Origin of the sequence: Aureimonas ureilytica (genome assembly GCF_001475935.1) — a bacterium.
Classification (GTDB): Bacteria; Pseudomonadota; Alphaproteobacteria; order Rhizobiales; family Rhizobiaceae; genus Aureimonas; species Aureimonas ureilytica_A.
The window spans coordinates 57,672-150,903 of sequence record NZ_LDQA01000009.1 but is presented as its reverse complement, the minus strand read 5'-3'; the positions used below and the strand labels follow the sequence as shown (position 1 = coordinate 150,903).

80 protein-coding genes, 1 tRNA gene and 1 pseudogene are annotated in these 93,232 nt (G+C 66.6%); 47 read left to right on the top strand and 35 right to left on the bottom strand.

The annotated features are described in order from the left end of the window. Window positions 1-3: 3 nt before the first annotated feature. Complete coding sequence (gene hisF, locus NS365_RS03670; protein ID WP_058598909.1) at window positions 4-834, bottom strand: imidazole glycerol phosphate synthase subunit HisF; 831 nt, start codon at window positions 832-834, stop codon at window positions 4-6. Between the two features lie 327 nt (window positions 835-1,161). Between hisF and NS365_RS03665 the strand changes: the two genes are divergently transcribed. Further along, window positions 1,162-1,704 carry a DUF4142 domain-containing protein gene (locus NS365_RS03665; protein WP_058598908.1) on the top strand — a complete coding sequence of 181 codons (543 nt, stop codon included), beginning with the start codon at window positions 1,162-1,164 and terminating at the stop codon, window positions 1,702-1,704. Window positions 1,705-1,794: 90 nt separating this feature from the next. Here the strand turns inward: NS365_RS03665 and hisA are convergent, their stop codons facing one another. From hisA to hisB, 4 genes are read right to left on the bottom strand one after another with little or no spacing between them, the layout of a single operon-like run. Next, entirely contained in the window at window positions 1,795-2,529 is a 735-nt protein-coding gene (gene hisA, locus NS365_RS03660) for a 1-(5-phosphoribosyl)-5-[(5-phosphoribosylamino)methylideneamino]imidazole-4-carboxamide isomerase (protein WP_058598907.1), read from the bottom strand. Continuing rightward, a complete protein-coding gene (gene hisH / locus NS365_RS03655) occupies window positions 2,529-3,182 on the bottom strand; it encodes an imidazole glycerol phosphate synthase subunit HisH (protein ID WP_058598906.1) in 654 nt (217 codons plus the stop codon). Before hisH ends, hisA begins: the two co-directional genes overlap by 1 nt. A gap of 5 nt (window positions 3,183-3,187) precedes the next feature. Beyond that, window positions 3,188-3,658: a DUF2628 domain-containing protein gene (locus NS365_RS03650; protein ID WP_058598905.1), complete on the bottom strand. Its 471-nt coding sequence runs from the start codon at window positions 3,656-3,658 to the stop codon at window positions 3,188-3,190. Between the two features lie 13 nt (window positions 3,659-3,671). Continuing rightward, a complete protein-coding gene (gene hisB, locus NS365_RS03645) occupies window positions 3,672-4,280 on the bottom strand; it encodes an imidazoleglycerol-phosphate dehydratase HisB (RefSeq protein ID WP_058598904.1) in 609 nt (202 codons plus the stop codon). A 353-nt stretch (window positions 4,281-4,633) separates the two neighbouring features. Between hisB and hslV the strand changes: the two genes are divergently transcribed. Continuing rightward, entirely contained in the window at window positions 4,634-5,197 is a 564-nt protein-coding gene (gene hslV, locus NS365_RS03640) for an ATP-dependent protease subunit HslV (RefSeq protein ID WP_193753380.1), read from the top strand. Between the two features lie 76 nt (window positions 5,198-5,273). On the opposite strand, the gene NS365_RS03635 is transcribed toward hslV, so the two are convergent. Continuing rightward, complete coding sequence (locus NS365_RS03635; protein ID WP_058598903.1) at window positions 5,274-5,909, bottom strand: LysE family translocator; 636 nt, start codon at window positions 5,907-5,909, stop codon at window positions 5,274-5,276. Window positions 5,910-6,325: 416 nt separating this feature from the next. Here NS365_RS03635 and NS365_RS03630 point away from each other — a divergent pair, with 416 nt between their 5' ends. The 7 genes from NS365_RS03630 (at window position 6,326) to glgB (ending at window position 16,932) form a co-directional block, all read left to right on the top strand. After that, window positions 6,326-7,357: an aldo/keto reductase gene (locus NS365_RS03630; protein WP_058598902.1), complete on the top strand. Its 1,032-nt coding sequence runs from the start codon at window positions 6,326-6,328 to the stop codon at window positions 7,355-7,357. A 4-nt stretch (window positions 7,358-7,361) separates the two neighbouring features. After that, window positions 7,362-8,081, top strand: a complete 720-nt coding sequence (locus NS365_RS03625) for an SDR family NAD(P)-dependent oxidoreductase (RefSeq protein ID WP_058598901.1) — start codon at window positions 7,362-7,364, stop codon at window positions 8,079-8,081. A 420-nt stretch (window positions 8,082-8,501) separates the two neighbouring features. Then, entirely contained in the window at window positions 8,502-9,869 is a 1,368-nt protein-coding gene (gene guaD / locus NS365_RS03620; RefSeq protein WP_082684397.1) for a guanine deaminase, read from the top strand. Window positions 9,870-9,976: 107 nt separating this feature from the next. Continuing rightward, the gene (locus NS365_RS03615) at window positions 9,977-10,825 is read left to right on the top strand and encodes a fumarylacetoacetate hydrolase family protein (RefSeq protein WP_058598900.1); all 849 of its coding nucleotides are present in this window, start codon (window positions 9,977-9,979) and stop codon (window positions 10,823-10,825) included. A gap of 131 nt (window positions 10,826-10,956) precedes the next feature. Beyond that, a complete protein-coding gene (locus NS365_RS03610) occupies window positions 10,957-13,005 on the top strand; it encodes an alpha-1,4-glucan--maltose-1-phosphate maltosyltransferase (RefSeq protein ID WP_082684396.1) in 2,049 nt (682 codons plus the stop codon). Window positions 13,006-13,099: 94 nt separating this feature from the next. Continuing rightward, window positions 13,100-14,653: a maltokinase N-terminal cap-like domain-containing protein gene (locus tag NS365_RS03605; protein WP_058598899.1), complete on the top strand. Its 1,554-nt coding sequence runs from the start codon at window positions 13,100-13,102 to the stop codon at window positions 14,651-14,653. Next, window positions 14,653-16,932 (top strand): 1,4-alpha-glucan branching protein GlgB, encoded by a 2,280-nt coding sequence (glgB, locus tag NS365_RS03600; RefSeq protein WP_058598898.1) that lies wholly within the window; start codon window positions 14,653-14,655, stop codon window positions 16,930-16,932. Before NS365_RS03605 ends, glgB begins: the two co-directional genes overlap by 1 nt. Window positions 16,933-16,982: 50 nt before the next feature. On the opposite strand, the gene NS365_RS03595 is transcribed toward glgB, so the two are convergent. The 4 genes from NS365_RS03595 to NS365_RS03580 form a co-directional block, all read right to left on the bottom strand. After that, window positions 16,983-18,164, bottom strand: coding sequence for a GGDEF domain-containing protein (locus tag NS365_RS03595; RefSeq protein WP_058598897.1), 1,182 nt, complete (start codon window positions 18,162-18,164; stop codon window positions 16,983-16,985). Window positions 18,165-18,283: 119 nt separating this feature from the next. After that, window positions 18,284-19,177 carry a transglutaminase family protein gene (locus NS365_RS03590; protein WP_058598896.1) on the bottom strand — a complete coding sequence of 298 codons (894 nt, stop codon included), beginning with the start codon at window positions 19,175-19,177 and terminating at the stop codon, window positions 18,284-18,286. Between the two features lie 7 nt (window positions 19,178-19,184). After that, on the bottom strand, window positions 19,185-21,557 hold the full coding sequence (locus tag NS365_RS03585) for a circularly permuted type 2 ATP-grasp protein (RefSeq protein WP_244498347.1): 2,373 nt from the start codon (window positions 21,555-21,557) through the stop codon (window positions 19,185-19,187). After that, complete coding sequence (locus NS365_RS03580) at window positions 21,547-24,864, bottom strand: DUF2126 domain-containing protein (protein WP_058598895.1); 3,318 nt, start codon at window positions 24,862-24,864, stop codon at window positions 21,547-21,549. The genes NS365_RS03585 and NS365_RS03580 overlap by 11 nt, the downstream gene beginning before the upstream one ends. Before the next feature lie 194 nt (window positions 24,865-25,058). On the opposite strand from NS365_RS03580, the gene NS365_RS03575 reads away from it, so the two are divergent. The 7 genes from NS365_RS03575 to NS365_RS03545 all read left to right on the top strand — a co-directional run bounded on the left by NS365_RS03575 (window position 25,059) and on the right by NS365_RS03545 (window position 36,181). After that, window positions 25,059-26,246, top strand: a complete 1,188-nt coding sequence (locus NS365_RS03575) for a zinc-binding metallopeptidase family protein (protein WP_058598894.1) — start codon at window positions 25,059-25,061, stop codon at window positions 26,244-26,246. A gap of 161 nt (window positions 26,247-26,407) precedes the next feature. Continuing rightward, window positions 26,408-28,291, top strand: coding sequence for a malto-oligosyltrehalose trehalohydrolase (gene treZ / locus NS365_RS03570; RefSeq protein ID WP_058598893.1), 1,884 nt, complete (start codon window positions 26,408-26,410; stop codon window positions 28,289-28,291). Then, complete coding sequence (gene malQ / locus NS365_RS03565) at window positions 28,284-30,140, top strand: 4-alpha-glucanotransferase (protein WP_058598892.1); 1,857 nt, start codon at window positions 28,284-28,286, stop codon at window positions 30,138-30,140. Before treZ ends, malQ begins: the two co-directional genes overlap by 8 nt. Beyond that, the gene (treY, locus tag NS365_RS03560) at window positions 30,137-32,860 is read left to right on the top strand and encodes a malto-oligosyltrehalose synthase (protein WP_058598891.1); all 2,724 of its coding nucleotides are present in this window, start codon (window positions 30,137-30,139) and stop codon (window positions 32,858-32,860) included. Before malQ ends, treY begins: the two co-directional genes overlap by 4 nt. A 178-nt stretch (window positions 32,861-33,038) precedes the next feature. Next, entirely contained in the window at window positions 33,039-33,824 is a 786-nt protein-coding gene (locus NS365_RS03555) for a ThuA domain-containing protein (protein ID WP_058598890.1), read from the top strand. Next, window positions 33,821-34,879: a Gfo/Idh/MocA family protein gene (locus tag NS365_RS03550; RefSeq protein ID WP_058598889.1), complete on the top strand. Its 1,059-nt coding sequence runs from the start codon at window positions 33,821-33,823 to the stop codon at window positions 34,877-34,879. The genes NS365_RS03555 and NS365_RS03550 overlap by 4 nt, the downstream gene beginning before the upstream one ends. A 411-nt stretch (window positions 34,880-35,290) precedes the next feature. Further along, window positions 35,291-36,181: a DMT family transporter gene (locus NS365_RS03545; protein ID WP_058598929.1), complete on the top strand. Its 891-nt coding sequence runs from the start codon at window positions 35,291-35,293 to the stop codon at window positions 36,179-36,181. Window positions 36,182-36,331: 150 nt separating this feature from the next. Here the strand turns inward: NS365_RS03545 and NS365_RS03540 are convergent, their stop codons facing one another. Beyond that, window positions 36,332-37,243 carry a glycosyltransferase family 2 protein gene (locus NS365_RS03540; protein ID WP_058598888.1) on the bottom strand — a complete coding sequence of 304 codons (912 nt, stop codon included), beginning with the start codon at window positions 37,241-37,243 and terminating at the stop codon, window positions 36,332-36,334. A 310-nt stretch (window positions 37,244-37,553) separates the two neighbouring features. Here NS365_RS03540 and NS365_RS03535 point away from each other — a divergent pair, with 310 nt between their 5' ends. Next, window positions 37,554-38,381, top strand: a complete 828-nt coding sequence (locus NS365_RS03535; RefSeq protein ID WP_058598887.1) for a DeoR/GlpR family DNA-binding transcription regulator — start codon at window positions 37,554-37,556, stop codon at window positions 38,379-38,381. Window positions 38,382-38,549: 168 nt separating this feature from the next. Further along, window positions 38,550-39,731, top strand: coding sequence for an MFS transporter (locus tag NS365_RS03530; RefSeq protein ID WP_244498346.1), 1,182 nt, complete (start codon window positions 38,550-38,552; stop codon window positions 39,729-39,731). A 37-nt stretch (window positions 39,732-39,768) separates the two neighbouring features. Here the strand turns inward: NS365_RS03530 and NS365_RS23445 are convergent, their stop codons facing one another. Continuing rightward, entirely contained in the window at window positions 39,769-39,927 is a 159-nt protein-coding gene (locus NS365_RS23445) for a DUF3309 family protein (protein ID WP_082640506.1), read from the bottom strand. Window positions 39,928-40,025: 98 nt separating this feature from the next. Next, on the bottom strand, window positions 40,026-40,184 hold the full coding sequence (locus NS365_RS23440; RefSeq protein WP_192843472.1) for a DUF3309 family protein: 159 nt from the start codon (window positions 40,182-40,184) through the stop codon (window positions 40,026-40,028). A 250-nt stretch (window positions 40,185-40,434) separates the two neighbouring features. Here NS365_RS23440 and ispG point away from each other — a divergent pair, with 250 nt between their 5' ends. Genes ispG through NS365_RS03515 form a run of 3 tightly spaced genes read left to right on the top strand, consistent with a single transcriptional unit; the run spans window position 40,435 to window position 43,145 of the window. Further along, complete coding sequence (gene ispG / locus NS365_RS03525; protein ID WP_058598886.1) at window positions 40,435-41,703, top strand: flavodoxin-dependent (E)-4-hydroxy-3-methylbut-2-enyl-diphosphate synthase; 1,269 nt, start codon at window positions 40,435-40,437, stop codon at window positions 41,701-41,703. After that, window positions 41,700-42,563, top strand: coding sequence for a lytic transglycosylase domain-containing protein (locus NS365_RS03520; RefSeq protein ID WP_058598885.1), 864 nt, complete (start codon window positions 41,700-41,702; stop codon window positions 42,561-42,563). The genes ispG and NS365_RS03520 overlap by 4 nt, the downstream gene beginning before the upstream one ends. Before the next feature lie 3 nt (window positions 42,564-42,566). After that, window positions 42,567-43,145, top strand: a complete 579-nt coding sequence (locus NS365_RS03515) for a histidine phosphatase family protein (protein WP_058598884.1) — start codon at window positions 42,567-42,569, stop codon at window positions 43,143-43,145. A gap of 5 nt (window positions 43,146-43,150) precedes the next feature. Here the strand turns inward: NS365_RS03515 and NS365_RS03510 are convergent, their stop codons facing one another. Genes NS365_RS03510 through NS365_RS03500 form a run of 3 tightly spaced genes read right to left on the bottom strand, consistent with a single transcriptional unit; the run spans window position 43,151 to window position 45,946 of the window. Beyond that, the gene (locus NS365_RS03510; RefSeq protein ID WP_058598883.1) at window positions 43,151-44,296 is read right to left on the bottom strand and encodes an amidohydrolase; all 1,146 of its coding nucleotides are present in this window, start codon (window positions 44,294-44,296) and stop codon (window positions 43,151-43,153) included. Window positions 44,297-44,307: 11 nt separating this feature from the next. Beyond that, window positions 44,308-45,012, bottom strand: coding sequence for a helix-turn-helix transcriptional regulator (locus NS365_RS03505; protein ID WP_058598882.1), 705 nt, complete (start codon window positions 45,010-45,012; stop codon window positions 44,308-44,310). Between the two features lie 19 nt (window positions 45,013-45,031). Continuing rightward, complete coding sequence (locus NS365_RS03500; protein WP_058598881.1) at window positions 45,032-45,946, bottom strand: polyprenyl synthetase family protein; 915 nt, start codon at window positions 45,944-45,946, stop codon at window positions 45,032-45,034. Window positions 45,947-46,272: 326 nt separating this feature from the next. Here NS365_RS03500 and mtgA point away from each other — a divergent pair, with 326 nt between their 5' ends. Both mtgA and rpmF read left to right on the top strand, forming a co-directional pair. Beyond that, on the top strand, window positions 46,273-46,959 hold the full coding sequence (gene mtgA, locus NS365_RS03495; RefSeq protein ID WP_058598927.1) for a monofunctional biosynthetic peptidoglycan transglycosylase: 687 nt from the start codon (window positions 46,273-46,275) through the stop codon (window positions 46,957-46,959). A 264-nt stretch (window positions 46,960-47,223) separates the two neighbouring features. Next, window positions 47,224-47,409, top strand: coding sequence for a 50S ribosomal protein L32 (gene rpmF / locus NS365_RS03490; RefSeq protein WP_019998007.1), 186 nt, complete (start codon window positions 47,224-47,226; stop codon window positions 47,407-47,409). A gap of 150 nt (window positions 47,410-47,559) precedes the next feature. On the opposite strand, the gene NS365_RS03485 is transcribed toward rpmF, so the two are convergent. Continuing rightward, a complete protein-coding gene (locus NS365_RS03485; protein WP_193753379.1) occupies window positions 47,560-48,069 on the bottom strand; it encodes a transposase in 510 nt (169 codons plus the stop codon). A 199-nt stretch (window positions 48,070-48,268) separates the two neighbouring features. Between NS365_RS03485 and NS365_RS24380 the strand changes: the two genes are divergently transcribed. Then, a complete protein-coding gene (locus NS365_RS24380; RefSeq protein WP_193753378.1) occupies window positions 48,269-48,406 on the top strand; it encodes a hypothetical protein in 138 nt (45 codons plus the stop codon). Between the two features lie 120 nt (window positions 48,407-48,526). On the opposite strand, the pseudogene NS365_RS03480 reads toward NS365_RS24380, so the two are convergent. After that, window positions 48,527-49,515 (bottom strand): annotated as a pseudogene (locus tag NS365_RS03480) (IS481 family transposase). Window positions 49,516-49,704: 189 nt separating this feature from the next. On the opposite strand from NS365_RS03480, the gene NS365_RS03475 reads away from it, so the two are divergent. The 3 genes from NS365_RS03475 (at window position 49,705) to NS365_RS03465 (ending at window position 53,331) form a co-directional block, all read left to right on the top strand. After that, window positions 49,705-50,847 carry an AAA family ATPase gene (locus NS365_RS03475; RefSeq protein ID WP_058598879.1) on the top strand — a complete coding sequence of 381 codons (1,143 nt, stop codon included), beginning with the start codon at window positions 49,705-49,707 and terminating at the stop codon, window positions 50,845-50,847. Between the two features lie 340 nt (window positions 50,848-51,187). Further along, window positions 51,188-52,093 (top strand): GGDEF domain-containing protein, encoded by a 906-nt coding sequence (locus NS365_RS03470; protein WP_244498345.1) that lies wholly within the window; start codon window positions 51,188-51,190, stop codon window positions 52,091-52,093. A 416-nt stretch (window positions 52,094-52,509) separates the two neighbouring features. Next, window positions 52,510-53,331 carry a potassium channel family protein gene (locus NS365_RS03465; protein ID WP_082675646.1) on the top strand — a complete coding sequence of 274 codons (822 nt, stop codon included), beginning with the start codon at window positions 52,510-52,512 and terminating at the stop codon, window positions 53,329-53,331. A gap of 42 nt (window positions 53,332-53,373) precedes the next feature. Here the strand turns inward: NS365_RS03465 and NS365_RS03460 are convergent, their stop codons facing one another. Then, complete coding sequence (locus tag NS365_RS03460) at window positions 53,374-55,851, bottom strand: heavy metal translocating P-type ATPase (RefSeq protein ID WP_058598878.1); 2,478 nt, start codon at window positions 55,849-55,851, stop codon at window positions 53,374-53,376. A 190-nt stretch (window positions 55,852-56,041) separates the two neighbouring features. Between NS365_RS03460 and NS365_RS03455 the strand changes: the two genes are divergently transcribed. Beyond that, the gene (locus NS365_RS03455; protein ID WP_244498344.1) at window positions 56,042-56,242 is read left to right on the top strand and encodes a heavy-metal-associated domain-containing protein; all 201 of its coding nucleotides are present in this window, start codon (window positions 56,042-56,044) and stop codon (window positions 56,240-56,242) included. Between the two features lie 438 nt (window positions 56,243-56,680). Here NS365_RS03455 and NS365_RS03450 read toward each other — a convergent pair whose 3' ends face one another. Together NS365_RS03450 and NS365_RS03445 are read right to left on the bottom strand one after the other, a co-directional pair. After that, on the bottom strand, window positions 56,681-57,217 hold the full coding sequence (locus NS365_RS03450; protein ID WP_058598877.1) for a gamma carbonic anhydrase family protein: 537 nt from the start codon (window positions 57,215-57,217) through the stop codon (window positions 56,681-56,683). A gap of 181 nt (window positions 57,218-57,398) precedes the next feature. Beyond that, window positions 57,399-58,589, bottom strand: coding sequence for a M20 metallopeptidase family protein (locus NS365_RS03445; protein ID WP_058598876.1), 1,191 nt, complete (start codon window positions 58,587-58,589; stop codon window positions 57,399-57,401). Between the two features lie 261 nt (window positions 58,590-58,850). Here NS365_RS03445 and NS365_RS03440 point away from each other — a divergent pair, with 261 nt between their 5' ends. The 4 genes from NS365_RS03440 to NS365_RS03425 all read left to right on the top strand — a co-directional run bounded on the left by NS365_RS03440 (window position 58,851) and on the right by NS365_RS03425 (window position 63,582). Continuing rightward, on the top strand, window positions 58,851-60,521 hold the full coding sequence (locus NS365_RS03440) for an AMP-binding protein (protein ID WP_058598875.1): 1,671 nt from the start codon (window positions 58,851-58,853) through the stop codon (window positions 60,519-60,521). 169 nt (window positions 60,522-60,690) lie between these two features. Further along, window positions 60,691-61,395 (top strand): GntR family transcriptional regulator, encoded by a 705-nt coding sequence (locus NS365_RS03435; RefSeq protein ID WP_058598874.1) that lies wholly within the window; start codon window positions 60,691-60,693, stop codon window positions 61,393-61,395. 218 nt (window positions 61,396-61,613) lie between these two features. Beyond that, complete coding sequence (locus tag NS365_RS03430) at window positions 61,614-62,378, top strand: GNAT family N-acetyltransferase (protein ID WP_058598873.1); 765 nt, start codon at window positions 61,614-61,616, stop codon at window positions 62,376-62,378. A gap of 253 nt (window positions 62,379-62,631) precedes the next feature. Next, a complete protein-coding gene (locus tag NS365_RS03425) occupies window positions 62,632-63,582 on the top strand; it encodes a dihydrodipicolinate synthase family protein (protein WP_058598872.1) in 951 nt (316 codons plus the stop codon). A 75-nt stretch (window positions 63,583-63,657) separates the two neighbouring features. Here the strand turns inward: NS365_RS03425 and NS365_RS03420 are convergent, their stop codons facing one another. Continuing rightward, a complete protein-coding gene (locus NS365_RS03420) occupies window positions 63,658-64,701 on the bottom strand; it encodes an Ldh family oxidoreductase (protein ID WP_058598871.1) in 1,044 nt (347 codons plus the stop codon). Between the two features lie 251 nt (window positions 64,702-64,952). Here NS365_RS03420 and NS365_RS03415 point away from each other — a divergent pair, with 251 nt between their 5' ends. From NS365_RS03415 to NS365_RS03380, 8 genes are all read left to right on the top strand, one after another. After that, window positions 64,953-65,759, top strand: coding sequence for a transporter substrate-binding domain-containing protein (locus tag NS365_RS03415; RefSeq protein WP_058598870.1), 807 nt, complete (start codon window positions 64,953-64,955; stop codon window positions 65,757-65,759). A 75-nt stretch (window positions 65,760-65,834) separates the two neighbouring features. After that, window positions 65,835-66,500 (top strand): amino acid ABC transporter permease, encoded by a 666-nt coding sequence (locus NS365_RS03410; protein ID WP_058598869.1) that lies wholly within the window; start codon window positions 65,835-65,837, stop codon window positions 66,498-66,500. Window positions 66,501-66,510: 10 nt separating this feature from the next. Next, complete coding sequence (locus NS365_RS03405; RefSeq protein ID WP_058598868.1) at window positions 66,511-67,164, top strand: amino acid ABC transporter permease; 654 nt, start codon at window positions 66,511-66,513, stop codon at window positions 67,162-67,164. Then, a complete protein-coding gene (locus tag NS365_RS03400) occupies window positions 67,157-67,879 on the top strand; it encodes an amino acid ABC transporter ATP-binding protein (protein WP_019994681.1) in 723 nt (240 codons plus the stop codon). Before NS365_RS03405 ends, NS365_RS03400 begins: the two co-directional genes overlap by 8 nt. A gap of 1 nt (window position 67,880) precedes the next feature. Next, window positions 67,881-69,134 carry an NAD(P)/FAD-dependent oxidoreductase gene (locus tag NS365_RS03395; protein WP_058598867.1) on the top strand — a complete coding sequence of 418 codons (1,254 nt, stop codon included), beginning with the start codon at window positions 67,881-67,883 and terminating at the stop codon, window positions 69,132-69,134. Window positions 69,135-69,179: 45 nt separating this feature from the next. After that, window positions 69,180-70,181 (top strand): 4-hydroxyproline epimerase, encoded by a 1,002-nt coding sequence (locus tag NS365_RS03390; protein ID WP_058598866.1) that lies wholly within the window; start codon window positions 69,180-69,182, stop codon window positions 70,179-70,181. Next, complete coding sequence (locus NS365_RS03385; RefSeq protein WP_058598865.1) at window positions 70,178-71,863, top strand: aconitase X; 1,686 nt, start codon at window positions 70,178-70,180, stop codon at window positions 71,861-71,863. The genes NS365_RS03390 and NS365_RS03385 overlap by 4 nt, the downstream gene beginning before the upstream one ends. Window positions 71,864-71,876: 13 nt before the next feature. Next, window positions 71,877-72,905, top strand: a complete 1,029-nt coding sequence (locus tag NS365_RS03380) for a trans-3-hydroxy-L-proline dehydratase (RefSeq protein WP_058598864.1) — start codon at window positions 71,877-71,879, stop codon at window positions 72,903-72,905. Here the strand turns inward: NS365_RS03380 and NS365_RS03375 are convergent. Further along, window positions 72,902-73,306 carry a winged helix-turn-helix transcriptional regulator gene (locus tag NS365_RS03375; protein ID WP_058598863.1) on the bottom strand — a complete coding sequence of 135 codons (405 nt, stop codon included), beginning with the start codon at window positions 73,304-73,306 and terminating at the stop codon, window positions 72,902-72,904. The genes NS365_RS03380 and NS365_RS03375 overlap by 4 nt on opposite strands. 73 nt (window positions 73,307-73,379) lie before the next feature. Between NS365_RS03375 and NS365_RS03370 the strand changes: the two genes are divergently transcribed. From NS365_RS03370 to NS365_RS03360, 3 genes are all read left to right on the top strand, one after another. After that, complete coding sequence (locus tag NS365_RS03370; RefSeq protein WP_082684390.1) at window positions 73,380-74,240, top strand: SDR family oxidoreductase; 861 nt, start codon at window positions 73,380-73,382, stop codon at window positions 74,238-74,240. A 268-nt stretch (window positions 74,241-74,508) separates the two neighbouring features. Next, window positions 74,509-75,729 carry an MFS transporter gene (locus NS365_RS03365; RefSeq protein ID WP_082684389.1) on the top strand — a complete coding sequence of 407 codons (1,221 nt, stop codon included), beginning with the start codon at window positions 74,509-74,511 and terminating at the stop codon, window positions 75,727-75,729. 105 nt (window positions 75,730-75,834) lie between these two features. Further along, window positions 75,835-76,680: an MBL fold metallo-hydrolase gene (locus NS365_RS03360; RefSeq protein WP_058598862.1), complete on the top strand. Its 846-nt coding sequence runs from the start codon at window positions 75,835-75,837 to the stop codon at window positions 76,678-76,680. A 96-nt stretch (window positions 76,681-76,776) separates the two neighbouring features. Here NS365_RS03360 and NS365_RS03355 read toward each other — a convergent pair whose 3' ends face one another. Together NS365_RS03355 and NS365_RS03350 are read right to left on the bottom strand one after the other, a co-directional pair. Beyond that, entirely contained in the window at window positions 76,777-77,439 is a 663-nt protein-coding gene (locus NS365_RS03355; protein ID WP_058598861.1) for an OmpA family protein, read from the bottom strand. Between the two features lie 143 nt (window positions 77,440-77,582). Next, window positions 77,583-78,494: a DMT family transporter gene (locus tag NS365_RS03350; RefSeq protein ID WP_058598860.1), complete on the bottom strand. Its 912-nt coding sequence runs from the start codon at window positions 78,492-78,494 to the stop codon at window positions 77,583-77,585. Between the two features lie 516 nt (window positions 78,495-79,010). Between NS365_RS03350 and NS365_RS03345 the strand changes: the two genes are divergently transcribed. Then, on the top strand, window positions 79,011-79,748 hold the full coding sequence (locus tag NS365_RS03345) for a helix-turn-helix transcriptional regulator (protein ID WP_058598921.1): 738 nt from the start codon (window positions 79,011-79,013) through the stop codon (window positions 79,746-79,748). 9 nt (window positions 79,749-79,757) lie between these two features. Here the strand turns inward: NS365_RS03345 and NS365_RS03340 are convergent, their stop codons facing one another. The 9 genes from NS365_RS03340 to aroA all read right to left on the bottom strand — a co-directional run bounded on the left by NS365_RS03340 (window position 79,758) and on the right by aroA (window position 88,566). Then, window positions 79,758-80,345 (bottom strand): GNAT family N-acetyltransferase, encoded by a 588-nt coding sequence (locus tag NS365_RS03340; protein WP_058598859.1) that lies wholly within the window; start codon window positions 80,343-80,345, stop codon window positions 79,758-79,760. A 78-nt stretch (window positions 80,346-80,423) separates the two neighbouring features. Next, window positions 80,424-80,726: a hypothetical protein gene (locus NS365_RS03335; RefSeq protein WP_058598858.1), complete on the bottom strand. Its 303-nt coding sequence runs from the start codon at window positions 80,724-80,726 to the stop codon at window positions 80,424-80,426. A 207-nt stretch (window positions 80,727-80,933) separates the two neighbouring features. Then, a complete protein-coding gene (locus NS365_RS03330; RefSeq protein WP_058598857.1) occupies window positions 80,934-81,254 on the bottom strand; it encodes a helix-turn-helix transcriptional regulator in 321 nt (106 codons plus the stop codon). A 121-nt stretch (window positions 81,255-81,375) separates the two neighbouring features. Beyond that, window positions 81,376-82,323, bottom strand: coding sequence for a helix-turn-helix transcriptional regulator (locus NS365_RS03325; protein WP_153003635.1), 948 nt, complete (start codon window positions 82,321-82,323; stop codon window positions 81,376-81,378). Between the two features lie 551 nt (window positions 82,324-82,874). Next, window positions 82,875-84,572, bottom strand: coding sequence for a 30S ribosomal protein S1 (gene rpsA / locus NS365_RS03320; RefSeq protein ID WP_058598855.1), 1,698 nt, complete (start codon window positions 84,570-84,572; stop codon window positions 82,875-82,877). A gap of 245 nt (window positions 84,573-84,817) precedes the next feature. Beyond that, entirely contained in the window at window positions 84,818-85,447 is a 630-nt protein-coding gene (cmk, locus tag NS365_RS03315; RefSeq protein ID WP_058598854.1) for a (d)CMP kinase, read from the bottom strand. Window positions 85,448-85,591: 144 nt separating this feature from the next. Further along, window positions 85,592-86,695 (bottom strand): serine hydrolase domain-containing protein, encoded by a 1,104-nt coding sequence (locus NS365_RS03310; protein WP_058598853.1) that lies wholly within the window; start codon window positions 86,693-86,695, stop codon window positions 85,592-85,594. A 69-nt stretch (window positions 86,696-86,764) separates the two neighbouring features. Continuing rightward, window positions 86,765-87,217: a hypothetical protein gene (locus NS365_RS03305; protein ID WP_058598852.1), complete on the bottom strand. Its 453-nt coding sequence runs from the start codon at window positions 87,215-87,217 to the stop codon at window positions 86,765-86,767. After that, window positions 87,214-88,566: a 3-phosphoshikimate 1-carboxyvinyltransferase gene (gene aroA / locus NS365_RS03300; protein WP_058598851.1), complete on the bottom strand. Its 1,353-nt coding sequence runs from the start codon at window positions 88,564-88,566 to the stop codon at window positions 87,214-87,216. The genes NS365_RS03305 and aroA overlap by 4 nt, the downstream gene beginning before the upstream one ends. A gap of 372 nt (window positions 88,567-88,938) precedes the next feature. Here aroA and NS365_RS03295 point away from each other — a divergent pair, with 372 nt between their 5' ends. The 3 genes from NS365_RS03295 (at window position 88,939) to NS365_RS03285 (ending at window position 92,478) form a co-directional block, all read left to right on the top strand. Further along, complete coding sequence (locus NS365_RS03295; protein WP_058598850.1) at window positions 88,939-89,361, top strand: TIGR02300 family protein; 423 nt, start codon at window positions 88,939-88,941, stop codon at window positions 89,359-89,361. Window positions 89,362-89,714: 353 nt separating this feature from the next. After that, window positions 89,715-89,790 (top strand) — tRNA-Ala (locus NS365_RS03290). A gap of 681 nt (window positions 89,791-90,471) precedes the next feature. Further along, complete coding sequence (locus NS365_RS03285) at window positions 90,472-92,478, top strand: HAMP domain-containing methyl-accepting chemotaxis protein (protein WP_193753376.1); 2,007 nt, start codon at window positions 90,472-90,474, stop codon at window positions 92,476-92,478. A gap of 259 nt (window positions 92,479-92,737) precedes the next feature. Here the strand turns inward: NS365_RS03285 and NS365_RS03280 are convergent, their stop codons facing one another. Then, a complete protein-coding gene (locus NS365_RS03280; protein ID WP_058598848.1) occupies window positions 92,738-93,133 on the bottom strand; it encodes a hypothetical protein in 396 nt (131 codons plus the stop codon). Between the last annotated feature and the right edge of the window lie 99 nt (window positions 93,134-93,232).

Genomic DNA, 93,232 nt, shown 5'->3' with positions numbered 1-93,232 from the left:
GGGTCAGTGAGTGCGGGGCGCGGCGGGGGCCGCGTCGAGGCGCATGGGAATGCCGGCTTTGGCCATATGCTGCTTGGCTTCAGCGATCGTATAGGTGCCGAAGTGGAAAATCGAGGCCGCTAGAACCGCCGCCGCGCCGCCCTGCAGCACACCGGCGGAGAGATGGTCGAGCGAGCCGACGCCGCCAGAGGCGATCACCGGCACGGACACGGCGTCCGACACGGCGCGGGTCAAGCCGATGTCGAAGCCGGCCTTGGTGCCATCGCGGTCCATGGAGGTGAGGAGGATTTCGCCGGCGCCAAGCGCCACGACGCGGCGCGCGAACTCCACGGCGTCGATGCCGGTCGGCGTGCGGCCGCCATGGGTGAAGATCTCCCAGCGCGGCGCGCCCTCGGGGCTCGCCACGCGCTTGGCGGAGCTATCCCCCACGACGCGCTTGGCGTCGATCGCCACCACGATGCACTGGTTGCCGAACTTGTCGGCGGCCTCCGCCACGAATTCCGGCCGCTTCACCGCCGCCGTGTTGATCGACACCTTGTCCGCGCCCGCCAGAAGCAGCTTGCGGATATCGGCGACCTCGCGCACACCACCTCCCACCGTCACCGGCATGAAACAGGCTTCGGCCGTGCGCGCCACGACGTCGAAGATCGTCTCGCGATTGTCGGAGGAGGCGGTGATGTCGAGAAAGCAGAGTTCGTCCGCTCCGGCCGCATCATAGCGGCGCGCGGCTTCCACCGGATCGCCGGCATCCACCAGCCCCTCGAAATTGACGCCCTTGACCACGCGGCCGTCCTTGACGTCGAGACAGGGGATGATGCGGGCCTTGAGCGTCATCGGACGAACCTTATCCAGTCCGGCGAGCCGGCGGGGAGAATGGGCGCGTCCATGCCACGCCGTCGCTGTGCTTATCGCCGCAGGCGCGCTGCTTCGCAAGTCGGTGAAAGTATGAGCCCCGACCTGTCTCACGTGAAACAAAGTGACGCCGCAACGGCATTCGGTTCCATCACGGAAGCAGGAGCGGGGCCATGAGCCACAATAACATTCGCGTTATTCTTTGGCATACTGAAGATTAAAGCGCCTGACGACCGGAACAGGGCCTTGGAAGGATCGTTGCCTCCCCGACAGCCGACCAGCCCGTCGGCTCTTTCCATCGAGGACATCATGAAAAAGACCATCGCCGTCATGGCGCTTTCCGCCCTGTTCGCCATGCCGATCGCCGCGCAGGCCCAGCAGGCCGCGACGCCCGCCACGGGCACGCCGACCAAGATGAAGGCGGCGACCACCCAGGGCGATTTCGTCGCTATGGCCGCCTCGTCCAACATGTTCGAAATCGAGTCGAGCCGCTTGGCACTCGAAAAATCCGAGAATGCCGAGGTGAAGCGCTTCGCGCAGCATATGATCGACGACCACACCAAGGCGGGGGCTGATCTCCAGGCGGCGCTGGCCGCTGGCCCGAAGAGCGACGTGCCCAATCGCCTCGACCCCAAGCATGAGCGGATGTTGGAAGAGCTTCGTGCCGCCTCCGGCACGCAGTTCAACGCGCTCTACATGCAACAGCAGCAGGCCGCGCATGAGGAGGCGATCGGCCTGTTCCAGGGCTATTCGATGAATGGCGAAGCCGGCCCGGTGAAGGAGTTCGCCGCCAAGACGCTGCCGACGCTGGAAATGCACCAGCAGATGCTCGGCAAGGTCAAAGCCTCGTAATCAAAGCGAGGGTTCGGGCGAGGGCAGGGGCCTTGGTGGCACCTGCCCTTTCCTATGCCGGCGAGCCTCGTGTTCGCCAGTCTTGGCCGGTCAGCGCGCGAGCCGCGCTAAGGCCGTCACCGGGTCGATCCGTCCATCATAAAGCGCGCGACCGCTGATCGCGCCTTCCAGGGCGGCCGCCTCCGGGCTCGCCAGCCGCTCGATATCGTCCATCGAGGCCAAGCCGCCCGATGCGATCACGGGAATGCGGACGGCGCTCGCCAGTTCGACCGTCGAGTCCCAGTTGATCCCCGCCAGAATGCCGTCGCGGTCGATGTCGGTGTAGATGATGGCGGAGACGCCCGCATCCTCGAAGCGGCGCGCCAGATCGATGGCGGTGAGGGTCGAGGATTCCGCCCAGCCCTCCACCGCGACATAGCCGCCCTTCGCGTCGATGCCGACCGCGACGCGCCCGGGAAAACGTTTGGCGGCTTCGCGCACCAGCTGGGGATCGCGCACCGCGACCGTGCCGAGGATGACGCGCGACAGACCCTTGTCCAGCCAGCGCTCGATATCCTCCATGCGCCGGATGCCGCCGCCGAGCTGCACCTTCATGTCGGTCCCGACCGCACTCAGAATTGCGTCCACCGCGCCGGCATTCACCGCGCGCCCTTCGAAGGCGCCGTTGAGATCGACGACGTGAAGATGCGTGAAACCCTGCGCGCGGAAGGCCTTGGCCTGATCCGCCGGGTCGGCGTTATAGACCGTCGCCTCTTCCATCAGCCCGAGCTTCAGGCGCACGCATTCGCCATCCTTCAGGTCGATGGCGGGAAAGAGAATGGGCATCAGGGCTTCCACTTCAGGAAGTTGGCGATGAGGGCCAGACCCAGCGTCTGGCTCTTTTCGGGGTGGAACTGCGCGCCGACCTTGTTGCCATTGGCAACGAGCGCCGTGACCGACCCGCCATAATCGACAGTCGCGATCACCTGGGTCTCGTCGCGCGGCACGAGATGGTAGGAATGGACGAAATAGGCGTGGAGCCCCGTCTCGCCGGTGGGAATGCCCTCCAAGATCGGATGGGGGTGGCGCAGCTCGATCGTGTTCCAGCCGATCTGCGGCACCTTCAGCTTGGGATCGCTCGGCACGATCGGCTCGACATCCCCGGAAATCCAGCCGAAGCCCGGCGTGATCGTCTTTTCCAGCCCGCGCTCGGCCATGAGCTGCATCCCGACGCAGATGCCGAGGAACGGCCGGCCTTCGGTCTCCACGGCATGACGCAGCGCCTCTTCCATGCCGGGCACCGCGCGAAGCCCCGCGCGGCAATCGGCATAGGCGCCCACGCCCGGCAGCACCACGCGGTCGGCCCCGCGCACGATCTCAGGGTCGTCCGTCAGGCGAATGTCCATGTCGAGCCCGGCCTCGCGCGCGGCGCGCTCGAAAGCCTTGGTGGCCGAGCGCAGATTGCCCGAGCCATAGTCGATGATCGCAAGTGTCGGCATCAGCTTCAGTCCGAAAGGGGAGAGGGCGCTGGCCCGAAGGGGCGGCTTTCGTCAGAATTCTGAGGCGCGGCGGATGCGGCATCGAAGGTTCGAATCCCATCCTCTCCGCCAGCGGCCATGCCCGCATAATAGCGGATTTCGGCCTCGGCCCGGTCGCTCGCCATCAGGGCCGCCGTCTCGCGCCAGCCCTTTCGCCGGAGCTTCCAGGCCTTGAGGCTCGGGCCTTCCAGCGCGACCAGAAGTCCGATCAGGAGCGGCAGCGCGGCGGCAGCGATGCCGAAGCCCTTCGTGCCCGCCTGCCAGGCGATCAGGACATCCAGCGCGAAGACCGCGATGGCGGCCAGAAACAGGCGGTGCCAAAGCAGCCAGAGCGCGGGCACGAGCAGCGCGACCAGCGAAAACCCGTCGCGCACGAACAACGCTTTCTCGCTGGCCCCCACAATATCTGGGGGCTCGAAGACGCGGAAGCGCTTCATGACCGCTCGTCCGTCACGCCAGAATGCCCTTGGTGGAGGGCACGAGATCGGCCTGCCTCGGGTCGATCTGCAAGGCATCGCCCAAGACCCGCGCCACCGCCTTGAAGCAGGTTTCGGCAATATGGTGCGAGTTCTCGCCGTAGAGCGTCTCGATATGCAGGGTCAGCCCGGCATTCATCGCGAAGGCCTGAAAGAACTCGCGCACCAGCTGCGTGTCGAACGTGCCGATCTTCTCGGTTGGGAAGCGCGTGCGGAACACGAGGAACGGACGGCCCGACACGTCCACCGCCGCGCGCGTCAAGGTCTCGTCCATCGCCAGATCCAGCGAGGCATAGCGCCGGATGCCGCGCCGCTCGCCCATCGCCTGCCGGATCGCCTGACCCAGCGCAATGCCGACATCCTCCACCGTGTGATGGTCGTCCACATGCAGGTCGCCCTTGGCCTCGACCCGGATGTCCATCAAGGAATGGCGCGCCAGATGGTCCAGCATATGGTCGAAGAAGCCGACGCCCGTCTGCGCCGTCGCGCGGCCCTGGCCGTCGAGATCCACATGAACGCGGATCTGCGTCTCCTTCGTCGCCCGATCCACCGCCCCGTCGCGCCGACCCGCCGTCACGCCCATGTTCCTGACCCTTCGTCTTCCACTCACGGGCTTCATACAGGCGCAAGGTCCTGTGCGCCAAGGGGCGTGATGGTGGATGTGAAAGGCGGGGCTGCCGCCCCGAGCCCCGCTCGGGAAGTACTTCCCGAACCCTTCCTGTCTTTTGGGACCTTTTCCGAGATCGGGGAGGGCCAGCGGCCCTCCCCGATCTCGGACACGATCCAAACGAACGAGGGGTGCAGGGGAAATCATTTCCCCTGCCGGGGTACAGGGGCAGCGCCCCTGCTCTTCGCCATCCGCCATCGCGCCCCCTTGGCGCACCGGCCTTGCGCATCCCATATGGGGCCGGAGTTCGAGACAAAGGGCATGAGACCATGATGGAGCGGCACGATCCCGCGCAGATGTATTCCACGACGATCGTGACCGTTCGCAAGAACGGCAAGGTCGTGGTGGCGGGCGACGGGCAGGTTTCGCTGGGCAACACGGTGATGAAGGGCAACGCGAAGAAGGTGCGCCGGCTCGGCAAGAACGGGCAGGTGATCGCGGGCTTCGCGGGCGCGACGGCCGATGCGTTCACGCTTCTGGAGCGGCTGGAGGCCAAGCTGGAGCAGTATCCGGACCAGCTGACGCGCGCCTGCGTGGAACTGGCCAAGGACTGGCGCACGGACCGCTATCTGCGCCGGCTGGAGGCGATGATGATCGTCGCCGACAAGAACGTCACGCTGACGCTGACGGGCAATGGCGATGTGCTGGAGCCGGAAAACGGCGTGATGGCGATCGGCTCGGGCGGCAATTATGCGCTCGCGGCGGCGCGGGCGCTGGCCGACACGGATTTCGGCGCGGAGGAGATCGCGCGGCGCGCGATGAAGATCGCGGGCGAAATCTGCATCTACACCAATGGCAACGTGGTGCTGGAAAGCCTCGACGCGGACGCGTGAGGCGTAAAGCGCAAGTTCGAAACGCTACCTCATGGATCAGGCCGGTTGGAACGTCGGTTCCAGCCGGCCTTGTCGATCAGGCGGCCGACCGGCGCCACCCGGCGGCGAGCATGCCGGCACCGATCATGAGCGATCCGCCGACGCGATTGACCGTCCGCTGGACGCTCGGCCTGCGGATCGTCTGGCGCGCCATGGAAGCGAGGATGCCGTAGAGCGCGGCGTTGATCGTGGCGAGAACCAGAAAAGTCACCTCGAAGATGATCATCTGCTGGAGCACCGGCCGCGTCGTGTCGAGAAACTGCGGCAGGAAGGCGACAAAGAAGATGATGCTCCTGGGGTTCAGCGCCGTGACGACATAGGTGTGCAGAAAGATGCGCAGGGGCTTCTCGTTCGGCACTTCGGCGGCGTCGTTCACGACTCCGGTCGAGACTGGCGCGCGCCAGAGCTTGATGCCCAGATAGATCAGATAGGCCGCGCCGATCCATTTGAGCGCGGTGAAGACAGTGGCCGAAGCGGCCAGAAGCGCGCCGAGCCCCAGCATGGACGCGGTCATGGCGGTGAAGTCGCCGAGCGCCACGCCGGCGACCGTCGAGGTCGCGGCCTTGCGGCCATGGCCGAGGGCATAGGAGATGACCAGAAGGATGGTCGGTCCGGGAATGGCGAGAAGAACCGCCGACGCGGCGATGAAGGCCAGCCAATGCTCGAGGGACATGCGATTTCTCCGGTTGGACGCCGAAGCAATCCATCGATTCGAAGATTTGGCAAGAGTGTTGCCGGCTACGATTCGGCCGACGAGATGGAGCCCGGTGAGGCCGGTCTACAAGGGGAAGGGACCGGCGAACCTCACGGGTACGACCGAGGGGGTCCGCGTAAGACCTGAGACGAGCCGAGGCTGGCTCGATCGCACGAACCGACCGCGTTTCTCGCCCCAGCGTGGCCCAGTCCACGGGCTGCCTCGCGTCGACCGGATGGGCCTCGACGGTGCTCGGGAGTCTATGAGCCAGCTTCAGGTTCCAGCTTGCCATAACCCAACCCTCGCCCTTTCCCGCCGCGCCCCCGACGCTAAGTCGGCCTTGCCAGCGCCGGGCGGATGAATTCGCAGGCCGGCCCGGAACAAGGAGTTTCCCCATGGAGTATCGGCGGTTCGGACAATCGGGTCTCAAAGTGCCCGTTCTCAGCCTGGGAACGGCGACCTTCGGCGGGTCGAACGAGTTCTTCCAGCGCTGGGGCGCGACCGATGTGGCCGATGCCTCGCGCATGGTCGATCTCTGCCTCGATCATGGCGTCAACTTCTTCGACACGGCCGACATCTATTCGGGCGGCGTGTCGGAGGAGGTGCTGGGCCAGGCGCTGAAGGGCAAGCGCGAGCGCGTTCTGATCTCCACCAAGGCGACATTCCGCAACGGGGAGGGCCCGAACGAGGTCGGCTCCTCGCGCCACCATCTGGTGCGCGCCTGCGAGGCCAGCCTGAAGCGGCTGGAGACCGACCATATCGACGTTTACTTCATGCACGGGTTCGACGCCTCGACCCCGGTGGACGAGACCTTGCGTGCGCTGGACGATCTGATCACGGCCGGCAAGATTTCCTATATCGGCGCGTCCAACTTCTCCGGCTGGCATCTGATGAAGTCGCTGGCGACCTCCGAGAAATACGGGCTCGCGCGCTATGTCGCCTATCAAGGCTATTACTCGCTGATCGGGCGCGACTATGAATGGGAGCTGATGCCGCTGGGGCTCGACCAGGGCGTCGGCCTCATGGTCTGGAGTCCGCTCGGCTGGGGCCGCCTCACCGGCAAGATCCGGCGCGGGCAGGAGAACAAGGGCGGGCGCATCGCCTCGGGCGGCGCGGTCGGCGGGCCGCCGGTCTCGGACGACTACGTCTATGATGTCGTGGACGCGCTGGACGCGGTGGCCGCCGAGACGGGCAAAAGCGTGTCGCAGGTCGCGCTGAACTGGCTGCTGCAACGGCCGGGCGTGTGCAACATCGTGGTCGGCGCGCGCAACGAGGAGCAACTTCGCCAGAATCTCGGCGCGGTCGGCTGGAGCCTGACCCCAGGCCAGATCGAGCGACTGGACAAGGCCTCGCATCGCGAGCCCGTCTATCCCTATTGGCACCAGAAGGATTTCGACGAGCGCAACCCCAAGCCGACGCGCTGGTAAGCCCTTGCGCGCCGCCCCGCCTTTCGCCCGCGCCGTCGTCATCGGGGCCTCCGGCGGCGTCGGCGGCGCTCTGGCCTTGGCGCTCGCCGAAAGCGGGGCCGAGGTCGAGGCCTTCTCGCGCTCCGGCCGCGCGCCGGGTCACCCGAGGCTTCAGGCCGGGACGCTCGACCTTCTGGACGAAGCCTCGATCGCGGCGGCGGCCGCACGCGTCAAGGCGGGCGGCGCGCCCGATCTCGTGATCGTGGCGACCGGGCTTCTGCATGGCGAGGGCGTGCAGCCGGAAAAGACCTGGCGGCAGATCGAGCCGGACGCCTTCGCGCGCCTCTTCGCGGTGAACGCGACCGGGCCGGCGCTGGTAGCCAAGCACATGCTGCCGCTTCTGCCGCGCGAGGGGCGGGCGGTCTTCGCCGCGCTCTCGGCCCGCGTCGGCTCGATCTCCGACAACAGGCTCGGCGGCTGGGTCGGCTACCGCGCCTCCAAGGCCGCGCTGAACATGATCGTGCAGACGCTGAGCCTGGAGTTGAGGCGCACCCATCCCGCCGCCCTCTGCGTCGCGCTGCATCCCGGCACGGTGGAAACCGCGCTGAGCGATCCGTTCTCGCGCAACGCCGTTCGCGTGACGCCCGAGGCGGCGGCCGGCAACCTGCTGCGGGTCCTCTCCACTCTTGCGCCGGAGGACAGCGGCGGCTGCTTTGCCTGGGACGGGCAGCGCATTCCCGCGTGAATGGTTTCATCAGGTGGTGTTCGAGCCGTCTGAAAAGACGCGGCCCCGATCCCACCGCAAGGGAGTGGGGCTCCTCTACAACGGGCTGAACAAGGGGGGTGGAGCCCCTCGCGCCAGCGGCCCACGTATCGGCCGGCATCGGGAAAACCGAACGCTCTTCGGCCCATCCGGCGAACCGCGTGGGGCGGACTCCCTTCCCCACTATCCCCTTCTCACATTTTCAACAGACAAGGGGGGCAATCCGCCGATTCCTCTCCGCCTCCGCCTCCGCCTCCGCCCCGTCACCGGTGCTCGCCCATGCGCTGCATGGACTGCGCCCGGTTCCTTGCAAAAACGAAAAGGCTTTTGCCGGCTCTCCCCGGAGGTTTCTCTTCAGCTCAGGCCTATCTCCACGCACTCACAGAGTTTAGTCTCCCAGATATGACCGACATCATGATTCCAGCGGGCGGTACGCTCGCCCTTCGCGCGCGCGTTCTGTCCTATGACGTGCAGCATCTTCAGCCGGGCGAGACGCCGGTGGCGCGCTTCATCGAAGACGGGCTCGTCGTCATTCGCGACGGCATCATCCAGGCCGTGGGCGAGGCGAGCGAGCTTCTCGAAGGGCTCGGCCCCGACCAGCCCGTGACGGACTATCGCCCGTTTCTGCTGACCGCCGGCTTCATCGACCCGCATCTCCACATGCCGCAGACGCAGGTCATCGCCTCCTACGGCACGGAGCTGATGGAATGGCTCGCCAAGTACACGTTCCCCGAGGAGTCGCGCTATGGCGACCCAGCGGTGGCGGACGCGGCGGCGCAGTTCCTGCTGCGCGAACTCCTGCGCAACGGGACGACCACGGCGGTCGCGTTCTGCACCTCGCATCCGCAATCGGCGGAGAGCTTCTTTTCCGAGAGCGCGCGGCTGGGCCTGCGCATGATCGGCGGCAAGGTCATGATGGACCGCAACGCGCCGCCCGAACTCACCGACACGCCCGAGCGCGCCCATGACGAGACGCTGGCGCTCGTCCAGCGCTGGCACGGCGCGGGGCGGCTGGAAGTCGCCATCACGCCGCGCTTCGCGCCGACCTCCACCGAAGCCCAGCTGGAGGTCGCCGGCGCGCTGGCCAAAGCCCATCCCGATCTCGCGATCCAGACGCATCTCTCCGAAAATCTCGGCGAAATCGACTTCGTGCGCGAGCTTTTCCCTTGGGCCGAGGACTATACGGCGGTCTACGAGCGCTACGGCCTCGTGCGCCGCCGCGCGCTGTTCGGCCATTGCATCCACCTGTCGGAGCGCGAGCGCAGGGCGCTGGCCGAGCATCAGGCGACGGCCGTGTTCTGCCCGACCTCGAACCTGTTTCTGGGCTCCGGCCTCTTCGATCGGGACGGCGCTTTGGCTGCAAACCTGCGCATGGGTCTCGCCACCGATATCGGCGGCGGCACGTCCTATTCCATGCTGCAGACGGCGGGCGAGGGCTACAAGGTGCTGGCCCTGCGCGGCCAGCGTCTGCCCGGCCATGCCGCCTTCTACATGATGACATCAGGCAATGCCGATGCGATCGGCTTCGGCGACCGCATCGGGCAGGTCGCGCCGGGCTTCGAGGCGGATCTGACGATCCTCGACGCGCGCGCCACGGCCGCGTTGCGCCAGCGCATGGAGCGGGTGGAGACGCTGGAAGAAGAACTCTTCGCTCTGACGGTGCTCGGAGACGAGCGTGCTGTGGTCGCAACCTATGCGGCCGGCCGCCGGCTTCATGCGCGCGGCCTAGCCGAGCCGCCGCCGCTGGCCCATGGCGGGTTGGCTGCTTAAACCCTGGCGCGGCTGCGCTAGATAGCGCCTGCGGCGCTTTGCCTTGAGCGGGCGCCGCTATCAGAACGAGCCGGCCGGAGAAACCGGCGCGGGGCAGGAGGACGGGCATGAGACTGGTGCGTTTCGGAGAGCCGGGGGCCGAGAAGCCGGGGCTGATCGACGAGGAAAATCGCATTCGCGACCTGTCGGGCGAGATCGACGATATCGGCGGCGCGGTTCTCTCCCGGCACGGGCTGGAGAAGCTGCGCGCGCTGGACCCCAAAAGCTTGCCCAAGGCCGATCCGAGCCATCGTCTCGGCCCGCCCGTCGCCGGCATCCGAAACTTCATCGCCGTCGGCCGCAACTATGCCGAACACGCCGCCGAGACCGGCTCGGAGACACCGAGCGAGCCGCTCCTGTTCAACAAGGCGGTCTCCTGCATTGCCGGACCGCGCGACGGCTTCGCCATCCCGAACGGCGCCACCAAGGTGGATTGGGAGGTCGAGGTCGCCATCGTCATCGGCGAGCGCTGCTATCAGGTCTCGAAGGACGAGGCGATGAATTACGTCGCCGGCTTCTGCCTGTGCAACGACGTGTCCGAGCGCACCTGGCAGAAGGAGCGCGGCGGCCAATGGCTAAAGGGCAAGAGCGCGCCCGGCTTCGGCCCGCTCGGCCCTTGGCTGGTGACGCGGGACGAGATCGAGAACCCGGCCGCGCTGGAACTCTGGCTCGACGTGAACGGCCAGCGAATGCAGACCGGCACCACGGCGGACATGATCTTCGACTTCGCCACCATCGTCTCCTACACGTCGGAGTTCCTGGCGCTGGAGCCGGGCGACGTCATCACCACGGGCACGCCGGCGGGCGTCGGCGCTGGCATGAAGCCGCCCGTCTTCCTCAAGGCCGGCGATATCGTCACGCTCGGCAACGCGCATCTGGGCGAACAGCGTCAGGTCGTTTCCAGCCCAGCGGAATAAGTCCGGCAGCGGGAGAGAAACCCCGCCGCCTCTCTGGATGAATCGGGTTTGGCCCCTATTCCTTTGGCAGGAAGCGGGGCCATCCTCCCGCACTGGCTTCCCCGCCCTGCAACGGCAAAGAAGGTTCGTCCATGGCTCTCCCGGAACCCGTCGCGGCCAAGCCCAAGAAGCGCTCCGCATCCTCCGTCGCCAGCCGCGAGGCTTCGATCGCGCTTCTGAAGGATCTGGCCGCCAGCCGCGTCGTGATCGAGGGTGTCGAGCCCCTGATCGATGGCGGTCGCTTCGCCGTGAAGCGGATGGAAAACGAGCCGCTGACCGTGACGGCCGACATCTTCTCCGACGGGCACGAGATCATCGCCGCCGCGCTGGTGACGCATGGCGGCGAGGTGGAGGGGCTGGAAACGCCCTTCGTCTTCATCGGCAACGACCGCTGGGGCGCGACGGTGCGCTTTGCGACCCCCGGCCCCTATCGCTATTCGATCATCGCTTGGCGCGACGTGTTCGGCACCTGGGCGAGCGACACCAAGAAGAAGCGGGACGCGGGGGTCGATATCGCGCTGGAACTGCGCGAGGGCGAGGCGATCTTGGAGCAGGCCGCCGAATCCGGCCGTGGCTCGCGTGAGGATGCCAAGGCGCTGAAGGCCCTGCGCGCGCGCGTCGAGAAGTTCCGCAAGCTGAAGGACGAGGCGGCGCTCTACGCCGTCTTCACGGAAGCCGAGACGATCGAGCTTCTGCGCCGCTGCGGCGTGCGCGCCAATCTCTCGCGCTATCCCGTCCAAGTGCCCGTCTGGGTGGACCGCGAAGCCGCCGGCTTCTCGGCTTGGTACGAGCTGATGCCGCGCTCGCAGTCGGGCGACCCGAAGCGCCACGGCACGTTCGACGATGTGATCGCGCGCCTCCCCGATATCCGGGAGATGGGCTTCGACGTCCTTTACTTCCCGCCGATCCATCCGATCGGCAAGTCGAACCGCAAGGGCAAGAACAACAGCGTCACGGCCAAAGAAGGCGAGCCGGGCAGCCCCTATGCGATCGGTTCGCATGAGGGTGGCCACAAGGACATCCATCCGGAGCTCGGCTCCTTCGCCGATTTCCAGCGCCTCGTGACGCGCGCGGCCGATCATGGGCTGGAGCTCGCGCTCGACTTCGCCATCCAATGCTCGCCCGACCATCCCTGGATCAAGCAGCACAAGGGCTGGTTCGACTGGCGGCCCGATGGCTCGATCAAATATGCGGAGAATCCGCCCAAGAAATATCAGGACATCGTCAATGTCGACTTCTACGGGCCGGACGCGATCCCTTCGCTCTGGGTCGAACTGCGCGACATCGTCCTGTTCTGGCTGGACAAGGGCGTTCGTATCTTCCGCGTCGACAATCCGCACACCAAGCCCTTCCCCTTCTGGGAATGGATGATCGCGGAGGTGCGCGCGGTGGACCCCGGCGTGATCTTCCTGGCGGAGGCCTTCACCCGGCCCAAACTCATGAAGCGCCTCGCCAAGGTCGGCTATAACCAGAGCTATTCCTATTTCACCTGGCGCAACCTGAAATGGGAGCTGCGCGAGTATCTGACCGAGCTGACGAAGGAAGAATGCGCCGAATACATGCGGCCGAACTTCTTCGTGAACACGCCCGATATCAACCCGCTCTTCCTCCATACGAGCGGGCGGCCGGGCTTTCGCATCCGCGCCGCGCTGGCCGCGACGCTGGCGGGCAATTACGGCGTCTATTCCGGCTTCGAGCTGTGCGAATACGAGCCTCTCGTGACCGGCAAGGAAGAATATAAGGACTCGGAGAAATACGAGATCCGCGCCTTCGACTGGAAGCGTGAGGGCCATATCCGGGACGATCTCGCGCTTCTCAACCGGCTGCGCCAGTCCGAGCCGGCGCTGCGGGATTTCCGCAATCTGGAATTCTACCAGTTCTGGAACGACAACGTTCTTTACTACGGCAAGCGGACGGCCGATCTCTCCTCTTTCATCCTCGTCATGGTGACGCTCGACCCGCATCAGCCGCAGGGCGGCCATTTCGAAGTGCCGCTCTGGGAATTCGGCCTGCCCGACAATGGCACGGTCAAGGTCGAGGACCTCGTGAACGACCGCCAGTTCGTCTGGTCCGGCAAGGTTCAGCATTGGTGGTTCGAGCCGGCGGAACTTCCCTACGCCATTTTCCGTCTATCCGTCTGACGGGAGAGAGGGCGGGCTTCGAGCCCGCTTCGCTTCTCCTGTCTTGTTTCTTCCACGGTCCGGCCCGGCCGACCGCAGACGACGATGGATGCGCATGACCGACACCGCCTCTCCCAAGGCCGGGGACATTTCGCCCGACGCTCTTCCGGCCTTCGCCGATGCCTCGCTGCCCGATCTCGCGTCCGGCTCGGAACTCAGCTCGGCGCTCGCGCGCTTTCTGGGCCATCAGCGCTGGTTCGCCGCCAAGTCCGAACGATTGAGCGGCACTCGCTTCGTCCCGGCCGGCGCGGTCGAGGGCGCGGACGGAGCCTTGGCCGGCGAGGCCGTGATCCAGACCGGCGAAGGCGAGCAGCATTACTTCCTGCCGCTGGCGCTGCGCCCGCGCGGCGAGGGCATAGAGCCCAAGCTGATCGGCACACTCGCGGGCGACCGGCAGTTGATCGACGCGACGCGCGACCCCGCCTTCTGCCGCGCCATCGTCAGTCTGATCGCGCAGGGCGGGCGGATCGAGGCAGGCGGCACGGCGCTTCTCGCCAAGGCATCCAGCGCCAAGGCCGACCGTCTGGAAGCGGCCGCGGCCGTGGAGGCCGCCGAGATCAAGCCTCTGTCGGGCGAGCAGTCCAACACGTCGATCGGCATCGGCCGCGTCGCGATCCTGAAATTCTACCGTCTCCTGCGCGATGGCGAACAGCCTGAACTGGAGGTGACGGAGTTCCTGACCGAGAACACCGGCTTTCCCGCCGCGCCCGCGTTGCTCGGCTCGCTGGAACTGGCGCGGCCCGATGGCAGCCACGCCGCCGTCGCGGCCCTGTTCGAGCGTATCACCGAGGCCGAAGACGCCTGGGCCAGCGTCACCGGCGCCCTGGCCGAGCGCTTGCGGGCCGGGGAGGGGACGAAGGCCGGCGCTCAAACGTTCGACCCCGGCCACACGATCGGCCGGCGTACGGGCGAGATGCACGCGGCACTCGGGACGGAAACCGGCCAATCCGCCTTCGACCCCGAGCCGCTCGACCGCGTCTCGCTGGCGCGCATCGTGGACGAGGCCAAACACGAGGCGTCGGGCGCGATCGCCGTTCTGCGCAGCGTTCAAGGGGGCGCGGATGTCAGCGCCGACATCGCGGCGCTGAGCGCCCGCGAAGCCGAGATTGCCGCTTGGTTCGAGAGCTTCAAGCAGCTGGAGCCTGCCGGGCGACGCACGCGCATCCATGGCGACTATCATCTCGGCCAGCTGCTGGTGCGGGGCGAGGATATCGTGATCCTCGATTTCGAGGGCGAGCCGGGCCGCACCTTGCCCGAGCGCCGCGCCAAGACCTCGCCCTTGCGCGATGTCGCGGGGATGCTGCGCTCCTACGATTATGCCGCCTTCGCCGCGCTGGACGCGATCCGCAGCGACGATCCGGCGCTGGCCGAGCGCGCCAAGGCGGAGGCCGAGCGCTGGCGCGACGAAACCTCGGCGGCGTTTCTGAGCGCTTGGGAAGAGGCGAGCGGCGTCGATCTCTCCGACGAGGGGAACGCCAGGCTTCTCGATCTCTTCCTTCTGCAGAAAGCCTTCTACGAACTGCGCTATGAGGCGGCGATGCGCCCCGCCTGGCTTTCGATTCCGCTGCGCGGGATCGTCTCCCTTCTCCAGAAACGACAGGTCCTTTGATGAGCGAGTCTCTTTCCGCCGGTTCCGGCATCGATCACGGCCTGCATGGGGACGAGGCGCGCGCGCTGGCGCAGGGCCGTCACGAAAACCCCTTCGCCGTTCTCGGCCCCCATCGCACGGGCGATGGCAGCGCCGTGGTGCGGGTCTTCCGCCCCGGGGCCGAGCGCGCCGCGGTCATCGACCGCCAGGGCCAGGTTCTGGCCGAGCTGGAGCACGGCGAGGTGGACGGCCTGTTCTCCGGCCTCGTGTCGCAGGCGTTCGACGACCATCTCTTCCGCTTCTGGCATGGCGACAGCTCGTGGGAGGAAGAGGACACCTATCGCTTCGGCCCGATCCTCGGTGATCTCGATACCTATCTGATGCGCGAGGGGCGGCATTATCGCCTTTATGAAAAGCTCGGCGCGCACCCGACCGAGATGGACGGGGTGAAGGGCGTTGCCTTCGCGGTCTGGGCGCCCGATGCGCGCCGCGTGTCGGTGGTCGGCAATTTCAACGCCTGGGACGGGCGGCGCCATGTCATGCGCAAGCGCGTCGATGCGGGCGTGTTCGAAATCTTCGTTCCCGGCCTCGGGCGGGGCGAGGTTTACAAATACGAGCTGATCGGCGGGCATGGCGAGGTTCTGCCGCTGAAGGCCGATCCGGTCGGCTTCCGCCAGGAACTCGCGCCCTCCACCGCCTCCGTCGTGGATGGGCTGGTGGAGCACGAATGGAAGGACGACGCCTTCCGCTCCAAATGGAGCGACTGGCAGTCCGCCGATAAGCCCGTCTCGATCTACGAGGTGCATCTGGGCTCGTGGAAGCGCGGCGATCACAATTCCTTTCTCGACTACGACGCGCTGGCGCGCGAGCTGGTCGCCTATGTCAAGGATATGGGCTTCACCCATGTCGAGTTCCTGCCCGTGTCCGAGCATCCGTTCTACGGTTCCTGGGGCTATCAGCCGATCGGCCTCTATGCGCCGACCGCCCGATATGGCGACCCGGCCGGCTTCGCGCGGCTGGTGGACGCCTTCCATCAGGCCGATATCGGCGTTCTGCTGGACTGGGTGCCCGGCCATTTCCCGACCGACATTCACGGGCTCGGCCGCTTCGACGGCACGGCGCTTTATGAACACGCCGATCCGCGCCGGGGCTTCCACAAGGACTGGAACACGCTGATCTACGACTACGGCCGGACGGAGGTGAAGAACTATCTCGTCTCCAACGGGCTCTACTGGCTCGACCGCTTTCATATCGACGGGCTACGAGTCGATGCCGTCGCCTCCATGCTCTATCTCGACTATTCGCGCAGCCATGGCGAATGGGAGCCCAATATCTATGGCGGGCGCGAGAACCTGGAGGCCATGGCCTTCCTGAAGGAGACGAACGAGCAGGTCGGCGGGCAATTCCCGAACGCCACGACCCATGCGGAGGAATCCACCTCCTTCCCCAATGTGTCACGCCCGACCTATGCCGGCGGCCTCGGCTTCCACTTCAAGTGGAACATGGGCTGGATGCACGACACGCTGCATTTCATGCAGGAAGACCCGATCAACCGCAAATACCACATGCACCATATGACCTTCGGAATGGTCTATGCCTATTCCGAGAACTTCGTGCTGCCGCTCAGCCATGACGAAGTGGTCTATGGAAAAGGCTCCATCCTGGGCAAAATGCCGGGCGACTGGTGGCAGAAATTCGCCAATCTGCGCGCCTATTACGGGTTCATGTGGACCCATCCGGGCAAGAAGCTGCTCTTCATGGGCGGCGAGTTCGGGCAGTCGGCGGAGTGGAACCACGACCAGTCGCTAGACTGGCATCTTCTGGACCATGCCGAGCATCGGGGCGTCCTGCGCCTCGTGCGCGACCTCAACACGCTTTATCGCGGCTTGCCGGCGCTGCATGAGAACGACTGCGACCCGCACGGTTTCGAGTGGGTGGACACGTCCAATGTCGAGCAGTCGGTTCTGGCTTATCTGCGCAAGGACCGCGAAGGCCGTCCGGCGCTGGTGGTCTGCAACTTCACGCCCAATGTCCACCATGGCTACCGCGTCGGCGTACCCCATGGCGGCTTCTGGGAAGAGGTGATGAACACCGACGCCGAGATCTATGGCGGCTCGAATGTCGGCAATATGGGCGGGCGCGAGGCCGAGGAGGTGCATTGCAACGGCCGGCCCTTCTCGCTGTCGCTCAGCTTGCCGCCGCTCTCCACCATCGTGCTCGCGCCCCCGCGTGCCCGTCAGGAGGCGGACGCTCGGGTGGAAAGCGAAGGCCTGGCGAGCAGCGATCTCGCCAAGGCCTGAACCTGATGCACCGGATCGCTCTCCACGGGCGGTCCGGTCTCCCTTCAAGATCAGGCGACGGCGGCCAGCCCCGGCGCCTGTTCGACGCGGTTTCGGCCGAGCGCCTTGGCGCGGTAGAGCGCCGCGTCCGCTTCGGCCAGAAGCGTCTCGAAGCCACGATCGGCATCGACGCAATGCACCAGCCCCACGCTGACCGTCGCGTTGATGGCCAACCCATCGAAACGCGCGGCTTCGACGGCGAAGGCACGCGCGATGCGCTGGGCGAGTTCGCGCGTTTCCTCGCGCGTCTGTCCGGTCAGAAGAACCACGAATTCCTCGCCGCCGAACCGGGCCGCCAGATCGCTGGAGCGCAGCTCGCGGTCCAGAATGCCGGCAAAAAGCTTCAGCACGTCGTCCCCGGTCTGATGGCCATGCGTGTCGTTGATCAGTTTGAAATGGTCGAGATCGAACACCATGACGGAGACGCTAGCTCCATCCGAGCGCGCTTCCTGAATGCGGCGCACGGAGCGATCGAACAGCGCGCGTCGGTTGGGCAGGCCGGTGAGATAGTCGGTGTTCGATGCTTCGAGAATGCGTGCCTCGCCCTCCTCGCGCACCAGCGACAAAAGCAGCATGGGAGCGGCGATGGCAAAAAGCACGCCCTCGAACATGGTGATCTTGGCGAGCGCGGTGAAGAATTCGGGAAAGGATGCCAGGCTTTCGCCCATCAGCCCGCTGGCGAGGAAGAGCGTGACCCGCGCGGCGTAGAAGATGGCATGGAAGCCGAACACCAGAACGGCGGGCTTGCGCGAGCGAAGCGCTGAGAACGAGCAACCGCGCAGCAGCGTGACGGTCGCTGCCCCGCAGATGGGGGCGATCGCGGCCGAGCAGAACAGGCTCCAGGTCTCGTAGCTCAAATGGGGGAACAGCGCGAAGCAGAGGCCGGCGAAGGGCAGGCTGGCCCAGCGCAGGCGGAGCGGCAAAGCCCGCCCGTTCAAACGCAGAACGCCATCGAGCAGCGCCACATAACCGAACAGATTGAGCAGGAAAGCCGGAGCCCGTTGATAGGGGGTCGGGATGATCGCGAAGATCAGAAGGGCGCAACCGAGGGTGAAGGCGGCATAGGCCAGTGCCCATTCCGCCAGAACGTCCTTGCGCAGCGGATGAAACCGACGCTCCCAGAAGGTCAGAGCGCCCGACACGGCGAGCGAGGCGAACATGAACGCGTAGATGGTGGACAGGTCGATATACATGTGTCCCACATCTCTCCTTCGGTGCCTGAGATTAGGCGTCTGCCTGGAAAGGATACCTTACAAGAATCAGAAGATTTAAACGAGATGTGTGGCTGGGTCTGGAAAATTCGGCGAATGGCCTAGTTTCGTACCGCTTCACCGATCGGGATCATGTCCACCGCATGATGGTGGCGCTGCGGCCCGGACGTGATCAACACGCCGTCGATCGGCGCGACATCGGAATAGTCGCGCCCGCGCGCCACGAGCACGTGATCCTCGCCCGCAAAACACCCATTGGTCGGATCGAAGCCGATCCAGCCCATTTGCGGCCCGGCCCAGACCTCTACCCAGGCGTGCATGGCGTCCGCCCCTTCGAGGCGCGGCTGGCCTGGCGGCGGCTCGGTGCGCAGGAAGCCGCTGGCATAGGCCGCCGGAAGGCCGAGCCCACGCAGGCCCGCGATCATCAGATGCGAGAAATCCTGGCAGACGCCGCGCCGGGCGGTGAGGGTTTCCTCGACGCCCGTGGAAATCGTGGTGACACCCGCCTCGAAGCGAAACTCGCTCCGAATGCGCCGCGCCAGCGCCAGCATGGCCTCGCCGATCGGCTGATCGGGCTCCAGCCCTTCGGCGCAGTAGGCGGCGACCGCCGGCGAGGGAGCGACGAGCCGGCCCGCGCCCAGAAAGTGCAGCGGGCTTTCACCCTCGCTGTCGCGCGAGGCCCGGGCCAGGGCGCGGATCGTCTCGACATGCAGGGTTTGGCCCAGCGCCGGAAGCGGGCGATCGACACGAACCCGCGCGCGCATTTCGACCGAGAGTGTCTCGTGCGGTTCGTCGATCAGGACATGATCGGTCCGATTGCCGAAAAAATCGCGCTCGGATGCCGTTTCGCGCGGGGTCGGCTTGATGTCGAGCGTGAAGCGCTCGACACGCTGCCCGCTCGCTTTCAGCGGCGCGATGCGCAGGATATGCCGGGCGTCGCGGACGAAGCCGGGATAGGTGTAGCCGATCGAAAGGCGGATGTCGTAGCGGCTCATGCCCGGTCTATTCCGTGTCCTGACGCTCGACCGCGCCGCGCGGCGCCAAGGCGAAGTAGCGCTGCGAGAGAAGGTCGGAAATCTCGAAACCGTCCCGCGCGACGCGGCTCAGAAAGGCGGGCGTGACCTCGCGCGGCTCGGCGGTGCGCAGGCGCACGAGCAGTCGCGCCAGCCGGCGCGAGGCGGGGTCGAGGCTTTCGCCTGCGTGATTGCCCGGCAGGTCGGCCATCACGGTTTCGAGCGTGCGCGCCTGAAAGGTCAGCGAGCGCGGGTTGAGCGGGTCGAGCAGGGCGAGGTCCAGCACCGTGTCCGGCCCGAGCTCCACCGAGAAGCGCCGGCGATAGGTCATGCGGCTATCGGTGAATTCCAGAAGCGCCTCGAACACGCCGTCGCCACCCGCCGCCAGAAAGGCGCTCGCCGCCCCCGCCGTCTGCGACAGGCGCTCCAGCCGCCGACCGCATTCGAGGAAGCGCCAGCCGATGAACTGGTACATGTTTTCGTGAACGAGGCCGGCAAAGCCGGCGAGCCGCGTCAGCACCCGCCCGGCCAGGAGCGTGTCGTCGCGCTCGTCCGAGGGCTGGCGCAGCGCCTCGCCCGTCAGATCGGCGATCTCGGCCAAAGCGCGCCAGGCGTCGGGCGAGAAGCGGTCGCGAATGCGCGAGGCCAGTTGGAAGGCGCTGTCGGCATGGTCTCTCAAGCCATGGATCGGATCGGCGCCGCCGAAGCCGACGCCCGAAATCCGCAGGAGCGAGATGCGCGCCTCATCCACGGGCGCCGGGTCTTCGCCGGCCTCCGCACGCGCGATCGCCGCGCGCCAATGGCGAAACGCGACCTCCAGACGTTCGACATAGCGGCCGAGCCAGAAGAGATTGTCGGCCGCGCGGGCGGGAAGCGAGCCCGGCAGGCGGCGCTGATAGCTCTCGCCCCGCGCGCCGAGCAGCGTCACGGGCCGCTCGTCCGGGTCGCCCGCCACCCAGACATCGAGCGAGCGACCGCCCGACGCGATCGCCAGCGCGCTGCCGTCTTCCTCGTGCGCGGCGCGTGCGAAGCCACCGGGCATGACGTCCCACCCGTCCTCGCCGCGCGCCAGAAAGACACGCAGGGTGATCGGCCGGCTTTCCAGCCCCGCGTCGCCGAACACGGGCGCGGTGGACAGCGGCAGTGAGCGCGTCGCCACGATATCGGCATCGCCGCCGCGAGCGCGCTCAACTAGCGTAGACTCATCAAGCGACTTGTGCGGGCCGGAAGGCGCGGGCAGGGCTTCGGCCAGCCGCCAGCCGGAGGGCAGGTCCTGAGCGAAATCCTTCCACAGGGGATCGCCCAGCCAGCGCGTTTCGACGGAGGGAAGCTGCAGCCGCTCGCCGATCAGCGCCTCGGCCATGGCGTTTTCGAAGGGCGCGAAGGCCGGCGTTTCCAGAAGGCCGGAGCCGAGCGCGTTGACTAGGTCCAGCTTGCCCGCGCGGATGGCGCGGACCAGGCCGGGCGTGCCGATGCGCGACTGGGCGTGAAGCTCCAGGGGATCGGCATAGTCTGCGTCGAGGCGGCGCCAGAGAACGCGCACGGAGCGAAGCCCATCGACGGTGCGGATCTTGGCCTCGTCGCCGCGCACCACGAGATCGCCGCCTTCCAGAAGGTGAAAGCCGAGATAGCGGGCGAGGTAGGAATGCTCGAAATAGGTCTCGTTGAGGGGACCGGGCGTCAGGAGGCCGACCCGCGCGCCTTCCGTGCCGTTGAGATCGTTCAACGTTTCGCGAAAGCGCCCGAAGAAGCCGGCGAGGCGGCGCACATGCAGCGCGCGCGCCAGATCGGGAAAGGCGCGGGAGGTGGCGACGCGGTTTTCCAGCGCGAAGCCCGAGCCCGAAGGAGCCTGCGTGCGATCCTTGATCACATGCCATCGCCCGTTGGGCGCGCGGCCGAGATCGATGGCGATGAAGCGGATCAGCGGCCGACCGGCGCGGCCCTGATCGGCCAGCGGACGGAGAAACTCGGGATTGCTGGCCAGCAAAACGCCCGGCAGATGGCCCTCGCGCACCATGCGCCGCTCGCCGTAGAGATCGGCTAGGAGCGTTTCGAGATAGAGCGCGCGCTGGCGCAGGCCCGCTTCCAGACGCCGCCATTCCTCCGCCTCGATCACGACGGGCGGAAAGGCGATCGGCCACAAGCGCTCGCGGCTTTCCGCGCCGACGCGATAGAAGACGCCGGCCTCGCTCAGATATTGGCGCGCGGTGCGAAAGCGCCCCTCGCGCTCGGCCTCGCTCAGACCGTCGAGCGCGTTCAGGAGGGCGCGGTAATGCGGGCGCACCGAGCCGTCCTCCGCGCGCATTTCGTCGTAGCGGCGCAGAACGCTGGCCGGCTTGGGCTTGGCAAGGTCAGACAGCAAGGAAGGCCGGTCGTCTGAGATCGAGCGTGTGGGGGAAGCTCGGATCGGGGATTTCCTGAGGCGGCTGGAAGGCCCCCGGCGTGTGGCCAATGGCTTCGAACCGCGCGAGGCGGCGCGACTCCGCCTCGTTGGCGTTGATGGGGAACGTGTCGTAGGAGCGCCCGCCGGGATGGGCGACATGATAGACGCAGCCGCCGAGCGAGCGGCCCGACCAGCGATCGTAGATATCGAAGGTCAGAGGCGCATGGACGGGGATGGTCGGGTGCAGGCCGGACGCCGGCTGCCACGCCTTGAAGCGCACGCCGCCGACGAACTGGCCGACCGTCTGCGTCGGCCCGAGCGGCACCGGCCGCCCGTTGCAGGTGACGATATGGCGCGCGGGGTCGTAGCCCTCGACCTGGACCTGAAGCCGCTCCACCGAGGAATCCACGAAGCGCACCGTGCCGCCGATGGCGCCCGTTTCGCCCATGACATGCCAAGGCTCCAGCGCCTGACGCAGTTCCAGCCGCACGCCCTCGTGGCGGACCTCGCCGCAGAAGGGGAAGCGGAACTCCCACTGCGCCTCGAACCATTCCGGCCGGACCGGATAGCCCGAGCGGTCGAGATCGGCGAGAACCGCGAGGAAATCCTCCCAGATCAGGGCCGGCAGCATGAAGCGGTCGTGAAGCTGCGTGCCCCAGCGGGCAAAGCGCCCCGACTGCGGCTCGCGCCAGAACTTGGCGATCAGCGCGCGGATCAGAAGCTGCTGGGCCAAGCTCATGCGCGCGTCTGGCGGCATCTCGAAGCCGCGGAACTCCACGAGGCCGAGGCGGCCCGTCGGCCCATCGGGCGAATACAGCTTGTCGATGCAGATTTCCGAGCGATGCGTGTTGCCCGTCACGTCCACGAGGAGGTTGCGGAACAGGCGATCCACCAGCCAGGGCGGCGGGGCCAGACCTTCGCCGGGCGAGGGCACCTGCGCCATCGCGATTTCCAGCTCGTAGAGCCCGTCATGGCGCGCCTCGTCGATGCGCGGGGCCTGGCTGGTCGGTCCGACGAAGAGGCCTGAGAAGAGGTAGGACAGCGAGGGATGGCGCTGCCAGTAGAGAACCAGCGATTTCAGAAGATCGGGCCGGCGCAGGAAGGGACTGTCGAGCGGCGTCGCCCCGCCGATCACCACATGGTTGCCACCGCCCGTGCCGGCATGGCGCCCGTCCACCATGAACTTGTCGGTGCCGAGCCGAGACTGGCGCGCGTCCTCGTAGACGCCTTGCGTGATCGCGACGGCCTCGCCCCAGGAGGCGGCGGGATGCACGTTCACTTCGATCACGCCGGGGTCCGGCGCGACGCGCATGACGTTCAAGCGCGGGTCGAAGGGCGGGGCGTAGCCCTCGATGCGCACGAAAAGGCCGAGCGCCTCCGCCTCGTCTTCCACGGCGGCGAGAAGATCGAGATAGGCCTCGGCCGATTCCAGCGGTGGCATGAACACATGCAGAATGCCGTCGCGCGGCTCGATGGCGAGCGCGGTGCGCACATAGCCCCCGATCTCGGCCTCCGGGCCGGGCTCGGGGGGCGTCCAGGCGGGGGCGGGGTCGGCCTGCGAAATGCGCTTCTGCACCTGCCCCAGGATTTCGCGCTCGGGCAGTTCGGGCAGGGGCTGCATCGGGTCGGCCGGATGCGTGTAGGGATAGCGCGCGGGCGAGAGATAGGGGAGGGAGGCCAGCGGCAGGCGATAGCCGAGCGCGGAATCGCCCGGCACGAGGAAGAGCTTGCCGCGCCGGGTCGACCAGCGCTCCGACATCCAGCGCGCGGGCAGCGCCTGCCATGCCTGAACCGGCATGACATAGCCGACCGGATTGTTCAGCCCCCGGTCGAAAACGCGGGCAAGGCGCGCGCGCTCTTCCGGGTTTTCGAGCTTGGAATTGTCCGGCGAGACGTTCTCGGGCAGCTGCGCCTCGCGCACCAGCCAGTAGGACGGGTCTTCATAAGCGGGCAAAGCGTTGCCGGGCTCGACACCCAGCCGCGCGGCGACGCCCTCCAGCAGCGCGCGGGCATCGTCGGCCACGGCCGGCGGCGCCCCCTCTTCCGGCGCGAAAAGGGCGGGGTTGCGCCAGATCGGCTGCCCGTCCTTGCGCCAATACAGAGAGTAGGTCCAGCGCGGCAGGGATTCGCCGGGATACCACTTACCCTGGCCGTGATGCAGAAATCCGCCTTGCGCAAAGCGCGTCTGGAGCCGGCGCAGGAGCCCGTCGGCCAGACCCCGCTTACGGGGGCCGGTCGCGTCGGCGTTCCACTCCGCGCCTTCGAAATCGTCGATCGAGACGAAGGTCGGCTCGCCGCCCATAGTGAGGCGTACGTCCATCGCCTGAAGGTCGGCATCGACTTTCAGGCCCAAAGCGTCCAGCGCCTCCCAGCTTTCGTCCGAGAAGGGCTTGGACACGCGCGGCGCTTCGGAAACGCGCGTCACCTCCATGGCGAAGTCGAACTCGGTTTCTGCGAAATCCACCCCGCCGGCGATCGGCGCGGCGGAACGATAATGGGGCGTTGCCGCGAGCGGCACGTGGCTTTCGCCGGTCATCAGGCCCGAGGTCGGGTCGAAGCCGATCCAGCCCGCGCCCGGCACATAGACCTCGACCCAGGCATGAAGATCGCAGAAGTCGACCGCCGTGCCGGCCGGCCCGTCGATGGCCACGCGATCGGGTTTCAACTGGATCAGGTAGCCTGACACGAAGCGCGCGGCGAGGCCGAGATGGCGCAGCGTGTTGACGAGCAGCCAGGAGGAATCGCGGCAGGAGCCCGACGCCTTTTCCAGCGTTTCCTCGGGCGTCTGCACGCCCGGCTCCATGCGGATGAGATAATCGACGCGCTGCTCGACCAAGCGGTTCAGATCGACCAGGAAATCCACCGTGCGGCGCGGCGTGCGATCCACCGTTTCGAGGAAGCTCTGGAGCTTCGGTCCGGCCGGTTCGAGCGCCAGATAGGGCTTCAGATCGACGGCAAGATCGTCGCCATAGGCAAAGGGGAATTCCTCCGCCCAGGGCTCGATGAAGAAGTCGAACGGATTGTAGACCGTCATGTCGGCGAGGAGATCGACCTCGATGCGGAACTCGCGCACCTTTTCGGGGAAGACGACGCGCGCCAGCCAGTTGCCGAACGGGTCCTGCTGCCAGTTGACGAAATGGTTCGCGGGTTCGATGCGCAGCGCATAGGCCGGGGTGCGCGTGCGTGAATGGGGTGCGGGGCGCAGCCGGATACTCTGAGGACCCAGAGTGACCGGGCGATCATAGCGGTAATGCGTCAGATGGCGGAGGGCGGCGAGGATTGGCATCTGATCCCTTACGCATGAACGGTCGACGCGCCAGCATAGGCATTCCCGGGGCCTGCTGGAAACCTTCGCGGCGCACAAAGCGCGGCGTTTGATGGAAATTGTGTTCGAAATCGGGTGCGCTGCGGAACCGGAGTCACACACTGGAGTTGAGCCGGCGAATCCGCGCCCCTCCCGGCCGCCCAGGAACGCTCCTCATGAAGCTCTTTTCTTGCCCGTCCTGCGATCAGGTCGTCTTCTTCAACAATGTGGTTTGCGAGCGCTGCGGTCATGCGCTCGGCTACGAGCCACGCTCCAACCGCGTCCTGGCGCTGGAAGCGGCCGATGACGGCTGGCTTTCGGTCGGTCGCGGCAGCGACGGCTCGCACTGGCGCTACTGCGACAATTACCAATACGGCGTCTGCAACTGGCTCGTGCCGGCCGACTCCGGCGAGCGGATGTGCGTGGCCGACCGGCACAATCTCATGGTCCCCGATCTCTCGAACCCCGACAATCAGGCGCTCTGGGCCAAGATGGAAGCGGCCAAGCACCGCCTCTTCTATACCCTACTGCGCCTGAACCTGCCGCTCTATACCCGCGACGAGCATCCCGAGGGTCTCGGCTTCAAGTTCCTGGCCGACGATCCGGCGACGGGACAGAAGGTGATGACCGGGCATGACGAGGGCATCATCACGGTGGCGCTGGCCGAGGCCGACGATGCCGAGCGCGAGCAGCGCCGCACCGCCATGGGCGAGCCCTACCGTACCCTGCTCGGCCATTTCCGCCACGAAGTTGGCCATTGGTACTGGGACATTCTCGTGCGCGACGGGAATCTTCTGGACGCGTGCCGCGCCGTGTTCGGCGACGACCGCGAGGATTACGGGCAGGCGCTCCAGAACCACTACAACAACGGGCCGAAGCTCAACTGGCAGGACGAGTACGTCTCGGCCTATGCCGGCTCCCACGCCTGGGAGGACTTCGCGGAAACCTGGGCGCACTATCTCCACATCATCGACACGCTGGAGGTCGGCGGCTCCTACGGCATCGCCATCCAGCCACGGCTCGACCGCGACGGCATTCTGACGACGGACCTCAACGTGAAGGTCTACGATCCGAGCACGACCATGGAGGAGATCGCCGACGCCTGGCTGGCGCTCAGCCAGGCGCTGAACTCCATGAACCGCGCCATGGGCTTGCCGGACCTCTACCCCTTCGTCCTGTCGCCGACCGTCGTCGGCAAGCTCGGCTTCATCCATGATCTCGTGCATGGGCGCGTCGGACAAAACAGCTCGGCGGGGGAGACGAAGGGTCTGTCGGAGGCGGCCGAGGCCATGGGTCGCCAGTCCAACGCCGCCAACGAGCCGCAGGCCGCGCCCGAGCCGCAGGCCCTCGCTGCGGCCGGCTGATCCGGTCCCGACGGGAAAGGGCTGGGGCGACCGGAAAAATTCCTCGCCTCGGTCCTGCCCTTGTCCCCGTGCGCCCCAGTTAGGTCAGGCGCGATCCGCGGCCCCTCGCATCTGCGAGACGGGCCGCATCTCATGACATGTTGCGAAATGGCGGAGCCCTCATGGACGCTGGCACGACTTTTTCTTTCGACCTGAGTTGGGGCGCACATTACGAGGACGGCAAGGCGCGCTTCCGCATCTGGGCGCCCAGCGCGAAAAGCGTCGAGGTCGCCAGCGCCGAGTCCGACGACTTCCAGTGCGAAAGCTTCGAGCCCATGGCGCGCGGCGAGGGCGGCTGGTGGGAACTCGTGACCGACACGGTGCAGCCGGGGGATGGCTACGGCTTCCGATTCGACGGCGGCAAGGTGCGGCCCGACCCGGCAGCCCGCGCCCAGGGGGGCGACGTCCATTGGCTTTCGCGCCTCGTCGATCCCAAGGCGCATGAATGGCGCACCGGCGACTGGAAGGGCCGCCCCTGGCAGGAATGCGTCTTCTACGAGCTGCATGTCGGCACATTCACGCCCGAAGGCACGTTCGAGGCCATCATTCCCAAGCTGGAGCACCTGCGCGAGACCGGCATCACCGCGATCGAGCTTTTGCCCGTCGCCCAGTTCGGCGGCCAGCGCGGCTGGGGCTATGACGGCGTTCTTCTGTATGCGCCGCATCAGGCCTATGGCGGCCCGGAAGGGCTCAAGAAGCTCGTGGACGCCGCGCATGAGCGCGGGATCATGGTCTTCCTCGACGTCGTCTACAATCACTTCGGCCCGGACGGGAACTATCTCCCGGAATACCTGCCGGAGTTCTTCCATCAGGAAATCTCGACGCCTTGGGGCGCGGCCATCGCCTATGACGAAGCGCCGGTGCGCGACTTCATGATCGAGAACGCGCTCTATTGGCTGAGGGAGTTCCAGATCGACGGGCTGCGGCTCGACGCGATCGATTCTATCAAGGACACGACCGACACGCCCTTCGTCAAGGAACTGGCGATGCGCGTGCGCGAGACGGTCACGGATCGCCACGTCCACATCACCACCGAGGACGATCGCAACATCAAATGGCATATCGAGCGCGGCGAGGACGGCTCGGTGCCGCTCGTCTCGGGTGAGTGGAACGACGATTTCCATCACACGGCCCACGTGATCGCGACCAACGATCAGGAGGGCTATTATCGGGACTACGACCCGAACTCGGCCGAGCAGATGGCGACCGCGCTCGCCACCGGCTTCGTGTTCCAGGGGCAGGAGTCCGAGCATCGCGAGCGGCGCGTGGGCACCGACTCTTCCGAACTGCCGCCCACCGCCTTCGTCAACTTCCTCCAGAACCACGACCAGATCGGCAACCGCGCCTTCGGCGACCGGATGCGCTCGCTGACCTCGGGCCGTGTCTATGACTGCCTTCAGGCCATTCTTCTGCTCTCGCCGCAGATCCCGCTGATGTTCCAGGGCGACGAGTTCGGCGACACCAACTCCTTCTGCTTCTTCACCGATTTCGACGGCGAACTCGCCAATGCCGTGTCCAAGGGGCGCAAGAAGGAGTTCAAGAGCTTCGCCGCTTTCGAAGACCCGGAAGCGGCCGACATCTTCCCCGACCCCAATGACGAGCGCACCTTCGAGGTCTCGCGCCTCGACTGGACGCGCCTTGCCCAGCCCATCCACAAGCGCCGCCTTCAGGTGACGCGCAAGCTGCTCGGCATCCGCGCCAAGACGCTGGTTCCGCTCCTGGACAAGGTGCAGGGCGGCACGGGCATGGCGATGGTGGAAGGGCTAGGCTTCGTGGTCGCCTGGGAGCTGCAACCCGGCCGCTTCTGGCATCTCGTGGTCAATCTGGCCGACGAAGCCTGGGATGTGGAAGGTGCGTTCCACCAAGGCGCGCTGGAAGGCGCGGAATGCGTCTACACCAACCACAAGAACGCCTTCGAGTCACTCTCGCAAGGTACGATGTGCGCGACCTGCGTGATCGCCATCCTGGCCGACACACTCCTGATCGCGGAGCCTGACGATGAATGAGCGCCTCGAAACCCTGGCCGAAAGCCACGGCATTCAAATCCGATATGTTTCGGAAATGGGCGAGCCCAAGGCGATCGACGCGGCCGCGCAGTCCGGCCTCCTGAGCGCGCTTCAGGTCGATCCCGAAGGAGGCGAGGAAGGGGGCTTTGCCCGCGAGGAGCAGAAGCCCAGTCTTGCCTGCGCCCTGCCGGAGGGGCTGGCGTCGAGCCGTTCCTGGGGTGTGACCTGCCAGCTCTACAGCCTGCGCTCGGAGCGCAATCTCGGCATCGGCGATTTCGAGGATCTGGCACGGTTGGCCGAGGTCGCGGCCGAGACCGGCGCGTCCTTCGTGGGCGTCAATCCGCTTCATGCGCTCTTTCTGGCCGATGCCGGGCGCTACAGCCCCTATTCGCCCTCGACGCGCCGCTTCATCAATCCGTTCTATCTCGCGATCGACACGATCGAAGGCGGGGAGGCGGCCATCGCGGCCCTGCGCACGGAGAAGCCCGACCTCTTCGAAGGGCTGGACGGCGAGCTGGTGGACTATCCCGCTGTCGCGGCCGCGAAGGTGCCGCTGCTGCGCGAGGTCTATGCGAGCGCCAAGGATGGGCTCACATCCGACGAAAGCTTCCGCGCCTTTACCGAGAAGGGCGGCGACGCGCTGCGCGGCTTCGCGTTGTTCGAGGCGATCTCGGAGGCGATGCGCGCGGAGGGCGGCAGCGCCGGTTGGCACAATTGGCCGGAGGAGCTGCGCGACCGCACGGGCGAAGCGGTGACCTCCTTCGAGGCGGGCCACGAAGACGCGATCCGCTTCCACATCTGGCTGCAATATTTGTGCGACCGGCAGTTGGGCGAGGCGCAGCGCCGCGCCAAGGCGGCCGGAATGCGCATCGGCCTGTATCTCGACTTCGCCGTCGGCGTCTCGCCCGATGGGGCGGAGACCTGGGCCGACCCGGCGCTGACGGTGCGCGCGGCGCGCGTCGGCTCGCCCCCCGACATGTTCAATTCGGACGGGCAGGACTGGGGTCTGGCACCGCTTTCGCCCAAGGCTCTCGCCGAGCGCCATTATGCCCCGCTCGCCGCCGCCTATGCCGGTCTCATGGAACATGCGGGCGCGATCCGTATCGACCATGCGATGGGGCTCGCGCGGCTCTGGTGGATTCCCGAAGGCACGAATTCCGGAGGCGGCGGCTATGTCCGCTATCCTCTCGGCGCCATGGTGGACGCCTTGGCCCGCGTCTCGCAGGACACGAACTGCCTCGTGATCGGCGAGGATCTGGGCACCGTGCCGGAAGGCTTCCGCGAGGCCATGGCCGACAGCCATATCCTCTCCTACAAGGTTCTCTATTTCGAGCGTTGGAAGGACGGGCTGTTCAAGGCGACGGGGGAATATCCGCAGGCCTCGCTCGCCTGTATCTCGACCCACGACCTCGCCACGCTGTCGGGCTGGTGGCATGGCTCCGATGTCCGGCTGCGCTCCGAAACCGGCCGGCAGAACGCCGCCGCCACCGAGCGCGATCTGGCCGAGCGCGACCGCGACCGGCGCACGCTTCTGGCCGCGCTGCAATACGAGCGGCTCCTGCCGCCCGACTATCACGCGGCGAACGAAGGCGCGGACCTGCCGGAGCGCCTGCCTTTTGAGCTGGCGATCGCGATCCATCGCTTCGGCGCGCGCACGCGCTCCATGCTTTTCGCGGTGCAGATGGAGGACATGATCGCCTCCGAGAAACAGCCCAACCTGCCGGGCACGACCGACGAATACCCCAATTGGCGCGTTCGCTCCGACATCCGTCTGGATGATCTGGCCGCCGACGAACGCTTCCAAGCCATGGCTCGCGCGATGCGCGACGAGAGACCGGAGACCCCATGAGCCGTCCGCTGATCGCGACCTATCGCCTGCAGTTCCGCGAGGGGACCGGCTTTTCGCAAGCCGAGGGGCTCGTGCCCTATCTCAAGACGCTGGGGGCGAGCCATCTCTACGCCTCGCCCGTCTTCGCGGCCTCGCCCGGTTCCACCCATGGCTATGACGTCGTGGACTATAACCGCTTCGAAGAAGAACTGGGCGGCGATGCGGGGCTGGGCTCCTTGAGCGATCAGCTGATGAAGGCCGATCTCGGCCTGATCCTCGACTTCGTGCCGAACCATATGGGCGTCTCGCAGGAGAACCGCTGGTGGGAGGATGTCCTGCGCTGGGGCCGCGAAAGCCGCTATGCGCAGACCTTCGACATTTCCTGGGACGAGGAGAAAATCCTCATCCCGACCCTCGGCACGCCCTATGGCGAGGCGCTGCGGGGCGGCGCGCTGGAGGTCGTCTATGACGAGGATCGGGGCGAGGTCCGCTTCTCCGCCAATGGCTATGGCCTGCCGGTGGACCCGCGCACGCTGAGCCACGTCTTCTCCTTCGTGGATCACCCCGAGCGCGACAGTCTGGTGCGCCGCTTCTCCGCCGCCGTGCCGGCCGATGGCGAGGAACTGGGCGAGCGTTTCGCCGAGCATGTCGCCGACCCCGCCTTCCTCGCCGCGCTGAAGGCCGGCATCGAGGCGCTGAACGCCGACCGCAACGCGCTCCATGCCTTCCACGAGGCGCAGGCCTGGCGGCTCGCCTGGTGGCGTCTGGCGCGCGAAAAACTCTCCTATCGCCGCTTCTTCGAGATCGCCGACCTCATCGGCGTGCGCCAGGAGATGCGCCGCGTCTTCCGCGACTCGCACCGCACGATCTACCAGCTGGCGCGCGAGCGCCGGTTGGACGGCATCCGCATCGACCATGTGGACGGCGTGGCTGACCCCAAGGGCTATCTGGCGGAACTCGCTGCCGGCTTCGAGGCGCTGCGCCGCGACGTCGCGATCCATGTCGAGAAGATCCTGACCGGGCCGGAGCGCCTGCGCAAAAGCTGGAACATCGCTGGCACCACAGGCTACGAGTTCATCACCGCCGTTTCGGGCCTCTATGTCGACGGGTCTCAGGAAGAGGCGATGACGCGCGCCTATGCCGAGTTCGTCGGCGGCGACGAAGATCTGCGGGCGATGATCGCGGACCAGAAGCGCGCGATCTTTACGCATAATCTCGCCGGCGAGCTTCAGGTTCTGACTGAAACCGCCATGCAGGTCGCGGCGAGCGATCTCGAAACGCGCGATTTCGGCCGCGACGACATGAGCCGGTCGATCGTCGAGGTGGCGACCGCCCTGCCGGTCTATCGCACCTATTGCGGCGTGGCGGGCGTGCCGGAGGACGACATCATCGTCATCGACGAGACGGTGGAGCGCGCCAAGGGAACCCGGAAGGTCGAGGCCGACGAGCCGATCGACTTCGTTGGTCGCCTGCTCAAGCTGAATTTCGAGGATGGACGCGATGTCACGGGCGCGCTGAACTTCACCCGCCGCTTTCAGCAGACGACCGGCGCGGTCATGGCCAAGGCCGTGGAGGACACGGTCTTCTATCGCTACAACCGTCTGATCGCGCTCAACGAAGTCGGCGGCGAGCCGGATCATTACGGCAGTTCGCCCGAGCGCTTCCACGAGGACATGGCGATCCGGCTGGAGGACCAGCCCGAAGGGCTCATGGCTTCCTCCACCCACGACACCAAGCGCGGCGAGGACGCGCGCGCGCGCCTCTACACCTTGAGCGAAGCGCCCGAGCGCTGGGCCGCGCTGGTGAAGGACATGGCCGAGGCCATGCAGCCCTGGCGCAAGACCATGGGCGACCCCGCCATGGGCGACAGTCATGTCTCGCCCGACCCCGCGACGGAATGGGGCTTCTACCAGTCGCTGCTCGGCGTCATCCCCGCCGATTTCGACCCGGCCGACGCCAAGCTGCGCGAGGAACTGGAAAGCCGGCTTCTGGCCTTTGCCGAAAAGGCCGTGCGCGAGGCCAAGCGCTACACGAGCTGGACCGCGCCCAACGAGGCTTACGAGAGTGCGCTGAAGGGCTTCGTTTCGGCCATTCTCTCGCAGAAGGAGACGGGCGATCTTCTGGCTCGCTTCTGGAAGCAGTCGCAGTCCTTCGTCGTGGCCGGCGCGCTGAATTCGCTGTCGCAGACCCTGATCAAGCTCACTGCGCCGGGCGTTCCCGATATCTATCAGGGCACCGAGTTCTACGATCTCAGCCTCGTGGACCCCGACAATCGCCGCAAGATCGACTTCGCCGCCCGCCAGCGCGCGATGGAAGACGGCGAGACGATCGCGGCCAGCCTGCCGCACTGGCGCGACGGACGCGTGAAGGCCAAGCTCACCGCTGCTGCACTGAAGGCCCGCATCCGCGCGCCCGAGCTGTTCACCAAGGGCCGCTACATCCCGCTGGAGGTGACAGGCGCAAAGGCGGACCATGTGGTCGCCTTCGCGCGCACCGACAATGAGGGCCATGTCGCGGTGACGATCGCGCCGCGTCTCGCCTTGCAGCTTCTGGGTGAGGGCGCCGACATCCCGATGCTGGAGGCGTCCGAGTGGGGCGATACGGCGGTTCGTTTGCCGTCTCACCTGGCGGGGGCGCGCTTCGAGGACATCTTGGCGAGCAGGGAGGTCGGCAGCGGGGCCAGCTTCAAGCTCGCCGACATCTTGTCCGAAATGCCCGTGGCGCTGCTTCTGGCCGACTGACGCATTCGGGTGGTCGGGTCCATGCTCCGGCCACCCTGTGATGCGACACGAGCAGGGGACTGAAGCGGTCGCAATGAGGTCCGATTCATCGCGAAGGTTTCAGTCCCGAAGGCCGTTCATATCAGGCTGAGAACGACGCGGACCATCCCGCGACGGGCCGAGGAGGAGGGAAGCCAGGATGCCGATCCGTGTGACCGTGTGGAACGAATATCTGCACGAAAAGGAAAACGAGACCGTCCGATCGATCTACCCGGACGGGATTCATCGCACCATCGCGGACGGGCTGGCCGAGGATGGCGAGCTGACCCTTTCCACCGCGACCCTGGAAGAGCCCGAACATGGGCTGACCCAGGAGAAGCTCGATGCCACGGACGTTCTCGTCTGGTGGGGACACAAGGCGCATGGCCGAGTCGAGGACGCGATCGTCGAGCGTGTGGCGCAGCGCGTTCATGAAGGCATGGGCCTTCTCGTCCTCCATTCCGGCCATTTCTCCAAGATCTTCAAGCGTCTGATGGGCACGCCCTGTTCGCTGCGTTGGCGCGAGGCGGGGGAGCGCGAGCGGCTTTGGGTGATCAATCCGAGCCACCCGATCACGCAAGGCATCGACAAGGCGATCGAACTGCCGAACTCAGAAATGTATGGCGAGCCCTTCCTTGTCCCCGAGCCGCTGGAGACCGTCTTCGTCTCCTGGTTCGAGGGCGGCGAGGTGTTCCGCTCGGGCCTCACCTACCAGCGCGGGGCCGGGCGCATCTTCTACTTCGAGCCCGGTCACGAGACCTATCCGATCTATCACGATCCCAATATTCGCCGCGTTCTGCACAATGCCGTCCATTGGGCCTACAATCCCGCCAAGCCCTGGCGCGAGGTGGCCGAGGCGCCCAACGTGCCGATCGATCAGGCGCGTGAAAAGATCGAGAAGAAGGGCGGCTCGCTCCACAAGGCCGGCGAGGCCGGCTATCGATGAGCGAGGAACGGCGCATCCTGATCCTTGGCACGGGCGGCATCGCCGCTCGCCATGCCGAGCATTTCTCCTCCATACCCGGCATGACGGTGGTCGCGGCGGTCGATACGAATATCGAGCGCGCCCGTCTCTTCGCGCTCGAGCATTCCATTCCGCAGACCTTCGGCTCGCTGGCCGACGCCATCGCTTGGGATGAGTTCGACGCGGCCGTGAACTCGACGCCCGACGGCGTTCACAAGCCGACGACGCTGCAACTTCTCGCCGCCGGAAAGCCGGTCTTTTGCGAGAAGCCCTTAGCGGTGAACTTTCCCGACGCGATAGCGATGACCGAGGCTGCAGAGGCGGCGGGGCTCATCAACATGGTGAACCTCACCTATCGCAATGCTCATGCGATCCAGATGGCGCGGCGCATGGTGGATGACGGGCGCATCGGCACAATCCGGCATCTGGAGGCGAGCTATCTCCAAAGCTGGCTCACGGCCGGCCATTGGGGCGACTGGCGCACGGACGAACGCTGGCTGTGGCGCTTGTCGTCCGAGCATGGCTCGAAGGGCGTACTCGGCGATATCGGCATCCATATCCTCGACTTCGTGAGCTTCGGTACGGGGCTCGACTTCGCGGCGCTTCAGGCCCGCATGAAGACCTATGACAAGGCCGAGGGCGGGGCGATCGGCGCCTACAAGCTGGATGTCAACGACAGCGTCGCCATGACGGTCGAGATGTCGAACGGCGCGCTCGGCGTCGTGCACATGTCCCGCTATGCCACAGGCAATCTGAACGACCTGAACCTCGCCATCTACGGAGAGCGGGGCGCGCTGCGCATCTGGGCCAACCATCAGGACTCGCGCCTCGAAGCCTGTCTCGGGGCCGATATGGAAACGCAGACCTGGGTTCGCGTGGACTGCCCGGTGACGCCGCGCAACGAGCACCGTTTCGCCATGGCGCTTCTGTCGGGCGAGAACGGCCAGCCGAACTTTCGCCATGCCGCCGGCATCCAGAAGCTTCTCGACCTCTGCTTCGTGTCGGATGCGGAAGGGCGGATGCTGGCCGTCGATTGAGTGCTGACATCCATGGCATCTTTGAGGGCGGGTGCGGTGACGCATTCGCCCTTTTTGCAGGTGCGAAGTCGAGGGGAGGTTCGTAACTTTCGCGCCTGTCGGGAGGTGTGACGGGCGCGGGCGCGCTGTCCTGGCATCATCTCCAATTTCTTATTTCCGCCACGCGCTTTTCCTTGGTTTTGCCGCAGTTTGACGGGGCGCGCTGTGTCATCACGCCGCGCGTGACAGCGTAAGATTATATGATCGGGACGTGTGGCGAAGGGGCGTTGCGGCGCGGCGCGGAAAAGGATTTATCAAGGCCCAGGTGCCATGATGTGCCTGCCGACCTCCCCGTCCCGAATGCGCGCCCGCAAGGGCAAACGATCGTCCGCTCGCGATGCCGGCCTTTCCTTTTTTGCAAAGTCGCATCCGATGCAGTCCGGCATTCTCCTCGCGTTCCTCGCGTATTTTTCCTATTCCTGTTCCGACGCGGCCGGAAAGCTGCTCGGCAGCCAGCTTCCCGTGTTCGAGATCGGCTTCTTCGTCTCGCTGATCGCGCTCGGGCCCGCGCTTCTGTCCAAGCGCGCGGACGAGAGCTGGCGCTCGATCCTGCGCCCGCATCGCCCCTGGATGGTTCTGGCGCGCATGACGACCGGCACGGTCGGCGGCATGTCGGCGATCTACGCCTTCACCCATCTGCCGATGGCGGAAGCCTACTCTCTGATCTTCCTGCTTCCGGTCTTCGTCGCCGTTCTCTCCATGGTGCTCCTGAAGGAGACGGTCGGCCCCTCGCGCTGGCTGGCGCTGCTCGGCGGCCTCGCGGGCGTCATGCTGGTCGTGCGCCCCGGCTTCAACGCCCTGACGCTCGGCCATCTGGCCGCCATCGTCTGCGCCTTCAGCGGCGCGCTCAGCGCCATTCTGCTGCGCTCGCTCGGGCAGACGGAAAAGCGCCTGACACTGGTGGGCGGCGTGCTGACGGCGGCAACGCTGACCAACGGCCTCCTGATGATCCCGCATTTCGTGATGCCGTCCGTGCAGCATTGGCCGATCCTGGTCGTGGGCGGCCTGTGCGCGGGCATCGGCAATATCACGATGGTGGTCGCGGCCCGCCTGACGCCCGCCAGCCGCATCGCGCCGACGCAGTACAGCCAGATCGTCTGGGCCGCGCTTCTGGGCGCCGTGCTCTTCGGCGAGTTCCCCGATCCGCTGGCCGTCGCCGGCATGGCGCTGGTCGGCTTCTGCGGAATGATGACGCTCAGCGGCGGCGACGACCGGCGCGTGGTGCCCGCCCTGCCCAAGCCCGCCGGTTCGCTCGGCGCCTGATCGCCCCTTCGCTCGAAACGCAAAGGCCGCGCTTCCTCCCAGATGGGAACGGAAGCGCGGCCTTTTTTGTGAGAGGGCGAAGCGGTGCGCTGCTTTGGGGAGCGTGACTGACGCGCAGCATCGAGGGTCCGAGAGCGCGCTGCGCCTGACCTATCGCTTGGCGTATCGGGACGTGTTGCCGCCGACCATGCCGACAAGGCGGCCGGCGTGATGGGCGACCGACAGGAGGTTCTTGGCGATCGGATCCTTGCGCAGCTGTGGCAGCGACAAGGCGAGACGGGCGAGCGAACCGACGCTGCCCTTCACGGCCAAGCGCCAGGCCGCACCCGCGCCGTCATAGCTCTGGTCGATCTTCGCCATGTAGATGCCGGTCGTGTAGTAGCGCTCCAGCACCTTGGCCGTGCGCAGCAGCGGGGTCGGCGTCGGCTCGTAGACCACGGCCTCCTCGCACCAGACGATCTCCCCACCCGCCGCGCGTACCCGGCGGAAGAAGTCGTAATCCTCCCCGCCGGAGGATTTATAGGCGTTGCGGAAAAGGGGGCGTTCCACGAGGTCGAGCAGGCGGCGCGAGATCAGAAGGTTCTGCGCGCCGCGCAGGAGCTTGGTCGGCCCCGTTCTGGTGCCGCGCCGGCTGGCATAGATGCTGTTGCGCGCGAAAAGCCCGGCATCGGACGGGAGCAGACCCTCGACCGGGCCGCCCAGAAGATGCGGCTCGTAGGCATCGGCGCAGCCGAGCAGGGTCGCCAGCCAGCCTTCCGCCACATGCCCGTCATCGTCCAACATGATGAGCCGCCGCCAGTCCGGCGCTTCGCGTAAGGCCGCGTCCACGAGGCTGTTGCGAACCGGAGACAGGCCGCGTTCGGAGACGGGCACATAGACGAAGCGCTGCCCCTCCTCGCGCGGAAAGGCGGCGACGAGCGCCTCGATCGCGGGGTCGCAATCATTGTCGGCGACGAGAACCGTCACCATACGGCCGGCGATCTCCGGCCGGAGACTTTCGAGCAGCTTGGTCAGAAGGGCGGGGCGCCGAAAGGTTGGTATCCCGATGACAAGGTCCGTCATGCCAAAAGCGATCCGATCTACGTCCCATCGGCTCCTAGCGATGCGGATTGGCCTTCGAAAGCCCATCCCAAATCACGAAGCACGCCTGTCTGTTCCTCATACTTCATTCTTTAAAGGATGGGTGAAGTTTCTTGGTGGCAGGCCGACACGTCACACGAGGCTCTCCTTACCTTAAACGACCCTTCATGCCGCGCCGATGGGCAGGATAGGCAGAAGTCGAATGATGCCGAATTCGGCATTATTCCTCCTTGTGATTGACTGATCGGGCATCATCGTGCATCTCCCGATATGAATAGCGAGAGATAACCAGATGAACATGATGCCGATGACGCCCGAACGGCACGGGCGCATTCGCGAGCGGCTGTCGCTCGAAGGCCGCGTGCTGGCGTCGGAGCTCGCCCGAGACTTCGGCGTCTCGGAGGACACGATCCGGCGGGACTTGCGCGAGCTCGCCTCGGCCGGGCTCTGCCGCCGCGTCTATGGCGGCGCGCTGCCGCCCGCGCCGGCAGTCGTGCCTCTCAACCTTCGCCGGGCGGAGGCGAGCGGGCGCAAGAGGGCACTGGCGCAAGCCCTGGGCGAGCGCATCGCCGATATGTCCGGGCCGGACGCGACGCTCTTCATCGACGCCGGCTCTACCAATATCCTCGTGGCCGAGGCACTGCCGACCGATCGCGCCCTGACCGTCGTGACCCATTCCCCCGCCATCGCCTGCGCTTTGGAGGATCGGCCCCAGGTCGAAGTCATCCTGCTCGGCGGACGAGTCAACCCGCGCACGGGCGCGTGTCTTGGCGCCGCCAGCTTGCGCGCTGCCGAAGCGCTGCGCTCGAGCCTTCTAGTTCTCGGCGTCTGCGCGGTCGATGCCGAAATCGGCATCACCGCGCAAGACTACGAGGACGCCGAGTTCAAGCGCGTTCTGAGCGCTCAAGCCGGGGCGGTCGTGGCGGCCGTGGTCAACGAGAGACTGGCCAGCGTCGCGCCCTTCCATGTCCTGCCCACGGCGGGATTGGACACGCTCGTCGTGGAGCATGATGCGCCGGAGGCGAGCGTTGCGGCGCTGGAAGCGGTCGGTCTTCGCATTCTGCGCGCCCGGCCGCCTGTGGGAGAGGGCGGCGTGGCGCGAGCGAAGTCACGGGCCTGACGGTGCGCGGCCCCGCAATCCCGAACGGCCGTTGCTCCACCGCTTCCGCTGCTTGCGGTTCCCAAGGCTCGACCTCGCGCGCTTTTGATTCATAACGAACTGAGGCTCGTGCCCGTCTCAATGAAGGAAATGATTTTGTCCCACGCTTCGGACCTCGAGCGCCCTCGCATGGCCGCCTGGCCCGCGCGCCGGATCGCGGTGTCGCTGGCCTTTCTGGTGAACGGGTTTGTGCTCGGCAACTGGACGCCGCAGGTGCCGCTTCTGGCCGAGCGGCTGGGCCTGAGCGAAAGCCGGCTGGGCCTTCTGATCCTCGTCTTCGGCCTCGGCGCCATCGCGGCCATGCCGATGGTCGGCGCGGCGACGGCGCGCTTCGGCTCGCGCAAGCCGACCCTCGTGCTTCAGGCGCTTCTGGCCTTTGCGCTGCTTCTTCTGGTGCTCGCACCGAGCCCGCTCTGGGCGGCCGCCGCGATCCTCTTTTTCGGCATGACGATGGGCGGCATGGATGTCGCGATGAACGCCAATGCGGTAGCGACCGAGCGCACGCTGCATCAGGCCATGATGTCATCGTGCCATGGGTTCTGGTCGGTCGGCGGGGTTCTGGGCGCGGCTGTGGGCGGCCCCCTCATCGGGGCGATCGGTTCGGTGGGGCAGGCGAGCGTGGTCGCCCTCGTCATGCTGGCCGCGCTCTGGCCGATCAGCCGGTCGCTGATGGAGGATCGAACGTCACCCCACGACGCGCCGGCCGCGGCCGAGACGGACGGGCAAGGCGCTCCCGCGACGTCCAGCCGTGGGCGTCTGATCGCGGTGGCGCTCGGCGTCTGCGCGCTCTTCTCCATGATCCCGGAAGGAGCGACGATCGACTGGAGCGCCATCTATCTCGTGCGCGAACTCGGCATCGACATCGAAATGTCCGGCCTCGCCTTCGCGGCCTTCTCGGCCACCATGGCGCTGTTCCGGTTTCTGGGAGACGGGCTGCGGGACCGGCTCGGCGCGGTTCGCACGATCCGCTTGTCGGTCGGCTTTGCGGTGGCGGGGCTGGTTCTGGTGAGCTTTGCCGGGGGCCTCACCGTCGCGCTGATCGGCTTTGCGATCCTCGGGATCGGGCTTTCCAATCTCGTGCCGATCGCCTTTTCGGCGGCGGGCAATATCGAGGGGCTGAAGCCGGGCGTTGCCATCTCGATCGCGACCTCGATCGGCTATAGCGGCATTCTCGTCGCGCCGTCCGCCATCGGCTATTTCGCCCAGCATTTCGGCTTCTCGCCGGTGTTCCTCGGGCTTTGCGTCTGCCTGCTCGTGATTCTCGTCCTGTCCGGGCTGATGCACGGCGCGGATCGGCGCGACGGGCATTGAAGTGAAAGGGGCCGCCGAAACGGCGGCCCCGAAATTCTTATATGCGTCCCATCAGGAGCAGCACGATCACGACCACGAGCAGGAAGCCCAGAAGGCCGCTCGGCCCGTAGCCCCATCCGCGCGAGTAGCCCCAGCCGGGAAAGGCGCCGATCAGGAGCAGGATCAGGACGATCAGAAGAATGGTGCCGATGGACATGGGGAACTCCGTAGAAAACACGACGCCCCCAGAACTCACGCGGACGTGTTCGGTTCCACAAAATCGTCACAATTGACTTACGATCGCCGCATCGGCCTTCAAACGAGGATGGTGACCCAGACCATGATCGCGAAGGTGAAGATCACCCCGAGCAGGATGGCCGGCCGGAAGCTCCAGCCGCGCGACCACGGCCAGATCGGCAGGAAACCGACCAGCATGAGAAGGCAGAACAGGGCAAGGGCGGCGCCGGGCGTCATGGGCTCTCCTGTTGAACACGGTGGGCGGACACTGGGCATCCCCGGCCGGGAGGCGTGCTCCGCCCGCGACAGGTGCCAGTCCGGCCATCGACACGCAAGCCGCCGAAGCTGGCCCGTGTCATGCTCGCGACACGAAGTCTCTGCAAGAACGCCCTCTCTTCATTTGACAGATATGCGCGGCGATATAGACCAAAGCGGCACTCGGCCTTGTGCCGGGAGCCATCGCCCTTTTCGCTGGAAAGCCGACCCGATGACGTCAGCCACGCCGATCGACCCCGTTCTCGCCGACCCGTTGCCCCGCCGCCGCACGGTGGGCGTGAATGTCGGCGGCGTTCTCGTCGGCGGACCGGCCCCGGTGGTCGTTCAGTCCATGACCAACACCGACACGGCGGATGTGGATTCCACCGTCGCACAGGTCGCCCAGCTGGCGCGCGCGGGCTCGGAGATCGTGCGCATCACCGTGGACCGGCCGGAATCGGCCGCCGCCGTGCCGCGCATTCGTGAGCGGCTGGACCGGCTGGGTCTCTCCGTGCCGCTGGTCGGCGACTTTCACTATATCGGCCACAAGCTGCTCGCCGATTATCCCGACTGCGCGGCAGCGCTCGCGAAGTACCGCATCAACCCCGGCAATGTCGGCTTCAAGGACAAGAAGGACCGGCAGTTCGTCGACATCATCGAAATGGCCATCCGGCACGACAAGCCGGTGCGCATCGGCGTCAACTGGGGCTCGCTCGACCAGGAACTCCTGACCCGGCTGATGGACGAGAACTCGGCCCTCGCGCAGCCGCTTTCGGCGCGCGCGGTCATGCGGGAATCGATCATCCAGTCCGCGCTTCATTCCGCCGCGCTGGCGGAGGAGACGGGCCTCGCGCGCGAGAAGATCATTCTGTCCGCCAAGGTCTCCAACGTTCAGGATCTCATCGCCGTCTATCGCGACCTGTCGCGGCGCACCGACCATGCGATCCATCTCGGCCTGACGGAAGCGGGCATGGGCTCGAAGGGCATCGTCGCCTCGTCGGCCGCCATGGGCATTCTCCTGCAGGAAGGCATCGGCGACACGATCCGCGTGTCGCTGACGCCCGAGCCCGGCGGCGACCGCACCAAGGAAGTGCAGGTCGCGCAGGAACTTCTCCAGACCATGGGCTTCCGGCAGTTCATCCCGATCGTCGCGGCTTGCCCCGGCTGCGGGCGCACGACCTCGACCTTGTTCCAAGAGTTGGCGGAGACGATCCAGAACGATATCCGTCGCAACATGCCCGAATGGCGCGAGCGCTATCCCGGCGTCGAGGCGCTGTCGGTCGCCGTCATGGGCTGCATCGTCAATGGGCCGGGCGAGTCCAAACACGCCGATATCGGCATCTCGCTGCCCGGCACCGCCGAGGTGCCCTCCGCCCCCGTCTACATGGACGGGGTGAAGGTCGCCACCTTACGCGGCGCGGGCATCGCGCAGGAATTCCACGAGATGGTGCTCGCCTATATCGAGCGCCGCTTCGGGGGCGGGCGCGCCGCCGCCGAATGACAGGACGTCGTCTTTCTCTCGCCGCCGTTGCCTTGGCGCTCGCCCTCACGCCAAGCGCCAAGGCCGAGGACAAGACGGGCGAGAAGAACAATCCGCGCGTGGCCGAAATCTGCGATCTCATCGCCGAGAACGCCAAATCCGTCGGCATGGCGCCGGAATTCTTCGCGCGCCTGATCTGGAAGGAATCGCGCTTCGACGAATCCGCCCAGTCCCCCGTCGGCGCGCAGGGCATCGCCCAGTTCATGCCTTTCACGGCCAAGGAGCGCGGCCTGTCGGACCCGTTCGACAAGCGCGAGGCGCTGCGCCATTCCGCGACCTATCTGCGCGATCTGCGCTCGGAACTCGGCTCCTGGGGGCTGGCGGCGGCGGCCTATAATGGCGGCATCAACCGCGTGAAGCGGTGGATGCAGAGCGGCGGGCGGCTGCCCTATGAGACCGAGGATTACGTCCTCTCCATCACCGCGCAGCCGGCGTCCTGGTTTCGCGAGGAAAAACGCGAGGCGGCCGTGGAGCCGCTGGTGAAGGATCTGGATTTCGCGCTTGCCTGCCGCCGGCTGCCCATTCTGCCGACACGCGCCGTCTTCGCGGCGGCCGAGAGCGCGCCCATGCGCCCCTGGGGCGCGCAGGTCGCCGGCCATCCCAACGAGGCCATCGCCGTTCGCCTCTATCGCAAGCTGCAGGATCGCTATCCCGGCATTCTCGGCGGCGTCGAGCCGATCGTGATGCGCACGCGGCCGCTCTCCGGCCCGCGCCGGATCACCGCCATTCGCATCGGCGCCAACACGCGCGGTGCGGCCGACGCCTTCTGCAACAAATATCGCAATGTCGGCGGCTCCTGCGTCGTCATCAAGAACCGCTGAGCTATGGCCACACTCTTCTTCATCAGCCATCCCGAGGTCGTGGTCGATCCGCTGGTGCCGGTCGAGCGCTGGCACCTCGCACCCTCCGGCATCGAGCGCATGCGCCGTTTCGCCGGGCAACCTGCGCTAAGCGGCCTCCGCCAGGTCTGGGCGAGCACCGAAACCAAGGCCATCGAGGCCGCCGGCATCCTGGCCGGGCGCTGGGGGCTCGGCGTCGAGGTCTTGGCGGAACTCGGCGAGAACGACCGCAGCGCGACGGGCTTCCTGCCGCCGGCGGAGTTCGAGACCGTGGCCGATGCCTTCTTTGCCGAGCCGCAGACGAGCGTGCGCGGCTGGGAGCGCGCGGTGGATGCGCAGACCCGTATCACCGATGCGATGCGCGGCATCGTCCGGCAGCATGAAGGGGGAGGCGATCTCGCCATCGTCGCTCATGGCGCGGTCGGCACGCTGCTCTTCTGCGCGCTGGCGGGGCGCCCCATCTCGCGCGCCGAGGACCAGCCGTTTCAGGGCCATGTCTGGAGCGCGACCCTGCCGGACCTTGCGATCCGCCATGGCTGGGAGCCCATCGCGCCAAGGGCGTGAGGGGGCTAGCCCAAGGCCTCGCGCACCGCTCTCAGAAACACCCGCGCGCCGATGGCGATGAGATCGTCGGGGAAGTCGTAGTCGGGATTGTGGAGGCGCGGATGGTCGAGGCCTGCGCCCAGAAAGAACATGGCCGAGCGCGAGACGGAGGCGAAGCGGCCGAAATCTTCTGAGGGGTACATCGGCTCGCCCGGCCGATGCGCGATGCCTTCCGCGTCCAGCGCGCTGCGCAGGAGCGCGACGGCTGCGGGGTGGTTCTCGCAATGGGTGAAGATGTCCTCGTAGGCGAGGGCATGGCCGAGGCCCGCCGCATCGGCCTCGCTGATGACGAGCCGCTCGGCTTCCTCAATCAGCGCCGCCATCGCCTCGTCGCGGAGCGTGCGCAGCGTCGCCCAGATTTCGCCCGTTCCGGGCGCGATGCCGAAGGCGGGCTCGCCGAGGCGCGCATGGGTGATCGTGACCAGACGAAAACTCTCGTCCAACGCGCCGCCCGGCCCGAGTGCCGCGAGCGCAGGCATGAGGCGGGTCATGGCGGCCATGGGCGAAAGCCCGTCCTGCGGCATGGAGGCATGGGCGGTCTTGCCCGAGAGCGTGATCCGCAGGCCGCGCGAGGCGCAATTGACCGGCCCTTCGCGCAAGGACGCTTCGCCCAGGGGCAGGCCGGGCAGATTGTGCAGCGACAGCGCCATGTCGGGCCGGATCGCGGCAAAGGCGGGGTCGGCCAGCACGGCCGCAGCCCCCGCGCCGGTTTCCTCCGCCGGCTGGAACAGGAGGATGACGCGCCCGCGCGCCGGGCGACGTTGGGAAAGTGCGGAGGCGACCAGCGTCAGAATGGCCGAATGCCCGTCATGGCCGCAGAGATGGCCCTTTCCAAGAATGCGTGAGCGATGCGGCGCATCGCTGATTTCCTCGATCGGCAGCGCGTCGAGTTCGCACCGCAGAAGCAGACTCGGCCCCGGCTCCGCGCCTTCGAAGATGCAGGCGACGCCGTGGCCGCCGAGGCCGGTGAGGAGTTGGTCGGGCGCAAATCCGTGCAGCCGCGCCGCCACCGTCTCGGCCGTGCGCGCCTCCTCGCCGGAGAGTTCCGGCGCTTGATGCAGCGCGCGGCGAAAGGCGATGGCCTGGCTCAATGCCTGCCGATCGAACTCCATCCGATTCCCTTTCATGCGCCGATCTCGCGACCGGCCTTGATGCCCTCAGCAACCCGCCATTCCTTGAGAAGGACGGGTGGACGCTTGGGGCTTCGCTCCGTCAAAAGCTCGGCCGAGACGATACGATCGGTGCGAAAGTTGCGGAAGCTTTCTCTCAACTCGCACCAACCGAGCAGCAGCCGCACCCCCTCGAAGAAGGCCAGCGCGAAGGGCCAGATGACCCGCTCGGACGCCATGTCCGAGGCATCGCGATAGGAGAGGCGCAGCTTGCGCCCGCCCCGGATCGCCTGTCGCAGCAGCGCCGTGTTCACGCTATCGCTCACGAATCCCTTGGCCGGGCCGAGAAGAAGGGCGGAAGCGTCGAGATCGGCCTTGAGGTCGGGCGGCAGGACGGCCGCGATGCGCGACAGGGCGCTCAGCGCGGCCTCGCTCAAATCCGCATCCGCCCGGTCCGCCACCCAGCGCGCGCCGAGCGCCAAGGCCTGCAACTCGTCCGGCCGGAACATCAGCGGTGGCAGATGGAAGCCGGGCTTCAGGACATAGCCGAGCCCGGCCTCGCCCTCGATCTCGGCCCCCATGGCCTGAAGACTGGCGATGTCGCGGTAGAGCGTGCGCAGACTGACGCCGAGCTCTTCCGCCAGCGCCCGCCCGCTCACCGGCTGGCGATGGCGGCGCAGGAGCTGGAGGAGATCGAGCAGGCGTTCGGAGCGCGACATGGCCGGTGCGGTGCGCGGCCTACCGCGTGCGGAAGGCGACGAAACGCGCGGTCTGGCGCAGCGTCTCGGCCCGCTCGCCATAGGGGGCGAGGAGGGATTCGGCTTCGGCCACGAGCCGGGAGAGTTCGCCGCGCGTCCAGTCCTGGCCGCGCAGGGCGGGCAGGGTCTTCTTGCCGCGCGCCTGATCCTTGCCGACCGCCTTGCCGAGCGTCGCGGCATCGGCCGTCTCGTCCAGGAGATCGTCCGCCAGCTGGAAGGCGAGGCCGATGATCTCGCCATAGCGGCGCAAGACCTTGCGATCAGCTTCCGGAGCCCCCGCCAGGATCGGCCCCGCCTCGGCCGCGAAGGCTAGAAGAGCCCCGGTCTTCATCGCCTGCATTCGCGCGATCTCGGCTTCCGAGAGCGTCTGCGTTTCGGCCGCCAGATCCAGCGCTTGGCCGCCGGCCATGCCGGCGGCCCCGGCTTCGCGCGAGAGAAGTTGGACGAGCGACAGACGGGCCTCGGCGGGCAGGGCACTGGCCTCGGCGACCAAGCCGAAAGCGAGCGTCAGCAGCGCGTCGCCGGCCAGAATCGCTGTCGCCTCGTCGAAGGCGCGGTGGACCGTCGGGCGGCCCCGGCGCAAGTCGTCGTCGTCCATCGCCGGCAGATCGTCATGCACCAGCGAATAGCAGTGGATGCATTCGAGCGCGGCGGCGACGGGCGCTGCGGCCTGCGCCGAGGCGCCGAACAGCGCGGCACTCTCCTCGACCAGAAACGGGCGCAGGCGCTTGCCGCCGCCGAGCGCGCCGTGGCGCATGGCCTCCAGCAAGCGCTCGGGCGCGCCCGAAAGCAACGCCGTGTCGCTGGCGAGGGCCTGTTGGAGCACCTCTTCCATGCGCGCGGCGGATTGGCCGAGTTGCGTTTCGAAGGCGGGCCGCGCGGCGCTGTCGGACATGGAAGCTCGCAAGCAGGAGGAGATGTGAGGCGATCAGGCGCCTTCTGTGCCTTTCGCCGCGCCCTGCCGCAAGTCGTGTTCGGCGGAGCGATTGCCTCGCTTTCCAAGAGCTTGCTATGACGGACCGTAACAATCGGCCGTGAGGCGCGGGGAGATCATGGGCGAGATGCGTGGCCGACCGGCTTGAACGAGGCGCTGGCGACGGCGCTTTCCATCGGGAGACTGCTGGCTTTGCGGACGAGGTCGAGCGCCATGACGGCTATGCTCCGGGCGACTTCGGCGAAGAGCACGAGGCTCCGCCCGCTCGCCGCCATGCGCAGGTGCCGATGATCCGGCGGCTGGTCTATGCCGCGCTGTTCGCCGTGGTCGGCCTTGCCGCGATTCCGGCGGTGCTCGTGCCGATCTATGCGATTCCCGCCGTGCATCCGGTCTCGACGCTGATGCTGGCCGAGCATTTTTCCTTTCAGCCCTATGAGCGGGAATGGACGCCGATCGACCAGATCGCGCCCGTCATGATCGCCTCCGTCATGATGTCGGAAGACGGGCAATATTGCTTCCATGGCGGCGTGGATTGGGACGCGCTCGGAACCGTGGTGGATCAGGCCGTGAACGAGGGGGAGGCGGGGCGCGGGGCGTCCACCATTCCCATGCAGACGGCCAAGAACCTGTTTCTGTGGAACGGCCGCTCCTTCCTGCGCAAGGCGCTGGAACTGCCGCTCGCGACCTATGCCGACTTCGTCTGGTCCAAGCGTCGCACGATGGAAATCTATCTCAACATCGCCGAGTGGGGCGATGGCATCTATGGGATCGGCGCGGCCTCGCGCTTCTATTTCAACAAGCCGGCCTCGCAGCTGACGGCGCGCCAGGCCGCGCTTCTGGCCGTCGCGCTGCCCTCGCCCCTGACGCGCGACCCGGCCCGGCCCTCGGCCGGCCTGCGGCGTCTGGCGAGCGTCGTGGAGGCGCGCGCGCGCGCGTCCGGTGATTATACCGGCTGCGTGTTGCGGGCTCGCTAGGGCTTTGCGGGCCGAGCGGCGAGGGAGCGGGTCGATAAAAACCCGCTCGCCCCTTTCCAAGCGGGGGCATCTTTGCTAAGGGCAGGGCCGAATTCCCGTCAATTCGATAGGGCCGAATTCGAACCCTTTGGGCTTCGTCGGTCTGTCGTTGGGTCGGGATCGGCTTTCGCAGCGCTTGTGCGCCGGCCAAAGCTCAAACAACAACCATTCGACGCGGTTCGTCCTCGACGGAACTCAGCGCCGCCGACGTGAACGGAGAAACCGATGGCCGTCCCTAAACGCAAAACCTCCCCCTCCAAGCGTGGCATGCGCCGTTCGGCCGACGCGCTCAAGGCCCCGACCTATGTCGAGGACAAGAACTCGGGCGAACTGCGCCGTCCGCACCACATCGACCTGAAGTCGGGCATGTATCGCGGCCGCCAGATCCTCGCGGTCAAGCAGGACGCCTGATTCCACGATCGGCTTTCGGGCCATCGATATTGCGAAAGCCGGATGCGCAAGCGTCCGGCTTTTTCTTGTTGGCGTTGAGCCGTACTGCCGGGAAGCTGGCCCAGCGCGTGCGAGGCGCAGACGCTAGGAGGCGGAGGCCACTGTGTTTGCTCACGCGAGCGCGATTGGTGTTTTGGATCGCAGCATGGCGTTGAGGTTGACGAGGAACTGGCGGGCGACGGCGATCAGGATCGTCTTGGGCGCCTTGCCCATGAGGCGCAGGCGTTCTTCAAGGACGGGCGCGTTTCGTGAAGCGCTAAGGGCCACGATGTAGAGAGCCTCACGCACCTTTCGTCGCCCGCCCCAGATGCGCCGTGCCCCTCGCCAAGTGCCGCTCTCCCTTGCATGTGGCGCCAAGCCGGCAAGAGAGGCGATGCGGCGTCGGCAGAGCGTGCCGAGTTCGGGGAGCTCGCCTAGAAGGGTGGCAAGTACAGTCCGGCCGATGCCTGGCACCGCCAAGAGGAGGTGCGCCTGATCGGCGAGGGGGGCTTGGATCAGGTCCGCGATGCGCCGATCAAGATCGCTGATCTGCCGGGTGAGCATCTCGACCATGGCTTCGATGCTGGCTGCGATCTCTTCCTGCCCGGCGCTGTGGCGGTGCAGCTTCTCGGCCTTTCGCATGTCGACCCACTGCCTGCGCCGCCCGAGAAAATCGGAGAGCCGGGCGTGGGCTTGGCTGAGCGGGACGGTGGCCGGAAGGTTGAGGGCAGAGCCCATCTGCGCCAGAATACAAGCATCGACGCGGTCGGTTTAAGCCAGGACGCCCGTGGCTCTGGCGAACTCGCGGGCCTGACAGGGATTGACGCGCGAGAGGGACGGCGTGCTCGACAAGGGCCGCGATGAGGTGGCCGTCGCAGCCGCTGGTGGCCTCGAACATGACGAGAACGTCGCGGTCGAGCGTGTCGAGGAAGGCCGAGATATCCTCCGGCGTATTGGCGATGCGCTCGACCTTGGCTGAGGGCAGGCGGCAGAGATCGATGAAGCCGTGTGAAAGATCGCAGCCGACAACAGGCTGTGGCATGGTGAAAGCTCCTGTCCATGTCGTGCAGGATTTGTCGTCCCAAGCAACTGTTCAGGTTCAAGCAGACGCGGAGGGGACCCTTGCTCCCCCACGGGCTCTAATGTTCAGTCCCGGCATTTGGTGGATCCGATTGACGATGAACCAGTCTGGTTCTGAGATCCACTGTTTTCAGACGAACTCGTAAGGCGTCAGGCCATTCAGCGTCTTCAGTTGGCGTGCAAAATTGTAGCCATCAAGGAAGTCGGCGAGGTGGCGTTGCAACTGGGCGTGGTCGTCGTAGTGGAAGCGTTTGACGGTGGCGTCCTTGATCGTGCGGTTCATCTGCTCGACCTGTCGGTTGGTCCAAGGGTGTTTCACTTTGGTCAGGCGATGCTCGATGTCGTTCTCGTCGCAGACACGATCGAAGATGTGGTGGAAAGCATAGACGTCGCAGGCGCAGTTGGTGAACTGGATGCCGTTATCAGTCAGCACGGTATGGATGGCATAGGGGATGGCCGCCACCAGATCGCGCCGGAATTAAGCGGCTTCCATCTTGCCGGCTGAGAGGTGCAGTTGGGCGAAGGCGAACTTGGACGTGTAATCGATCGCCACGAAGAGGGAAAGCTTGCCCTCGGCCGTCTGCACGCCAGCGATATCGCCGTGGAAGTAGCCCATGGGGTAACGCTTGAACTTCTTCCTGATAGGCTTATCGTCGTCGACATCGGGCAGGCGCGAGATGCCATGGTGCTGAAGGCAGCGATGCAGCGATGACCGCGTCAGATGTGGGATCGTTGGTTGTAGGGCGAGAGGCAGTCGTCGAGCGGCAGCAGCGTGTGGCGTCGAAAGGCGACGATGACGGCCTCATCCTCGACTGACATCATCGTGGAATGCGGCTCTCTCGGTCCGGTCTTGCGATCGGCTGTCGAGGTTCGCTTCTTCTACTGCGCGACGGTCTTCGGATTGATCCCGTAGCGCTTAGACAGCGCCCTCAGGCTCTCTTGACTATTTTGTATCGCAGGGCGGACTGCCGCTCTCGTCGCAGTGCTCCCGTGGTGAACCTGGCCCATAGTGCCTCCTTCCACTCGTGAGTGAAGACTGCACCATCAAAGCCTGGGATCAAACACCTAGGTCCTCGGAGGGACGGGCTCTCTTCCGCACGATCACCTTCTCACATTTCCAACAGACAGGGGGGCCATGCCGGGCGCGGGCATTGGTGCTAGAAAGCCGGCTCGGACGGACGGGCACGAGGTCCCCTGATGCTCACCACATTGGCTGTCGCCAACTATCGGTCCTTGCGCGATCTGGTGATCCCGCTAGGGCGGCTGACGCTGGTGACGGGCGCCAACGGCAGCGGCAAGACCAGCCTCTACCGCGCGCTGCGGCTGCTGGCCGAGACCGCGCAGGGGCGGCTGATTGCGACGCTGGCGCAGGAGGGCGGCTTCACCTCCACGCTCTGGGCCGGGCCGGAGACGATCAGCCGGACTATGCGCCAGGGCCGCGTTCCCATTCAGGGCGGCCCGCGCTCGAAGCCGATCAGCCTGGCGCTGGGTTTTGCGGGCGATGCCTATGGCTATGCGATCGATCTCGGAATGCCGAGCCCGGAGAACCCGTTTCCGCTCGACCCTGTCATCAAGGGGGAGGCCATGTGGACGGGCGAGCGCCTGTCGCGCAGCTCGCTCTTTGCCGAGCGCCGTAATGCCCTGGTGCGGCTGCGCATGTCCGACAGCGGCGTCTGGCGCGAGGCGATGGATGCGCTGTCGCCCTTCGATTCCATGGTGACGCATTGCGCCGATCCGGCCGACGGGTTCGAGCTTCTCTCCATGCGCGAGCGGATGCGCGACTGGCGCTTCTACGACGCGCTGCGCACCGACCCGGACGCGCCGGCCCGCCGCCCCGGCATCCACACCTATACGCCGGTTCTGGCGAGCGACGGAGCGGATCTCGCCGCAGCCCTCGCCACCATTCGGGCGATCGGCGACGCGCGGACGCTGGACGAGACGATCGAGGCGGCCTTTCCGGGATCGCGCCTCCTGGACGATCCGGCCGGCCTCCGGCTTCGCCAGCACGGGCTCCTGCGTCCGCTCGGGCCTACGGAACTCTCCGATGGCACGCTGCGCTTTCTCCTGCTCGTCGCCGCGCTTCTCTCGCCCCGCCCGCCCGAGCTGATGGTGCTGAACGAGCCGGAGGCGAGCCTGCACCCGTCGCTGATGCCCCCGCTGGCGCATCTCCTGAAGACCGCCGCGCGGCAGACGCAGATCGTGCTCGTCAGCCACAGCGCGGCGCTGATTGCCGCGTTGCGCGAGACTGGGTGCTGCGAGGAGGTGCGGCTGGAAAAAAGCTTCGGCGAAACGGCCGCCCCGGACTGCGAAAGCCCTGCCTGGACCTGGCCCAAGCGATAGCGGCAAGGGGCAAGCTGGCCGCCTCATCCTGCCTTCGAGGGATTGAGCCGCCTGCCGTCTGTCCTTGTCGCCTCGCAGAACCATGGCTCGCTCCGGCCGCAAAGGAGCGAACAGGTTTGGAAGAGGATCGATGCGGCCGGCGCCACATTCCAACAGGACGCAGCGCCGCTCGCCGGATGAATGTCTGAAAACTTCGCTTGGTGTCCCAGACCGGCTCTGCGACATGGTGACTGACGGCAAAGAGCATATCGGCCGTTAGGAAGGACTTGATCTGTTTCCAGCTAAGAGCCCACAGACAGGCTCAGTGGCCCAAAAGGCCATGGCACCGAACGGAACAGGGATGCAGGACCTGACCCCAGACATTTGGGCTCTTCTCGGCCACACGCAGGCTTTGATAGGGATCTACGATCCCTCGGGGCGGCTGGTTTACGCGAACGAGGCCTTTCGCACGACCTTCTTCATCGAGCCCGGCGAAACTCCCCTGTGGTGCGACCTCATGCGCCGGAACTATCATGCGGGCCGGGGCGTGCGCATTTCCCATCCCTGTTTCGAGGACTGGTTGCAGTCCACCCTGTCGCGCCGCGGCAAGGTGGCGAGCCTCAGCGCGGAAACCGATCTGCTGGACGGTCGCTGGCTCTGGATCGTGGAATCCACCATGCCGGACGGCTTCATGCTGTTCGTGGGAACCGACATCACGCGCCAGCGCTGCTCGCAACGTGAACTGCGCCAGGAGCGCGATATCGCCGTTCGGTTTTCGCAGATCGACCCGCTGACCAGCATTTCCAACCGGCGGCATATCATGGATGTGCTGGAGACGGTTCTGACAACCGACGTCCCGCCTTCCCGCCCTCTCGGTAGCCTTTGCATTCTCGACATCGACCTCTTCAAGACGGTGAACGATCGCTTCGGCCATGTGACGGGCGACAGCGTTCTGGTGGATGTCGCCAGGACCCTGCGCGCGGGGCTTCGCACCTGCGACGCGCTCGGGCGGCTGGGCGGCGAAGAGTTCATGGTGATCCTGCCGGGCGTCGGCGCAGAAGCGGCACAGCCCATCTTGAACCGGCTGCTCTCTCTCATCAGTCACTCCTGCAAGATCGCGCAGGACCCCGATTATGTGCTCACCTGCTCCGCCGGCGCGACGGAGCTTCAGCCAGGAGAGCGATCGGACACGGCCTATTCGCGCGCCGATCGGGCGCTCTACGACGCCAAACGCGGCGGGCGCAATCGCCTGATGCTGGCGTCATAGAGACGGACGAGGTATCGGCTGGCGTCAGGGCGGGTACGATAGGCTGGCCGCGCGGTTCGAGGCAAACCGTTTGCGCCCCCTTGGTTGGCGCACGAAGCCTGGCGCTTCGCTCGCCTTTCGTGTCCATGACAATGCGGCCGACACGGGCTGCGTTTGAGGGAAACGAAGTATTTTCGTGCCCTCTGTGTTGAGAGCCGTCGATCAGCTTTTCACGTGAGCAAGGAGGCGAGCGCTGCGACGATTTCCCGCCCTCTGGGTACGATCGGAAGCCGCGACGCTTCGATCTGAGCGCCGAACGGCGCGAAGCCTCGGCAATTGCTCAACTCTCTGTCCCTATCCTCCCGGGACGCTTCGTGATCAAACCCGCGTCGGGACGGGAGCAGACAGTCTCCGGTCGTCATCTATCCTGGAAGACCATGGTCAAGCCGCTCACCCACCGCCCGTCCTCCACGCCGCCCGAACCGGCCATTCGCCATGCCGCCTGGCGCGAGAAGCTGCGCGCGCTCTATGTCGGCGACGAGCCCAAAGCTGTGCGCTTCCAATGGGCGGTCGGGATCGTGGATCTCGCCATCATCGTCTTCTTCATCTTCGCCCCGGTGCTGGAGCAGGAGCCGAGCTTTCTCTGGATCGACTATTCCGTCGCCGCGCTTCTGATCCTCGATCTCGGCACGCGGGCGCTCGCCGCACGCTCCTTCCGGCACTGGATCGCCCGGCCGACGGTCTGGGTGGATTTCATCGTCCTGGCGACGCTGCTTGCCCCGCTCTGGCTGGCCAATCTCGGCTTCCTGCGCATCCTGCGGCTTTGGACCCTGTCGCAGAAGGATCTCTTCTGGCGCTCGCTGCGCCGGCGCGGCTACCCCGAATGGGAGGATGTCGGGCGCGCGGCGATCAATCTTCTGACCTGCCTCTTCCTGATCACCGGCTTCATCTACACCGCTTTCGCGCGCGAGGGATCGGGCATGGAGGGCTATGTCGACGCGCTCTACTTCACCGTGGCGACGGTGACGACGACGGGCTTCGGCGACATCACCCTGCCGGGCACGGCCGGCAAGCTGACCTCGATCGTCACGATGATCGTCGGCATCTCGCTCTTCGTGCGCTTGGCGCAGGCCTTGTTCAAACCCTACAAGGTCTTCTTCCCGTGCCCCCAATGCGCCCTGCAACGGCACGAGCCCGATGCGGTCCATTGCAAGGCCTGCGGCCACATGCTCGCAATCCCTGACGAGGGAGCGCAGTAAGCGCCCCCTGTTTCACGTGAAACGTCAAACCGGTCTGAAACGTCAGACGCCCCGGCCCGAACGCAAACCGTTGAGCAAAACCAAAGTGCTCGACAGGCCCATGGCCGCCGCCGCCCAGACCGGGGACAGCAGCAGGCCGAAGGCGGGATACAGCGCGCCGGCGGCGACCGGGATCAGCAGCACATTGTAGCCGAAGGCCCAGCCGAGATTCTGGCGGATATTGGTCAGGACCGAGCGCGACAGGGCGATGGCGCGAGGCACATTGCCCGGCGAGGGGGCGACAAGCACGATATCGGCCGCCTCGATGGCGACATCCGTCCCCGAGCCGACGGCCATGCCGATCTCGGCGGCGGCGAGCGCGGGCGCGTCGTTGATCCCATCGCCTACGAACAGAACCGGCCCGTGCTCGCGTTGAAGCCGGCGGATGGCCTCGACCTTGCCCTCGGGCAGAACCTCGGCCACGGTCTCGTCGATGCCAAGCCTGCGCGCGACGGCCTCGGCCGTTCGCCGATCATCGCCGCTGACGAGCGCGGTGCGCAGACCCTCGCGCTTCAGCGCGGCGACGGCCTCTGAAGCTCCCTCGCGGATCGGATCGCTGACGGCGAGAAGCGCGGCGAGCTGGCCGTCCAGCGCCAGGAAGAGCGGTGTTGCGCCGCCTTGTGCCAGCGCCGTTGATTCCGAATCGAACGGGGCGGGGTCGAGCCCAAGCTGCTCCATGAAGCGCCGCGCGCCGATCTCGACGCGCCGCCCCTCCACCTCGGCGCGCAGGCCGAAGCCGGGCAGAGCCTCCGCGCTTCTGACGGGTGCGAGCGCGAAGTCGCGCGTCTTGGCGGCGTCCACCAGCGCATGGGCGATCGGATGCTCCGAGCGCGCTTCGGCGGAGGCGGCCAGACGCAGCGCCTCGTCCGTGTCGAAGCCGGGTGCGGCCTGGATCTCTCCGAGCGCGGGGCGGCCGATGGTCAGCGTCCCCGTCTTGTCGAAGGCGACGAGGCGGGCCGTGCCGAGCGCCTGCAAGGCCTCGCCGCGCCGGAACAGAACGCCTTGGCGCGCCGCGCGCCCGGTGCCGACGAGGATCGAGGTCGGCGTGGCCAGACCCATGGCACAGGGGCAGGCGATGATCAGAACCGCGACGGCGGCGCTCAACGCATGGGGCAGGGCGGGCGCGGGGCCGAGCGCCAGCCAGAGCGCGAATGTGGCGAGCGCGGCGGCGATCACGGCCGGCACGAACCAGAGCGTCACCCGGTCCACCAGCGCCTGGATCGGCAGCTTGCCGCCCTGCGCCTCTTCCACCATGCGCAGGATGCCGGAGAGAACCGTGTCTCCGCCGACCTTCTCGACGCGTAGGGTCAGCGCGCCCGCGCCGTTCACCGTGCCGCCTGTCAGCGCCGCGCCGCTTTCCTTGCGCACGGGCGCGGGCTCGCCGGTCAGCATGGCCTCGTCCACGAAGCTCGCGCCTTCCTCGACGCGCCCGTCGGCCGGCACGCGCTCGCCGGGGCGGATGGCCACGAGATCGCCGGGGCGAAGGGCGGATATGGGAACGCGCTGGCTCTGGCCTCCGGCGTCGATGCGCTCGGCTTCGGCCGGCTGGAGCTTGGCGAGCGCCCGGATCGCCTGACTGGTCTGCCCCCGGGCGCGCGCTTCCATCCAGCGGCCGATGAGCACCAGCGCGACGATGGTGCTTGCCGCCTCGTAATAGACATGCACGGCCTCGGCCGGCAGGAGCGCGGGCGCGAAGGTGGCGACCAGCGAATAGAGATAGGCCGCGAGCGTACCGATCGCGACCAGCGAGTTCATGTCTGGCGCACCCTTGATGAGGAGCGGCAGGCCGATGCGGTAGAAGCGCAGGCCGGGGCCGAAGAGCACGAGCGTCGCCAGCGCGGCCTGAATGCGCCAGCTCGTCTCCATACCGATCACGCCCGCCATGGCGTGATGCAGGGCGGGCACGAGATGGCCCCCCATCTCGACAACGAAGAGCGGCGCGGCGAGCGCCAGCGCCAGAAGCGCGCGGTGCTTGAGGCCATCAGTTTCGGCATCGGCGCGGGCCGCGCGCTCGTCCCGCCTCGCTTGTGGCGGCGTGTCGCTGTCCAGACGCGCGTCGTAGCCGGCCTCCTCCACGGCCGCGACGAGATCGGCCGGCGCGAGCGCGGGAGACGCGGTGACATGTGCCTGCCCCGTCGCCAGATTGACGGAGGCCTCGGTCACGTCAGGCAGGGCGCGGAGCGCGCGCTCGACGCGGCCGACGCAGGAGGCGCAGCTCATGCCCTCGACGGAGAGTGTCAGGCGCTGCGGCGGCACGTCATAGCCGGCGCCCTCGATCGCCCGGACGACGGCGGCCGCATCGGCCGGGCCGGCAAAGCGCAAGCGGGCCTCGCCGGTCGCCAGATTGACCGACGCCTCGGTGACATCGGGCAGGGCGCGAAGCGCGCGCTCGACGCGGCCGACGCAGGAGGCGCAACTCATGCCCTCCACCGGCAGGGTGAGACTGGAGGACATCAAACGGGCAGGAAGGATCTCGTTCATGGCTGGGCGTCCGACATTGTCGCGATCGCACGCTCTCAAAAAGCGCTGCCTTCCTCAAATGAAAGCCTCCCGCGCGGGAAGGTCAAGGCCGGGCCCTGTCGAAAACAGACCGGCCTTGCCAAGCCCGGCCGCGCAGCCCCATGTCATGGAAAATTCCCGCCCCTATCGACAGGCCTCAAGGAGACGGATCATGAAGCTGCGGATCGACGACATGACCTGCGAGGGCTGCGCCCGCGCGGTGACCCGCACCATCCAGCGCCTCGACCCCGGCGCACAGGTACAGGTGGACCGTCCGGGCGGCACAGCGGATGTGACGACGCAGGCGGAAGGCGAAGCGCTGGTGAGCGCACTGACCAAGGCCGGCTATCCCGCGCAGATTCTGGCGGCGTAGCACGCTCGGTGACGGCTGGGTTTGGGGGCTGGAGGCGACAGGCTCAAAGGCAATGAATGGTCTCCATTCGCACCGTTGCAAATGATCCGGCCTTTGCGTTGGAGTATGAGATCATACGCGCAATGTCGGAAGCGTAGAGTGGCCAGCCCAGCCGGATGGTATCGGCTGGCCGCTTGGCTGCCTTTTTGCGCTGATGGCAGGCGTCTGCCGCGCTGCAAGCTGGATAAGAGGGGGCCTCTATCGCCGGCCTCTCCCGGCGCTGTTTCGAGCCGAGTCCCGGCAGGCTGATGCGGCGGTTGCTTTGGGGGTGATGGATCGCGGGCCGGCCTTGGATGGCTCTTTCAAGATCAGTCGCCCGCACCCCCACATCATCGCAGCGCTACGCAGAGGCCCGAGCGGCGTTCAGCGCAGGGCGGTGGTTGCCCGCGCGCCCCGCCCTCAAAACCCCTCGACCACCCGCAACCCCCCGCGAAAGCGTCGGGCGTTTTCGACATAGGTTTCGGCCGAGCGCTTGAGGCCTTTGAGCGTCGCCTCGTCCAGAAGGCGCACGGCTTTCGCCGGGGCGCCGATGATGAGAGAGCCTTCGGGGAATTCCTTGCCTTCCGTCACCAGCGCGCCCGCGCCGACGAGGCAGTTGGGGCCGATGCGCGCGCCGTTCAGCACCGTCGCGCCCATGCCGATCAGCGTGTTGTCGCCGATCGTGCAGCCATGCACGATGGCGTGATGGCCGATCGTGCAGCCCGCGCCGATCGTGAGCGGGAAGCCGGGATCGACATGGAGCATCGCGCCTTCCTGGATATTGGTGCGCGCGCCGACCGTGATCGTGTCCCGATCGCCGCGCAGCACCGCGCCGAACCAGATGCCGACATCCTCGCCCAGCGTGACGTCCCCGATCACATGCGCATCGGGCGCGATGAAGAGGCGGTCGGGCGCGGGGAGGCGGGGCGTGAGATCGTCGAGGGCATAGACGGGCATGGGAACCTCCCTTTAGAGCGCCTAACAATACCTCGCGGGGTCGGCTTGTCGGGTCTTTTCGTCAGCCGCTTTGTCCCGAATGCTCGCCGATGCCGCCGGCATCGACTGCGCTTCGCTCCGCGCGGACTGACGAAAATCCCTCGACCAGCCTCCGCCCGGAGGTTTTGTTAGGCACTCTTAGTCAGACGCTGGGGCTCAGCAACTCGCAGGCGGCGAGCGACAGGGCGACGACGCCGTTGCGGATGGCGCGCTCGTCCGGCTGATAGTCCGAATTGTGAAGCTCATCCCGGCGGCCGGGCGTCATGGAGCCGATACCGAGCTGGAAGGCGGGCACCTTCTCGCCGATCAGCGCAAAATCCTCCGCGCCGAGCGAGGGACTGGCTTCCAGAAGCGCCTCGCGGCCGAAATGATTCTCCACCGCGCGCATCGTGGCGCGCATCACGCGCTCGTCGCTGACAAGCGGCGGCGTGCCGCGCTCCCAGTCGAGCCGGCATTCGACGCGCAAGGAGGTGGAGACGCCCTCGCAATGGCGGCGGATCGCGGCTTCCATGGCCGTGCGGTCGGCGTCCAGATGGGTGCGCACCGTGCCGCGCAGGCGCACGGCGTCGGGAATGATGTTGGGCGCGAGCCCGCCCTCGATGACGCCGATGGTGAGGACGATCGGGCGCATCGGGTTCATCTCGCGCGAGACGATGGTCTGGAGTTGCAGGACCAGCGTCGCGGCGCCCACGATCGGATCGGCGGTCAGATGCGGGCGCGCGGCGTGGCCGGAGCGGCCCGAGACGGTGATGATGAACTCGTCCGACGAGCCGCCCGCGACGCCCGGCACGAAGGAAAAGCGGCCGACGGGCTCGCCGGGGTAATTGTGGAAGCCGAGCGCCAGATCGACGCCCTCCAGCGCGCCGTCGCGCATCATCTTCGCCGCGCCACTATCCGACACTTCCTCGGCCGGCTGAAACATCAGCTCGATGCGCCCCGAGAGATCGGGCGCGATGCGCTGGAGCACTTCGGCGACGCCGATCAGCGTCGCGGTGTGGAGATCGTGTCCGCAGGCATGCATCTTGCCGGGAATGGTCGAGGCATAGGGCAGGCCGGTCTGTTCCTGGATCGGAAGCGCGTCCATGTCGGCGCGCAGGAGCACGGTCGGGCCGGGGCGGCCGGTGTCGATCGTCGCCATGACACCCGTGCCGCCGACCTTGGTGCGATGGGGCACGCCGATGCGCGCGAGCTCGCGCACCACCACGCCGCTGGTGCGCACTTCCTCGTGGGCGAGTTCGGGATGGGCGTGCAGGTCGCGGCGGATGTCGATGAGGGCGGGTTCGATCTCGCCGGCGATCGCCTCGATCCGGGGTCCGATATGATTGCTGGTCATCGGCGTCTCTTCAGTCCTGTTCGTGCCCGCCTATGGGCTCGCATCCCCGCCGGGCCATGACGGCACCGCGCCGGGTCTCCTTCTCTCTTGTCCCGCGTTTCGCGCGCGCTTTCCAGTGCGAAGCGGCAGAAGGAAGGAAGCCATATCACGAGAAAAGGAGATGACATTGACGTTTACGGAAGAGTAGTCTGTTCGCGCTTGCCCCGCCTTATGTCTTTGGGAGAAGACGAGAGACGGAACGGGGCATGGGAGGAGGCGGATATGAACAAGCCATGGCTGGCGCGTTATCCCGAGGGTATGCCGGCGGAGCTCGGCCCCGTGCCCTATGAGACGCTGGCCGATCTCCTGAACGAGGCGTTCCGCAATTTCGCCGGGCGTCCCGCCTTCCGCCTCATGGGCGTCGATCTCACCTATTCCGACCTCGACCGCGCCTCCACGCGCTTTGCGGCCTATCTTCAGGGCCTCGGCCTTCAGCCCGGCGATCGCATTTCGCTGATGATGCCCAATATCTTCCAGTATCCCGTGGCCGTAGCGGGCGCGCTGCGGGCGGGTCTGGTCGTGGTCAACACCAACCCGCTCTATACCCCGCGCGAACTGGCCCATCAGCTGAACGATTCGGGCGCTCGGGCGATCGTCGTGCTCGAAAACATGGCCCATACGCTGGAGCAGTGCCGCGCCGAGGTGCCCGCGCTGGAGCATGTGGTGGTGACTTCAGTCGGCGACATGCTGCCGGGGTTGAAGGGGCATCTCGTCAATTTCGTGCTGCGCTACGTCAAGCGCGCCGTGCCGGCCTATCGCTTGCCGGGCGCGGTTCGCTGGCGCCAAGCGTTGAGCCAGGGCGCGGGCGGGCGCTTCATGCCCATCCGGCGCACGGCCGAGGAGCCGGCGATCCTGCAATATACCGGTGGCACGACGGGGGTCGCCAAGGGCGCGGTGCTGACCAACCGCAACATCGTCTCCAACGTGCTCCAGTCCGAACTCTGGAACCGGCCGGCGACGCGCCTCGTGCCCTCGAGCGATCAGGTGGTGACCGTCTGCGCGCTGCCGATCTATCATATTTTCGGCTTCACCGTGAACATGATGCTGTCGCTGCGCCAGGGCGGCTGCAATCTCCTGATCCCCAATCCACGTGATATTCCCGCCGTCATCAAGACGCTCAAAAGCGGGCCGTTTCATCTCTTTCCCGCCGTCAACACGCTGTTCGGCGCGATCGCCCGGCACAAGGACGCCGCCAGCGTCGATTGGAGCCATATGGTCATGTCGCTCGGCGGCGGCATGGCCGTGCAGAGGGCGACGGCGGAAAAATGGCTGGCCCTGACGGGCAAGACGATCTGTGAGGGCTATGGCCTGTCGGAAACCTCGCCGTCCGCCGCCTGCAACATCGTGACCAGTCGGGACTATACGGGCACGATCGGCTATCCGCTGCCGTCCACCGAGTTCTCCATCCTGTCGGACGACGAGACGCATCTGCTGCCGGGCGAGGCCGGCGAGATCGCCATTCGCGGGCCGCAGGTCATGATCGGCTACTGGAACCGCCCGGAGGACACGCGCCGCGCCTTCGCACCCGGCGGGTGGTTCAAGTCCGGCGACATCGGCATCATGGACGAGACGGGCGCAATCCGCATCGTGGATCGCAAGAAGGACATGATCAACGTTTCGGGCTTCAACGTCTATCCCAACGAGATCGAGGATGTGGTGACGCGGATGCCGGGCGTGGCGGAGGCGGCCGTGGTCGGCGTGCCCGACGAGAATTCGGGCGAGGCGGTGAAGCTCTTCCTCGTTCGCTCCGACGAGGGCCTGAGCGCCGAGGCCGTGAAGCAATATTGCCGCGAGAACCTGACCGGCTACAAGCGCCCGCGCGAGATCGAGTTCCGCGACGAACTGCCCAAGAGCGGCGTCGGCAAGGTGCTGCGCCGGGCGCTGCGCGATTGACATTTTCTGCGCAGGCCGGCGGCGGACGGGCTGACGACGCACCTGGGACTTTCTTTCATCCATTGGATAAGGTTTGTATGCAGGCGCCGAAGCGGCTATCGCGGAATGGGCCTTGCGCGCCGGTTCGGCGGGGAGCCGCCCGAAGCGACCCGCCACACGAGGACCTGTCATGAGCGAGCCAGCCGACACGCCCGCGCCCGAGCGCAAGCGCGGCTCCGGCGTGAAAATGGTCTATGACCTCCTGCGCGACGAGATCCTCGACCTCGTCCTGCCGCCGGGGAGCCCGATCGACGAGGTGCAACTGGCCGAGCGCTTCGGCATGTCGCGCACGCCGATCCGCGAGGCCCTGGTGCGCCTGTCGGGCGAGGGGCTGGTGCACACGCTGCCGAACCGTTCGGCTGTTGTCGCCCATATCGACTTTCTGAACCTGCACACGTTCTTCGATGCGTTGGTGCTGATGTACCGCGTCACCACGCGGCTCGCCGCCGAGCATCACCGGCCCGAAGATCTGGAGCCGATCCGCGCGCGGCAGGCCGAGTTCGCCCGCGCGGTGGCCGATCAGGACGCGCTGGCCATGATCGCCACCAACGCCGCCTTCCATTCCGCCATCGCGGAAGCGGGGCGAAACCCCTATTTCCTCGGCCTGTTCAACCGCATCCTGGACGAGGGGCGGCGCATCCTGCGCATCTACTACAATTCCTATGAAGACCGCCTGCCACAGCAGTTCGTGGACGAGCACGAGGAGATCATCCTCAAGATCGCCGCGCGCGATCAGGACGGGGCCGACCGCCTCGCCCGCATCCACGCCGAGCAGATCGTGCGTCAGGTGCAGACGCTGTTCTCGCGCGGCGGCCAGCTCGACATCGCACTTTGAGCGGATCGCCCCTTCGAGACCGAGGGGGGCGGGAGCGGTCGTGGCTTGCGTCCTCAGCCGAGTTCGAAGGCGACATGCCATCGGGTTCCACGGCGGAAGCCGTCTCCTGGAAGCCGGCGGGGATTTGATGATATTGCCATCGAATGCGACACCGGGGGGCGACAGCCGGAATTTCGATGGGAGGTCATCAACAAGCCGCCTGCGGGCATGGAACGCGGTTGGATGCACTCGCCGCTCCCGGCGCGTCCCGGCAGGCTCTGGATGAGGCCGCGTCCGATCTCTTCGCCCTGTTCCTTCAGCGCGAGGCCGAGTTCGGCGTTCATTCCTCCGTCACCATCCACTATCCCGACCTGACCGACCTGTCGGCGAACGGGTTTCTGCGGGATGCGGCAGGCCATGTCGCGCGGCAGGCCGATGCCATGGCGCAGGACGGCGTGCCCGCCCGGCGGATCGTTATCCTGACGACCTACGGCGGCATTGTTACGTCCTCGTTGGAGGCTGCAGGCTATCGGGTTTTGCCGATCGATATGCCAGCCGGGCCGGACGGCACGTGCGCTTTCCTGCTGGGCCCCGACGAACTGCCCGAAGGGCTGCGAACGCTCTATGTCGAGGCGGTGAACGAAGCGGACGAGAAAATCCGGCCGACCTTCGTTCTCACCTTGAAAGACGACGCCGGCACGTTGCTCGGCGGCGCATGCGGCTCGGTTCACGAACGGGACGGGCGGCGCTACGCCTATCTCTCGACGTTGACGACCGCATCTCATGCGGCCAAGGGCACCGGGACGATGCTGGCGGGCGAGCTTCTGCGGTTCCTGAAACGGGACGGGGTCCACGCCGTCCATCTGGGAACCCAGACCGCCGCCCGCTTCTACCAGAAGATGGGCTTTCGCACCGACCACCGTCTGGTGCAGGGGATGCGCACCCGCCTGGTGAACGGGCAGGAGATCCGGGACGATCTGGTGATGTTGTCGATGGAACTGTGACGCCGCGACCCGGCGCGAGGAACAGTGTTCTTCGGTTGGCGGAATGCGAGGACGCGCGTCTGTCGCCGACCGATATGAGTCCCGCTGGAGGGCAAAGGCCGTCTCGTTCTGCGGGGCGGCCTTTTTGCTTTCGGGGACTGCGCAACCCATCAAAATCTTGTCGACAAATAAAATGCAATGCGCGATAGTTCGATGAGAACGGCGGGAACGATGGCTTGAAGCTCACCGCTGGGGTCCCACGAGGAGTTTACAGGTGAAGGCTCAGATCTTTTCCGGCGTCATTCCCGCCCTGATGACGCCCTGCAAGGCCGACCGCACGCCCGACTATGACGCGCTGGTGCGCAAGGGTCAGGAGCTGATCGCGGCCGGCATGTCCGCCGTGGTCTATTGCGGCTCCATGGGCGACTGGCCGCTCCTCACCGACGAGCAGCGCATGGAAGGCGTCGCGCGCCTGACCGCCGCCGGCATTCCGGTGATCGTGGGCACCGGCGCGGTCAACACCGCTTCGGCCGTCGCCCATGCCGCCCATGCGCAGAAGGTCGGCGCCAAAGGGCTCATGGTGATCCCGCGCGTTCTCTCGCGCGGCTCGGTGATCCCGGCCCAGCGCGCGCATTTCAAGGCCATCCTCGCGGCCGCGCCGGATCTGCCGGCGGTCATCTACAACAGCCCCTATTATGGCTTTGCGACCCGCGCCGATCTCTTCTTCGCCTTGCGCGCCGAGCATTCCAATCTCGTCGGCTTCAAGGAGTTCGGCGGCCCGGCCGACATGCGCTACGCCGCCGAGACGATCACCAGCCGCGACGATGGCGTCTCGCTGATGATCGGCGTCGACACGGCCGTGACCCATGGCTTCATCAATTGCGGCGCGACGGGCGCGATCACCGGCATCGGCAATGTGCTGCCGAAGGAAGTCATCCAGCTCTGCACCCTCGCCCAGAAGGCGGCCACCGGCGACGCGCTCGCCCGCCGGCAGGCCAAGGAGCTGGAAGAGGCGCTCGCCGTCCTCTCCTCCTTCGACGAAGGCCCGGACCTCGTTCTCTACTTCAAGCACATGATGGTGCTGAAGGGCTTTGCCGAATACACGCTCCACTTCAACGAGAGCGACGAACTCAGCGAAAGCCAGCGCGGCTATGTCGAAGCGCAGCTGAAGCTCTTCGACACCTGGTATGCCGACTGGTCGAAGCGCGAAGGCCTCGCGGCCTGATCGCCGCTGCACCCTGAATTCAAAAGGGCGGGTCTCGCAGGAGGCCCGCCCTTTTGTGTTTCGCTTGCGTTTGCCTCAGAGCGCCACGGCGTCGAGCCCTTCGGCTTCGAGCCGGTCGAGCTGGGCGCGTTCGCTGGATGAGAGCGTGATGCCGTCCCGCTCCGACACGGCGCGCGCGGCGAAGCGGCGCTGCGAGGGCAGGCGCGCGCCCTGGCCGACGATCGCCTCGAACAGCGTTTCGGCCCGCGCGAAGGGATCGCCCTCGCGACCCGCTGCGAAGCGTTCCGGCGAGAAGGCGAGGATCAGCTCGCCATGGCTGGGCGAGAGATTGGTGGAGCCGAGCTGGCGCAGCGATTCGAGGCTGGTCAGATCGCCGATCATGATGCCGGCCAGAAGCTCGATCATGGTGGAGATGGCCGAGCCCTTGTGTCCGCCGAAGGTCAGCATCGCGCCGGCGAGCGCCGCTTCGGGGTCGCGCGTCGGCTGGCCGGCGGCGTCGAGCGCCCAGCCCTCGGGCAGCGTTTCGCCGGCGCGCCGCTTCAGCTCGATCTCACCGCGCGCCGCCACCGAGGTCGCGAAGTCGAAGACATAGGGCTCGGCGTCCCGGCGCGGCCAGCCGAAGGCGAGGGGATTGGTGCCGAGCAGCGGCTCCTTGCCGCCCGTCGGCGCGACGGTGGCATAGCTCGGGCAGAGCGCCAGCGCGGCGAGCCCATGGGCCGCGACCGCCTCCACCTCCGGCCAGAGCGCGGAAAAATGCGTGCAATCGTTGATCACCAGCGCGGCGATCCCGAGCCTTCGCGCCCGTTCGGCCAGATGCGGCAGGCCGAGTTCGAAGGCCGGGTTGGCGAAGCCCCCCTTGGCGTTGACCCGAAGGATCGTCGAGCCATCGTCGGGCATGAGTTCGGGTACGGCATCCGCCTGCACCTTGCCGGCCTTGACCGTGCGCAGCGCGCCCTCGATCCGGTAGATGCCGTGCGACTTGCAGGCGTCGCGCTCGCCGGCCACGATGACGCGCGACAGCGCGCCGGCCTGCACGGCGTTCAAGCCGCCCTTGCGAAAGATCGCCTCGACGCGGGCGAGAAGCGCAGGGACGGACAGGGCGTCTAGGCTGGCGGTCATGGGCCGATCCTTGGCGTCTGAGGCCGGACATGGGGCCGGCGGATAATTTTGCATACAGCAAGAATATCGAAAACGGGAGCTTTCGCCTCCCGTGCACTGCACAAGAACCGATCCTGCCGCTTCCCTTCGCAAGTGCAAAAAATTCGAGCAGGGAAGGGGTCTTGCACACTTGTTGTATTTTCTGTTTGATGTCCTCATTCGGGGGCCGGCGATCCGCAGCGCCTGAGGCCGACACAACAAGGGGACAGCGCATGAAGACCAAGGCCATCGTACTCAGCCTCTTGGCTGCCACTGCCTTCGCTGGCGCGGCCAAGGCCGACAAGCTGGACGACATCATCGGTTCGGGCACGCTGCGCTGCGCGGTGGTTCTCGACTTCCCACCCATGGGCTCGCGCGATGCGGCCAATAACCCGGTCGGCTTCGACGTCGATTACTGCAACGATCTGGCAAAAGCCCTCGGCGTCACCGCCGAGATCGTCGAGACCCCGTTCCCAGAGCGCATTCCCGCGCTGATGTCGGGCCGCGTCGATGTCGGCGTCGCCTCGACCTCCGACACGCTGGAGCGTGCCAAGACGGTCGGCATGACCATTCCCTATTTCGCCTTCGAGATGGCTGTGACCGCCAACGACAAGTCGGGCGTCAAGTCCTTCGAGGACATGAAGGGCAAGACCGTCGGCGCGACCGCCGGCACCTACGAGGCCATCGCGCTGGAAAAGCAGGTGAAGGAATGGGGCACGGGCACGTTCCGCCCCTATCAGACACAGGCCGACGTCTTCCTGGCGCTGAGCCAGGGCCAGCTCGACGCGACCGTTTCCACCTCCACGGTGGCGCAGGCCAATGTGAAGACCGGCAATTTTCCCGGCATCTCGGTGGTCGGCAAGGCGCCCTTCGACATCGACTATGTCGCGCTCTTCACCAACCGCGAAGAATACGGCATGATCAACTACCTGAACCTCTTCATCAATCAGCAGGTTCGCACCGGCCGCTACAAGGAACTCTACGAGAAGTGGGTCGGCGGCGAGGCTCCGAGCCTGACCGTGCCCGGCGTTTATCGCTAAGCTCTTGCCTCTGCCCGGCGGCGCGTGGGGGCCTCCCCCTCGCGCCGCCGGCTTTTTCCCGAGGGCGCGACGGCCATGTTCAACTATTCGTTTCGATGGAATCAGGCCCTCAAGGCCCTGCCGCAGATGCTGGACGGCGCGCTCGTCACGCTTCAGGTGGCGCTCCTGTCCATGGCGATCGGCCTCGCCTTCGCCATTCTGCTGACCCTGTTTCGCCGCTCCGACAGCCGCATCCTCAAGGGCTTCGCGACGACCTGGGTGGAAGTGGCGCGCAACACGCCCGCGCTCTTCCAAATCTACATGGCGCATTTCGGCCTCGGGGCCTTCGGCATCCATCTCAGCCCCTATCTCTCGCTGCTCGCCGGCATCGCCTTCAACAATGCCGGCTATCTCGCCGAGAATTTTCGCGGCGCGCTGAAGGCGATCCCCGAGACGCAGGCCCGCGCCGGGCGCTCGCTGGGCATGAGTTCGCTTCAGGCCTTCCGCTTCATCGTCCTGCCGCAGATGCTGCGCATCGCCTTTCTGCCGATCACCAACCAGATGGTCTGGGCCATTCTCATGACCTCGCTCGGTGTCACCGTCGGCATGAACACCGATCTCGCCGGCATCACGCAGGAGCTGAACGCGCGCTCCTTCCGCACCTTCGAGTTCTTCGCCATCGCCGCCGTCATCTATTACGTCATCGCCAAGGCCGTGACGCTCGCCGCGCGCCTCGTCGCTTGGCGCCTGTTCCGGTCCTGAGGGTCGCGCCATGTTCGATACGGCTCTGACCCTCAACGACCTCATTTTTCTCGCCCAAGGCGCGGGCATGACGCTGGCCGTCACCGGCGTCGCCGTCACGGCGGGCACGCTGCTCGGCATCCTGTTCGGCGTCCTGCGTTTTCAGCTGGGAGCCATCTGGTTCGCGCCGCTGACCTTCGTCCTCGACATCTTCCGCTCCGTGCCGCTCCTGATCCAGCTCGTGCTGGCCAACGCCTTCCAGTCCATCGCCAAGCTCGGCTGGCCGCCCTTCACCACCTCCTGCGTCGTGCTCTCGCTTTATGCGGCGGCCTATTGCACCGAGATCGTGCGCGGAGCCATGGCAGCCGTGCCGCCCACCACGCGCCGCGCGGCGCGCTCGCTCGGCATGACCTGGGGCCAGGACCTTCGCTATATCGTCGCGCCGCTGGCCACCCGCGTCGCGCTGCCCTCCTGGATCGGGCTGACGCTCGGCGTCATGAAGGATTCGGCGCTGGTGCTCTGGCTCGGCCTGATCGAGCTTCTGCGCGCCTCGCAGATCCTCGTCACCCGCCTTCAGGAACCGCTGTTCATCCTCATGATCTGCGGTCTCATCTACTTCCTCCTGAGCTTCCCGGTCGCTCGGCTCGGGGCCTATCTCGAAAGGCGCTGGTCTCCCCATGATTGAGATCCGGAACGTGCGCAAATCCTTCGGCCCGCTGGAGGTGCTGAAGGGCATCGACCTCACCGTCGCCAAGGGTGAGGTGCTGACGATCATCGGCGGCTCGGGTTCGGGCAAGTCGACGCTTCTCACCTGCATCAACGGGCTGGAGCCGATCGATTCCGGCTCCATCCATATCGACGGCACCGAGGTCCACGCCAAGAGCACCAATCTCGACAAGCTGCGCCAGAAGGTCGGCATCGTGTTTCAGCAATGGAACGCCTTTCCGCATCTCACCGTCATCGAGAACGTCATGCTCGCGCCGCGCAAGGTTCTGGGCCTCTCCAAGGCCGAGGCCGAGGCCATTGCGGTCAAGCAGCTCGGCCATGTCGGCCTGGGCGACAAGCTCAAGGTCTATCCCGGCCGTCTCTCGGGCGGCCAGCAGCAGCGCATGGCGATCGCCCGCGCCCTCGCCATGAGCCCGGAATATATGCTCTTCGACGAGGTGACCTCGGCGCTCGACCCGATGCTGGTCGGCGAGGTGCTCGATACGCTGCGCATGCTCGCCTCCGAAGGCATGACCATGATCTGCGTGACGCACGAGATGAAGTTCGCGCGCGAAGTGTCGGATCGCGTCGCCTTCTTCCACAAGGGCGTCATGGCCGAAATCGCCCCGCCCGAAGAGCTGTTCGGCGCGCCGAAGAACCCGGAAACGCAGACCTTCCTGGCGGCGACGCACTGACATGACCTCATCCCCTTCCGCCCAGCCGGATGTCGCGGTCATCGGCGCGGGCGTCATCGGCCTGTCGATCGCGCTGGCGCTTCAAGCGCGGGGCCTCAGCGTCACCGTTCTCGACCGCGAGGGGCCGGCGGCCGGCGCTTCGGCCGGCAATGCAGGTGCCTTCGCCTTCACCGACATTCTGCCGCTTGCCTCGCCCGGCATCCTGAAGAAGGCCCCGCGCTGGCTGCTCGACCCGCTGGGGCCGCTCAGCGTGCCGCCGCGCTATGCGCTGGAGATTACGCCCTGGATGCTGCGCTTCTGGCGCGCCTGCCAGCCGGACCGCGTGGAGGCCGCGACGGCGGCGCAGACCGCGCTGATGGATCTCTCCAAGGCCGAGCTGGAGCCCTTCCTGGAGGCGACGGGCACGCTGGGGATGCTGCGCAAGGAAGGCAACCTTCAGGTCTATGAATCCCAAGCCGAACTGGATGCCTCGCAGCCCGGCTGGGCTGCGCGGGCGCGGCACGGCATCGAATTCCGGCATATGAATGCCGCCGAGATGGCGGCGATCCAACCCGGCCTGTCACAGCGCTTCACCCACGGCACATTCACGCCCGGCTGGTTTTCCATCGCCGATCCCAAGGACTACGTGCTGGCGCTGGCCGAACGGTTTCGGGCGGGCGGCGGCGTGATCGAGCGCGCGAGCGTTTCGGCGCTGAAACCCGACGCGGCTGGCGTCGCGATCGAGACCGAAGGCGGCTCCCGGCGCGCCGGCCATGTGGTGGTCGCGGCCGGGGCCTTCTCGCATCGCATCGCGCAGACGCTCGGCGAGCGCATTCCGCTCGAAACCGAGCGCGGCTACAACACGACGCTGCCCGCCGGCGCGTTCGATCTGCGCACGCAAATCACCTTCGGCGGCCATGGCTTCGTCGTCACGCGCCTGTCCTCCGGCGTGCGCGTCGGCGGCGCGGTGGAACTCGGCGGCCTGTCGCTGCCGCCGAACTTCAAGCGCTCCGAATCCATGCTCGCCAAGGCCAAGCAGTTCCTGCCCGGCTTGCAGACGGAGGGCGGACAGCAATGGATGGGCTTCCGCCCGTCACTGCCGGACTCGCTGCCCGCCATCGGCCCGGCGCGCGCTTCGCGGCACGTTACCTACGCCTTCGGCCACGGCCATCTCGGCCTCACCCAGTCGGCCGGCACGGCGCGGCTGGTGGCCGATCTCGTCTCGGGGCGTCCGTCCGCCATCGATCCGACACCCTTTTCGCCGCAACGCTTTTGATCCGCGCGCGGCGCGCCCGACACATTATCGATTGAGGTCCGGCCCATGGCCAACCATACGTTTTCCTGTCTCGACGGTCACACCTGCGGCAATCCCGTCCGCCTCGTGTCGGGCGGCGGTCCGCTTCTCAATGGCGAGACCATGCTGGAGAAGCGCGCGCATTTCCTGGCCGAGTTCGACTGGATTCGCACCGGGCTGATGTTCGAGCCACGCGGCCACGACATGATGTCGGGCTCGATCCTCTACCCGCCGACGCGGCCCGATTGCGACGTCGCCGTGCTCTTCATCGAGACGTCCGGGTGCCTGCCCATGTGCGGCCATGGCACGATCGGCACGATCACCATGGCGATCGAGAACGGGCTGATCCAGCCGCGCGAGCCCGGCAAGCTCTCCATCGACGCGCCCGCCGGCAAGGTGGATATCACCTACCGCCAGGAAGGCCGCTTCGTGGAAGAAGTGCGCCTCACCAACGTGCCGGGCTTTCTCTATGCTGAAGGGCTCACGGCCGAGGTCGAGGGGCTGGGCGAGATCGTGGTGGATGTCGCCTATGGCGGCAATTTCTACGCCATCGTCGAGCCGCAGAAGAATTTCCGGGACATGGCCGATTTTACGGCCGGCGAGCTGGTCGGCTTCTCGCCCAAGCTCCGCGCCGCGCTCAATGCCAAGTATGAGTTCGTCCATCCCGAGCACCCGGAGATCCAGGGCCTCAGCCATATCCAGTGGACGGGCGTGCCGACGGTCGAGGGCGCGCATGCGCGCAACGCCGTGTTCTACGGTGAAAAGGCGATCGACCGCTCACCGTGCGGCACCGGCACCTCGGCCCGCATGGCGCAGCTGGCGGCCAAGGGCAAGCTTCAGGTCGGCGACGAGTTCGTCCACGAATCCATCATCGGCTCGCTCTTCAAGGGCCGCGTCGAGGCGGCGGTGAGCGTGGCGAACCGTCCGGCCATCATCCCCTCCATCGCCGGTTGGGCGCGCCAGACGGGCATCAACACGATCTTCATCGACGATCGCGATCCGTTCGCGCATGGCTTCGTGGTGAAATGAGCGGCGCGGCCCTCGCCATCCTGGACGGCCGGGCGGACGGCCCGATCCTGGCGCTCTCCGAGCCTTTGAGCTTCTGGGGCGGGGTGGACCCGGCGACGGGCCGCATCATCGACGTCCATCATCCCGCCCATGGCGCCTCAGTGTCTGGCGCGGTCCTGATGATGCCGACCAGCCGGGGCTCCTGCACCGGCTCCGGCGTGCTTCTCGATCTCGTGCTGGAAGGGCGCGCCCCGGCGGCGCTGGTGTTTTCCGGGCCGGAGGACGTGCTGACGCTGGGCGCGCTGGTGGCCGGCGAACTGTTCGGCCGATCGCTACCGGTGTTCCGCCTGTCCGAGGCCGATTTCGCGGCTCTGGCACAAACCCCGTGCGCGCGGCTCGGGCCGGAGGGCATCGAGGCCGAGGGGCTTCGCCTTGCGGTCGAGCCTCTGTCCGCCACGGACCTCACCCTCAGCGACCATGACCGATCCTGCTTGGCCGGCGAGCGGGGTGAGGCGGCGCGGCAGGCCATGCGCATCCTTTGCGCGGTGGCGCGCCAGCAGGGGGCCGAGGCGCTCACGAATGTCTCGCGCGCCCATATCGATGGCTGCATCTATGCCAGCCCCGCCAACCTGACCTTTGCCGAAAAGATGGAAGCGCTCGGCGCGCGCGTCGCCATCCCCACCACGATGAACGCCATTTCGGTGGACCGCGAGAACTGGCAGCGGCAGGGCGTGCCCGATGCCTTCGGCTCGCCCGCCGCGCGCCTCGCCGACGCCTATGTGCGCATGGGTGCCAGAGCGAGCTTCACCTGCGCGCCCTATCTGCTCCCCGACGCGCCGGAGAAGGGCGAAGCCATCGGCTGGTCGGAATCCAACGCCGTGATCTATGCCAACTCGGTGCTCGGTGCGCGCACGGCCAAGCACCCGGACTTTCTCGACCTCTGCATCGCGCTGACCGGCCGCGCGCCGCTCTCGGGTGTCTATCTCGGGGAGCATCGCCGCGCTCGCCGTGTGCTTCATATCGAAGCGCCGGATGGGGCAAACGGAGCCTTCTGGCCCGTGGTCGGCTATCTCGCGGGGCTCGCCTCGCCCGATCGCATTCCGCTCCTGACAGGCCTCGCCGCGCTCGCGCCGACGCCGGATGATCTGAAGGCGCTTTGCGCGGCCTTCGGCACAACCTCGGCCGCGCCGATGCTGCATGTGGAAGGCGTGACGCCCGAGGCCGCCGGCACGGCGCTGCCCGAGGCCGATCACGTCACCATCACCCGCGCCGATCTGGCGACAGCCTGGGAGCGCCTGAACGGCGGCCCGGCGAAAATCGATCTCGTCGCCCTCGGCAGCCCTCATGCCTCGCTCGCGGAATGCCGCGCCCTCGCCGAGGCGCTGGACGGGCGACATCGCGCGGACGGCGTGTCGGTGATCGTCACGGCCGGGCGCGACACGATCGCGGCCGCCCGTGCGGACGGCACGCTGGCGCGGCTCGCATCGAGCGGCGTCGAGGTCCTGCCCGATCTCTGCTGGTGCTCGATCTCGCGGCCGGTCTTTCCCGAGCGGGCCAAGGTGGTGCTGACGGATTCCGGCAAATACGCCCATTACGGGCCGGGTCTCTCGGGCTGCACGGTGCGGCTCGGCACGCTGGAGGATTGCGTCGAAGCCGCGCTGACGGGCCGTGCCCTGCCGCGCCTGCCGGTCTGGCTCGGCTGAGGAGGAATACACGATGCGCAGCATCAAGACGGTTCACGTCATCTCGGCCCATGCCGAAGGAGAGGTCGGCGACGTGATCGTCGGCGGCGTCGCCCCCCCGCCGGGCGACACGCTCTGGGCGCAGAGCCGCTTCATCGCCAGCGACAACAGCTTGCGCAATTTCGTGCTGAACGAGCCGCGCGGCGGCGTCTTCCGCCATGTGAACCTGCTCGTTCCCCCGAAGAACCCGAAGGCGGACGCGGCCTTCATCATCATGGAGCCGGAGGACACGCCGCCCATGTCGGGTTCCAACTCGATCTGCGTGGCGACTGTGCTGCTCGACGGCGGCATCATTCCCATGACCGAGCCCGAAACCCGGCTCACTCTGGAAGCGCCGGGCGGGCTCGTGCCGGTGCGCGCCGAATGCCGGGACGGCAGGGCGCAGCGCATCTTCGTGGAAAATCTGCCGAGCTTCGCCGACAAGCTGGACGCTTCGCTCGACGTGCCGGGCGTTGGGCCCCTCCGCGTCGATACCGCCTATGGCGGCGACAGTTTCGTGATCGTGGATGCCGAGGCCCTGGGTTTCAAGCTGGTGCCCGAGGAGGCGCATGAGATCGCGCGGCTCGGCGTGCGCATCACAAAGGCTGCCGACGAGCAGCTTGGCTTCCACCACCCGGAGAACCCGGACTGGCGGCATTTCTCCTTCTGCCTCTTTGCCGGGCGCGTGGAGCGGACGGCGGAGGGCCTGCGCGCGGGCGCGGCGGTCGCCATCCGACCCGGCAAGGTGGATCGCTCGCCCACCGGCACCGCGCTCTCGGCGCGCATGGCCGTGCTCCACGCGCGGGGAGAAATGACGGAAGCGGATAGCCTCACCGCCGTGTCGCTGATCGGCTCGACCTTCACGGGCCGCATTCTGGGTCCGGCACAAGTGGGCGGCCGACCCGCCATCCGGCCGGAGATTTCCGGGCGCGGCTGGATCACCGGCATCCACCAGCACATGCTCGACCCCGCCGACCCCTGGCCGGAAGGCTATCGCCTGACGGATACGTGGGGCGCGCGCTAGGCGCTTCGCCGACCCGCCTCATCCCGCGCGTCGAGGATCGCGGGCAGACTGGTTTCCACCCAATCCACCAGATCGCGAACGCGCCGGGCGGCCTGACGGCCCAGATCCGTCAGCGAATATTCGACATGCGGGGGCACCGTGTCGAAGGACGTGCGGCGCACCAGGCCGTCGCCTTCCAGCGCCTTTAGGGTCTGGGCCAGCATCCGCTCGCTCACCCCGTCGATCCGGCGGCGCAGGGTGCTAAACCGGAACGTACCTTCTTCCAGAACGATCAGAATCAGAACGCCCCATTGGCTGGTGAGATGACGGAGCACCGCGCGGGACGGGCAGGCGGCGGCCAAGACATCGCCGCGCCTGATCCTGTCGGACAGGGTGGAGCCGACCTCGGAGGAAATTTCCATACGAACCTTTTTGTGCGTACTTATCTTTCGTAAGCATCCTGTTTAGGTCTTGGCGATCGATCCAGCAAGGAGATTGATCGTGAGCATTGCCATCACCGGCGCCACCGGCGCGCTCGGACGTCTCGTCCTTCAAGACCTCGCCGCCCGCCGCCCGAACCAGACGGTGCTCGCCCTCGCGCGCTCGCCCGAGAAGCTGACAGAGGCCGGCATCGAGGCGCGCCGCTTCGACTACAGCGACCCGGCGACGCTGGCCCCGGCGCTGGCGGGCGTGTCCACGCTGCTGCTGATTTCCTCCAGCGAGGTTGGCCAGCGCGAGGCGCAGCATCGCGCGGTGATCGCGGCGGCCGAGGCGGCCGGCGTCGGCCATATCGTCTATACGAGCCTACTCCATGCCGACCGCTCGGCCCTGTCCCTGGCGGCCGAGCATCTGGCGACGGAAGCGGCGCTGCGGGATTCCGGCCTCCCCCACACGATCCTACGCAATGGCTGGTACACCGAAAACTACATGGCCTCCGTGCCCCCGGCGCTGGCGCATGGCGCCTTCATCGGCAGCGCGGGCGAGGGGCGCATTTCTTCGGCGGCGCGGCAGGATTATGCCGAGGCGGCGGCCGTGGTGCTGACCGAAAGCGGCCACCAAGGGCAGATCTATGAACTGGCCGGCGACGAAGCCTATACGCTGGCCGACCTCGCGGCCGAGCTGTCCCGCCAGTCGGGGCGCAGCATTCCCTATATCGACATGCCGGAGGCCGATTACGCCGGCGCCCTGACCGGCGCGGGGCTGCCTGCCGCGATGGCAGAGGCTTTCGCGAGCTACGACGCTAAGGCGGCAGAGGGTGCGCTGTTCGATGACGGGCGCGCCTTGTCGCGCCTGATCGGCCGCCCGACCACGCCGCTCTCCGCCAGTGTGGCGGAAGCGTTGCGGCAGGCTGCATGATATCAGGCGCGGCGCGGGGCGACATCCTCGCGCCGCGCCCGCCGCGAAGGGTTTCACGTGAAACAGTGGGGCGACGGATTGCCGCAGGCGTGGGTGCTCCGTTCTCCGGCTTCGCTCCAACGGTGCTCATATCGCCTCTTTGATAAGGTTGGCGAAGTTTCAGCTCCGCCACGTCCTATCTGCATGGCAGGCTTGCAATTTTCGGGGTAGTGATGGCGGCGACGCCATGGTGTCGCTGAGAGACGCGAACCCTATCAGGCGGCATTTCATGGACCTTTCCGTTCCCTCCTCCGTGCGGGAGGGCGGCGCGGCGGCTTCTCCCGCGCCGCGCGCGGGCCTGACGCTCGCCGCCCTTTCGCTCGGCTCCTTCACCATCGGCTGCGGCGAGTTCGGCATCATGGGCCTCCTGCCCAACATGGCGGACGATCTCAAGGTGACCATCCCGCAGGCGGGACTTCTGGTCACGGGCTATGCGCTCGGCGTCGTCTTCGGCGCGCCGCTGCTCGCTGTTCTCACCTCACGCTGGGAGCGGCGGCGGGCGCTGATCCTCCTGTCGATGGTCTTCGTGATCGGCAATCTCGCCTGCGCGCTCAGCCCGACCTATGGCCTGCTCATGGCCGCGCGCGTCTTCACGGCGCTGGCGCATGGCACCTTCTTCGGCATCGGCGCGGTGCTGGCCACCGAGATCGCCCGGCCGGGGCGCGAGGCGCAGGCCATCGCCATGATGTTCGTCGGCATGACGCTTGCCAATGTCTTCGGTGTGCCGCTCGGCACGTTCATCGGCCAGGAATATGGCTGGCGCGCGCCCTTCTTCATTGTGACGGCGCTGGCTCTTCTCACCTCGCTGGCGCTTTTCCTCTTCGCCCCGCAAAGCCATCCGCGCTCCGGCGTGCGCTTCAAGGACGAACTGCGCGCGCTCGGCCGGGGGCCGGTGCTGATGGCCATGAGCCTCAGCGTGCTCGCCTCCAGCGCGCTCTTCACGCTCTACACCTATATCTCGCCGCTTCTCTCGGAGGTGACGGGCATCGCGCCCGAGCGCGTGCCCTATCTCCTCCTGATCTTCGGCGTCGGCATGACCTTCGGCAATGTCATCGGCGCGCGGCTGGGCGACTGGAAGCTGATGCCTGCCATTATCGGCATGTTCGCCGCCATGAGCCTCGTTCTCGTCGCCATGCATTTCTGGGCGGCCGACACGGTGCCCATGCTGACGCTGCTTCTGATCTGGGGCGCGCTGGTCTTCGGGCTGGCCTCGCCCATCCAGATGCGCATTGTGGCGACGGCGAAGGGCGCGCGCAATCTCGCCTCCACCGTGAACCAGAGCGCCTTCAACCTCGGCAACGCGTTCGGCGCCTGGATCGGCGCCATGCTGATCGCCTACGGCATTTCCTACGCCATGCTGCCGGTGGCCTCGGCCATTCTGGCCGGCCTCGCGTGCCTCATCGCGATCATCAGCCACCGCGCCGACAAGCGCGGGACCATGGAGGCTTGAGCCTCCATCGCTTGGCCGGCTGAGAGATCAGCCGGCCAAGGGCGGGAGCAAAGGGGCGGCCGCTCTCGTTGCGCCGGGGTCATCCCTCGAACGGAGAGACCCGGCATGGCCGTCCAGATACCGCTTGGCGAGGAAGCGCGCGCGCCCGAACGGGTGCTGGCGAACGACGTGCGTGAGGTGCGCCCCGACCTCGCCTATCTCAGAACCATCCTCGTCAATGTCGCCTTTGTCGGCCTGCCCGAGGCGGGCGACCGAGCCTGGGTGCTGATCGATTGCGGCATCATCGGCACCAAGGGGCAGATCAAGGAGGCCGCCGCCGCGCGCTTCGGCGAGGGCGCGCGGCCCGCCGCCATCCTCCAGACCCACGGCCATTTCGACCATATCGGTGCGCTGGAGGATCTGGCCGCCGAATGGGACGCGCCGGTCTTCGCCCATCCGCTCGAAGCGCCGTTCCTGACCGGGCGCGAAAGCTATCCGCCGTCGGATACGAGCGCCGATGGCGGGATCATGCCGAAGCTCGCGCCGCTCTTCCCGCGCTCGCCGGTCGACGTCTCTCGCCATCTTCGTTTGTTGCCGGATGATGGCAGCGTGCCCACTCTGCCGGGCTGGCGCTGGCTCCATACGCCGGGTCATACGCCCGGCCATGTCTCGCTCTTCCGCGACGAGGACCGGACGCTGATCGCGGGCGATGCCGTGATTTCGACAGGGCAGGAATCGGCCTATGAGGTGGCGGTGCAGGCGCTCGAGATGCACGGGCCGCCGCGCTACTTCACGCCGGACTGGACGGCCGCGCGGGACTCGGTGCGCAAGATCGCGGCGCTGCGGCCGGAGCTGATCGTCACCGGCCATGGGCGGGCGCTGGCAGGCGCTGCGATGCGCGAGGCGCTGGACCAACTGGCCGATCGGTTCGACGCGATCGCGCCGCCCGAGGCGCGGCGAACGGCCCTTTGACGCCTGACGCGCGCATGAAAAAAGGGCCGCCCGGACGGACGGCCCTTGGGATCGAAGCAGCGGGCGGATTTGTCCGCGCGAGGCCGAGACCTGGGCTTAGCCTGCGCGCAGCGGCGAGATGGAGATTTCGACGCGGCGGTTCTGGGCGCGGCCCGCTTCCGTCTGGTTGGAGGCGACCGGGCGCGACATGCCGTAGCCCTGCACGTTCAAGCGGCGCGGGTTGACGCCCTGGCTCTGGAGGAACTGCGCGACCGAGCCGGCGCGGCGCTGCGACAGGGCGAAATTGTAGCTCTGATTGCCGACATTGTCCGTGTTGCCGGCCACATCCACGATCGACTGATCATACTTGTTGAGCACGATCGCGACCGACTGAAGCGTCGGGTAGAACTGCGAGCGCACCTGATCCTGGTTCGTGTCGAAGGTGATGTTGGAGGGCATGTTGAGGATGATCTGGTCGCCATTGCGCGTGACCGAGACGCCGGTGCCCTGGAGCTGGGCGCGCAGGTCCGCCTCCTGGCGGTCCATATAGGCGCCGATGCCGCCGCCGCCGATGGCGCCGATGCCGGCCCCGATCAGCGCGGCGCGGCCGGGATCGGTGCCTGTCGCGCGGCCGACGAGATAGCCGCCGAGCGCGCCGGCGCCGGCGCCGATGCCCAGACCCCCGGCCGTGTTGGAGAGCTTCTGCTCGCCGGTATAGGGATCGGTGGTGCAGCCGGCGAGGAGGGAGCCGGCGGCGAGCACGAGGAGAAGCTTCTTCATGGAAATTCCAGCCTTCCGATGGTCGGGGCCATTCTACGGGCGCCCGTCAGGATCGTTCGGAATGCGCTAGAAAACAGTCTGGGCTGGATTGGGGCTGACGCTCCGGTTTTTCCACAGGCGTGGCCGAAGCGTCACAGGCTCCATCAAGCGAGTTTTACCCGAGGTGAAGGGGGCGAAACGGGCGCGGAAACCTTCGGCCCGGAGAAGATCACGGCATTGCCGGCGAGCGTCAGCGCGAGGCCGATCAGGCTCGTCAGCGTCCAGTGATAGGACTCGAAGACGCTGGAGAGCGTCAGCGCGACGATCGGAAACAAGACGGTGGCATAGGCCGCCCGCGCCGAGCCGATGCGCGCGACCAGCATGAGATAGGTCGTGAAGCCGATCACCGAGCCGATCACGGCGAGATAGGCCAGCGCCGCGACATAGCGGCCGCTTGGGGGGGCGATGAGCGGGGTGCCCGTCAGAGCCACGAGGGCAAGCAGGATCAGCGCGCCATAGGTCATGCCCCAGGCATTGGCGGTGACCGGGGCAAGGCCCGCCGCGCTGTTTCGCCGCGACACCATATTGCCGAAGGAGAAGAACAGCGTGCCGAGGGCGGCGAGGCCGACGCCCTTCAACGTCTCGGCATCGAAGCTCACGAAAATGTCCGGCCCGAACAGGACGAGAAGGCCGGATGCGCCGAGACCCGCCGCGAGCAGCGCACGGGGCGTGATCGGGTCACCGAAGAAGAGCCGCGCGTTCACGGCGTTATAGACCGTCGCCAGCGAGAAGATCACCGAGATCAGCCCCGAGGGCACGTAAGCCGCCGCCTTGTAGAAGCAGAGGAAATTGCAGCTGAAGAGGCAAAGCGCTTGGAGGAGGACGAAGGGCTGATCGCGCCGCTTGGGGATCGTCAGCCTGCGCATGGCGGCCAAGACGGCCAGAAGGATGAGCCCGGCCAGCGCGAAGCGATAGAAGACGGAGACCGGCACGGGCACCGGCCCGACCTGAAAGGCGATGGCGATCCAGGTCGTGCCCCAGATCAGGACGGTGGAGAGAAAAAGCGCGGCGTTCATGGTGCGTCTCCGGTCGCAAAGAATGGGAGCGTCCCAAGGAGCCGCGTGGTTCGCAGGGCGGGTTGGCGGGTGCGGGGGGCGCCTGCCACGCGGCGAGACTGGCCGCCCGCGTCATCAGGCTGGAACCGGTTCCGCACGCAGCCCATGCCTGCCCGTTCGTGTAGGACGGCACGGCCCTGCTCGGCCCCGGCTCAACCTCGCCGCTACCACCCACCCTTGTCCGTTCACACGGGGGCGACCGTTCGGCGCTCTCATTCGCCATCTCCTTACGCGCTCCGCACTCGACGCTCTTGCCGTTTCTTGCGGTGGAACGAGCTTGTGAAAACCCGCTGCTCGCGCGCAAGATCGGCGCTAAAGCCCCTTCAGGAGGGGATCGCCCGGACACTTTCCATGCCGCTCTCCGCCCCGCCTTCCGTGTTCGACGCGCTTTCGGCCTCGCCCAGCGCCCGCGCGACGCATCGGCTCGATCTGGGCTCGGGGCGCTCGGCTGCGATCTGGACCAATGCGCGCGACCGCGTGCGCTATGAGCGGCCGCAGGGGCATACGATCAGCCTCTATCTGCGGGGCGGCGAGGGGACGCGCCGTCTCGGCCGTCAGATGGCAAGTGGTCGGCCAGGCGCGGTCTGCGTCCTGCCGCAGGGCCATTCCTCGGAATGGGAGATTTCCGACACGTTCGAATTCGTCCATCTCTATCTGCCGGACGCGGAGGCGCGCCGCTACTTTGCCGAAGCGTTCGAGCGCGATGCGCGGCTGATGGTTCTGCCGGAGGCGACCTTTTCCGAACAGCCGCGTCTGGCACTGGCCATGGAGCGTCTGGCAGGCGCGGTCCGCTCTGGCGAATCTCTGGCGGCCGAGGAAGCGATGGGCGAAGCGCTGGGCCTCTGCCTGTCGGCCGGTGTGGGGGCGCGACCGTATTTGAAGGGCGGCCTCGCACCGCATCTCCGCCGGCGCGTTATCGATCATGTCGAGGCGGGGCTGGAGGGTGCGCTGCGGCTGGACGATCTGGCCGAAGCGGCCGGGCTCAGCGCCTTCCACTTCCAGCGCATGTTCCGCGAAAGCTTCGGCGTTTCACCCCATTCCTATGTTCGCCGGCGGCGGGTGGAGCGGGCGCGGCACCTCCTTGCGGGCGCGGGCGCCATCGCCGACATCGCCTTCGCCTGCGGCTTCACCAGCCAGAGCCACCTGACGCGTGTCTTCAAGGCCGAGACGGGCTTGACCCCGGCTGCCTATCGCGCGGCAGCCAAAGCCCGATGAACAGAATGATCAGTCGAAGATCGGGACATGGGGCGCGGCATCGCGCGGCAGCGCGCCGTTGAGGCGTGGATCGTCGGCGATCTCCAGGCTTTGGCCGATGGGGACGAAGCCGCTGCGCTGGTAGAAGGCGAGGGCGCGGGGGTGGTCGATCGTGTTCGTGTGCAGCCAGAGACGCTGCACGGGCCGCGCAAAGGCCGTCTCGATCGCGTGGTTCATCAGCGCGCGCGCCGCGCCCGTTCCCTGCTGGCTCTCGGAGACACCGAAATATTTGATCTCGCAGCTCTCCGGCTCGGAGAAGTCGAGTTCCAGAAGGCCCTCGTCTTCGCCCGCCACACGCCAGGAGAAGATCGCTGTCGCCGGGTTCTGGAGCACGGCATCGAGTTCGGCTTGGCTCATATAGAGGCGCGAGAACCAGAGATGCGCGCCGCCGACCTTGCGGTAAAGGGCGAGATAGGTGTCGGCATCGGGCTGCGTCCAAGGGACGATTTCACCCATCAGCGCTTCAGGCGCGGGCCGCAAGGGCGGCCGCTGCCGCATCTCGAGCGAGGTCGCGATGGCGGCGATCTTGCCGCGTCCGATCTCGTGAAACCGTTCCATGCCTCTGGTGCTCCCTCGACTGCGGCTCGATGAGCGCAGGTCGCACAGGCTGACAGCGCCGACAAGCCCGAAGCGGGGTCAGATGAACAGGAAGGCCAGAACCAGATAGATCGCCTGAAGCGCAACCACGAACACGGCACTCAGCAGAAAGGCTTCGCCCCAACTGTCTGACACGAGGAAAATGGCCGGCAGTCCGACGGCGAGCGCCAGAAGGAAGCGGCGAAGAAACAGGCTGACATGCCAAGGCGAGCGCTCCAGCGGCTCGCCCTCGGCCAGGGGGGCGCGCGGCCGCGCCTCACCCTGCTTCGCTTGGGATCCGAGTTTCGGCGTCGAGGCGGCCGATCCGAGGACATGGGGTCTATCGTCCAGACGGGGTGACATGCTCTTCGGCTCGCTTCACGAGAAAGAAAGGCGGATTGGAACGCAGCGCCACGGAATCATAGCGATCGGTCCTTTGCTAATCGTAAGTGTAACTTGCAGGAATGAAGCCGCGCCTTCAAGTTGAAAGTCCAAAAGGTCGCAGGCCGCCGGCTCGGCGATCGGCATACGACACAGACGGCGTATGAGCGTGAAGGGCGAAAGGAGCGCTCAGCTTTCCGAAAAGGACGCGAGCAACGTCACGACGTCCGCTTGTCGCTTGGTTCCGGTTTTGATGAAAACGGATTTGACCTGCGTGCGGACGGTTTCGTAGCCGACGCCGATGCGCCGGGCCGCCGCTTTCAGGCCACGCCCTTCCTGCAGGACGATCACGAGCCGAAGCTCCGCCATGGTCAACTGGTAACGGTCGCCGAACGCGCGCAGCTTTCGAGCAAATCCCTCATCGATTTGAAACGTTTCAAAGGTCTTTCGATGTTCAACCTTGCGACGGGTGAAGGCAACCCTCTGATCATCGTTGGGGGCGGCATCCATTATGGCGTCCTTACATATGTAACTATCGGAAAAGAACTATAACATGTTGTGCACGCCGGAGGTGAATGCGTCGTCACCCAATCGGGTGAAATGTTTTTCATGGTTGAGCTTTGAGTTTTCTCTACGTTCCGGAATTCAACCATAGGCTTATGATTGGCGTTAGTTCGGCCTGTCGTTGTGTTCCCGTCTTGGCGAAAACAGCCTTGAGTTGGCTACGCGCGGTCTCGTAGCCGATACCCAACGCCTTGGCCGCTACGGGAAGAGGAGCGCCATCCCGCAAAGCTTCCGCCAAACGCAGTTCGGAGGGCGTCAGGTGGAAGTGCGCCCCGAACGAGGAGAGATCAGGAGCACAATTTCGTGATGTGGCCCGGAAGGTCAAGACGGCCGTCTCCGCCGGAGAAAACCTCAGGAATGCTTTCCGGCCACGGGTTGCCGCTACGAAAACCTGATAGGGAAACTGATTGTTTGGTCTGCGGATCGTCAAGCTGGTGTCGGGAGAGGCCAAGCCATGGAGCGGCGTCGTGACCCGATGAACAGCCTGGCGAAACGCGATGGCGTCTTTCGGGTCCGTCGGCTCGATATGGCCCTGACGGGACCTCAATCCATCCTCGCGACGCAGCACCTCCTCGGCCAGCGCATTGGCATCGCGGAGCTTCATCGCGCGGTCGAGCGTGAGCACCGCCACCCTTTGGATTTCCAGAGCCTGATGAGCCAGCGCGAGTTCCGCTTGCGCCTCGCCGAGGCGCTCGGCTGTGCGAATGGCCGAGAGTACGCTGCGCGACAGGCGGTGGAAGCGCCGCTGCTCATCCAAACCATAGGCTCGCGAGCGCTGGCCCCGGTTCAACCAAAGGGTTAGGGGCGTATCATCCTTCAAAAGGATTTCCCCCATCGTATAGTAGAAGTTCTGCGGGCGGCACCAATCGACGAAGAACTCCGTTTCGGCGATGTCGAAGTCTCGCGAGATTTCCTTCAGATTGGCTTCGGTGAGGGCACGGCCGGGTGTGAAGAGCGAACCATTGGCATGGAATGGGTTCAGGGCGTGGTAGTGCTCGTTGTAGCGTTCGAGCATACCCGCACCATAGCCCTGGAAGGGAATGACCTCTGTTACGACCGGGGCTGATCGCGTAGCGCCGGAATTATAATGAAGATAAAGCGCGCCGGCGTGTGATCCGAACTGCTCGATCAGAGCCGTCAGAACCTCGTCCCAGAGTTCGGGCCTCCCGGACGCCTCCACGATCAGATCGTGAAGATCGTCCTCCCTGTCGTCATGGCTCGCCATGAATTTCCTTAAGGTGAACGATCGATCGTTACAGAAACAACCGATCCCCCTTCGGTCGCGCTGCGCATTGCGTTCGGGCATGGGTGGGGTTTTGCTTACGCGCCCTTGCGTCAGTGTCGTCCCGATGGAGCAGGAATTCAACTCACCTGAGAAGGGATGCTCCAAGATTCCATCGCGGATGGTATTCGAAATCGAACTGATCCATTCCTCGCGTCGGCACGATCGTGGCCGCGTCACCTGATCATTCAGGGGCGGCCACGAAAAAGCCCGCGCCGATCTCTCGGCGCGGGCTCAGCGTTCGATCGGGCCGGGCCGCCGTTTGGGCGGCCCTTGCCTTATGATTACTGCTCTTCGCGGTTCTTCATCGCGGCGGCGAGGATGTCGCCGAGCGAGGAGCCGGAGTCGGTCGAGCCGTACTGCGCCACGGCTTCCTTCTCTTCGGCGATCTGCATCGCCTTGATCGAGACGGCGATGCGACGGGCCTTCTTGTCGAACTGGGTGATGCGAGCATCCACCTTCTGGCCGACCGAGAACTTCTCCGGACGCTGATCGTCGCGATCGCGGCCGAGGTCGCTGCGGCGGATGAAGCTGGTCAGATCGGTATCGGCGATCTGGACTTCGATGCCACCCTCGTTGACGGCCGTCACTTCGCAGGTGACCACCGAGCCGCGACGCATGTCGCCGCTCTCGGCCACAGCGGTGAACGTGTCGCCGCCGACCTGCTTGATGCCGAGCGAGATGCGCTCCTTCTCGACGTCCACGTCAAGAACCTGCGCCTTGACCATGTCGCCCTTGTTGTACTCGTCGATGACCTGCTCGCCCGGACGGTTCCAGTCGAGATCCGACAGGTGGACCATGCCGTCCACGTCGCCGTCCAGACCGATGAAGAGGCCGAACTCGGTCTTGTTCTTGACCTCGCCCTCGACGATCGTGCCGACCGGGAACTGGTCGCGGAACGCTTCCCAGGGGTTCTGGAGCGTCTGCTTGAGGCCGAGCGAGATGCGGCGCTTGACCGGATCGACTTCCAGGACGACCACTTCGACTTCCTGCGAGGTCGAAAGGATCTTGCCCGGATGGACGTTCTTCTTGGTCCACGACATTTCGGAAACGTGGATCAGGCCTTCGATGCCCGGCTCCAGTTCGACGAAGGCGCCGTAGTCGGTGATGTTCGTCACGCGACCCGAGACCTTCACGCCCATCGGGTACTTGACGCCGATGCCTTCCCAAGGATCCGCCTCGAGCTGCTTCATGCCGAGCGAGATGCGGTGGGTTTCCTGGTTGATGCGGATGATCTGGACCTTGACGGTCTGGCCGATCTGCAGGATTTCGGTCGGGTGGTTGACGCGGCGCCACGCCATGTCGGTGACATGGAGCAGACCGTCGATACCGCCGAGGTCGACGAACGCACCGTAGTCGGTGATGTTCTTGACCACGCCCTCGACGACCTGACCCTCTTCGAGGTTCTGGACGATCTCGGAGCGCTGCTCGGCGCGCGACTCTTCGAGAACCGTGCGGCGCGAGACGACGATGTTGCCGCGGCGCTTGTCCATCTTGAGGATCTGGAACGGCTGCGGGGTGTTCATCAGCGGGCCGACGTCGCGGATCGGACGGATGTCCACCTGCGAACGGGGCAGGAAGGCGACGGCACCGTCGAGGTCGACCGTGAAGCCGCCCTTGACCTGGTTGAAGATCTGACCTTCGACCTTCTCGCCGGCGTTGAACTTGACTTCGAGCTTGACCCAGCTCTCTTCGCGGCGAGCCTTGTCGCGCGACAGAACGGCTTCACCGAGGGCGTTCTCGATACGCTCGACATAGACTTCGACCGTGTCGCCGACCTTGAGCTCGGTGCCGCTCTTGCCGCCGAATTCCTTGAGGGCGACGCGGCCCTCGACCTTGAGGCCGGCATCGATGACGGCCATGTCCTTCTCGATCGCGACGACCGTTCCGCGGACAACCGAACCTTCGGCGATATCCTGATCGTGGAACGAGGCTTCGAGAAGCGCGGCGAAATCGTCGCGCGAGACTGCTGCGTTGGACATTCGTTCTCCTTGAGGCTCCTCTCCGTGAGAGGAGCGGCGCGCCGGGGTTCGCGTTTCGTGTACCGATGGCGGTCCCGCCCCGGTGCCGATCCGCTCTGGATCGATCATCGAGGCTGACGGGCAAGGCCCGTTTCGGCGCGGTGGACCTGCCTTCGGCGATGGTTCGTTCACATTGAATACGTTAAAACCGCGCGTTTCCAACCCCTGAAGGTTCGAAAGCGGCGGCCTGACGTCTTCGTGTTCCGTTAATGTGGCGCACCGTCGATGATTGCGCAAGCGGCCCGGAACGCATCCTCTATACCCAGTTCGCTCGTATCCAGCAAGCGCGCGTCGGCCGCTGGTTTCAACGGCGCGACACTGCGCCCGGCATCGCGCCGGTCGCGCTCGCGCACCTCGGTGAGGATGGTTTCGTAATCCACGGGCCGGCCCTTGGCGAGCAATTCGTCCGTGCGCCGGCGCGCGCGCACCTCCGGCGAGGCGGTGACGAAGAGCTTCACCGGCGCATCGGGGCAGATCACCGTGCCGATGTCGCGCCCGTCGAGAACCGCGCCGCCGGGCTGCGCGGCAAAATTTCGCTGGAAGGCATCCAAGGCCTGACGCACCGGCGGATGGGCGGCGACGCGCGAGGCGAGTTCTCCGGCCTCGTGGCCGCGCAGCGTGCCGTCGTCGAGATGCGAGGGCACGAGATCGCGCGCCACCGCCCCGGCGGCCTCGGGATCGTCCAGATCGACGCCGCGCTCGCGCGCCAGGCGTCCGACCGCGCGGTAGAGAAGCCCGGTGTCGAGATGGGGCAGGCCGTAATGGGCGGCGAGCCGCTTGGCGAGCGTGCCCTTGCCGGCGGCCGCCGGTCCGTCGATCGCGATCACGAGCGCCATGGTCCCTCTTATGCTTCTGCGCGCGACAGCTGCGCGCGCTTCTCCTTCTTGCCGTCAACGAAGGTCAAGCTCAACGGCTCCTGGCCCCGGTCCGCGGATTATCCCAAGGCGGACATGGCTTTGGCTGAAAAAGAGGTCTGACATTCAGCCGTCATAGAGGGCGCGGCGCAGCGCGAGCGGAAAGGCGCCTTCGCCGCCATAGAGCGCGGTGTTGGTGAGCGAGACCATCGCGATGTCGCTCGCGGGGTCGATCGACCAGATATGGCCGTAGATGCCGCCCCAGCTATTGGTGCCCGCCGGCCAAGGCAGCTCGGCCAGGGCCGGGTCGATCGTGGTGGAGCCGAGATAGCTGAAGCGCTTGCCCGGTGCCTGCTCGACCTCGCCCGTTTGGTTGGCGAGCGCGCGGCGCACCGTGTCCGGCTGGAGGATCGGCTCGCCGCCGGACAGAAAGGCCGTGAGGAAGCGGATATAGTCGGGCGCGGTGGTCGCCATGCCCGCGCCGCCGGACTGGAAGGCGGATGGATTGAGGATGCGGGACGGCGAGAAGGTGAGCCAATCGCCCCAGGGGCTCGCCATCACATGCGGCTCGCCCATACGCACGGGCTCATCCTCGCCGTCGCCATAGGGCACGGCGAGGCGCGCGGCGTCGACCGGCGGGAAATCCGTGTCCGCCATCCCGAGCGGCCCGGTCACATGCGCGCGCACGGCCTCGGCCAGTGTCGAGCCGTGGACGGCGGCCGCCACCGCGCCCAGCACGTCCGTCGCCATGGAATAGGCCCAGGCCGTGCCCGGCTCGTAGGCGAGCGGCTGGGCGGCGATGCGGCGCAGCGTCTCGTCCAGCGTCACGGCCGTGTCGGGCAGGCCCGAGGTGATCGCGCGGTCGCGCGGATAGGAATAGGTGAGACCCGCCGTATGGGTCAGAAGCTGCGCCAGCGTGATCGCCGGCTCGCGGCCGTCCGCGAGTTTCGGCCGGAAGGTTGGCAGGAACTTCGTCACGGGGTCGGTGAGAGCGAGCCGCTCCTTCTCGGCCAGCGCCAGGATCGTGGCCGCCACCAGGGGCTTGGTCAGAGAGGCCGCGCGAAACAGCGTGTCCTCGCGCATCGGAATGCCGGCTTCCCGATCGGCCAGCCCGGCTGCGCGGCGATAGGTGATGGCTCCACCCTCGACCACCATCACGACGGCGCCGACGAGGCGGCGCGCCGCGATGGCCTCATCGATCACCCGGTCGATGCGTTCGGCTCGAATCATGATGGATGTCCTCCCCGGCGCTCATTGTGAGCCGAGACGGGCGGGAGGCTCAAGCCTGCGCGGGGGCGCTCAACCCTCGTCGTCCTCGGGTTCGGCGCGCGCCGCGCGCTCGCGGAACCCGGCCGCGCCCGAACGGGACGGTTGGTGTTCCAGATGCTGGAACCAGCCGAAGGCCACGGCGATCAATGCGAAGCATCGTCCGAGAACGAAGGGGATCGCCGCGAAGAACAGAATGCCCGCGATCGACCCCATGAGCCAGAGCGCCGAGATCGCAGCGCACAGGGTGCCGCTGGCGGTCCAGGCCAGCCATTCGTCCAGCTCCGAACCGGAGAAGCGCAAGGTCAGCGACAGGGCGACGAGGGCCGGCAGCAGGAGTTTGGCCGCCATGATGCGAAGGGCCGAGCCGCCGTCGCGGCGCGCCTGCGCATGAACATGATGCGCGAGGCTTCGTCCGTAAAGAAAGGCGAGGGGGCCGAAGATCGCGAGAAACAGCGCGAGAACGGCCCCTTCGAAGATCGTCACTCCGCCGGCTGGAGTTCGCCGCCGAGCGTCGCGATCAGCCCCTCGAATTCGGGGAAGCTCGTCGCGATCATCGTGGCGTCATCGACGCTGACGGGATGCTGGCTGGCCAGACCCATGATCAGGAAGCTCATCGCGATGCGGTGGTCGAGATGGGTTTCGACCCGCCCGCCGCCGAGGCCAGAGCCATCGGGGCGGCCGGTGACGCGCAGCCAGTCCTCGCCTTCCTCATGCACGACGCCATTGGCCTTCAGGCCGGCGGCGACGGCGGCGAGGCGGTCGGATTCCTTGACGCGCAGCTCGTCCAGCCCCTGCATCAGCGTCTCGCCTTCGGCAAAGGCGGCGGCCACGGCCAGCACGGGATATTCGTCGATCATGGACGGCGCGCGCGACGCCGGCACGGTGACGCCGCGCAGCGCGGAATGGCGCACATGGAGGTCTGCCACCTCTTCGCCGCCCGACAGGCGCGGGTTCACGGCCTCGATGGACGCGCCCATCTCGCGCAGCGTCTCGATCAGGCCCGTGCGGGTCGGATTCATCAGCGCGTTCTCGATCACCACGTCCGAGCCCGGCACGAGCAGCGCGGCGACCACGAGGAAGGCCGCCGAGGACGGATCGCCCGGCACCACGAAATCCGGCACGCCCTTCAACTCGCCCTGGCCTTCGAGGCGGATGATGCGGGTGCCCGAGGCGTCCGTCTCGACCGAGACCTTCGCGCCGAAGCCGTCCAGCATCCGCTCGGTATGGTCGCGCGTCATGATCGGCTCGATCACGGTGGTGACGCCCGGCGTGTTGAGGCCGGCCAGCAGCACGGCGGACTTCACCTGCGCCGAGGCCATGGGCACGCGGTATTCGATCGGGGCGGCGACGCGGGGGCCGCGGATCGACAGCGGCAACCGGTCCTTGGAGCGGGCCAGAACCTGAACGCCCATCTGGCGCAAGGGGTCGAGCACGCGGCCCATGGGCCGGCGCGACAGCGAAGCGTCGCCCACGAAGGTCGTGGTGAAATCATAGGGGCCGACAAGACCCATGGTGAGGCGCGAGCCGGTGCCCGCATTGCCGAAGTCGAGAACCCCGTCCGGCTCCAGGAGCGCGCCATTGCCCACGCCATCGATGATCCAGGCCTCGCCTTCGCGCTCGATCCGCGCGCCCATCTGGCGCATGGCGCGGCCGGTGGCGATCACGTCCTCGCCTTCCAGAAGGCCGGTGACGCGGGTGCGCCCGGCGGCGAGGCCGCCGAACAGGAAGGCGCGGTGCGAGATCGACTTGTCGCCGGGCACGCGCACGCGCCCGGAAAGGGCGCCCGTGCGGCGGCTCTGGAGGGGGCGGGGGGCGGCGGCGTGACCCGTCATGGCGGCTTCGTCCTCGTCGCGAGCCGGGGCGCGTGGGCCTGCTCGTCTTCTCCTGAAATCTGTCTGCCGCTCGCCTACCATCCAAACCGCGCGCAGGGGAAGAGCCTAGGCCAGCGCCGGAGCGGGAGGGGCCGGGCGCGATGGCGGCGGCCGGACGCTCGCCCTGCAGGACCACACCATGCGGCGGCGCGGATCGACTTCCAAGGCAAGCGGCAAATGGCGTCGCTTTGACAAGCCCCGGCGCAGGCCGTATGGGATCTTCCGCTTTTTCCTACCCCTCGACCGGCCGGCCTTGCGGCGATATGGGATGACCCGGCCCGGTCGGCGCCCGACACATGCGGGCGATCCCGCTCCCTTTCGAAAGGCGAACCCATGGCGAAACAAGAACTCGGCACGAAGCGCGTCGACCCGGAAACGGGACGCAAATTCTACGACCTGAACAAGGACCCGATCGTCTCTCCCTATACCGGCAAGTCCTATCCCCTGTCCTTCTTCGAGACGGTGAAGGCTTCGCGCAGCCGCGTCCAGCAGGAGGAAGAGACCGAAGAGCAGGAAGTCACCGAGGTCGCGGAGACCGATGAGGAGACGGTCTCGATCAACGACGTGGAAGACGAGGAGGGCGGCGCGACCGCGCCCAAGAACGATCTGCCCAATGTCGATGGCGACGAGGACGACGATGTCGTGGACGACGACAGCGATGATGACGATGACACGTTCCTGGCCGACGACGAAGACGAAGACGACGACATGACCGACATTATCGGTGGCGGTCGCGACGACGAGGACGACGTCTGATCTCCGGCGCAGACGCCGCGCCCGGCGCGGGTTCCTGACGCGACGAGAAAGGGAGGATCGGCCGATCCTCCCTTTTTCTTGTCTTCGACCCGGCCTCGCCCAACCAAAGGGCCGATGATTCGAGCCGGCAGACCTCTCGATCCCCGGCGATTCGCCGCGTGCGGAGCCGTGGAGACTCACAGTCGGTCAGCCAAAAACCAAGTCATGACAGAGGCTTGACGGTCCGATTTCACTTTCGTGTCGGTGCCTCGATTTTTTCGCTTGCGTTCCCCCGGGCCTTCTCCTAGAAAGCGCTCACACCAGATGCGGGGCCGGCCCAACGGCCCTGACGAGGTTGCCACGAAAGTGGCACTGGGGCCATAGCTCAGCTGGGAGAGCGCTTGAATGGCATTCAAGAGGTCGTCGGTTCGATCCCGATTGGCTCCACCACCCTAAACCTCTGCATCTGATAATCGCCGAATGAGATGGTAGCCTGCCAGCTTGCTGTGCGGGCTTGTTCCTGTTTCGACGCTCATGCGTCTCGTTAATACCGGGTCGGCGATCTTCGGGGCGTAGTGGGCTCTGGTCTTTGTCTGTCGTTTTGCCCGCTGTGGGAGCAGGGCTTTCGGTGCGAGCCTTTCGCACCGCCCGCTGTGGCCCTTGTTGTTGGGCGCGGCGCGGTCGCGAGCCGGCTGTTTTCAAGCATCCCGCGGGATTCGCCGACATCGATCGTCGGTTTCCTCCGAGCTGCAGGCTCTGCGGGAACTGCACGCGATAGCTCGCGGACGAGAAACACAGACGGGGTCGTCTTCGTGTGCAGCGGACGCTCGACCCAACGATCCTGATTTCTGCGGTCGGCTTTCCTAGCCTTCGTCTGGGAATGTTCCGCGTACGAGAGGGCGGGCGAGGCTGCGACCATCGCTTGAGCGGCTCTGGCCCAACGTTGGGATGGTACCGGTTCGGAACGCGCTAATGCACGTTCTTGCGAACAGTCAGTCTATCCGAGCTATTTACTACGAGAAAACCAAATCGTGAGAGATAGAATCTTGGGGCTGCTTTGAGACACGTTATGTCAAACGATCGCGTGTCAGGATGCGGCATCGTAGTATCCTCCTTTGGGTTGTCTTGATCATGCGTTTCTCATTGAAAGGCCGACTCATTGCAGGATTTGGCTCAATTCTGGTCTTTGCCTGCGCTCTCGGCGCCTTCGGCATCACCTCGCTTTCCGAAAACGCAGACCGATTCTCCCAGTTCGTCGAGCACCCGTTTCAGCAGGTCCAGAACCTCAAGGAGCTGTCGGCGCAGCTCGAAGGCGTGCGCAACGCCCTTCGTTCGACCATCACCGTTTCGCGCGATGAAATGCCGGCGGAGCGTGCACGCTACGCCGAGTCCTGGGCACGCATCGACAAGGCGATGGCCTCCTATGCCGCGTCCGTGACGTCGGCGGAGGCCGAGCATGATTTCAGCGATCTCAAGGCCGCTGTCGCGGCCCTGCGGGCGGTGTCCGATCAGGCGCTGGACCTGGCGCAGGCCGCCGACATTCATTCGACGGAAGAGGCTGTCGAGCGGATCGAAGCCGATAATGCCACCTTTGAAGCGGCGCTCGGCGCCTTGAGGGACGCCCTGCCGAAGGATGGCTCCGCCGGCCAGCTTCCGCTGCTGCTCGGCAAGGCCGAGCAAGCCTATCTGCGCACGCGGCTCGATATGGTGGACATTCTGACCCATAGCGAGCCTGAGGTTACCGCCTCGGCCAAGCGCCGCTTCGTCGCCTCGCTGGAAGCGGCGCAAAACCACATCCAGGCGCTTCGCAGCGCCGCGCCGGAGCGCCTCGCGCCGCGTGTCGACGCTCTCGCCCAGGCCTGGACGAGCGTCGCCTCCACCATGCAGGCGGCCGAGCGGAAGGGCGAGGACAATTCGCTGAACGATACGCTGGCCTTCCTGGGCGCCAAGCAGCGGCCTGCCGCGCTCGCCATGAAGAAGCGCATCGACGACATGGTGGATCGTTCGAACGAGATGGCGACCGCGTTCGCAGCCGACGCGCAGGCGCGCTACGTCGCCATGCGAAACGGCGCGATCGCCGCTCTGGCGGTGACCTTGATCCTGGGGATCGGGGTGGCCGGCTGGATCGCGCTCTCGCTCACCCGAGGCCTGCGCCAGCTCAACGACAATTTGGACTTGATCGCCGAGGGTGATCTGTCGCAGCGCATCGTGCATGGACGGACGGACGAACTGGGCGATGTGCTGACGCGCCTGTGCCATACGCGCCTCCGCCTGTCGGCGACGATCCATACCGTGCAGATGTCGGCATCGCAGGTTTCGGCGGGTTCGCAGAAATCCTCATCCACGGCGGCGCAGCTGTCGTCAGGCTCGTGCGAGCAGGCGGCTGCGTCCGAAGAGGCCTCTGCCGCGATCGAGGAGATCAGCGCCAACATCCGCCAGAATGCCGACAACGCTTCGACCACGGAGAAGATTGCGGCGCAGGCGGCTCAACATGCCGGCACGACGGGCGAAGCGGTGGCGCAATCCACGCAGGCCATGCGCGACATCGCCGAAAAGATTGCCATGGTACAGGAGATCGCGCGCCAGACCGATCTCCTCGCCCTGAATGCCGCGATCGAAGCGGCCCGCGCCGGCCAGCATGGCAAGGGGTTTGCCGTGGTGGCCTCCGAAGTGCGCAAGCTGGCCGAGCGGGCCCAGAAGACGGCGATGGAAATCGGCGATCTGTCGATGCGCACGCTGGTGGTGGCTGAAGACGCCGGCTCGCGCCTGGAGCGGCTGGTGCCCGATATCCGGAAGACGGCGGAACTCGTGTCCGAGATTTCGGCCGCCTGCCGCGAGCAGTCGATCGGCATCGACCATATCAACCAGGCCATTCAGAAGCTCGATCAGGTGACGCAATCCAACGCCAGCGGCGCCCGTACGATGGCGGAGACGGCCGAGCAGCTTTCGACGGAAGGCGAGCGGCTTCGCCATGAGGTCGGCAAGTTCCAGCTCAACACGAGCGAAGCGCAGGATGTGCTGCAGGGGCTGGAGGGCGGCCACACCATGCGCCCTATGCCGGCCATGTCGGAGAAGGTCGCCCAAGATGCGCCGGCCGAGCGCGGGCACGACGGCGAAAGGCTTCGACAAGCGGCCTGAAGCCTGGCGGGGCATGGCCGGTTGAGGCAGGGCGGGGCACCGAACCGATCCGGTTTTGCCGGACTGGACCGCCCAGAACAGGTTTTGCGTTTCGAAACGGCCTTCCGGTTTCCGGAAAGGGCCATGGTTCCACAAGGCGGCCCCACCTTCGATCGCGCATCGAAAATCACGAGAACGACGGCGTCTCTCGTCGCCCATCAAAAAAGGGATGCGCCCGTTCGAGCGCATCCCTTCTCGTTTAGCTGACGATAGGCTGCGTTCAGCGAGCCGGAGCGGTCGAGTCGATGCCCGACGTGTTGCCTGGGACCGGAACACTGCTGCGGCCCGCTGCGGTGTCGGCCGGCACGGCGTCGGTGCGGGTGATCACGCGGGAGGCTGCATCAGCCGGCACGGTGGAGTCGATGCCCGAAGTGTTGCCCGGCACAGGAACCGAGCTGGTGCTGGTCTGGTCGGTCGCGACCGGCGCATCCATGCGGGTGATCACACGGGAAGCCGCATCGGCCGGCATGGTGGAATCGATACCGGAATCATTGCCCGGCACCGGCACCTTGCTGACCGACTCGGGCGTGCCAGCCGGAGGAGCCGGCATCATCTGCGCGGAAGCAACGCCACCCATGAGGGCGAGGGCCGAAATGGTCAGAGCGAGCGTCTTCATTGGAAAATCCGATCTTGGAAACAGGCGCTTGGTGTGTCACCGCGCCGACATGAACTTCGCGACAAAAAGGCGGGAGAGCCGATCTTGGTTCCAGACGTG

Bases quoted from the DNA above. Each gene is read 5' to 3' on its own strand.
- cmk (WP_058598854.1), bottom strand. From the start codon at position 85,447: ATGGCGCTCGTGATCGCGATCGACGGACCGGCGGCCGCCGGCAAGGGC.
- NS365_RS03380 (WP_058598864.1), top strand. From the start codon at position 71,877: ATGCGCAGCATCAAGACGGTTCACGTCATCTCGGCCCATGCCGAAGGA.
- treZ (WP_058598893.1), top strand. From the start codon at position 26,408: ATGGACGCTGGCACGACTTTTTCTTTCGACCTGAGTTGGGGCGCACAT.
- NS365_RS03605 (WP_058598899.1), top strand. From the start codon at position 13,100: ATGACCGACACCGCCTCTCCCAAGGCCGGGGACATTTCGCCCGACGCT.
- NS365_RS03340 (WP_058598859.1), bottom strand. From the start codon at position 80,345: ATGGAACGGTTTCACGAGATCGGACGCGGCAAGATCGCCGCCATCGCG.
- NS365_RS03395 (WP_058598867.1), top strand. From the start codon at position 67,881: ATGACCTCATCCCCTTCCGCCCAGCCGGATGTCGCGGTCATCGGCGCG.
- NS365_RS03500 (WP_058598881.1), bottom strand. From the start codon at position 45,946: ATGTCCGACAGCGCCGCGCGGCCCGCCTTCGAAACGCAACTCGGCCAA.
- NS365_RS03350 (WP_058598860.1), bottom strand. From the start codon at position 78,494: ATGAACGCCGCGCTTTTTCTCTCCACCGTCCTGATCTGGGGCACGACC.
- NS365_RS03545 (WP_058598929.1), top strand. From the start codon at position 35,291: ATGCAGTCCGGCATTCTCCTCGCGTTCCTCGCGTATTTTTCCTATTCC.
- hisB (WP_058598904.1), bottom strand. From the start codon at position 4,280: ATGGGCGTGACGGCGGGTCGGCGCGACGGGGCGGTGGATCGGGCGACG.
- NS365_RS03575 (WP_058598894.1), top strand. From the start codon at position 25,059: ATGAAGCTCTTTTCTTGCCCGTCCTGCGATCAGGTCGTCTTCTTCAAC.
- NS365_RS03385 (WP_058598865.1), top strand. From the start codon at position 70,178: ATGAGCGGCGCGGCCCTCGCCATCCTGGACGGCCGGGCGGACGGCCCG.
- NS365_RS03410 (WP_058598869.1), top strand. From the start codon at position 65,835: ATGTTCAACTATTCGTTTCGATGGAATCAGGCCCTCAAGGCCCTGCCG.
- ispG (WP_058598886.1), top strand. From the start codon at position 40,435: ATGACGTCAGCCACGCCGATCGACCCCGTTCTCGCCGACCCGTTGCCC.
- NS365_RS03420 (WP_058598871.1), bottom strand. From the start codon at position 64,701: ATGACCGCCAGCCTAGACGCCCTGTCCGTCCCTGCGCTTCTCGCCCGC.
- NS365_RS03665 (WP_058598908.1), top strand. From the start codon at position 1,162: ATGAAAAAGACCATCGCCGTCATGGCGCTTTCCGCCCTGTTCGCCATG.
- NS365_RS03450 (WP_058598877.1), bottom strand. From the start codon at position 57,217: ATGCCCGTCTATGCCCTCGACGATCTCACGCCCCGCCTCCCCGCGCCC.
- NS365_RS03325 (WP_153003635.1), bottom strand. From the start codon at position 82,323: ATGCTCGAACGCTACAACGAGCACTACCACGCCCTGAACCCATTCCAT.
- NS365_RS03530 (WP_244498346.1), top strand. From the start codon at position 38,550: ATGGCCGCCTGGCCCGCGCGCCGGATCGCGGTGTCGCTGGCCTTTCTG.
- NS365_RS03330 (WP_058598857.1), bottom strand. From the start codon at position 81,254: ATGGATGCCGCCCCCAACGATGATCAGAGGGTTGCCTTCACCCGTCGC.
- NS365_RS03590 (WP_058598896.1), bottom strand. From the start codon at position 19,177: ATGAGCCGCTACGACATCCGCCTTTCGATCGGCTACACCTATCCCGGC.
- NS365_RS03355 (WP_058598861.1), bottom strand. From the start codon at position 77,439: ATGAAGAAGCTTCTCCTCGTGCTCGCCGCCGGCTCCCTCCTCGCCGGC.
- NS365_RS03510 (WP_058598883.1), bottom strand. From the start codon at position 44,296: ATGGAGTTCGATCGGCAGGCATTGAGCCAGGCCATCGCCTTTCGCCGC.
- hisH (WP_058598906.1), bottom strand. From the start codon at position 3,182: ATGCCGACACTTGCGATCATCGACTATGGCTCGGGCAATCTGCGCTCG.
- NS365_RS03515 (WP_058598884.1), top strand. From the start codon at position 42,567: ATGGCCACACTCTTCTTCATCAGCCATCCCGAGGTCGTGGTCGATCCG.
- NS365_RS03335 (WP_058598858.1), bottom strand. From the start codon at position 80,726: ATGTCACCCCGTCTGGACGATAGACCCCATGTCCTCGGATCGGCCGCC.
- NS365_RS03630 (WP_058598902.1), top strand. From the start codon at position 6,326: ATGGAGTATCGGCGGTTCGGACAATCGGGTCTCAAAGTGCCCGTTCTC.
- NS365_RS03535 (WP_058598887.1), top strand. From the start codon at position 37,554: ATGAACATGATGCCGATGACGCCCGAACGGCACGGGCGCATTCGCGAG.
- NS365_RS03400 (WP_019994681.1), top strand. From the start codon at position 67,157: ATGATTGAGATCCGGAACGTGCGCAAATCCTTCGGCCCGCTGGAGGTG.
- NS365_RS03285 (WP_193753376.1), top strand. From the start codon at position 90,472: ATGCGTTTCTCATTGAAAGGCCGACTCATTGCAGGATTTGGCTCAATT.
- NS365_RS03465 (WP_082675646.1), top strand. From the start codon at position 52,510: ATGGTCAAGCCGCTCACCCACCGCCCGTCCTCCACGCCGCCCGAACCG.
- hslV (WP_193753380.1), top strand. From the start codon at position 4,634: ATGATGGAGCGGCACGATCCCGCGCAGATGTATTCCACGACGATCGTG.
- NS365_RS03485 (WP_193753379.1), bottom strand. From the start codon at position 48,069: ATGCGAAAGGCCGAGAAGCTGCACCGCCACAGCGCCGGGCAGGAAGAG.
- NS365_RS03440 (WP_058598875.1), top strand. From the start codon at position 58,851: ATGAACAAGCCATGGCTGGCGCGTTATCCCGAGGGTATGCCGGCGGAG.
- glgB (WP_058598898.1), top strand. From the start codon at position 14,653: ATGAGCGAGTCTCTTTCCGCCGGTTCCGGCATCGATCACGGCCTGCAT.
- mtgA (WP_058598927.1), top strand. From the start codon at position 46,273: ATGATCCGGCGGCTGGTCTATGCCGCGCTGTTCGCCGTGGTCGGCCTT.
- rpmF (WP_019998007.1), top strand. From the start codon at position 47,224: ATGGCCGTCCCTAAACGCAAAACCTCCCCCTCCAAGCGTGGCATGCGC.
- NS365_RS03435 (WP_058598874.1), top strand. From the start codon at position 60,691: ATGAGCGAGCCAGCCGACACGCCCGCGCCCGAGCGCAAGCGCGGCTCC.
- NS365_RS03415 (WP_058598870.1), top strand. From the start codon at position 64,953: ATGAAGACCAAGGCCATCGTACTCAGCCTCTTGGCTGCCACTGCCTTC.
- NS365_RS03540 (WP_058598888.1), bottom strand. From the start codon at position 37,243: ATGACGGACCTTGTCATCGGGATACCAACCTTTCGGCGCCCCGCCCTT.
- NS365_RS03520 (WP_058598885.1), top strand. From the start codon at position 41,700: ATGACAGGACGTCGTCTTTCTCTCGCCGCCGTTGCCTTGGCGCTCGCC.
- NS365_RS23440 (WP_192843472.1), bottom strand. From the start codon at position 40,184: ATGACGCCCGGCGCCGCCCTTGCCCTGTTCTGCCTTCTCATGCTGGTC.
- NS365_RS03455 (WP_244498344.1), top strand. From the start codon at position 56,042: ATGAAGCTGCGGATCGACGACATGACCTGCGAGGGCTGCGCCCGCGCG.
- NS365_RS03460 (WP_058598878.1), bottom strand. From the start codon at position 55,851: ATGAACGAGATCCTTCCTGCCCGTTTGATGTCCTCCAGTCTCACCCTG.
- NS365_RS03390 (WP_058598866.1), top strand. From the start codon at position 69,180: ATGGCCAACCATACGTTTTCCTGTCTCGACGGTCACACCTGCGGCAAT.
- guaD (WP_082684397.1), top strand. From the start codon at position 8,502: ATGACCGACATCATGATTCCAGCGGGCGGTACGCTCGCCCTTCGCGCG.
- NS365_RS03580 (WP_058598895.1), bottom strand. From the start codon at position 24,864: ATGCCAATCCTCGCCGCCCTCCGCCATCTGACGCATTACCGCTATGAT.
- NS365_RS03470 (WP_244498345.1), top strand. From the start codon at position 51,188: ATGCAGGACCTGACCCCAGACATTTGGGCTCTTCTCGGCCACACGCAG.
- NS365_RS03365 (WP_082684389.1), top strand. From the start codon at position 74,509: ATGGACCTTTCCGTTCCCTCCTCCGTGCGGGAGGGCGGCGCGGCGGCT.
- malQ (WP_058598892.1), top strand. From the start codon at position 28,284: ATGAATGAGCGCCTCGAAACCCTGGCCGAAAGCCACGGCATTCAAATC.
- rpsA (WP_058598855.1), bottom strand. From the start codon at position 84,572: ATGTCCAACGCAGCAGTCTCGCGCGACGATTTCGCCGCGCTTCTCGAA.
- NS365_RS03595 (WP_058598897.1), bottom strand. From the start codon at position 18,164: ATGTATATCGACCTGTCCACCATCTACGCGTTCATGTTCGCCTCGCTC.
- NS365_RS03280 (WP_058598848.1), bottom strand. From the start codon at position 93,133: ATGAAGACGCTCGCTCTGACCATTTCGGCCCTCGCCCTCATGGGTGGC.
- NS365_RS03615 (WP_058598900.1), top strand. From the start codon at position 9,977: ATGAGACTGGTGCGTTTCGGAGAGCCGGGGGCCGAGAAGCCGGGGCTG.
- treY (WP_058598891.1), top strand. From the start codon at position 30,137: ATGAGCCGTCCGCTGATCGCGACCTATCGCCTGCAGTTCCGCGAGGGG.
- NS365_RS03375 (WP_058598863.1), bottom strand. From the start codon at position 73,306: ATGGAAATTTCCTCCGAGGTCGGCTCCACCCTGTCCGACAGGATCAGG.
- NS365_RS23445 (WP_082640506.1), bottom strand. From the start codon at position 39,927: ATGTCCATCGGCACCATTCTTCTGATCGTCCTGATCCTGCTCCTGATC.
- NS365_RS03405 (WP_058598868.1), top strand. From the start codon at position 66,511: ATGTTCGATACGGCTCTGACCCTCAACGACCTCATTTTTCTCGCCCAA.
- aroA (WP_058598851.1), bottom strand. From the start codon at position 88,566: ATGACGGGTCACGCCGCCGCCCCCCGCCCCCTCCAGAGCCGCCGCACG.
- NS365_RS03650 (WP_058598905.1), bottom strand. From the start codon at position 3,658: ATGAAGCGCTTCCGCGTCTTCGAGCCCCCAGATATTGTGGGGGCCAGC.
- NS365_RS03295 (WP_058598850.1), top strand. From the start codon at position 88,939: ATGGCGAAACAAGAACTCGGCACGAAGCGCGTCGACCCGGAAACGGGA.
- NS365_RS03550 (WP_058598889.1), top strand. From the start codon at position 33,821: ATGAGCGAGGAACGGCGCATCCTGATCCTTGGCACGGGCGGCATCGCC.
- NS365_RS03555 (WP_058598890.1), top strand. From the start codon at position 33,039: ATGCCGATCCGTGTGACCGTGTGGAACGAATATCTGCACGAAAAGGAA.
- NS365_RS03635 (WP_058598903.1), bottom strand. From the start codon at position 5,909: ATGTCCCTCGAGCATTGGCTGGCCTTCATCGCCGCGTCGGCGGTTCTT.
- hisF (WP_058598909.1), bottom strand. From the start codon at position 834: ATGACGCTCAAGGCCCGCATCATCCCCTGTCTCGACGTCAAGGACGGC.
- hisA (WP_058598907.1), bottom strand. From the start codon at position 2,529: ATGCCCATTCTCTTTCCCGCCATCGACCTGAAGGATGGCGAATGCGTG.
- NS365_RS03445 (WP_058598876.1), bottom strand. From the start codon at position 58,589: ATGACCAGCAATCATATCGGACCCCGGATCGAGGCGATCGCCGGCGAG.
- NS365_RS03360 (WP_058598862.1), top strand. From the start codon at position 75,835: ATGGCCGTCCAGATACCGCTTGGCGAGGAAGCGCGCGCGCCCGAACGG.
- NS365_RS03310 (WP_058598853.1), bottom strand. From the start codon at position 86,695: ATGATTCGAGCCGAACGCATCGACCGGGTGATCGATGAGGCCATCGCG.
- NS365_RS03505 (WP_058598882.1), bottom strand. From the start codon at position 45,012: ATGTCGCGCTCCGAACGCCTGCTCGATCTCCTCCAGCTCCTGCGCCGC.
- NS365_RS03475 (WP_058598879.1), top strand. From the start codon at position 49,705: ATGCTCACCACATTGGCTGTCGCCAACTATCGGTCCTTGCGCGATCTG.
- NS365_RS03610 (WP_082684396.1), top strand. From the start codon at position 10,957: ATGGCTCTCCCGGAACCCGTCGCGGCCAAGCCCAAGAAGCGCTCCGCA.